Origin of the sequence: Alkanindiges illinoisensis DSM 15370 (assembly GCF_000619845.1) — a bacterium.
Lineage (GTDB): Bacteria > Pseudomonadota > Gammaproteobacteria > Pseudomonadales > Moraxellaceae > Alkanindiges > Alkanindiges illinoisensis.
This window is the reverse complement of the sequence record NZ_JHUX01000009.1, coordinates 1-107018: the sequence shown is the minus strand read 5'-3', so window position 1 is coordinate 107018 and position 107018 is coordinate 1. Positions and strand designations below refer to the sequence as shown.

Annotated in this window: 111 protein-coding genes and 2 pseudogenes; 66 read left to right on the top strand and 47 right to left on the bottom strand. The window is 43.5% G+C overall.

The window, feature by feature from the left end; genetic code table 11:
• Nucleotides 1-26: 26 nt before the first annotated feature.
• Nucleotides 27-341: a recombinase family protein gene (locus Q337_RS0113400; RefSeq protein WP_000079429.1), complete on the top strand. Its 315-nt coding sequence runs from the start codon at nt 27-29 to the stop codon at nt 339-341.
• Between the two features lie 240 nt (nt 342-581).
• On the opposite strand, the gene Q337_RS0113395 is transcribed toward Q337_RS0113400, so the two are convergent.
• Complete coding sequence (locus tag Q337_RS0113395; RefSeq protein WP_004658508.1) at nt 582-1661, bottom strand: AraC family transcriptional regulator; 1080 nt, start codon at nt 1659-1661, stop codon at nt 582-584.
• A 216-nt stretch (nt 1662-1877) separates the two neighbouring features.
• Here Q337_RS0113395 and Q337_RS0113390 point away from each other — a divergent pair, with 216 nt between their 5' ends.
• From Q337_RS0113390 to Q337_RS0113380, 3 genes are all read left to right on the top strand, one after another.
• Complete coding sequence (locus Q337_RS0113390) at nt 1878-2198, top strand: 2Fe-2S iron-sulfur cluster-binding protein (protein ID WP_004658513.1); 321 nt, start codon at nt 1878-1880, stop codon at nt 2196-2198.
• Nucleotides 2199-2256: 58 nt separating this feature from the next.
• Nucleotides 2257-3639 carry a cytochrome P450 gene (locus tag Q337_RS0113385; RefSeq protein ID WP_009516417.1) on the top strand — a complete coding sequence of 461 codons (1383 nt, stop codon included), beginning with the start codon at nt 2257-2259 and terminating at the stop codon, nt 3637-3639.
• A gap of 86 nt (nt 3640-3725) precedes the next feature.
• The gene (locus tag Q337_RS0113380; RefSeq protein WP_001193555.1) at nt 3726-4940 is read left to right on the top strand and encodes an NAD(P)/FAD-dependent oxidoreductase; all 1215 of its coding nucleotides are present in this window, start codon (nt 3726-3728) and stop codon (nt 4938-4940) included.
• 38 nt (nt 4941-4978) lie between these two features.
• Here Q337_RS0113380 and Q337_RS0113375 read toward each other — a convergent pair whose 3' ends face one another.
• Nucleotides 4979-5209, bottom strand: coding sequence for an IS5 family transposase (locus tag Q337_RS0113375; RefSeq protein WP_004656998.1), 231 nt, complete (start codon nt 5207-5209; stop codon nt 4979-4981).
• Nucleotides 5210-5865: 656 nt separating this feature from the next.
• Here Q337_RS0113375 and Q337_RS17815 point away from each other — a divergent pair.
• From Q337_RS17815 to Q337_RS0113330, 9 genes are all read left to right on the top strand, one after another.
• The gene (locus Q337_RS17815; protein WP_051526887.1) at nt 5866-6690 is read left to right on the top strand and encodes a metal-dependent hydrolase; all 825 of its coding nucleotides are present in this window, start codon (nt 5866-5868) and stop codon (nt 6688-6690) included.
• Nucleotides 6691-6703: 13 nt separating this feature from the next.
• Nucleotides 6704-6841, top strand: a complete 138-nt coding sequence (locus Q337_RS19390; RefSeq protein WP_407636784.1) for a hypothetical protein — start codon at nt 6704-6706, stop codon at nt 6839-6841.
• Nucleotides 6838-8034, top strand: coding sequence for a ferritin-like domain-containing protein (locus Q337_RS0113360; RefSeq protein ID WP_051526886.1), 1197 nt, complete (start codon nt 6838-6840; stop codon nt 8032-8034). The genes Q337_RS19390 and Q337_RS0113360 overlap by 4 nt, the downstream gene beginning before the upstream one ends.
• Nucleotides 8035-8139: 105 nt before the next feature.
• Entirely contained in the window at nt 8140-9351 is a 1212-nt protein-coding gene (locus tag Q337_RS0113355) for an iron-containing alcohol dehydrogenase (RefSeq protein WP_026472017.1), read from the top strand.
• Between the two features lie 238 nt (nt 9352-9589).
• Entirely contained in the window at nt 9590-10459 is an 870-nt protein-coding gene (locus Q337_RS0113350; protein ID WP_026472016.1) for a metal-dependent hydrolase, read from the top strand.
• 67 nt (nt 10460-10526) lie between these two features.
• Nucleotides 10527-11165, top strand: a complete 639-nt coding sequence (locus tag Q337_RS0113345) for a TetR/AcrR family transcriptional regulator (RefSeq protein ID WP_228133138.1) — start codon at nt 10527-10529, stop codon at nt 11163-11165.
• Nucleotides 11162-12130: a BtrH N-terminal domain-containing protein gene (locus Q337_RS0113340; protein ID WP_026472014.1), complete on the top strand. Its 969-nt coding sequence runs from the start codon at nt 11162-11164 to the stop codon at nt 12128-12130. The genes Q337_RS0113345 and Q337_RS0113340 overlap by 4 nt, the downstream gene beginning before the upstream one ends.
• Before the next feature lie 55 nt (nt 12131-12185).
• A complete protein-coding gene (locus Q337_RS0113335) occupies nt 12186-12647 on the top strand; it encodes a PaaI family thioesterase (RefSeq protein ID WP_026472013.1) in 462 nt (153 codons plus the stop codon).
• Between the two features lies 1 nt (nt 12648).
• Nucleotides 12649-13095, top strand: coding sequence for a PaaI family thioesterase (locus Q337_RS0113330; RefSeq protein WP_026472012.1), 447 nt, complete (start codon nt 12649-12651; stop codon nt 13093-13095).
• Between the two features lie 430 nt (nt 13096-13525).
• Here the strand turns inward: Q337_RS0113330 and Q337_RS17810 are convergent.
• Nucleotides 13526-14191: pseudogene (locus Q337_RS17810) on the bottom strand (ABC transporter permease); the annotation flags it as partial.
• A 95-nt stretch (nt 14192-14286) separates the two neighbouring features.
• On the opposite strand from Q337_RS17810, the pseudogene Q337_RS0113315 reads away from it, so the two are divergent.
• Both Q337_RS0113315 and Q337_RS0113310 read left to right on the top strand, forming a co-directional pair.
• Nucleotides 14287-14829 (top strand): annotated as a pseudogene (locus Q337_RS0113315) (ATP-binding cassette domain-containing protein); the annotation flags it as partial.
• A 289-nt stretch (nt 14830-15118) separates the two neighbouring features.
• Nucleotides 15119-16114, top strand: coding sequence for an adenosine deaminase (locus Q337_RS0113310; RefSeq protein ID WP_407636783.1), 996 nt, complete (start codon nt 15119-15121; stop codon nt 16112-16114).
• Between the two features lie 134 nt (nt 16115-16248).
• On the opposite strand, the gene Q337_RS0113305 is transcribed toward Q337_RS0113310, so the two are convergent.
• The 9 genes from Q337_RS0113305 to Q337_RS0113265 all read right to left on the bottom strand — a co-directional run bounded on the left by Q337_RS0113305 (nt 16249) and on the right by Q337_RS0113265 (nt 28116).
• Entirely contained in the window at nt 16249-17574 is a 1326-nt protein-coding gene (locus tag Q337_RS0113305; protein ID WP_084494850.1) for an ISNCY family transposase, read from the bottom strand.
• A gap of 424 nt (nt 17575-17998) precedes the next feature.
• Nucleotides 17999-18364: a copper-binding protein gene (locus Q337_RS0113300; RefSeq protein ID WP_026472008.1), complete on the bottom strand. Its 366-nt coding sequence runs from the start codon at nt 18362-18364 to the stop codon at nt 17999-18001.
• A gap of 33 nt (nt 18365-18397) precedes the next feature.
• A complete protein-coding gene (locus tag Q337_RS0113295) occupies nt 18398-21544 on the bottom strand; it encodes an efflux RND transporter permease subunit (RefSeq protein WP_026472007.1) in 3147 nt (1048 codons plus the stop codon).
• A 14-nt stretch (nt 21545-21558) separates the two neighbouring features.
• Entirely contained in the window at nt 21559-23049 is a 1491-nt protein-coding gene (locus Q337_RS0113290) for an efflux RND transporter periplasmic adaptor subunit (RefSeq protein WP_026472006.1), read from the bottom strand.
• Entirely contained in the window at nt 23049-24353 is a 1305-nt protein-coding gene (locus Q337_RS0113285) for a TolC family protein (protein ID WP_026472005.1), read from the bottom strand. The genes Q337_RS0113290 and Q337_RS0113285 overlap by 1 nt, the downstream gene beginning before the upstream one ends.
• 79 nt (nt 24354-24432) lie before the next feature.
• Nucleotides 24433-24894, bottom strand: a complete 462-nt coding sequence (locus tag Q337_RS0113280; protein WP_004942894.1) for a hypothetical protein — start codon at nt 24892-24894, stop codon at nt 24433-24435.
• A gap of 45 nt (nt 24895-24939) precedes the next feature.
• Nucleotides 24940-25860 carry a copper resistance protein B gene (locus Q337_RS0113275; RefSeq protein WP_026472004.1) on the bottom strand — a complete coding sequence of 307 codons (921 nt, stop codon included), beginning with the start codon at nt 25858-25860 and terminating at the stop codon, nt 24940-24942.
• Entirely contained in the window at nt 25847-27730 is a 1884-nt protein-coding gene (locus Q337_RS0113270; RefSeq protein ID WP_026472003.1) for a copper resistance system multicopper oxidase, read from the bottom strand. Before Q337_RS0113270 ends, Q337_RS0113275 begins: the two co-directional genes overlap by 14 nt.
• A gap of 89 nt (nt 27731-27819) precedes the next feature.
• Nucleotides 27820-28116, bottom strand: coding sequence for a hypothetical protein (locus tag Q337_RS0113265; RefSeq protein ID WP_004281865.1), 297 nt, complete (start codon nt 28114-28116; stop codon nt 27820-27822).
• Between the two features lie 148 nt (nt 28117-28264).
• Between Q337_RS0113265 and Q337_RS0113260 the strand changes: the two genes are divergently transcribed.
• Both Q337_RS0113260 and Q337_RS0113255 read left to right on the top strand, forming a co-directional pair.
• Nucleotides 28265-28954, top strand: coding sequence for a heavy metal response regulator transcription factor (locus Q337_RS0113260; RefSeq protein WP_026472002.1), 690 nt, complete (start codon nt 28265-28267; stop codon nt 28952-28954).
• Complete coding sequence (locus Q337_RS0113255; protein ID WP_026472001.1) at nt 28938-30314, top strand: heavy metal sensor histidine kinase; 1377 nt, start codon at nt 28938-28940, stop codon at nt 30312-30314. Before Q337_RS0113260 ends, Q337_RS0113255 begins: the two co-directional genes overlap by 17 nt.
• A gap of 525 nt (nt 30315-30839) precedes the next feature.
• On the opposite strand, the gene Q337_RS0113250 is transcribed toward Q337_RS0113255, so the two are convergent.
• A complete protein-coding gene (locus Q337_RS0113250; RefSeq protein WP_084494847.1) occupies nt 30840-31169 on the bottom strand; it encodes a four-helix bundle copper-binding protein in 330 nt (109 codons plus the stop codon).
• 462 nt (nt 31170-31631) lie between these two features.
• Here Q337_RS0113250 and Q337_RS0113245 point away from each other — a divergent pair, with 462 nt between their 5' ends.
• The 8 genes from Q337_RS0113245 to Q337_RS0113205 all read left to right on the top strand — a co-directional run bounded on the left by Q337_RS0113245 (nt 31632) and on the right by Q337_RS0113205 (nt 38954).
• Entirely contained in the window at nt 31632-32012 is a 381-nt protein-coding gene (locus Q337_RS0113245) for a copper resistance CopC family protein (RefSeq protein WP_026471999.1), read from the top strand.
• A 64-nt stretch (nt 32013-32076) separates the two neighbouring features.
• Nucleotides 32077-32958, top strand: a complete 882-nt coding sequence (locus Q337_RS0113240) for a copper resistance D family protein (RefSeq protein ID WP_026471998.1) — start codon at nt 32077-32079, stop codon at nt 32956-32958.
• Between the two features lie 11 nt (nt 32959-32969).
• Nucleotides 32970-33239: a hypothetical protein gene (locus Q337_RS0113235; RefSeq protein WP_134244468.1), complete on the top strand. Its 270-nt coding sequence runs from the start codon at nt 32970-32972 to the stop codon at nt 33237-33239.
• A gap of 81 nt (nt 33240-33320) precedes the next feature.
• Nucleotides 33321-35324: a DUF4396 domain-containing protein gene (locus Q337_RS0113230; RefSeq protein ID WP_026471996.1), complete on the top strand. Its 2004-nt coding sequence runs from the start codon at nt 33321-33323 to the stop codon at nt 35322-35324.
• A gap of 281 nt (nt 35325-35605) precedes the next feature.
• Nucleotides 35606-36079 carry a hypothetical protein gene (locus Q337_RS0113225; protein ID WP_026471995.1) on the top strand — a complete coding sequence of 158 codons (474 nt, stop codon included), beginning with the start codon at nt 35606-35608 and terminating at the stop codon, nt 36077-36079.
• Nucleotides 36080-36161: 82 nt separating this feature from the next.
• Nucleotides 36162-36458 carry a hypothetical protein gene (locus Q337_RS0113220; RefSeq protein ID WP_026471994.1) on the top strand — a complete coding sequence of 99 codons (297 nt, stop codon included), beginning with the start codon at nt 36162-36164 and terminating at the stop codon, nt 36456-36458.
• 626 nt (nt 36459-37084) lie between these two features.
• Complete coding sequence (locus Q337_RS0113210) at nt 37085-37654, top strand: LexA family protein (RefSeq protein ID WP_211253619.1); 570 nt, start codon at nt 37085-37087, stop codon at nt 37652-37654.
• A gap of 7 nt (nt 37655-37661) precedes the next feature.
• Nucleotides 37662-38954 (top strand): Y-family DNA polymerase, encoded by a 1293-nt coding sequence (locus Q337_RS0113205; RefSeq protein ID WP_026471991.1) that lies wholly within the window; start codon nt 37662-37664, stop codon nt 38952-38954.
• Nucleotides 38955-39008: 54 nt separating this feature from the next.
• Here the strand turns inward: Q337_RS0113205 and Q337_RS0113200 are convergent, their stop codons facing one another.
• Both Q337_RS0113200 and Q337_RS0113195 read right to left on the bottom strand, forming a co-directional pair.
• Nucleotides 39009-39203 carry a hypothetical protein gene (locus Q337_RS0113200; protein WP_026471990.1) on the bottom strand — a complete coding sequence of 65 codons (195 nt, stop codon included), beginning with the start codon at nt 39201-39203 and terminating at the stop codon, nt 39009-39011.
• Nucleotides 39204-39207: 4 nt separating this feature from the next.
• Entirely contained in the window at nt 39208-40167 is a 960-nt protein-coding gene (locus tag Q337_RS0113195; RefSeq protein WP_026471989.1) for a hypothetical protein, read from the bottom strand.
• Nucleotides 40168-40440: 273 nt separating this feature from the next.
• On the opposite strand from Q337_RS0113195, the gene Q337_RS0113190 reads away from it, so the two are divergent.
• Complete coding sequence (locus Q337_RS0113190) at nt 40441-41841, top strand: competence protein CoiA family protein (protein ID WP_026471988.1); 1401 nt, start codon at nt 40441-40443, stop codon at nt 41839-41841.
• 214 nt (nt 41842-42055) lie between these two features.
• Here the strand turns inward: Q337_RS0113190 and Q337_RS0113185 are convergent, their stop codons facing one another.
• Nucleotides 42056-42403: a hypothetical protein gene (locus Q337_RS0113185; protein WP_156935808.1), complete on the bottom strand. Its 348-nt coding sequence runs from the start codon at nt 42401-42403 to the stop codon at nt 42056-42058.
• 113 nt (nt 42404-42516) lie between these two features.
• On the opposite strand from Q337_RS0113185, the gene Q337_RS0113180 reads away from it, so the two are divergent.
• The gene (locus tag Q337_RS0113180; RefSeq protein ID WP_026471986.1) at nt 42517-43155 is read left to right on the top strand and encodes a replication initiation protein; all 639 of its coding nucleotides are present in this window, start codon (nt 42517-42519) and stop codon (nt 43153-43155) included.
• A 9-nt stretch (nt 43156-43164) separates the two neighbouring features.
• Here Q337_RS0113180 and Q337_RS0113175 read toward each other — a convergent pair whose 3' ends face one another.
• The 3 genes from Q337_RS0113175 to Q337_RS0113165 form a co-directional block, all read right to left on the bottom strand.
• Nucleotides 43165-44220 (bottom strand): hypothetical protein, encoded by a 1056-nt coding sequence (locus tag Q337_RS0113175; RefSeq protein WP_026471985.1) that lies wholly within the window; start codon nt 44218-44220, stop codon nt 43165-43167.
• Nucleotides 44221-44294: 74 nt separating this feature from the next.
• Entirely contained in the window at nt 44295-44540 is a 246-nt protein-coding gene (locus tag Q337_RS0113170) for a hypothetical protein (protein ID WP_026471984.1), read from the bottom strand.
• A gap of 7 nt (nt 44541-44547) precedes the next feature.
• Entirely contained in the window at nt 44548-45723 is a 1176-nt protein-coding gene (locus Q337_RS0113165) for a hypothetical protein (RefSeq protein WP_156935807.1), read from the bottom strand.
• Nucleotides 45724-46033: 310 nt separating this feature from the next.
• Between Q337_RS0113165 and Q337_RS0113160 the strand changes: the two genes are divergently transcribed.
• A complete protein-coding gene (locus Q337_RS0113160; protein ID WP_034280378.1) occupies nt 46034-46696 on the top strand; it encodes an Abi family protein in 663 nt (220 codons plus the stop codon).
• 252 nt (nt 46697-46948) lie between these two features.
• Here Q337_RS0113160 and Q337_RS17805 read toward each other — a convergent pair whose 3' ends face one another.
• The 4 genes from Q337_RS17805 to Q337_RS18450 form a co-directional block, all read right to left on the bottom strand.
• Complete coding sequence (locus Q337_RS17805) at nt 46949-47989, bottom strand: KfrB domain-containing protein (protein WP_051526883.1); 1041 nt, start codon at nt 47987-47989, stop codon at nt 46949-46951.
• Nucleotides 47990-48062: 73 nt separating this feature from the next.
• On the bottom strand, nt 48063-48464 hold the full coding sequence (locus Q337_RS0113150; RefSeq protein WP_026471981.1) for a hypothetical protein: 402 nt from the start codon (nt 48462-48464) through the stop codon (nt 48063-48065).
• Nucleotides 48465-48522: 58 nt separating this feature from the next.
• Nucleotides 48523-49479, bottom strand: coding sequence for a hypothetical protein (locus tag Q337_RS0113145; protein WP_026471980.1), 957 nt, complete (start codon nt 49477-49479; stop codon nt 48523-48525).
• 19 nt (nt 49480-49498) lie between these two features.
• A complete protein-coding gene (locus tag Q337_RS18450) occupies nt 49499-50764 on the bottom strand; it encodes a KfrB domain-containing protein (protein WP_051526882.1) in 1266 nt (421 codons plus the stop codon).
• A gap of 296 nt (nt 50765-51060) precedes the next feature.
• On the opposite strand from Q337_RS18450, the gene Q337_RS0113135 reads away from it, so the two are divergent.
• Genes Q337_RS0113135 through Q337_RS0113125 form a run of 3 tightly spaced genes read left to right on the top strand, consistent with a single transcriptional unit; the run spans nt 51061 to nt 52729 of the window.
• Nucleotides 51061-51606, top strand: coding sequence for a DUF7673 family protein (locus Q337_RS0113135; RefSeq protein ID WP_026471979.1), 546 nt, complete (start codon nt 51061-51063; stop codon nt 51604-51606).
• A 2-nt stretch (nt 51607-51608) separates the two neighbouring features.
• Nucleotides 51609-52301: a recombinase family protein gene (locus Q337_RS17795; RefSeq protein ID WP_156935806.1), complete on the top strand. Its 693-nt coding sequence runs from the start codon at nt 51609-51611 to the stop codon at nt 52299-52301.
• An 11-nt stretch (nt 52302-52312) separates the two neighbouring features.
• Nucleotides 52313-52729 (top strand): hypothetical protein, encoded by a 417-nt coding sequence (locus Q337_RS0113125; protein ID WP_026471978.1) that lies wholly within the window; start codon nt 52313-52315, stop codon nt 52727-52729.
• A 255-nt stretch (nt 52730-52984) separates the two neighbouring features.
• Here Q337_RS0113125 and Q337_RS0113115 read toward each other — a convergent pair whose 3' ends face one another.
• From Q337_RS0113115 to cadR, 7 genes are all read right to left on the bottom strand, one after another.
• A complete protein-coding gene (locus Q337_RS0113115; RefSeq protein WP_026471976.1) occupies nt 52985-53197 on the bottom strand; it encodes a hypothetical protein in 213 nt (70 codons plus the stop codon).
• Between the two features lie 75 nt (nt 53198-53272).
• Entirely contained in the window at nt 53273-54208 is a 936-nt protein-coding gene (locus tag Q337_RS17790; protein WP_084494846.1) for a cation diffusion facilitator family transporter, read from the bottom strand.
• A 298-nt stretch (nt 54209-54506) separates the two neighbouring features.
• A complete protein-coding gene (locus Q337_RS0113105; RefSeq protein WP_084494845.1) occupies nt 54507-57764 on the bottom strand; it encodes an efflux RND transporter permease subunit in 3258 nt (1085 codons plus the stop codon).
• Nucleotides 57754-59028: an efflux RND transporter periplasmic adaptor subunit gene (locus Q337_RS0113100; protein ID WP_051526881.1), complete on the bottom strand. Its 1275-nt coding sequence runs from the start codon at nt 59026-59028 to the stop codon at nt 57754-57756. Before Q337_RS0113100 ends, Q337_RS0113105 begins: the two co-directional genes overlap by 11 nt.
• Nucleotides 59029-59030: 2 nt before the next feature.
• Complete coding sequence (locus tag Q337_RS0113095) at nt 59031-60443, bottom strand: TolC family protein (RefSeq protein ID WP_026471973.1); 1413 nt, start codon at nt 60441-60443, stop codon at nt 59031-59033.
• 86 nt (nt 60444-60529) lie between these two features.
• On the bottom strand, nt 60530-60877 hold the full coding sequence (locus Q337_RS18860) for a hypothetical protein (RefSeq protein WP_156935805.1): 348 nt from the start codon (nt 60875-60877) through the stop codon (nt 60530-60532).
• Between the two features lie 121 nt (nt 60878-60998).
• Nucleotides 60999-61409: a Cd(II)/Pb(II)-responsive transcriptional regulator gene (gene cadR / locus Q337_RS0113085; protein WP_026471972.1), complete on the bottom strand. Its 411-nt coding sequence runs from the start codon at nt 61407-61409 to the stop codon at nt 60999-61001.
• 94 nt (nt 61410-61503) lie between these two features.
• Here cadR and Q337_RS0113080 point away from each other — a divergent pair, with 94 nt between their 5' ends.
• The 10 genes from Q337_RS0113080 to arsB all read left to right on the top strand — a co-directional run bounded on the left by Q337_RS0113080 (nt 61504) and on the right by arsB (nt 69239).
• Nucleotides 61504-62568, top strand: coding sequence for a cation transporter (locus Q337_RS0113080; protein WP_034280373.1), 1065 nt, complete (start codon nt 61504-61506; stop codon nt 62566-62568).
• A gap of 11 nt (nt 62569-62579) precedes the next feature.
• Nucleotides 62580-62837, top strand: coding sequence for a FeoA family protein (locus Q337_RS0113075; protein WP_026471970.1), 258 nt, complete (start codon nt 62580-62582; stop codon nt 62835-62837).
• Nucleotides 62827-64665: a ferrous iron transporter B gene (feoB, locus tag Q337_RS0113070; RefSeq protein WP_026471969.1), complete on the top strand. Its 1839-nt coding sequence runs from the start codon at nt 62827-62829 to the stop codon at nt 64663-64665. Before Q337_RS0113075 ends, feoB begins: the two co-directional genes overlap by 11 nt.
• A 51-nt stretch (nt 64666-64716) precedes the next feature.
• Complete coding sequence (gene lspA, locus Q337_RS0113065; RefSeq protein WP_026471968.1) at nt 64717-65310, top strand: signal peptidase II; 594 nt, start codon at nt 64717-64719, stop codon at nt 65308-65310.
• 330 nt (nt 65311-65640) lie between these two features.
• Nucleotides 65641-65967 carry an ArsR/SmtB family transcription factor gene (locus Q337_RS0113060; protein ID WP_026471967.1) on the top strand — a complete coding sequence of 109 codons (327 nt, stop codon included), beginning with the start codon at nt 65641-65643 and terminating at the stop codon, nt 65965-65967.
• A 32-nt stretch (nt 65968-65999) separates the two neighbouring features.
• On the top strand, nt 66000-66530 hold the full coding sequence (locus tag Q337_RS0113055) for an arsenate reductase ArsC (protein WP_034280370.1): 531 nt from the start codon (nt 66000-66002) through the stop codon (nt 66528-66530).
• Nucleotides 66523-66957, top strand: a complete 435-nt coding sequence (gene arsC, locus Q337_RS0113050) for an arsenate reductase (glutaredoxin) (protein ID WP_026471965.1) — start codon at nt 66523-66525, stop codon at nt 66955-66957. The genes Q337_RS0113055 and arsC overlap by 8 nt, the downstream gene beginning before the upstream one ends.
• Complete coding sequence (gene arsH, locus Q337_RS0113045; protein WP_026471964.1) at nt 66947-67669, top strand: arsenical resistance protein ArsH; 723 nt, start codon at nt 66947-66949, stop codon at nt 67667-67669. Before arsC ends, arsH begins: the two co-directional genes overlap by 11 nt.
• 36 nt (nt 67670-67705) lie before the next feature.
• Nucleotides 67706-68206 carry an arsenate reductase ArsC gene (locus Q337_RS0113040; protein ID WP_026471963.1) on the top strand — a complete coding sequence of 167 codons (501 nt, stop codon included), beginning with the start codon at nt 67706-67708 and terminating at the stop codon, nt 68204-68206.
• Between the two features lie 13 nt (nt 68207-68219).
• The gene (gene arsB, locus Q337_RS0113035) at nt 68220-69239 is read left to right on the top strand and encodes an ACR3 family arsenite efflux transporter (RefSeq protein WP_026471962.1); all 1020 of its coding nucleotides are present in this window, start codon (nt 68220-68222) and stop codon (nt 69237-69239) included.
• 54 nt (nt 69240-69293) lie between these two features.
• Here the strand turns inward: arsB and Q337_RS19035 are convergent, their stop codons facing one another.
• From Q337_RS19035 to Q337_RS19120, 7 genes are read right to left on the bottom strand one after another with little or no spacing between them, the layout of a single operon-like run.
• The gene (locus Q337_RS19035) at nt 69294-73085 is read right to left on the bottom strand and encodes a DUF5710 domain-containing protein (protein ID WP_051526879.1); all 3792 of its coding nucleotides are present in this window, start codon (nt 73083-73085) and stop codon (nt 69294-69296) included.
• Nucleotides 73082-73300 (bottom strand): hypothetical protein, encoded by a 219-nt coding sequence (locus tag Q337_RS0113025; RefSeq protein ID WP_026471961.1) that lies wholly within the window; start codon nt 73298-73300, stop codon nt 73082-73084. Before Q337_RS0113025 ends, Q337_RS19035 begins: the two co-directional genes overlap by 4 nt.
• 41 nt (nt 73301-73341) lie before the next feature.
• Nucleotides 73342-73920, bottom strand: a complete 579-nt coding sequence (locus Q337_RS17780) for a lytic transglycosylase domain-containing protein (RefSeq protein WP_051526878.1) — start codon at nt 73918-73920, stop codon at nt 73342-73344.
• Nucleotides 73921-73935: 15 nt separating this feature from the next.
• Nucleotides 73936-74547: a S26 family signal peptidase gene (locus Q337_RS0113015; protein ID WP_026471960.1), complete on the bottom strand. Its 612-nt coding sequence runs from the start codon at nt 74545-74547 to the stop codon at nt 73936-73938.
• The gene (locus tag Q337_RS17775; RefSeq protein ID WP_084494844.1) at nt 74544-76463 is read right to left on the bottom strand and encodes a type IV secretory system conjugative DNA transfer family protein; all 1920 of its coding nucleotides are present in this window, start codon (nt 76461-76463) and stop codon (nt 74544-74546) included. Before Q337_RS17775 ends, Q337_RS0113015 begins: the two co-directional genes overlap by 4 nt.
• Complete coding sequence (gene traI / locus Q337_RS18440) at nt 76460-78418, bottom strand: TraI/MobA(P) family conjugative relaxase (RefSeq protein ID WP_026471959.1); 1959 nt, start codon at nt 78416-78418, stop codon at nt 76460-76462. The genes Q337_RS17775 and traI overlap by 4 nt, the downstream gene beginning before the upstream one ends.
• On the bottom strand, nt 78415-78936 hold the full coding sequence (locus Q337_RS19120) for a plasmid mobilization protein (protein WP_211253617.1): 522 nt from the start codon (nt 78934-78936) through the stop codon (nt 78415-78417). Before Q337_RS19120 ends, traI begins: the two co-directional genes overlap by 4 nt.
• Before the next feature lie 240 nt (nt 78937-79176).
• On the opposite strand from Q337_RS19120, the gene Q337_RS0112995 reads away from it, so the two are divergent.
• From Q337_RS0112995 to Q337_RS0112985, 3 genes are read left to right on the top strand one after another with little or no spacing between them, the layout of a single operon-like run.
• Nucleotides 79177-79560, top strand: coding sequence for a hypothetical protein (locus Q337_RS0112995; protein WP_156935804.1), 384 nt, complete (start codon nt 79177-79179; stop codon nt 79558-79560).
• Nucleotides 79561-79569: 9 nt separating this feature from the next.
• The gene (locus Q337_RS0112990; RefSeq protein WP_034280368.1) at nt 79570-80313 is read left to right on the top strand and encodes a nucleotide-binding protein; all 744 of its coding nucleotides are present in this window, start codon (nt 79570-79572) and stop codon (nt 80311-80313) included.
• A 7-nt stretch (nt 80314-80320) separates the two neighbouring features.
• Complete coding sequence (locus Q337_RS0112985; protein WP_026471955.1) at nt 80321-80752, top strand: hypothetical protein; 432 nt, start codon at nt 80321-80323, stop codon at nt 80750-80752.
• 47 nt (nt 80753-80799) lie between these two features.
• Here Q337_RS0112985 and Q337_RS0112980 read toward each other — a convergent pair whose 3' ends face one another.
• Nucleotides 80800-81849, bottom strand: a complete 1050-nt coding sequence (locus Q337_RS0112980; RefSeq protein WP_026471954.1) for a replication initiation protein — start codon at nt 81847-81849, stop codon at nt 80800-80802.
• A gap of 100 nt (nt 81850-81949) precedes the next feature.
• On the opposite strand from Q337_RS0112980, the gene Q337_RS0112975 reads away from it, so the two are divergent.
• Nucleotides 81950-82123, top strand: coding sequence for a hypothetical protein (locus tag Q337_RS0112975; protein ID WP_156935803.1), 174 nt, complete (start codon nt 81950-81952; stop codon nt 82121-82123).
• Between the two features lie 802 nt (nt 82124-82925).
• Here the strand turns inward: Q337_RS0112975 and Q337_RS0112970 are convergent.
• Complete coding sequence (locus tag Q337_RS0112970) at nt 82926-83279, bottom strand: hypothetical protein (protein WP_156935802.1); 354 nt, start codon at nt 83277-83279, stop codon at nt 82926-82928.
• A 433-nt stretch (nt 83280-83712) separates the two neighbouring features.
• Between Q337_RS0112970 and Q337_RS0112965 the strand changes: the two genes are divergently transcribed.
• Nucleotides 83713-84672, top strand: a complete 960-nt coding sequence (locus Q337_RS0112965) for a restriction endonuclease (protein WP_026471951.1) — start codon at nt 83713-83715, stop codon at nt 84670-84672.
• An 80-nt stretch (nt 84673-84752) separates the two neighbouring features.
• Here Q337_RS0112965 and Q337_RS0112960 read toward each other — a convergent pair whose 3' ends face one another.
• The 5 genes from Q337_RS0112960 to Q337_RS0112940 form a co-directional block, all read right to left on the bottom strand.
• The gene (locus Q337_RS0112960) at nt 84753-85601 is read right to left on the bottom strand and encodes a hypothetical protein (RefSeq protein WP_026471950.1); all 849 of its coding nucleotides are present in this window, start codon (nt 85599-85601) and stop codon (nt 84753-84755) included.
• Between the two features lie 155 nt (nt 85602-85756).
• The gene (locus Q337_RS19250) at nt 85757-86020 is read right to left on the bottom strand and encodes a hypothetical protein (protein WP_228133137.1); all 264 of its coding nucleotides are present in this window, start codon (nt 86018-86020) and stop codon (nt 85757-85759) included.
• 177 nt (nt 86021-86197) lie between these two features.
• Nucleotides 86198-86536, bottom strand: coding sequence for a TrfB-related DNA-binding protein (locus Q337_RS0112950; protein WP_084494843.1), 339 nt, complete (start codon nt 86534-86536; stop codon nt 86198-86200).
• Between the two features lie 55 nt (nt 86537-86591).
• The gene (locus Q337_RS17760) at nt 86592-87608 is read right to left on the bottom strand and encodes a ParB/RepB/Spo0J family partition protein (protein ID WP_084494842.1); all 1017 of its coding nucleotides are present in this window, start codon (nt 87606-87608) and stop codon (nt 86592-86594) included.
• Nucleotides 87609-87615: 7 nt separating this feature from the next.
• Nucleotides 87616-88356, bottom strand: coding sequence for a ParA family protein (locus Q337_RS0112940; RefSeq protein WP_026471948.1), 741 nt, complete (start codon nt 88354-88356; stop codon nt 87616-87618).
• Between the two features lie 330 nt (nt 88357-88686).
• On the opposite strand from Q337_RS0112940, the gene Q337_RS0112935 reads away from it, so the two are divergent.
• Nucleotides 88687-88956: a type II toxin-antitoxin system RelB/DinJ family antitoxin gene (locus Q337_RS0112935; protein ID WP_026471947.1), complete on the top strand. Its 270-nt coding sequence runs from the start codon at nt 88687-88689 to the stop codon at nt 88954-88956.
• Nucleotides 88937-89215 carry a type II toxin-antitoxin system YafQ family toxin gene (locus Q337_RS0112930; RefSeq protein WP_026471946.1) on the top strand — a complete coding sequence of 93 codons (279 nt, stop codon included), beginning with the start codon at nt 88937-88939 and terminating at the stop codon, nt 89213-89215. The genes Q337_RS0112935 and Q337_RS0112930 overlap by 20 nt, the downstream gene beginning before the upstream one ends.
• A gap of 12 nt (nt 89216-89227) precedes the next feature.
• Here Q337_RS0112930 and Q337_RS0112925 read toward each other — a convergent pair whose 3' ends face one another.
• Nucleotides 89228-89689, bottom strand: a complete 462-nt coding sequence (locus Q337_RS0112925) for a helix-turn-helix domain-containing protein (protein WP_026471945.1) — start codon at nt 89687-89689, stop codon at nt 89228-89230.
• Between the two features lie 32 nt (nt 89690-89721).
• Here Q337_RS0112925 and Q337_RS0112920 point away from each other — a divergent pair, with 32 nt between their 5' ends.
• The 17 genes from Q337_RS0112920 (at nt 89722) to Q337_RS17730 (ending at nt 104548) form a co-directional block, all read left to right on the top strand.
• Complete coding sequence (locus tag Q337_RS0112920; protein WP_034280366.1) at nt 89722-89967, top strand: helix-turn-helix transcriptional regulator; 246 nt, start codon at nt 89722-89724, stop codon at nt 89965-89967.
• 389 nt (nt 89968-90356) lie between these two features.
• Nucleotides 90357-90659 (top strand): hypothetical protein, encoded by a 303-nt coding sequence (locus Q337_RS0112915; protein ID WP_134244642.1) that lies wholly within the window; start codon nt 90357-90359, stop codon nt 90657-90659.
• Nucleotides 90616-91554, top strand: coding sequence for a P-type conjugative transfer ATPase TrbB (gene trbB / locus Q337_RS0112910; RefSeq protein WP_051526876.1), 939 nt, complete (start codon nt 90616-90618; stop codon nt 91552-91554). The genes Q337_RS0112915 and trbB overlap by 44 nt, the downstream gene beginning before the upstream one ends.
• Before the next feature lie 19 nt (nt 91555-91573).
• The gene (locus Q337_RS17755; protein ID WP_156935801.1) at nt 91574-91981 is read left to right on the top strand and encodes a TrbC/VirB2 family protein; all 408 of its coding nucleotides are present in this window, start codon (nt 91574-91576) and stop codon (nt 91979-91981) included.
• Nucleotides 91982-91993: 12 nt separating this feature from the next.
• A complete protein-coding gene (gene trbD, locus Q337_RS0112900) occupies nt 91994-92290 on the top strand; it encodes a conjugal transfer protein TrbD (RefSeq protein ID WP_026471941.1) in 297 nt (98 codons plus the stop codon).
• An 11-nt stretch (nt 92291-92301) separates the two neighbouring features.
• Entirely contained in the window at nt 92302-94779 is a 2478-nt protein-coding gene (locus tag Q337_RS0112895; RefSeq protein WP_051526874.1) for a VirB4 family type IV secretion/conjugal transfer ATPase, read from the top strand.
• Nucleotides 94760-95176, top strand: a complete 417-nt coding sequence (locus Q337_RS18435) for a hypothetical protein (RefSeq protein ID WP_156935800.1) — start codon at nt 94760-94762, stop codon at nt 95174-95176. The genes Q337_RS0112895 and Q337_RS18435 overlap by 20 nt, the downstream gene beginning before the upstream one ends.
• 87 nt (nt 95177-95263) lie before the next feature.
• The gene (locus tag Q337_RS0112885; protein WP_228133136.1) at nt 95264-95983 is read left to right on the top strand and encodes a type IV secretion system protein; all 720 of its coding nucleotides are present in this window, start codon (nt 95264-95266) and stop codon (nt 95981-95983) included.
• Between the two features lies 1 nt (nt 95984).
• Nucleotides 95985-96149, top strand: a complete 165-nt coding sequence (locus tag Q337_RS18855) for a hypothetical protein (protein ID WP_156935799.1) — start codon at nt 95985-95987, stop codon at nt 96147-96149.
• A gap of 2 nt (nt 96150-96151) precedes the next feature.
• Complete coding sequence (trbL, locus tag Q337_RS17745; protein ID WP_228133135.1) at nt 96152-97444, top strand: P-type conjugative transfer protein TrbL; 1293 nt, start codon at nt 96152-96154, stop codon at nt 97442-97444.
• Nucleotides 97445-97508: 64 nt separating this feature from the next.
• Nucleotides 97509-98198: a VirB8/TrbF family protein gene (locus Q337_RS0112870; protein WP_034280364.1), complete on the top strand. Its 690-nt coding sequence runs from the start codon at nt 97509-97511 to the stop codon at nt 98196-98198.
• A gap of 27 nt (nt 98199-98225) precedes the next feature.
• Complete coding sequence (gene trbG / locus Q337_RS0112865) at nt 98226-99212, top strand: P-type conjugative transfer protein TrbG (protein WP_034280362.1); 987 nt, start codon at nt 98226-98228, stop codon at nt 99210-99212.
• A 2-nt stretch (nt 99213-99214) separates the two neighbouring features.
• Nucleotides 99215-99652: a hypothetical protein gene (locus Q337_RS0112860; RefSeq protein WP_026471936.1), complete on the top strand. Its 438-nt coding sequence runs from the start codon at nt 99215-99217 to the stop codon at nt 99650-99652.
• A gap of 2 nt (nt 99653-99654) precedes the next feature.
• Complete coding sequence (locus Q337_RS18660) at nt 99655-101148, top strand: TrbI/VirB10 family protein (RefSeq protein WP_051526872.1); 1494 nt, start codon at nt 99655-99657, stop codon at nt 101146-101148.
• 107 nt (nt 101149-101255) lie between these two features.
• Nucleotides 101256-101639, top strand: a complete 384-nt coding sequence (locus Q337_RS0112850) for a hypothetical protein (RefSeq protein WP_026471935.1) — start codon at nt 101256-101258, stop codon at nt 101637-101639.
• Between the two features lie 33 nt (nt 101640-101672).
• Entirely contained in the window at nt 101673-103913 is a 2241-nt protein-coding gene (locus tag Q337_RS17735; RefSeq protein ID WP_084494841.1) for a DNA topoisomerase 3, read from the top strand.
• Between the two features lie 71 nt (nt 103914-103984).
• A complete protein-coding gene (locus Q337_RS17730) occupies nt 103985-104548 on the top strand; it encodes a TetR/AcrR family transcriptional regulator (RefSeq protein ID WP_051526871.1) in 564 nt (187 codons plus the stop codon).
• Nucleotides 104549-104884: 336 nt separating this feature from the next.
• On the opposite strand, the gene Q337_RS0112835 is transcribed toward Q337_RS17730, so the two are convergent.
• Nucleotides 104885-106057, bottom strand: coding sequence for a hypothetical protein (locus tag Q337_RS0112835; RefSeq protein WP_026471934.1), 1173 nt, complete (start codon nt 106055-106057; stop codon nt 104885-104887).
• 193 nt (nt 106058-106250) lie between these two features.
• Between Q337_RS0112835 and Q337_RS18655 the strand changes: the two genes are divergently transcribed.
• Nucleotides 106251-106499 (top strand): hypothetical protein, encoded by a 249-nt coding sequence (locus Q337_RS18655; RefSeq protein ID WP_084494840.1) that lies wholly within the window; start codon nt 106251-106253, stop codon nt 106497-106499.
• Nucleotides 106500-106677: 178 nt separating this feature from the next.
• Here the strand turns inward: Q337_RS18655 and Q337_RS0112825 are convergent, their stop codons facing one another.
• Nucleotides 106678-106992 carry a recombinase family protein gene (locus Q337_RS0112825; protein WP_000079429.1) on the bottom strand — a complete coding sequence of 105 codons (315 nt, stop codon included), beginning with the start codon at nt 106990-106992 and terminating at the stop codon, nt 106678-106680.
• Nucleotides 106993-107018 lie beyond the last annotated feature (26 nt).

Genomic DNA, 107018 nt, shown 5'->3' with positions numbered 1-107018 from the left:
ATCTTGGGCATTTCGGGGTATCTCTGGTGGCACAAACAGGTTTGCAGTTTGACCTTTCCACATCTCAGGGAAAGCTCATGGCTTCTGTGATGTCTGCATTAGCAGAGTTTGAGGGAGATTTACTACGTGAACGTGTGCGCTCTGGTGTAGCAGCGGCACAAGCGCGGGGCGTTGTGTTTGGTCGTCGTCCTGGTCAACGTACCAAGTCAGATCGTCTGGCACCTAAAGTGTTGGAGTTGGTGTCTGCTGGACACTCTTATCGACAAGTCGGTCGGCTGGTCAATCTAAGCAAAAATACCGTGTTGGATATCGTTAAAAGAAGTCGGAGTGAAAATCCTTAGCGTGCTATATTTTCCGTTTCCTGAGACGACCCCTAACTGAAGACATTGACGGTGGATGGGCTGCAATGGGAATTAAAACCTCTACAGAGTTCACAGCGGGTTGCAAGCGTTGGGTTGAGTTGAGGTTATCGGATTGGAAGTGGAGGGCTGCCATATGATTGCCATCTCTGACATAGCGTTTTAAGGTATTTTTCTAGGGCGTATTGATGTTTCAACGTATTAACAATCATACGAACAACCTCATTCTCTCAGGTCATTTTCTTCTTGCCGATGGGTGATTTTTCGCCGATAAGCACTTGGTGATACACCAAACCAGCGTTTAAACGCGCGCCGAAAATTAGCAGAGTCGTGGTAATTCAGTAAGCTGGCAATTGCCTCGACCGATATTTGAGGGTCATGTAAATAACTACTGGCTTTCTCAGATAAAATCCGATCTCGAATCAGCCGGTAACTCGTGTTCTCTTTGACCAGACGTCTGGCCAGCGTACGCTTATTCATAAACAAGGCTGCAGCCAGATCCTCTTCACTCAGTTGCCCGAGCGGATAGGACAGCATGGCTTTTTGCACTTGGTAGGTGGTGCTGTGTTGTTGGGTCTTGAGCCGGTTGAGGATCATTTCGCATTGTTGCATCGCCAGCAGATAGCTATCGTGCTGCGCGGATGCATTGGCAATCAAGCACAACTCGGTCGGCACTCGGATCGACAGTTGTGGCTGATCAAACTGATAGGTACCGGCAAGATAATCCGCGTAACAGGCATGATGATCGGGGGCGGGATGGCTAAACTGAATCACCGCCTCGGTCAGCGGTCGTCCAACAATAAATTCGGCACATTCCGAAAAAATCACCGCAACAGTTTCGGACAGTAGCCGATGTACTGCATGACTCAAGGTCTGCTCAAAGAAAATCAAGCAGGTCGTCCACTCAGCATTGGTGTGTGTTTCGAGCCTAATCAAACTCATACGGGTCGGCAAAAAAGTTTGAAACGCTTGTAACACGGCCAATAAGTTCGGGCTGCTATTGATTAAAAAGCCCATCGAGCCATGTGTTGACGGCGTGAGCCGCTGCCCTAAACGCAAGCCAAACTGATCGGATGCGGACAACTCCAAGCTATTTTGTAAGATTTGAATCTGTTGGCTGGCCGTGATCATCGTGTCGTCACGCATCAGTTGTTCAGCGGTCAGCGTGGTGAATTTTAATAGTTTAGGTAGGTCACGCGCCTGCAAGTCCAGCTCTCGGCCAATCAGACGGGTATAGCTACAGGGGATATTAGCAGATTCACTTGTACTGGCGAGACCAGTCAGCAGACTTGGATGCAACATGGCTCAAACACCTCAATAACAGACCAGTATGAAAGAACATCGACTAGAAAAATGCAATCGACGATGGGGCTACAGCGCCATAATCGTCTTTTAATGACCCTATATTGTCAACAAGAGACCTGTAAGCAGTATGGATACATGTCTATTATGAGTAAAGAGGGATGGCTATTTTCATCGGCGTCACCAGCAACCGTATACCACACAGGAGTAGTAATAATGGGTCAAATTACATTGATCGAGTATGACGGTACCGCCACCGTACTTGACATCGAAGCGGGCAAGTCGCTGATGCAACTGGCTATCGATCACGGCGTATCCGGCATTGATGGAGATTGCGGTGGCGAATGTGCTTGTGGAACCTGTCATGTGATCGTTGACGGTGCTTGGCTGGCGGCGACAGGACAGCCCAATGACGAAGAGGCGCGCATGCTAGAGATGGTACCAGAAGGTACGGCGTCGTCTCGTTTGGCGTGCCAGATTCAATTGTCCGATGCAATGGATGGCATGGTGGTGCATTTGCCTGAGTTTCAAATGTAGTGACGGCAGATTTCAACAGCTGTTAAGCATCATCATTGAGGAATGAATCATGAAAAACATGCAAGCCACACTAAACCAAATTTCAGCCCTGCTGCCGATACCCATGCATTTACAAGTGAAAGGCATGCAGGTGTTCCAAAAGGTCAAGCAACGGGTGACACAGGCGCAACCGTTCCCTGATTTTGTAGAAAAGCCAATCCCCGATGTTGCCACGCTCAAGCTCGAAGACATCGATATGAGCAATCCGTTTTTATATCGACAGCATCAATGGCAGTCATACTTTAAGCGGCTACGCGACGAGCGTCCTGTTCATTACCAAAAAAGCAGTCCATTCGGTGCATTTTGGTCGATTACCCGTTATGACGATATTGTGTTCGTGGACAAATCCCACGAGCTGTTTTCGGCGGAACCGGTGATTGTGATTGGCAAGCCGCCCGCCGGACTGGATGTGGAAATGTTTATTGCAATGGATCCGCCTAAGCACGATGTGCAGCGTCAAGCGGTACAAGGTGTGGTCGCACCGAAAAATTTAAAAGAAATGGAAGGGCTGATCCGCAGTCGGGTACAAGAGATTTTGGATGATTTGCCGCTCGATACGCCGTTTGATTGGGTGGAGCGGGTGTCCAAAGAAATCACCGCACGCATGCTGGCGACCTTGTTAGATTTTCCGTATGAACAGCGGCACAAGCTGGTGTACTGGTCTGATACGTTGGCGGGCAGCGCAGAAGCCACGGGCGGTGAGATTAGCGACAACGATGTGCTTTTTAATGCCGCCGCTGATATGGCCAAGCAGTTTGCCGCGCTGTGGCATGCCAAGGCGGCTCAGCAAGCGGCAGGTGAGCCGATGGGATTTGATTTGATTAGCTTAATGCTGAGCAATGACGATACCAAGGATTTGATTCACCGTCCGATGGAGTTTTTGGGCAATTTGGCCTTGCTGATTGTCGGTGGGAATGACACCACGCGGAACTCCATGACCGGCGGGGTATATGCGCTGAACCTGTTTCCTGAGCAGTTTGTCAAACTGAAAAACCAACCGAGCCTGATTCCAAATATGGTGTCCGAGATCATTCGCTGGCAGACCCCACTGGCGTATATGCGTCGCATCGCCAAGCAAGACATCGAGATGCACGGCCAAACCATCCGTAAGGGCGACAAGATCTTAATGTGGTATGCCTCGGGCAATCGTGACGAGCGGGTGATTGAACAGCCAGATGCGTTTTTGATTGATCGTAAAGGTGCACGCAATCATTTGTCATTTGGCTTTGGTGTGCATCGCTGTATGGGCAATCGCTTGGCCGAGATGCAGTTGCGGATTCTGTGGGAGGAGTTATTGCTTCGCTTCGACAATATTGAGGTATTGGGTGAGCCAGAGTTGGTGCAGTCTAACTTTGTGCGCGGCTATGCCAAGATGATGGTCAAACTGACTGCCAAAGCGTAGGTATCAAAATAGGCGACAGAGGCATTTTGCAACTGTCGTCGGCAACAATTGATGCTGTGCATCAACCATGAACTGAGTGAATTCATATGCAAACAATCGTCATCATTGGCGCAAGTCATGCTGCGGCGCAGTTGGCGGCAAGTCTGCGGCCAGATGGCTGGCAGGGCGAGATTGTGGTGATCGGCGATGAGCCGTATTTGCCGTATCATCGACCGCCGTTGTCCAAGACCTTTTTATGCGGTGCACAACTGGTCGATGAGTTATTGATTCGGCCAGCCGCTTTTTATCAAAAAAATCAGATCGAATTTCGGCACGGGCGGGTGGTTGCGATTGATCGGGCAGCGCGCAGCGTGACACTACAAGATGGCAGTACGCTTGCGTATGACCAGTTGGCGCTGTGTACCGGTGCACGAGTCAGGACGGTGTCGCTGGCTGGGTCTGATTTGGCAGGTGTGCATTATCTTAGAAATATCAGCGATGTACAGGCTATCCAGCCATTTGTACAACCCAACGGCAAAGCAGTGGTGATCGGTGGTGGCTATATCGGTCTTGAAACAGCCGCCGCATTGACCGAGCAGGGCATGCAGGTGGTGGTCTTGGAAGCCGCCGAGCGGATTTTGCAGCGGGTAACTGCACCGGAAGTGTCGGACTTTTATACGCGGATTCATCGCGAACAGGGTGTGACGATTCATACCGGTGTGTCGGTCACGGCGATCACGGGTGAGGGGCGGGCGCAAGCGGTGCTGTGTGCCGATGGTTCGATGTTCGATGCAGATCTGGTGATCATCGGGGTCGGGGTTGTACCGAATATCGAGTTGGCGCTGGACGCGGGCTTGCAGGTGGACAATGGTATTGTGATTGATGAGTATTGCCGTACCAGTGCGCCAGAGATTGTGGCCATCGGGGATTGTGCCAATGCGTTTAATCCGATTTATCAGCGGCGGATGCGCTTGGAGTCGGTACCAAACGCCAATGAACAGGCCAAAATTGCCTCGGCGACCTTGTGTGGCTTACAGCGGACCTCGAAGAGTTTGCCTTGGTTTTGGTCAGATCAGTATGATCTAAAGTTGCAGATTGCGGGACTCAGTCAGGGGTATGATCAGATCGTGATTCGGGGTGATGTGCAGCAAAGGCGTAGCTTTGCAGCGTTTTATTTGCAGGCGGGTCGCCTGATTGCGGCGGATTGTGTGAATCGTCCGCAGGAGTTTATGCTAAGCAAAAAGCTGATCACGGCTGGTACGGCGGTCGATCCACTGCGGTTGGCGGATGAGTCGATTGCGGTACAGGCGTTGATGGGGTAGCTTAAAACTACATCAGGCTAGATTTGCATTACGCTGATTCAGATGTTAATCAGAATGGCATCGATAGATACCTGTGAGAGCAAGTCAGGTGCAGCTTTGGCTTTGTGTAATTCACCACCCGTGATCGCAAACACGATGGGTAATCCATACCCATCTACGGCAAGATGGATCTTACTTGTCTTGCTACCTCGACTTAAGCCAATCGCCTCCTGATCGTGAGTTGCAGCACGTGCATTATGTTGATGTGCCTTGACGTAATTGCTATCCATAACCCCTACTCTATATCAGAGTCAGTAGATAAAACCCTGAGTATGCTTTGGAAAAAACCTTTTGCTGACCAGTCGTTGTATCTTTTGTAGAGATTAGGCTGCTGACCAAACTCAGTCAGGAGGTAGGTCTAGCCATGGACATTTCACCCACATTCTGTAGAGCATGGCTTCTACGGTGAGCCGTAAATTTGGTTTGTGATCAATGTCCTGTTGCTTGAGCATAGGAGAAATCTTTGCTCAATGTTGGTCGTTCAGCATAAAGCGTGGCATGGTGGACTCGGATGGGGAGAGCTTTAATTCTCTGAGTCTGCCTCCAATTTGCAATCAATATTTTCAAACGTCAACACACTCTAATGTAAAAAAACTAACATTAAAAAAACACCTCTGCCAAAAGGTCTGGTAGCTATATTCGATGTCAAAGATGATCTGGCTCACCTGCTGCGTTGTTAACTCATTCTATCAAATTTTGAGGACAGGCTTGACATTTGGTCAATCGACCAATATATATTCAAAATATGCATTTGGTCATTTGACCAATACCCGTTGAATTCTTGTGTGATATTTGCTGTGCCTGACCAAGGTGAAAAATATTGCTCAAGGTCAAATGTGATAGCAGGTTTACAGACATTCGATGCCTTTACAAGGAAACTCTCGCCATGACTCATATGATCAATATCCAGCCACGTAAGCCGCGGTTTGATTTAAGTGATGTTCCAGTTTTTTGGAACGACGGTGACCCGGTGTTAACACGCTTCTTTGATGCACTTTCTATTCACTTCCCCGATGGAGAGCGTTTTTTTATTCAGTCGGTGCGTAACTATCAGGATCTGGTCACAGATCCTAAACTGAGAGAAGATATCAAAAACTTTTTTCGCCAAGAAGCGCAACATGGCATTGTGCATGACCAGTATAATGCGGTGATGCAGTCGCAAGGCATTCATGTCGAAAAGGTCATCGCAAGATTCAAATTATTTATTCGGCTCTCCCAAAAACACCTGCCCGCCAAGTATCTGTTGGCCATGACAGCTGCCTTTGAACATATTACTGCTGTACTAGGCGAGGGTGCTATGGAGGGTGAGGGTGAGATGTTCAAGAATGCTCATCCCGCAATGCGTGCCATGTTCATGTGGCATGGGGTAGAAGAAGTCGAACACAAAACAGTAGCCTTTGATGTTTACGAAACAGCGGCAGGTGGGGGGTATTTCACCCGCGCATCTGCTTTGATTATCGGAACGCTACTGGTACATGCGGTGGTTGGCTCAGTTCTTTGGCATATGTTGAAAATTGACAAACTACAAGGTCAGCCATTGGTGCTTGCTAAGGGATTTTATCGCCTCTATGGACCACGTGGCCTGATTACCAGACTTATTCCACGCTATCTGGACTGGTTTAAGCCAGGTTTCCATCCTAGCGACACCGAAATCCCAGAAAAGGTTAATTCTTGGCTGGCTGAATGGGCGCTGTCGCGTGAAAATTCTTAACGGCGAAGTTGACATGGATGAACCGAATTGTCTGATGCCGGAGGAACGCAAGGCCCATTACGCATTGGCGTGCATCAGCCGGCCCTTGACTGCCGTTACGTTTGAAGTTGACCCCCCAAGCCCTATCACCCCCACCGGAGACATCTCATGAACACTCCCCTTGATAGCATTCGAAACATTTTACCTGGCCACCTCAAAAACCGTGTCGATGGCCTTATGGAAGCCGCCGACATTTTTGCATCGATGAAAAGCCCTAGTGTCATGCGCGCCATAGCGCCCTCTGCCGTGCGTGGGCTGCTTTTTAGTGTGGGCAAGCGTAGTGATACCACCGACATGCCGGCAGCCCATGCCGCACATTTCAACTGGGCCTACCCGCATGACCATCCTGAAATGCATGCGCTTTATGAGCGCGCCAAACGCGGCCAGTGGAATGGTTCTGATTTACCCTGGCATACCCCGGTGGATCCATTAAATCCCGACCTGCCCATCGCTCCCCTGGACCTTATTGACCTGAATGCTGCCACAGCACTGGGCATCAGGCTGGACAGCAAGGACCAGCCACGCATGGTGCACTCCATGTCCAGCTGGATGCTGTCCCAGTTTCTGCATGGTGAGCAGGGCGCCTTGCTGGCTGCCGCACAGGTGACCGAATCTGTAAGCTTTTTTGATGGAAAGCTCTATGGTTCCACTCAGGTTATGGATGAAGGCCGTCATGTCGAGGTTTTCCATCGCTATCTAACTGAAAAACTGGGCAAAATGTATCACATCAACGACAACCTGTTTGTCATTATCGATGCCTTGATGACAGATTCGCGCTGGGACCTGAAATTTCTTGGCATGCAGATCATGGTTGAGGGATTGGCACTGGGCGCCTTTGGCTTTTTGTATCAAAGCACCAAAGAACCGTTGCTCAAGGAATTGCTAAAATACGTGATTCAGGATGAAGCGCGGCACGTTCATTACGGGGTGCTGGCACTCAAAGAACACATCAATTACGGCATCTCCAAATCAGAACGGAATGAGCGCGAAGACTGGGCCTATGAAGTGGCACTTCTGATGCGTAACCGGTTTATGGCTTATGAAGTCTATGAAGAATGGTTTGACGGAACCAGCGTGAGCAGGGATCAATGGCGCCAACTGATCATGAACTCACCAGGCATGCAGCGTTTCCGCAAAACCATGTTTACCCGGCTGGTGCCAAATATCCGGGAAATTGGCCTGCTGTCTGACCGCATTCGCCCGCACTATGAAAAAGCAGGCCTGGGCATTTACTTTTCCGGTCAGGCCGCGCCGGAAGTGAGTGGCGAGCAAATGGTGCAAGAACTGGATCACGAAGCAGCGTAGTTTGTGCTTCTGCTAAAGCAACAGCCCTGATTTGAGCTGATTAGCAACTCGGGGCATTTTCATCCAAACACTTAAATACACGTAAACCACTGACTGGAAAATTTCATGGCAATCCTGACCACTATCCTAAAGGCAAAAGCACAGCTGGCTGCGCTTAAACTGGTTATCCGCATTGTGCCTGTCCCGCGTCCTCTTGTCCTGGTCGGCCCCGATTCGGCACTCAGGCTGTGCTCAACCATCTCCCATCTCGGGGTCAGTCATGTGCTGATTGTTACTGATCAAATCCTGTATGACTTGGGTTTGATCCAGCCGCTGGAGAAGGCGCTCAAACAGCATGGTATCCAGACCTCGGTGTTTTCCGGGGTTAGCCCTGACCCTACCATTCGTGTGGTTGAAGACGGGCTGTCAGTACTACAGTCGTCTCATTGCGACAGTGTGCTGGCCGTCGGTGGCGGCTCATCGATTGATGCAGCCAAGGTCATTGCCCTGGCAGCCACCAACAAAAAAACCCCACAAGAACTGATTGGCATATTCAAGGGCAGCAAGCGCTCACTACCCTTGTTTGTCATACCCACCACCGCAGGAACGGGATCGGAAGTCAGTATCGGCGCAGTACTTTCTGACAACCAGTCCCACCAGAAAGGATTGGTCATTGACCCGAAGCTGGTGCCGCTTGCTGCTGCGCTGGATCCAAAAATCATGCAGGGCATGCCACGTTCCGTGACGGCCGATACCGGCCTTGATGCCTTAACCCATGCACTGGAGGCCTGGGTCAGTGAATTTGCTTCGCCAGAAAGTGACTATTACGCGGGTGCAGCAATTCGCCTGATTTTTGAAAACCTGCCACTGGCCTGGCGTGATGGCAACAACCTGAATGCACGCGAAGCCATGGCCCTGGCCTCCCATTATGCAGGTCTGGCGCTAAATCAGGCAGGTCTTGGCTATATTCATGCCATTGCACACCAGCTCGGCGCCTACTATGGCATCCCCCATGGCCGCGCAAATGCAATTGTGATGCCGCATATCCTTGAGTTTAACCGCAAGGCATCACGCCAGCGCCTGGCAGCTTTGGCCCGGCAGACTGGCCTCGCTGAGGCCAGCGTTAGTGATGCAAAAGCAACTGACGCCCTTATCGCCCATGTCAAGGCACTGCTTGTTGAGTTAAACATTGATACGCGTATTCCCGGCATGAACAGCAGCGACTTTGAAGCCATGGCAAATGCTGCATTTGCCGAGGCGCATGGCACCTATGCCGTGCCGAAATACATGAGCCATTCCGAAGCAAAAAATCTTCTGGGTGCACTGACCGGCCGTTAACACAACTCATATCGCCTGCACTCTGCATCAGCCAGAGTTCCTGTACAGATTTATAACGCAGTGCTGACGAAGGCGGGTTTGACATTTGGTCAATTGACCAATATAGTGCTAATTTGAACTTGACCGAGCAGTCAGTCTGACTTTGGTTCAGACGGTAACTCATGACCTGTCTCGCCCCTGAGGGCAAAGCTGATAGCAGGTCTACGTCCGTTTAATCGCTTTAAAGGAGACCTTTACCATGACGCATCTAATGACTATTCAGCCGCGCAAGCCGCGGTTTGCCTTAAGTGACGTTCCCGTTTTCTGGAACGATGGCGATCCTGTTTTGACGCGTTTCTTTGACGCGCTTTCTATTCACTTCCCCGATGGCGAGCGGTTTTTTATTCAGTCGGTACGCAACTATGAAAATCAGGTCACCGATCCCACGCTCAGAGCAGATATCAAAAACTTTTTCCGTCAGGAAGCCCAACACGGTATCGTGCATGACCAGTATAATGCTGTGATGCAGGCGCAGGGCATTCATGTCGAAAAAGTCATATCCCGATTAAAGCTTTTTATTCAGGTATTCCAGAAACACCTGCCTGCCAAGTATCAGCTGGCCATGACAGCTGCCTTTGAACACATTACCGCCACACTGGGCGAAGGCTTTATGGACGATGAAGGTGAGATGTTCAAGAACGCCCATCCCGCCATGCGCGCCATGTACATGTGGCACGGTGTAGAAGAAGTCGAACACAAGGCGGTGGCCTTTGATGTGTATGAAAAAGCAGCAGGTGGTGGCTATTTCATACGCACGTCCGCCCTGATTGTAGGCACTGTGCTAGTGCATGCCGTTGTGGGCTCGGTGCTTTGGCATATGCTAAAGGTTGATAAAATGCAAGGTCAGCCCTTAGTGCTTGCCAAAGGGTTTTATCGGCTGTATGGGCCACGTGGCCTGATTACCAGACTTATTCCACGCTATCTGGACTGGTTTAAACCGGGCTTCCACCCTGCTGATACAGGTATCCCGGAAAAAGTCAGTGCCTGGCTGGCAGAATATGACAAGCATCAGGACCCCATGGAAGCTTCGCGAATTGTTTTTAACATTCCAATTGCGGCGGCAGCATAAAATAAGCAGAAGTGCTGGAAGATTTTACACGACTAAATCGAGTATTATATTGGTCTGATACCATAGTATGAGTGAAGCCGTGTTAAGTCGAGAATCTGCTCGAGTCGAGGTTACAGACCGCGAAAGAGTGCTCGCTGCCTCTGCCAGGCTGTTCCGGGAAAAGGGTTTTGAGCGTGCAAGCGTCCGAGAAATTGCAAGGGCTTGCGGCATTCTTCCCGGCAGCCTTCATTATCGCTATCGCAGTAAGGATGATATTCTGGTTGATATGATGCAGCTGGCCATTGAAAGAACTATCCACGGGATCATTGAAGCAACCTCAATGATCCAGGATCCTCTAAAAAAAATGAAATCGGCACTGCACGCCCATCTTAATGTACTCATGTCTGGTGATGATATGGTATATGTGCTTTTGTTTGAGTGGCGCTCGCTCCATGGTGCCGCACGTGAGCAGATGATCGCCGAACGAGACCGATACGAACAATATTGGCACGCCATCCTAAATGAGCTGAAGACTCAGGGTTTTATCCGTAAGGATGTGGATGTGGATCTGTTAAGGCTTATTGGCCTAGGCGCCATCAATTGGGCGGCCACCTGGTATAAGGACAATGGAAAGTACAATCTTGAACAAATCGCTGATGCCATATGGCAAATGATGACAAGAGGCATACTTAATATGGATTTTCACGACGAGGCAAAAAACCTGTGAAGAAACGGGATGTTCAAATTACCCATGCCATCGGGAGACATTGTGGCAGCTCTGCAATTCGTGACCTGCTTGAATTTAATGGGCTGACTATTTCTGAGGCCATGTGCCTTGGATTAGGTTCAGGGCTTGGGGTGACTTACCTGGAGCTAGCGGCGGATGCCCCTGTGCCATTTTTAGTGCATGTGCGTTCCCTGGGATTTGAAGCACGCGTATTTCAAAGCCTGGGCATACCTTTTGAATGGCAAACTTTCGATTCCCCCGAGTTGGCAGCCGTAGCGCTTGGCAACTGCCTGGATGCGGGACGCCCCACCCTGCTGCTGACAGATATTTTTTACCTGCCTTACTTTAACAGCACCACTCACTTTCCCGGTCACGCCATTGCGGCCTGGTCGAAAAACCCAGAGACGGGCGAGATTCTGGTTACTGACACTGAGCGCCCTGATGTGCTGTCCGTGAGCGAACAGGCTCTCACGCGCGCGCGATTTTCTACGCAGCCGCCGTTTATTCATCATGGCAACATGTTCACCCCGAACGCATTTCAAGGGCACATTACGCCCGAGATAATCACCCAGGTCATCCGTGACAATGCCAGCTCATTAGCCACAGGGGGTCTATCGGCCCTGCAAACCTGGCTAGATGACCTTGGGCGCTGGGGCAGCACAGGTGACTGGCACTGGACCACCCGCTTTGCCTATCAGGTCATCGAGAAGCGTGGAACAGGTGGCGGCGGGTTCCGGAAAATGTATGCCGAGTTCCTTGATGAGGCGATTCACTATAACGCCGGTGTACAGCAGCAGCAGTTGCCGTTGTTAATGCGGGCTTGTGAAAAAACATGGACTGCTTTAGCCATGTGCCTGAAATCGGCTTCTGAAAGCCCGGACTTTCCGCATGCTGCCATTGAAGCGGCAATTTTTGCGGTCATGCAGACAGAGCGCAATTATGTAGATGCCGCCCTTGCACTCTGAAACGTGCCGTTAATTTTTTTGTAATTCAATTAGTCAGAAATGGCGGGAGTCAACAATGGACGGTAATAACGCGACACATCTTACGATGGCTAAAGCGTTTTTTGGGACGAATCATGCGTTGTTCAATATGTTCAATATTAATGTCGGCGCCGTGAGCAATGGTCATGCCGAAATGAGCATGCCCTTCTCTGAACAACTGGCGGACCGTAAGGGTGCGCTGCACCGGGGAGCCCTGGTAACACTGCTTGATACCACGTGCGGCTTGTCTATTTTTTCATCATTGCGCTCTTTGGAACCAATTGCCACCATTGATTTGCGTGTCGATTTTCTACGTAGCATTCCCGCGGCAATGGGTTTAAAGGCTGTAGTGGATTGCATCGGCAGGACAGATACAGTTGCCTTTATTACCGGCCGTGCGTTTGCAGAAGAAAGTGGCGAACTGCTGGCAACAGCGGCTGGCTCTTTTGCTATTGGCACAATGGGGCCTGCCTTTGACAATGAAGTGCGAGACCACTGATATGAGTATTGTAAAGCACAACAGCGCCGATACACCCGGCACCGCGGCCCTGAGCCTGTATGACGAGCCGTTTGTCGAGTTTCTGGGTTTTCGCGAAGAACTGCAAAATGGAGAAACACGCTACTTTATGGATTTCCGTGATTCGCATATCGGCAATCCCATGATTGGAACCTTTCATGGTGGCATTCTTGCAAGCTTTGGTGAAGTGGCTGCAGCAGCCTATCTGGCCCGTCAGCGCGGCGATGCTACGCTTCCCTTATGCTCGACAATGACCTTTGATTACCTGCGGCCAGCGTTTAAGGGAACTTTGCAGGCCATACCCAGCATTGTTCGTGCTGGCCGGCGCATTACCACAGTATCCGTTCAGTTACTGCTTGATGACAAGCTGGTTTGCATCGGCCGTTTTCTGTTTACGGTTGGCCGCAAAGACAATAAAAGCAACATCTAGCTCGTCTGCTATCCTTGGGAACATTAAGATTTGTGCTGATATGCTGCTAAATTTAAATCGTTACTAAGTTTAAATCGTTGCTAAGTTTAAACCCATGCTCAGTTTAAACCCATGTCACCGGAGTAATTCCACCGAAGTTTTAATCCTGTGTATACAAGCGCAGCGGCAAACTACGTCTTAATGAAAACAGCGCCTCAATGAAAACTACTGGTTTTTACTGACCAAAGCGGCAAGTTTGTATTGACTTGCCGTTATTGGTTTGAATGGGCTGCCCTACCTGATGATACGCTCAAATGCCTCTGGCCTATGCAACGGATTCAGCTCACTCATCAATTTGGCAAAATGAACTCTGCCGAGTCAACCCAATATTTTGCTGCAATGCCATAAGGTAGTGTGCACGCTTGCGGTTTAACTAATGATTTTTGCCAGTTTAAGGCAAAAATGATTTGCCGAGTGATGCCGGGAGATTCATCCGCAATAATTTATGGTCACGGGAAATCATCACCAGCACTATAATGGTTGCCAGATACGGCAGTGCCGCCAGTAACTCGACAGGCACCTCAACCCCCAATGCCTGCGCATGAAATTGCAGGATGGTCACTCCACCAAACAAATAAGCCCCGAGCATCAGGCGCAGCGGCTTCCATGTTGCAAATACCACCAGTGCAATGGCAATCCAGCCACGACCTGCCACCATGTTTTCTACCCAGAGCGGCGTATAGACCGTAGATAAAAATGCCCCGCCAATTCCGGCCATCGCCCCCCCAAAAAGTACCGCACCATAGCGGATGGCTAGTACACGGTAGCCCATGGCATGTGCTGACTCTGGCGACTCGCCCACTGCCTTGAGCAGTAGCCCCAAACGGGTTTTTGCCAATACCCACCAGACCAGCAACAGCACAATCATCGACAGGTACACCACATAGTTTTGGTGAAATAGAACCGGGCCAATAAAGGGAATTGTAGACAGGCCGGGAATGCTTAACGGCTGTAAACCGGGCAAACTGGTACTGACAAAGCTTTGCCCGATGAACGCCGACAGGCCTACCCCAAAAATGGTGAGTGCCAGACCACACGCAGCCTGATTGGCAGCCAGCCCTGGCTGGCAATGTATTTAGCAATTGCAAAAGGCTGGTGAACGTTGGAGAAGTTTTAAACATGAACAGCGCTGATTGCACTAAAAATCCGCTTATAGGTGAAATTACTACAGCACAGCACCCCATTGCTGAAAACGCACCGCCGCGTCTGGAACTGGTCAATATCACCAAACGCTATAACGCGCTGCTTGCCAATGACCATATCAGTTTAAAGGTGGGGGTGGGCGAAATTCATGCGGTTCTGGGTGAAAACGGGGCAGGCAAAAGTACCCTGATGAAAATCATTTATGGCGCGGCCACAGCTGATGAGGGTGAAATCATCTGGAATGGCCGTTCAGTCAGCATTGAGAGCCCGGCAGCAGCGCGCCGCATAGGAATTGGCATGGTGTATCAGCATTTTTCCCTGTTTGAAACCCTGACCGTGGCGGAAAATATCGCGCTGGGACTCGAGGGAAAATTTGAGCTGGCGGCACTGTCAGCCCGGGTGATTGAGGTATCGGAAAAATATGGCCTGCCGCTTGATCCCAAACGCACTGTCCATAGTTTATCGGTTGGGGAGCGGCAACGGGTAGAAATCGTACGCTGCTTGCTACAAAACCCGGCACTGCTCATTCTGGATGAACCAACCTCGGTATTGAGATCAGCTCTGCATCGTTACACGGTGTTTTATAAGAAATAAAAGAAGCAACCTCTATGCCACGCCAGCAAAGGGGCTACACTATGCATAGTGGTTATACTGAAACAGGCATAATGACTCAAACAGCAGCGTGCTGGCCTGATACTGGCTAATTGCTGGTCATGCCTTAGCGCTAACTGTTCAGGCCAAATGTTCAAGCCAAATAATCAAGCCAAATACTTAAGATAGGTGCATCATGACCATGCAATGCAGTAATACTCAGGACAGGCTATAACAACTAATTGAACAATTGCCCAAAACCGAACTGCATCTGCATATTGAAGGCACGCTTGAACCAGAACTGATGTTTGCACTGGCCCAGCGCAATCATGTCAATTTGCCTTATGCCAGTATTGACGAGTTACGCGCCGCCTATGATTTTCATAACCTGCAATCTTTTTTAGACCTGTATTACGCTGGTGCAGCCGTGTTGCTGACCGAGCAGGATTTTTATGACCTGACCTGGGCTTATCTGCAAAAAGTCCATAGTAATCACGTCGTCCACACGGAAATCTTTTTTGATCCGCAAACCCATACCTTGCGGGGTGTACCGTTTGCCACCGTGTATCAGGGCATTCGCCAGGCATTAGATGAGGCACAGGCACAATGGGGCCTGTCATCCAGACTGATTATGAGCTTTTTAAGGCATTTGACTGAGCAGGAAGGTTTTGAGATTCTCGAACAGGCTTTGCCTTTTCTGCATGGCATAGATGGCTTCGGGCTGGATTCCAGTGAAAAGGGCCATCCACCGGCCAAGTTCGAACAGTTGTTTAAGCGTTGCCAGGCATTAAACCTGCCCTGTGTGGCACATGCCGGGGAAGAAGGCCCTGCTGAATATGTGCTGGATGCGCTGCATCTGTTGAAGGTAAAGCGCATTGATCATGGCGTGCGCAGCCTTGAAAATGATCAGCTGCTCAAGCAACTGGTGGCTGACCAGACACCCCTGACGGTATGCCCACTGTCAAATATCCGCCTGAAAGTTTTCCCTTCCCTAAAGCAACATCCCTTAAAGCAGATGCTGGATATGGGCTTAATGGTCATGATTAACTCGGATGATCCGGCCTACTTTGGCGGTTATGTGAATGACAACTTTAAAGCCTGCACCACGGCGCTCAACCTGTCTGATCAGGATATCGTGCAACTGGCCAGAAATAGTTTTATTGCCTCCTGGCTAAGTGATGCCGAAAAAGCCAGACAGCTGGCAAAAATTGATCAGATCTGGCAAGCATGGAAGCTGACGGGTTAATTTTTTTGATCTCAATCCAAACCTGCCCAGGTTTCTCAGGCAGGCTCTTTGATTTACCATAAGACCCAACTTAGCCTAAGCCGGCTGTTATTCCCAAGTAGAAATGTCCTACCTAATAACCAAATAGAAATGTCCTATACAGACATTTCCAAGTCAAGCACAGGATTCAGATTTCGTTGTTGAATTGCTGTTTTCTGTGCTCGTCTACGTGGCATAGATTGAGAACGACTTCGTTTGTTTTGCTGTTCCAGTTCTTCATGCTGTTGCTGGATATGGGCCAAGACTGAACTCAAACGTTTATTCTCAACAATCTCTCGCTGGTTCAGCTGACTTAATTTATCGAAGATGCTGTAATTGATTTTTCTTCCCTGATATTCAATGGCGACCGTACCGTCTGGGTATTCTAGAAATTCAATGTATTTACCCATGAGACTCTGGTTTTCTTCTGTATTTTCCAGCAGATAGACGCATTTATCATAAGTAATCGTCAGGCTATTCGTGACTCTGCGAGGTTCACGCCAGGTAAAAATATCATCTAATTCTTCGGCTGTTTCAGTGACAGTCCGATGTAGATTCTTAGGATTAAAAGCCATCTTGGCGAACTTCTGATTGAACTGCTCAATGAAGCAGGGTAGCCAGACATTAGCTTGCTCAATCGAACAGATGCCTTTCAGGCGCATCTCCTTGATCAGACGGTCCTGAAGGGTTCTGTTGGCCCGTTCCACACGGCCTTTGGCCTGCGGTGAATTAGCGAAGATGATATCGATATTCAGGGTGCTGAGTACACGTCCAACCTGGGTAATCTTGGTGTCTTTCTTGCTGCTTTGATTCACTCTAAAGACTGAATGTTTGTCGCTGTAAAACGCTAAAGGCTTACCGTGCTGTTCGACATATAAACGTGTTGAAATCATATAGTCAAAGGTTGATTCTGACTCACAGAAGCGTAAATGCTGCAATTTTCCTGTAGCATCATCGATAAACACCAGCAGACAGCATTTAGCAGCGCGTCCTTCAAACCAGTCATGGTGTGAGCCATCAATTTGGATCAGTTCACCATAACAGTCCCGGTTGTAACGAGGCTGATACGGGCGTTTCAGACGCTTGGCGCGAGGAATCCATAAATCAGCTGCAATCATCCAAGAACGCAGGGTTTCTACTGAAAGATCGAATCCATGTACGGTGGTGAGCTTTTCATGCGCTAAAGTGGGTCCGAAACCATGGAGTTGGTCAGAAACAATATTGAGGCACTTGAGTCTGAGTTCTTCAGGAAGTTTAGAATTGCTGATTTGGCCACGACCGGCATGGGCTAATGCAGCTGGACCTTGGGCTTTGTATTTCTGCAGTAAGCGTCTGATCTGACGTTCTGAAATATGAAGTAGCTGAGCAGCCTGGGATTGAGTTATGCGTTGATCGCAGATTTCCTGCAAGACCGACAATCGTTTAAGTTCTTTATCCGACATAGACACCAACATATCAAACCGTCCGCTAAGGAAATTGCAAAAGTGCATATTCTAAAAGCGGACATTTTTACTTTGGAGAAACCGGACATTTCTATTTTGGAGTTACAATTTAATGTCGTATAACACTAATTATGTTAAATAAGGTGTGGAACAGCTTTGATCCCAGAGGTACTATAATTACATTTGGCTAATTTGGTGTATAGCCCTACTCATGCCAAATGCATAAACATATAAAGTCATTAGTCCCGTTGTAAGACTTACTCAGTGCTCGCATGGTAACAGCGAGTTTTGTTTTCTAAAAATATGTTAAATAACTTTATAAGAATAAGGTTATTTAACATATCACTTAGGGCTTTCACGCTATGTCTATTTAACCAACAATAACTAGGCAATAGCCTATTCTAGACATAAGATAGTGACGTAATTATGAGCTTTTAGCCTTCACAGCGATGACTATATAATTTTCTCCTTCTGCTTTTAATTCAAAATCAACTTTGTCTCCTACGGTTAAACCACTTAATAAAGCCGGGTTGGCGACTTTAAAGCCCATAGTCATTGCTGGCCATTTAATTGCAGGAATTGCTTCATGGTCGAGTGTTAGAATATTTTCTTTCGTATCAATAGCAGTAATCACACCAACAGCTTGAGCTGTTGCAACTGTAGATGACTCTTTACTCATCTGCTCCATCGGTGCTTCCGCTTTCTTTTGCTCTGATGCCTCATTTTTGCTACATGCACTTAACGCAGCAACGGTTGCAACAAGAGCCACAGTTTTCATAAATTTCAACATAATAAAACCTCTTTTGACGAAATAATAAAACTATCAATTCTTTGATAGTTTTCTTTTGATTAAAAGCTGATATGCCGCAGGGATAACAAACATAGATAAGAGAGGGGCTGAAATCATGCCCCCAACCATAGGTAAAGCAATACGACTCATTAATTCAGAACCTGTTCCAGTCCCCAACAGAATAGGGATTAACCCCGCCAAAATGACAGCGACTGTCATTGCTTTAGGGCGAACACGTAGCACGGCCCCTGTATGAATTGCCTCATTGAGTTGTTGCTCTGTTAAGGATGCCGTTGAAGAAGATAGGCTTTGCTGTGCATGCTCAATTGCTTGCTTTAAATAGAACAACATGACTACACCAAACTCTGCGGCAACACCAGCAAGTGCAATAAAACCAACAGCAATCGCAACCGAAAAGTGATAATCACTCAAGTACATAGCCCAAATACCACCAATCAACGCAAAAGGTAGTGTTGCCATAATCAGAACAGCATCTTGTACTTGCCTAAAAATCAAATAGAGCAATAGAAAAATGATCATCAAAGTAATTGGAATAACAACTTTTAAGCGAGCATTCGCACGCTCCATGAACTCAAACTGTCCTGAATAGCTAATGCTCATGGCAGAAGAACGTTTTACTTTTTGGTCTATGGCCTGCTTCAAATCTTGTACAACCGAAGCTAAGTCACGTCCTTGTACATCGACATAGACCCAACCACTTGGACGGGCATTCTCACTTTTAAGCATTGGCGGCCCATCTGTAATTTGAATATTAGCAACACTACTCAAGACTATTTGTTGACCAGATTCTGTTAGAATCGGTAAATTTCTTAAGGCTTCCAGTGAATCTCGAATCTCTCGTGGGTAACGTACATTAATGGGATACCGTGCCAAGCCTTCAACAGTTTCACCAATATTTTCCCCGCCAATCGCTGATGAGACGATTTGCTGTACATCTTTAATATTGAGACCATATCGCGCAGCCTGCATACGGTTAATATCGACATCAACATATCGACCACCTGTGAGCCGTTCAGCTAAAGCTGAACTAACACCGGGCACCTGTTTAGCCACTTGTTCAATTTGCTGTGCTACCCGATCAATATCTTGCAGATCATTTGCTGAAATCTTAATCCCGATTGGACTTTTCACCCCAGTTGCCAACATATCAATCCGGTTACGGATAGGTGGCACCCAAATGTTTGTTAAACCCGGTACTTGGACTGCCTTATCTAGTTCTTTTATCAATTTGTCAGGTGTCATACCTGAACGCCATTCAGACCGTGGTTTGAACTGAATCGTGGTTTCAAACATTTCTAATGGTGCAGAATCTGTGGCTGACTCAGCGCGACCAGCTTTACCGAATACTGTTGCAACTTCAGGAACGGTTTTAATCATTCGATCAGTCTGTTGGAGTAGCTCAGAAGCTTTTGCTGCGGACAATCCCGGTAAAGCTGAAGGCATATACAGTAAATCACCTTCATCCATATTGGGTAGAAACTCCCCACCTAACCGTGTTAAAGGGAAAAGACTAATAAGGAAAATTAGCAATGCACCAAGTAAAATTGTCTTTGGATGAGCTAAAACCTTATCCAACATAGGGCTGTATATTTTGATCAGAAAACGGTTCAGTGGATTACGCTGTTCAGAAGGTAATTTCCCTCGAATCCAATAACCCATTAAAACGGGAATCAAGGTAATAGATAAACCTGCTGCTGCTGCCATTGCATAGGTTTTAGTAAATGCCAGTGGTGAGAACAAGCGACCTTCTTGTGCCTGTAAAGTAAAAATAGGAATGAAGGATAAGGTAATGATGAGTAGACAGAAAAATAAAGTTGGCCCGACCTCACTGGCAGAACGTGTAATGATGTTCCAACGGACTTGTGCTTCCAAGACTTGCTCAGGATGTTCGTGTTGCCAAGTTTCGATATGCTTATGTGCATTTTCAACCATTACAATTGCAGCATCAACCATAGCGCCAATCGCGATAGCAATACCACCCAACGACATGATATTGGCATTTAGCCCTTGATAATGCATCACCAAGAAAGCAGATAAAATCCCAAGCGGCAAAGAAACAATAGCCACCATTGCTGAACGTAAATGCCAGAGGAATAGTCCACAGACTAAAGCCACCACAATGAACTCTTCAATTAATTTATGGCTGAGATTTTCTACTGCTCTATCAATCAATTGACTGCGATCATATACAGGAACAACTTGTACACCTTTCGGTAGACTTTGTTGTAATTCAGCTAGCTTCGCTTTCACAGCAGTAATCGTTTCACGTGCATTTTTACCTGCTCGTAAAATCACGACACCCCCAACCGTTTCACCTTGCCCATTCAATTCACTGATGCCACGACGCATTTCTGGACCAAGTTGAATAGTTGCAACATCACCTAAAGAAACAGGAACACCGAAACTATTTGTTCGTAGTGGAATCTGGCGAAAATCATCTAAAGTTTTTAAATAACCAGAAGCTCGCACCATATATTCCGTTTCAGCCATTTCTAGAACTGAACCACCAGTTTCCTGATTAGCCTTTTGAATCGCCTCAATGACATTGTTTTGTGTGACACCTAAAGCAGCCATCTTGCTTGGGTCTAAGATGACCTGATATTGCTTAACCATTCCCCCAATTGTGGCAACTTCAGCCACATTAGGTAATGTCTTCAGTTCATATTTTAAAAACCAGTCTTGTATGCTTCTCAGCTCCGAAAGATCATGCTGTCCTGTTGGGTCTACCAATGCATATTCATAAACCCAACCAACGCCAGTGGCATCTGGTCCCAATGAAGATTTCGCATTTGCAGGCATTTTCCCTTGAATTTGATTTAGATACTCCAATACACGAGAACGGGCCCAGTAAAGGTCCGTATGCTCATCAAAGATGACATAAACAAATGAGTCACCAAAAAAAGAATAACCGCGAACAGTTTTAACACCAGGTACCGATAACATGGTTGTTGTTAAAGGGTAGGTCACCTGATTTTCAACAATTTGTGGCGCCTGACCAGAAAAATTAGTTCGAATAATTACTTGTACATCAGACAAATCTGGTAATGCATCGACCGGAGTATTCTTTACGGCCCAAGTTCCCCAAGCAGCCAGAATTAAAGCGGCTAACAGGACAAATACACGATTCGCAATTGAAAAACGAATAATACGGGCAATCATAATCGTCCTCCCGTTTAGTTCTTCATAGATGTCATAGACATCTTGGAAATGTCAGAAATAACGTAAGTATCTCTAGCATGTGTAAAACTAAAACGGACCTGATCGCCTTGCTGAATTTGGGTAAATGGTTGCACTGGTTGTTTAAAGCTCATAGTCATAGCCCCCCAACCCAACTCAGGAATCGCCTGATGTGAAATGGTAATGTCTTGAGCTGTGACTTTTTCAACTTTACCAATGCCTTGATATATTGATGTCTTAACCACTTGGGATGAAGTCATCGATTGTCCAGTGTTCAGCTTATCCAATACACCTTGTAAATTTGCTTCAGAATCAATCAGGAATTGCCCTGAAATTACTACCTTCTGACCAGCTTTCAACCCTTGTAGAATTGCAATTTTATTGCCATCACTTTGACCTAACTGTACTACAACAGGTTCAAAACGTCCTTGCTCATGCCCTACAATGACAACATTCCGAGTACCTGTCCGTATAACAGCTTGCTCTGGTATAACCAAACTGCTTTGAGGATTATTTATTATATTGACAGAAGCAAACATCCCTGGCTTAAGTTGACCACTAGGATTTGGTAATTCAATCCGAACTTTAATAGTTCTTGATGTTGTATCTAAGGTAGGCAAAATGTCGATAACTTTGCCAGCTACTTTTTGAGAAAAAGAAGCAAAATTGGCTTCTACACTCATACCTCGTTTGATTTCAGCAATTTGTTTTTCAGGAACGGCTGCCTCTAGCCAAATCGGGTTGACACCTTTAATTGTGGCCAAGGTTTGTCCCATAGCCAAAGCCATACCATTACGGACTTCTAGTGAATCAATAAATCCACTAGTTGGAGCTTGCAAAGTTATATTAGATTGCACTCGACGAGTTCGCTCAACTTGATGAATCACATTTTGTGGTATTCCTAAAAGCTGTAAACGTTGACGGCTTGCTTGAATAAGGGAACGATCTCCAGTACGGAGCACAGCTAAAAATTCAGTTTGCTCTCCAGTCCATTCCGGTATTGAAATATCAGCTATAGGGTTTCCTTCGGTCACCATATCTCCAACAGCATGCCCGTACACTCGCTGAACAAAGCCACTTGCTCTAGTTTGTAAAATAGCTGTTTGCCGTTCATTTGCTTGTAATATGCCATTAGTAAACATGGCATTTCCAATTACAGCCTGTTCAACTGTGCCGTAACGGATGGCTAAATTTTGTTGGAGGGATGGATCAATCTTAACCGCAGGATAACTGTCTTCAGTCATCGTAGTATTTTCATTTGCATATTTAGGAACCAGTTGCATGTCCATAAATGGCGATTTCCCCGGTTTATCAAAATGCTGTTCAGGCTTCATTGGGTCATACCAATACAACACTTTGGCAGCCTGTTGCGGACCTGATTGAGGATTGTATTTCTGATGTGCAATCCAGTATCCAGCGCCACCACCCGCAGCCAGACTAATTACCGCAACGCCCATGACAGTAACTGCTAATTTATTTCTTAACATTATGGCTGCCCCTCAACATGGTTTAAGGTCGGTTCTTCAAAGGCATAATAAAGTTGGGCTTTAGTCACAGCCTGTTGCTGTTGGAGATCAATGAGACGCAAACGCTGTTCTAAAAGAGCTTGTCGAGCAGCAATAACATTAGATAAATTACTTTTACCTGCTTGATAGCTTGCCAACTGTAAACCCACTTTTTGTTTAGCGAGTGGAATACTTGTTTGCATCGCACGTCTAATTTGCTGATCAAGTGCATCAAGATCGGATAACCCATCATCTAGCATAGTGAGATGGTCACGGTATTGGACTTCTTGATCGGCAGTAATCCTGTTTTGTTCGGCTAAAGCTGCCCGAATGAGTGGACTACTACGTCTTTTTGAAAACACAGGAAGCTCTGTTGTTAGTTGCACCCCGATCATATCGCCAAATTCGGGTGCTCGATGCTGATAAGCAAGTTCAATACCCCAATCTGGTTTCTGTAAAGCCTGAGCTTGCTTCAGTTTTGCTTCAGCAGTTTGCTTTTCTGCCTGAAATGCTTTTAATTCAGGATGTTGATGCAAATGATGATATAGCTTTGATCTATCAAGGTAGATAGATGGTGCTTGGTCAGGTAAGGTTTCAATTTGAGAGAGATTTTCAGTAGGTTCTGCACTGACTAACCGATGCAACTCCAACTTGGCTTTATTTAAATCACGAAGTAAATCATCCTTCTGGTCAAGCAATACCGTGGCTTCTTGTCTTGGATCAAGTGCATCGGCAATGATTGTACGACCAGAGATGACCTGTGTTTGAGTAATTTGAGAAAGTAATCGATTCTCTGAAAACAGTTCATCGTATAGTGCTAATTTACGTTCAAGATAAAAGCGCTTAAGCCAAGCAGATGCGACTTTCTGACGCAACTCAATACGCAGAATCTCAGTTTGAGCATTGGCCGAACCTAGTTCAGCTTTTGCTAAATCGACCTCAGCTTGTCTTTTGGCACGATTTGGAAAATCTTGCATCACGCCAATTTTCTGCATAGTCATACCTTCGCGTGTGACTGACCATGCGGCATCGCCGGATACAGGGTAATTATCTAAACCTACAAATAATTTAGGGTTGGGTAAAATCCCTGAAGCTGAAACTACATTCTCGGCCCCTTCAATCTGGGCGCTATTTGCTCTTAGGGTAGGTGCATATTGCTCAGCGAGATTCAAAGCTGTATCCAAGGTCAGTGGCTGGGCATAGACTTGGCCATAGACCAGAGAAAAACAGATCACACCTATCGGCCATCTCACCCTGCGAGATAGCTTTTCTTTATAAAATTTCATATTTTTAGCTCTAAAATGATATACACGCGCACGCGCAGAACATCCATAAAAATGCTATGAATGACGATGAATCATTAAATTAGATAGAGCGTGGAGGTTTCCAGAGAACAGAAGGAAAAGGAGCAGGAAGGTTTTGATCCAGAGAATAAAAAGCCGATCGCTCTATAGGAGGGAACACCTTTGCGTACAGAAATTCTTGCGGAGAAGGGGTATACGCAATCTTGGCAAAAGACATAATGCACTCCTGCTCAGACATACAGGATGGATCATGTAAAGATTTTTTGGCCTTTGTCTCTACTTTCATACAATCAGTGTGCATTGTATCCTGATTTTGAGATGCTTCCATTGGTATAGGTTGCATCTGTTCAGATGGCATTAAACACCGCTTATGTACAGACGAAGCAACAGCAGCCGATCCGACGAACAGGATAGCAAACGATAAAAACAGCGATAGGCATGTCTTTAACCACTGCATAGATTTAGACCAAAATTTAAGCTTTTTTAGTTTTACAGATTCGAAATTAAATAGCAATAATTTCATGAATGATAGCCAAAGCTATCATTCATGATACTAAGTCATATTACCTTAAAAAACTAATTCGATACCTGCACCATATTTCCAACCTTTTTCAGACTCAGTAGCTTCTTGCATACTAGTCGCTTTTTGTCCTTTTTCATATTGATAAGCCACATCAATAAAAGGTCTGATTCTTTTAGTTATCTCATACCGCGTTTTAATACCAGTTTTTAATTCTGATAAACCTGATTTAGCAGCATAGTTAGAATCATCACTAAATACAGCATCTACTTCTAGGTAAGGTTGGGTAATCAATTTCTGGGTTAACAAGAAATCACGTTCGACTTCAAAACTTGCTCCCCAAAAGTTATTTTCCCCACCATATAAATAAGCTTGGGTTTCAAAGAAATAAGGTGCTAGCCCTAATACCCCAATAACACCATCAACTCGATCGCTGTTGCTGTTATTTTTATCTTCACTGTATCTCACCCCAGCTTGTAAATCCCAAAAAGGTTCTACATTGCGGCTATAAAGTGCTGACACATCATATTTGGGGTCATGGCTTTCTGGCTTATCCAAATTCGCTTCAATAAATAGACGATTTTCATCTGTTCCAATTAAAGTTTCAAACTTTGTTCCTAGGTTGCCCTTACCGTCTTCATCAACCATCCATTCATTTTCAAATTTTGTCGTTTGATAAATTTGTCCACCATGTTCTTTAAGATGATTGTCATGAGGTGAGTTAGAGTTCTCAAGCGCAATCTGGACACTCTTATCCCCCATATTCGCATTTTCCATTGAATAATATTCTGGATAACGCTCTTGAAGGGAATACTTTAATCCTCCAGATTCCTGTAAAAGAATTTTCATATTTTTTGTAATATTACTGTCTTGTACAGGAGTTTCATTTTTAGCGAACGTTAGATTTGATAATCCAAATAGCGCAATCATCAAAGTTGTTTTTGAAAACAAATTATTAGTGATGTGCATGTGGATTTACTCCCTTCTCATTTACTTGGGACTGAGGAACAGTCTTTGTAGAATTACCATCTTCCACTTGAGCTACAATGAGTTTATTCATCATTCCTGCACTCATATGGTAAAGCAGGTGACAATGAATAGCCCACTCACCTAACTCATCAGCTGTGAGTAGAGTGGTTATCGTTTTCCCAGGTGGAACAATTACCGTATGTTTGTTTGGCATATTGCTTGGATCCTGACCATTCTCAAGCTGCATAAACATGCCATGTAAGTGCATTGGGTGAGCCATCATACTGTCATTGACAAATTTTAAGCGAATACGTTCACCATACTTCACCACTAGTGGGTCGGCTTCATTAAATTTTTTACCATTTATTGTCCAAATATAACGCTCCATGTTTCCACCAAGACGGATCTCTATTTCACGTTCAGCTGCACGAGTGTCTTTTTGAGGATCTAACGATTGCAAATCACTATATTGCAATGCTTTATTACCTTCAGGTGTTGAAGCATTTGCCCATCCAAATACGGTATTATCATTCTTGTCTGAAGCCGCCTTAACAGTAGCGCTATTCATCGGCATATCATGATCCATACCTTTCATAGAAGACATATCATGATCCATACCTTTCATTGAAGACATATCGTGATTCATGCCTTTCATAGAAGACATATCATGATTCATATCTTTCATTGAAGACATATCATGATCCATACCTTTCATTGAAGACATATCATGATCCATGCCTTTCATAGAAGACATATCGTGATTCATATCTTTCATAGATGACATGTCATGGCTCATCCCCATATCTTCCATAGTTAATAAAGCACGAGGGCGAGATTTAGGCATCTCAATTTGTTTGACTGCTGGGCTGCTTTCTTCATGTAATGTTCCCACTGAAAAACCGGTACGATCAATAGATTCAGCTTCAATTTGGTAATGTGCTTGTTTTGGTTCCACAATGACATCATAGGTTTCAGCAGTACCAATACGGAACTCATCTACAGGAACGGGCTTTACAGGTTGACCATCAGCACTGACTACAGTCATTTTTAGGTTTGGAATGCGTACATCAAAGAATGACATAGCGGAAGCATTAATAAAACGAAGGCGAACTTTTTCACCAGCTTTGAAGTTACCGGTCCAATTTTGCTGAGGTGTTTTGCCATTCATTAAAAATGTATAACCAGTCACATCGGACATATCTGTTTTCAACATCCGCATCTGATTCCACATAGAGCGGTCTTGCCAAGTTGCCTTTAATCCATCACGTTTAACTTGTTTTAATACATCGAATACTGTTTCGCGACGGTTCTGATAGTAATCTGCTTCTTTTTTAAGATTTTTCATAATTTGATCACTTGTTGAATTATGAAAATCAGAAAGCAAAACAACGTAATCTTTATCGGTTTTTTCAGCAGCTGTTAGTGGAATTTTATCTTTAGGATAAATAACAAAAGCACCATATAAACCGTCTTGTTCTTGTCCTTTACTATGTGAATGATACCAATAAGTACCATTTTGGCGGACTTTAAACTTATATTCATAAGTTTTATTAGGGGCAATGCCATTAAATTTGTTAAATCCAGGTACACCATCCATAATTCCAGGTAATAATAAGCCATGCCAATGGATTGAAGAGTCCTGATTTTTTAACTTATTGTGAACACGGATAACGGCCTCATCACCTTCTTCAAATTCAAGAAGTGGTGCAACGAATTTACCATTTACAGTAATTCTCTCAACTGGTTTTCCTGTGATATTTACAGTTTGTTCAGCGATTGTTAAATCATATTCTTTAACTGCCGCCATTACCCAAGTTGATGAAAATAAACCAACTCCAATTAAGAGTATATGACTTAACTTTTTTGACATTCTATCTCACCTTTAGAAAGGTCAAGATTGAAGTAATAAAGCAAATATTTAGTATAAACTTTAATACTTCTTTCTCGCTATTTATAAAATTATTTATTGCTACTAGGCATATTCATCTTTGAATGATCCATTTTAGAATGGTCCATATTCATCATAGAATGATCCATTTTTGACATGTCAGATGAGTTAGGAGACTGATGTTGACTATGATCTTGCTGAGTCTTGTCATCTTTTTCCATTTTACAAGGTTTTGTACAAGGTTCCTGTGCTTTTACCGTTTTAGTGGCACTTGAGGTTGATACATCTTTTGCCCAAGATTGAGTACCAGCAATTAAAGTTCCAGCACACATTAAAATTGTTAGACTACGACGCACTACAGTTTTCATAAGTTTCTCTAAAAGTTAATTTCTTGCTACTACAATAAAGTGAAGCACTGAACATCTAAGTGACTTGAAAATGACATATTTGTAATCTATCTCGATCAGATGTTTTATAACGTTATTATAGTTTTAATGAATGACTTAGGATTCGGAAATGAGAATACTATTAGTTGAAGATGAACAAAAAACTGGTGATTATCTCAAGCAAGGTTTATCCGAAGCTGGCTATATTACGGACTGGGTCACCGATGGGATATCGGGTCAGCATCAGGCTCTCACAGAAGAGTATGATCTGATCATACTTGATGTGATGCTACCCGGCATGAATGGCTGGACAGTTCTTGAAGGGATTCGCCGCAACGGAAAATTAATGCCAGTCTTATTTCTTACAGCAAAAGACCAAATTGATGATCGGGTTAAAGGGCTGGAACTTGGTGCGGATGACTATTTGGTCAAACCTTTTGCATTTGCCGAGTTATTGGCGCGCGTTAGAACCTTGCTTAGGCGTGGCCAGCAGCTTCGAGAAGATGATGTAATCTGTGTGGCAGACTTGGAACTTGATTTAAGAAAGCGCCGGGCAACACGTGCAGGACAGCGCATTGACTTAACGGCTAAAGAATTTGCATTGCTGGAGTTATTTATGCGCAGGCGTGGAGAAGTATTGCCTCGTTCGCTTATTGCCTCTCAGGTCTGGGATATGAATTTTGATAGCGACACAAATGTAGTTGAGGTGGCCATTAAGCGGCTACGTAGCAAGATTGACAATAATTTTGATACCCGGCTTATTCAAAATATACGTGGCATGGGTTATGTGCTGGAGGTTAAGGATGACCCCGTTGCTTAACGCAATTAGCTTAAGAATAAGTCTTATTTTTTCACTGTTCACTATCGTTATTTTGCTGATTATGGGCATAGTGATTCATCAATTAGTCATGCACCACTTTGAACAGCAGGATCATACGCAACTTGAGGGTAAAGTAGAACTTATCGAGAATTTGTTAAAGCAGTACCACAATAATGATTTATTCCTGACCACACAACTTGAAGATGCGTTGGTTGGCCATCACGGGCTTATGGTACAGATCGAACGGCCGATCGGACACTTGTTGCTCAGCTCGCACCCTCCCCTCATCTCCAGTAAATTGCGCTTACAAGATGCAAAGAATCCATTGACCGAATGGCAGACTAATGGACACAATTTTCGTGGCCTGATCGTTACCAGTCCTCACACAAAATTAGCGGATAGTCATCAAATTATCCTAGGAATAGACACCACCGAACACCAACTTTTTCTAGATGATTTTCGCCAGCAGCTGTTAATTATTGGTAGTGCTGGCACCTTAACGCTTATGCTTTTAGGATGGGTTGCCGCCCGGCGAGGAATTCGCCCAGCGCATACTATGGCCAGAGTCGCTGAGGGTATTTCCGCTCAGGACTTAACAGGTCGGCTCGAAGTTAATCACATCCCGGTAGAATTAAGATCTCTAGCGATTGCCTTTAATGAAATGCTAGATCGATTGGAATCCGCAGTAGCCAGGCTTTCTGATTTTTCTTCTGATCTAACTCATGAGCTAAGAACACCTATCAATAATTTAATGACCCAAACTCAGGTCTGCCTTTCCCGAAAGCGAGATATTAGTACTTATCAGGAAGTACTATTTTCTAATCTGGAAGAATATGAGCGCTTGGCACGTATGATTTCTGATATGTTGTTTTTGGCTAAAGCAGAGCATGGTCTATGTCTACCCAATTTGCAGCCAGTAAAATTGGATCAGGAAGTACAAGCCCTTTTTGAGTTTTACGATGCTTTGGCCGCGGAAAAAGGAATGAAGTTAGCTTCTTCCGGTAAAGCAACCATTCAGGGCGATGCACTTATGTTAAGGCGTGCCTTAAGCAACTTACTCTCGAATGCACTCCGCTATGCTAAGCCAGGGACTGATATTCATGTAGTTATCGTTCAGCAAGCCTCATCAACAATAATTACCATACAAAATGAAGGGCCAACCATCAGTAAAGACCAGCAGCAACGAATCTTTGATCGCTTCTACCGGACTGATGCATCCAGACGAAGAACGGATGAGGGAGCAGGCCTGGGACTGGCAATTACCAAATCAATTGTAGAGGCGCATGGCGGTTGTATCGAGGTTGATTCAGAACGTGAAAAGACGACGTTTAAGATTAAATTATTTAAACAGGCTTCATGAACAATCAAATACCTGTAAAAATAAACTTAACCACAAAGTGCTTATCCTAAGTCAAGCTTTCGGCTAATAAATGATGTTTTCCCTACGCCATGAGTTTGCTGGTAGGGGTAAAGCAAAAGTTTATAAATGACATAAATGTAATTTTACGGTCACTCCTGCGTTACTTAGGTCTAATATAATTCGGTTAAAATATAATTTTCATTTTAATGATAGGGCAATTACAGGTTTTAAAAATATAATTTCTTGGAGATAAATATCCAATATTTTAAATACGAAAGATTACTACTTAAATATATTTTAATTTAATACTCAAAAATCAGACTTTATTTTAAGTAATTTAAAGGAGAGGATTTAAATAAAAATATGTTTTTTATTTATTTTTCGCACCTTATCTCTATTTTAGCAAAAAATACCAATAATACCTACAATCACGTCTCGTCGAAAATCTTTGAATTTTTATTTATCTATAAGAGAACCAAAGGATGCTTTCTTTGAAAGCATCCTCTTTATATAAAAGCACCAGTCTTAAGCGGCCATTTTACGGCATTCGGCAGCACATTTACGGCAAGCTTCTGCGCATTGCTGGCAGTGTTCGACCTCATGCTTACTACACTCTTCCGCGCAGTAATCGCACATTTTAGCGCATAATTCACATATTTCCTTGGTAAAAGGTGAATTTCTTTGTTGGGCGTGCGCACATAAGTCGCAGATATCAGCGCAATCCAAGCATCGCTTGATACATTCACGCATCATTTCAACTGAATCCTCATCCAGGCACAAATGTGCACATGAAGTGCAGGTTAAGGAACATAACACACAGGCTTTCGCACATTCTGAAAGGTTAATACTATTCATTTATACTCTCCAAATTTAAACATCAAAATTGATATATCGAATAAGCTAAATAAAAAAACCCGAATACAGAATATGTATTAAGTTACTAAGCGTAAAATTTATTAAATTTACCAATATTTTAATTTAAATTTTAGTCCCAAATAATGTAAAAATATTTTTTATAAGACTAGCCAACTGTAATTTAGCTCTAATTCGGCTTTACCAAAGGATTGGGTATAGCCCTAAAATTAAATAAATTATGAGAAAGTTCTTGTCGATAGTTCGCCTAATGACAGACCTCTAAACGTCCAATCTTAATATTTAGGACATATTAAAAATGACAAGAATGTAATTTTTTAGTCATTCAGTCGTCGTGCTCTGCTTTACATACTAAAGTTCAGGAATTGGCGAGATGCAATCTTTTTTTAGGACTGGTCTTTCCAATACAAATAGTCTTTATTTTTTGAGCGGCAGGATAGTTTCATGAATTTACGTCAACACTTTAGTACTTCACTACGCAGCATCGTCCTGGCTTCAGCAGTTGCCGTCGCAGCCACCAGTGCTTTTGCACACACCACGCTACAAAGTGCATCTCCCGCTATTAATGCTACGGTTAGTACACAGCCGACCAAACTGTTACTTAATTTTGGTGAACCAGTCATGCTGATGAATATTAAACTGGTTGACACTCAACAGAAAAATATTGATCTAAATTATAAAGTCACATCAGACCTTCAAATGGCTCATACCGTGGCGCTACCTGCCCTCCCAGATTCTACCTATACCGTGATCTGGACAACGATGGGTAAAGACGGACACAACATGAGTGGCAAATACAATTTCACTTTAAAACAAGCGCAATAAAATCAAGGCAATTAGGTGTCATCTGATGTTGGCACCGATTCAATCATTAGGATGAGAACTAAGTATGGTCGCTGAGTACTGGTTATGGGCTGGCTGGATTGCAAAAGTGATGTTCTATCTTGCCACAGCGATCAGCATAGGCGGTGCTTTCTCTTATTTATTGCTTTCCAAATATCAGATATTAAATAAAACTCTTATTAAATATATGCTTGGTGGAGCAACGATCGGCATTCTCTCCAGTATTTTAGGCTTTCTAATTCAGGTAGGTAGTTTTGCCAACTCGGGCTGGCTTGGCATATTTGATGCTACGTTTTTTAATATTCTTCTACATACCTCTGTCGGAACGGTTCAGATCTTACGGGTCTTATGCTTTATAGCAATTATCGCCTTACTGACCTGGAAATACTATAAACAGCCAGCAAAGCCTTCATGTATTTTAGGGGTAGCACTAGCAATCTGTTTCCTCACCCTGCTCTTCACATTTTCCCAAATGGGACATGTGACTAATCTTTCCATTTTCGCCCAAGGCCTGATTATCCTGCATGTTGGCGCTATGTCTTTATGGATGGGCGCACTATTTCCCTTGTGGCAACTCAGCCGCCGTATTCAGGGAATTACTCTAAAAGACAGTATGCATCTGTTTGGGAAAATTGCTGCTTTTATTGTTGCTATATTGGTAGTGTGCGGCGCTACCGTCGCCTACCTGTTATTGAAAGACTGGAATACGCTTCTCACTACTCCGTACGGCCATGGCTTTATCATTAAGCTCATCCTGGTTAGTTCGATCCTCTTACTTGCCGCATTCAACAAATGGTACTTCACCCCGCGCCTACAATATTCACAATTTGCTAGACACCTTAGCTATGCCATTTTGTTTGAAATGATGCTGGGCTTATCTATTTTACTAGTGACTGGCTACATTACCTCAGTCATCGGAATCGAATGAAAGGTCAAAATATGAATAATTTAACAAAAGGACTTGTTTTATTGATTTTTCTTAACGCACCTGTTTGGGCTGAGCAAAAACTCTTAGCCCAAGATATGCAGGCCATGTCAGATGATGAAATGGAACTGGTATCCGATCATGATTCAGCGACATCCGCTCAGGAGAAAGCGCAGAAAACTCATGACCATCATCATGATCTACAAAACGATAATCCCAATACTAAACCACAGGAATCTATTATTTATTCAATACCGAAACCTAGTTTAATACCTTTAAGGTAGCTTCTGAAACGCAATACCTTCTATGGAGCGACTTTGAAGGGATACAAGTTTTAAGCTAAAACGAAAACAAGGAATAATCTAATGTTAATTCAACCCATTGATATTTTTGTCTACGCCTGGCTAGTTATCGCCGTGCTTTCAGCAGCCTATGTTGCCTGGGATCAATTCAGAGGCAATCCTGAGCCTGCCGTAATGAAATGGGGTTTTGTGCTGGTGACCTTATACATGGGTCCAATTGGCTTGCTGTTATATGTGATGGCAGACAAAGAACCTGCACCTGGCACCCATGAAGAATTTGTAAAACCATTATGGAAACAGGGTGTTGGCTCCACCGTGCATTGTGTTGCAGGTGATGCTACGGGAATTATCGTCGCAGCAGTTATCACCGCAATGCTTGGCCTATCGATGTGGGTCGACCTGATCGTTGAGTATACTGCCGGTTTCTTGTTCGGCCTACTTATTTTTCAGGCGCTGTTTATGCGCAAAATGATGGGCGGCAGTTATCTTGAAAACGTAAAGCGTAGCTTCCTCCCAGAGCTAATTTCTATGAACTGCATGATGGCCGGTATGGCACCAGTCATGGTTTATTTAATGATGGGGCGCGACATGCGTGCCATGTGGCCTGGAGAGCCACTGTTCTGGGTGGTTATGTCCATTGGTATCATCGCTGGTTTCGCGCTGGCCTATCCAGTGAATGTCTGGATGGTTTCACGCGGCATGAAGCATGGCCTTATGACGGTTCGTCCAGATTCTTCAGATAGCGGAGAACATAACCATTCTTCATCTCATGCTTCGCATCAGGGAAGCCATGGACATGGTGATATGGCGCAAATGAACCATGATTTAGCAGAGCAACCTAGTGATCATACTAGCTCCCAAGCTAAGGATGGTAAGGCGCCAGCGCACTCACATACTAACAGTCAACATGCTGGACAACACGGAGAGCATCATACAGGTCATGGCGCACCTTCGGTCACTCGGGCGCAGCTTACTGCCGTTACATTTTTTAGCCTTTTTCTTCTGGCCGCTGGTATGACTTTACCAGCAGCATTCTTTAATTTACGGCTATCAGCAGAAGAAGTCGGTGGGATTATCATGCCACCTGGCATGATAATGACGCAGGAAACCTCAGCTGAAGCCATGCGGGATATGGCAGCGGTCGATCCGCGGGATGTGTCGGCAAAATACGATTTAAGTCAGCGCGGTGCGCATATTCTGGAGCCGCGTCTGGAGAATGGCGTTAAGGTATTTGATCTGGATACTTCGGTCATCCGCTGGCAGATTCTTCCTAAAACATTTGTAAATGCTTATGCCTTTAATGGCCAGGTGCCAGGACCAACCCTACGCTTTCGTCAGGGCGACCGTGTCCGGATTAATGTGACAAATCGCCTGCCCGAAACCACCACTGTACACTGGCATGGCTTGGTCCTGCCCAACGTGATGGATGGTGCGGCTCACGTCACCCAGGAACCCATCAAGAACGGGGATATTTATCGCTATGAGTTTACTGCGGTACAGTCTGGCACTTATTTTTATCACTCGCACGACCATGTCGACCGGCAGCAAACCTTAGGATTATATGGCGCATTAATCATTGACCCGGCAAATCCGGCTGATACAATTCCAGCAGACCATGAGTATACCCTGCAACTCCAGGAGTGGCTGGTGCGTGATGGTTTAACTTACCCAGCTATGCCAATGGAAGGAGGCATGCCCAATTACTTTACTATCAATGGTCGTGCTTATCCCTCAACAGATACCATCAAAATGAAAGTAGGTGAAACCCTTAAAGTCCGCTTTATTGGCTCTAGTAGTGGTTTTATCCATCCTATGCACATCCACGGTGGCCCGTTTGTGGTGGTGGCACGTGATGGCGAGACCCTTCCTCCCTCTGCCCGTTTCAAAGCGGATACCATTAATGTAGGTCCTGGTCAGCGCTATGATGTCATCTGGACAGCACTTAAACCAGGTAAATGGATGATCCATTGCCATATTCTGCATCATACTACCAACAATAATGTTGAACATGATGGTGGCGGTGGTTTGATGATGCATATTGAAGTAGAAGGTGACCCCACGACTTAACACTCATATTTCAGAGCTAAAATATTTCTCTCTGTTCTGAACGGTTAAGCATCTAAAAAGCCGACTCTTTACGCTACGAGAGTCGGCTTTTTAACGTACGCTTAAGCCCAGTAATGAATTTCAATGGTAGAGTGTATAATTTAATTCATGCAGGCTCAGCTGATCGCTAAGCTGGCTCGCCTTTAGTTCAGACTATCTCAGTATTTATAATTAAGAACTGTTCCCTTCGTTATGATATTAGGCTAAATTACACCACGAGCTTTCTTACTCATCAATTTGATATGCAGCCTCTCCGAAAATACGCCAAAAGCTTATTAAAGCTAATCATAGCTGCCTATCTTTTGGTGGCTATGGGTGTTTTGTCCTGGTTGCCCGTTATCATTTTAAATTTTGATCAAGCTCATCAGGCAACGGGGCAAGATTCTGGCAATGTCGTCTCATGGATAGTGCATCACACTACAGATGATGTGCATAGTCAAAAGTCAGTTAACCATGATGCTCATCATGCGACTATCTTGCATGAAACCCCTGATCATCTTTTAAAACTGCCCAGCGATGATTTCATCAAATATATGCTAAAAGTAGCATTGCAGTTTGAAATGATCACAGTAATGTCTGCTCTAATACTTCTCTGGGTTTTTTTTATCTTACTTCGAGATATTATCCCCAAGTGTATTGGCATCTTACCCATTTTTGATACACCAGTAAGAAACACAATAACCATACTGACCCGCACAGTTGTACTTCGTCATTGAGCATTCCTGAAGTTTAAGCATCTAAACCAGTTATGACTTTTGTCATGACTAGAGATTTTTGCTTTACTCTTTAGGAATCATTATGCGCACCCTACCAACAGCATTAATGCTGATTGGGCTAATTTCGCCTTTGCCTACCTATGCTCAGCTGTCTCTGCAGCAACTCCAGCAGCAGGCGTATCAATTAGACCCACAATTACAGTACCTCATTCGTCAAAATGAAACTGATAATCTCAGAGTCCAACAAAGTGGCCGTTTAGCTAACCCGGAAATCGCCATACAGGCAGATAATCTGGGCAACGCCAGCCTAAAAGACCTGGATGGTCCCAATTATGCTATTCAGCTTAATCAGGCTATTGTGCAACAAAGCCTTTTATGAGAGATACATTCCTGTTAAACGTATAGTGGTAGATAGAGTTGGGGAAGTACAGAGAATTGTAGGCGGATTCCCTTTTGTATTTTTAATTGATGGAGATTTCACATCACCGGGTAATAAAATAAGTATTTTATTTATTTTCTGGGATACAGATGAATTTCTTCTGAACTATTTCCTTTTAGACTATTTATTCTGGTTTGGTTTAATTTTGGTTTTTCATTTATTTATCCAAAAGTTGAGAGCAAAAAAATAAGGTGTAGAATATTTATAATGATTGAAATCTTTCTTGGCTCCTTTCTGGCATTGCTATAAATTTTTAGATTTTCGGATGCTTTAGACTTTAGAGCATTAAACAATTAGCAATTCATATAACGCATATATCAACATTTCTAATTTGCTTTTAAAAACAATGATCGCGTATGCTATTTTGGTTTAGTTACAAAACCAAAGATAATATGACCGATCTTAAAACTGGAAAGCATGGTGGTGTACGTCCCAATTCAGGCCGTAAGCCGCTGTATGATGAAGAAACAACTGTCATTCGTGTGCCGGTGTCCAAAAAGGCCTTAGTGAAAAACTTCCTAAAGCAAACCCTGGATAATACCGGCTCTGCTGTTGTGCCGTTTCCCATGCCTAGCCATGACTTAAATGCTGAGCTGGCTTTACGGCCAGTGCAGGCACTAACCTATTACCAAATCCCCGTTGCCCAGGAACTAATACCGGCAGGCTTCCCTAGCCCGGCTGAAGACCACATTGAAGATGTTCTGGACTTAAACGAGCACCTAATCCGCAACAAAAGTGCGACCTTCGTTGGACGGGTAGGTTCTTTGTCCATGCGTGATGCTGGCTTTGACGTGGGCGATGAAATCCTGATTGACCGTAGTATTGAAGCGCGTCATAAGGACGTGGTGATTGCCATGATTGACAATAAGTTCACCATGAAGCGATTAATGCTGTGTGAATATGACACCAAAACAGATGAGGTTAACCCGGATAGCCTGCATGACTGTGACCGGCCGGAAAATGCAGGCAAGTCCTTAAGTGATGCCCTGCAAGAATTTCATGGGGAAGTCAGCCAGCAGCCGATCTGGTTTAAGGCCGAAAACCCGGACTTTAAAAATATCTATCCAGAGCCAGGGCAAATCATCGTCATTATTGGCGTGGTCACCTATAACATCAAGAAAGTGATTAACCGGTAAGATGGCCATGACTGATCATAGCCGCATATTCGCCCTGGTGGACGTGAATAACTGCTATGTGAGCTGTGAACGTGTGTTTGATCCTACCCTCAACGGCCGTCCGGTCGTTGTCCTGTCCAATAATGACGGCTGTGTCGTTGCCCGCAGCGAAGAAGCCAAAGCCCTGGGCATTAAAATGGGTATACCCGTTTTTGAGATCAGGGCATTAATCCGGCAGCATGGTGTGGTGGTCATGTCGAGTAACTATGCCTTGTATGGCGCGATGTCCCAACGCTTTATGCGTATTTTGGGTGGGTTTGTTGCTCCAGAGGAACAGGAAGTCTACTCGATTGATGAGTGTTTTCTTGAGCTGACTGCTTATGAACACTTATTTGACCTGACAGAATACGCGCAACAAATGCGGCAGCGCATTAAGCAATGGATTGGCCTGCCCTGCTGTATCGGGATTGGCTCCAGCAAAACTCAGGCAAAACTGGCCAACCACATGGCCAAGAAAAATCCGCTATTTGAGGGTGTCTGCAATTTTCTGGACGCTGACCCCTACCTGCTGGAAAACCTGCTATCAACTGTGGATGTGGGTGAAGTCTGGGGCGTCGGCCGTCAAATCAAAAAACGCCTGAATGCCCTGTCTATCGTATCAGTCATGGACTTGATGATGGCCGATCACACCATGATCCGGCGCTATTTTTCCATTGTGACTGAGCGTACCGTATTAGAGCTTCAAGGCGTATCGTGCCTGGCCATTGAAGACGTAGTGCCGGATAAAAAGCAGATTATTTCCAGCCGGTCATTTGGTGCACCGGTGACAGCAATTGATGACCTGCGCGAAGCCATTACCCTATTCATGCTACGCGCCGTTGATCGCCTAAGAAGCCAAAAACTGTTATGTGCAACCATTGGTGTCACTATTAAAACTAGCCGGTTTGAACAGCCTTACTATAATCCCTATATCACTGTCACATTAAGCCATGCCACCGATGACCGGCTGCTTTTAGTGAAGTCGGCCATGTATGGGTTAGAGCAAATTTTCAAATCTGGCCAGCGTTATAAAAAAGCCGGTGTGATGCTGCTGAATATCGTACCTGAAGCCAGGTTTATTCCTGATCTGTTAGCTGATCAGGAACAAATCAATGAACGTAAACTACTGACCTTTACCCTGGATGAAATCAACAAGAAATTTGGCAAGGATACGATAGCCATTGGCTCCTGCACCTTTAAAAACCGGAACTGGACAATGACACAGGCCAACAAGTCACCCAGTTACCTGACGAGCTGGAAGGATGTATGGCGGATTTATTAAGACAATAGCTCCGACAAGCTTACTTTTATCTAACATTTTAATGAGTTTTAAGATTTACATCTCATGCCTTACTTTTTGGCCATTAAGATAAGAAATCAGGTGTGGCCTAATTGCAGTTTTGATTGTGAGACCTCTAAGCCATGTGGTACGTGTTGTACCATCCGGCAAATAGACAATGAGTTCATCATCAAATACGTCGTATTCAACCTTGTGAGTGATTCCCTCAATTGTATATTCCATCATCGCCATAAAATCACCATGTCAAAATTTTGTGACTATTCATGAAATTTAAAGCTTGCCTGTTTAGATAACAATAAGCCTGCCGATTAATAAAAGCATTGACCAAACGTAATTCGGAAACTCTGTGAGGCCCTATTGCCAGATTCAACTTCTCTAGATTGGTTTTACTCAATAAATTAGAACCTTGCTTAGCTAATATTTTCATCTCATAGAGCTTATTATCAAAATCTTTGACCAGCTTGCCATACTGTTTAAGCTGATTGCTGGTAAAGCCTCGTCCGTGGCGTTCAAAGAAAATGAAAAGATTAGAAAAATAATCCTTTAATTGATAAAATTTATCAATTTGAAACAGCAGGTTAAAGTGATTTATTTTTGCAATAATGTGCTTTTGATGAGTTTCAATCAACTGTCCTTGTCCTGCAACTCTCTCAATTTCTATATCCTTATCTGACTTCCTGACGAGTTGGAATACCTCTCCATCATAGCCAATATTACTAAAGGTCTGGCTACTGATGTTTGTCCTGACAGTATTAAAATCAATGACCGCTAGCATCAGTTTCTTAAAGCCACAGTTAAGCTCATTTTCATTAAATACATTATTAAATTCATTTTTATGAACAGACAGATTTTTGATAAAGCGAGTAATGATTTCATAGTTTTGCTTGTCAGTAGCAAGTTTGGTAAGTCGGTTTTTTTCAACGGTAAAATCACGACCAAAATATTTCTTGCCACAGCAATGCCCGACAATAGTTTCCGAGCCATCAAATAGCTCAACTAAAAATCCTTTATGGTGAGCAGTATGACAACTGGCAATCCCACAATAGACCTTGGGAGACAACTCGTAGGCAGCAATGACCTTTTTTAAGGGTTGAGGTTCTTTAATTTGCTTTAAATCAATACACGCTGAAAATTTTTCTCTGTTTTCTAAATCTAACCAATGATTAATCTTGGGAATATCATCAAAAGGATTCATGATGAAATCTACCTTTTCGCTTATTTATTAGTCAATTAAGACTGAGCTAAACCTTTAAGAAAAGCAACAGTTACAATTGTGCGCTACGACGCAGAATGTCGCCATAACTCCATGAATCTTGAAGTAATTGGGAATCAGGATTGGATTTACCTTAATGATTCATTATTTTTGATAGTTATAAAGATTGCTTGGGCAAATCCCAGGATTTATGGGTGAATGCTTAAATAGAATACCTTGAGAAATTTCAAAATAAAACTGTACCAGGAATAGATGATGGACAGGGATCAATCAATAACAGCACTAACCAATACTTCTATCAGCAGCTGGTTTAGATCGGCATTGGATCAGCAGGGCAAAATCATATCAATTACTCAGGCTGTTGCACGACGAGCAGAAAGCCAACAGCATCATTATTATTGTCCTGACCCGGATTGTGGCCATCCACTCATTGTGGTTGCTGGCACTGAACGTGTACATCACTTTAGGCATGTCGAACATAGAAATTGTAGTAATGAGTCATTGCAACATATTCTGGGTAAACAGCGCATTGTTCTGGCCATTACTGAACATCACCAGATTTGCCTTCACTTCCCTTGCCATTTTTGTGGGAAACATCAGTTTATCTATACCTTGCCAGCCAGTGTCAATCAGGCCATTAGTGAATATAACTATCCTGATACGAGCTTTCGTGGTGATGTGGCTGTGTTTGAGGAATACGAGAAAACCAATCCTTTCTTGATGTTTGAGGTATATCACTCACATCGGGTAGATTCTGTCAAAAAATCAGGTATTAACCGCTGGGTGGAATTATCTGCTGATACCTTACTCAATGAACAGCCAGATACCACATTGCATTACTGGCAGGTACTAGATGCGAGTCCCAGCAGAAAACCCAGAATCTGTGCTTCTTGTCAGCCCCATTATGTTAATTTCCATGATGTACAGGCCAGGCTTTTGGCCCTGCTTGAACAATATAAATCACTCACTAGGCTTTATCAGGCCTATGCAACCGTCTTTACTGACCCTATCCCCATCGTAATCAGTGATATAGCGCAGTTGCTGCAACAGGCAAAAATCATGCAGGGAAACTACAACCAGCGTGAGCTTTATCAGCACACTGTTAGAATCATTTATGAATTAATACGCTCACCAGCAAGCCAGTTTTTTATGACACCCAGTCAAACTGCCAAGTCTATTTTAACCGAACTAGTTCCCTTACTCTCTGATTCTGCAAAAAAGCGTCTTTGGAAAGGTTTGTTTAGCGAATCACTTGAAAGTAGCCGTTGGCGAATAGAAGTCGCTACCTTATTAGCCATAAAGCAGACCATGCCTGCAAAAATGCAAATGATACGCAAGATTGAGGATATGGAACTTTACCGGCAAACCACAAAGACTGATATTTTTGCAAGACTTGAAAAAGCCCAGGGTAATCTGGCCACTATTCCTAAAAATGAAATGGCAAAGCTTATAGTTAAAGCCTATCAAATGAATCTATTAGCTCAGCTCACCGTACAGTATCCTGAACTCATGAACCCATATTTTTTAGCAGCGGCAGTGAATGAAGGTTTTTACCAGACCAATTTTAAGGTGAAATCATTTCATCAATCTATTAGGCAATTAGCACAGAATGATGAAAAGGTATTAAGGTGGCTTGATGGGCAAAGCAGTACCTAAATATATGGGAACACCATAAAAGTATCTACTATCATCCTTCTTAAGGCCTATCCAAACATTAGCTTTCTGCCCTGCTTTATCGATAACGATTGATTAATATCGTTGACGATAAATAAAGCGGGTTAATTGAGAGATATAGTATGGAAGTGAGTTGCTAAATCTTATCTATCCTATGGTGTTCCCATATATTTAGGAGAGAAGTAATTATTAGTCTCTATAATTGCACCAGATAAGGTTGAATCAGTGAATTAAGATAAACCCGGATAGAGAAATCTGGGTTTATCTTATAGCCGCCGATAAATTGATATTCCAGGCTGGCGTGATCTGGGGCATGAAAATAACCCCGGGCAAATAATAAGGCCTCTAAAGATTTTACAATCTGTTGCTCGGCCAGTGCTTTAGGATAATGTGATCCCATCAGCTGGTGTACCGTGGTGAAGGATAGGTCTACCCAGAAAGCCGCCGGCTGATTTTGAGTAATGGCTTTTTGAATAATCACTCTAAGCAACTGCTGCTCAAACGGTCGAAGTTTGGAAAACCGTTTGCGGATCTGTTCTTGCATCAAGGGATTTTCAAGCATATGAATGAGCCAGTGTTGGGATAGTTCAAACAGGATTGCCTTTATTGTATGCTAAGCTGATTCGAACTGCCCTCCCCTTTGATGATTGATCAACCATGAAGATTGAGCATGAAATCTGCCTGGCACTCTCTCTGTTATCTCTGCCTGAGCAGGCACTGATTCATGAGCTGGTTAATCATCGGCAGGCCTTGCAACCACAGATTATTCTCTCTACAGCTGAATTACTGGATCACCTCAATAGCCACTTTGCGGCGACTTATCAGCTCTGGCCAGTGATTGATGCACTGGCCACCAAACCGCTATTTTTTAGTGCTAGTCGTCTGCATCCCCACTTTATTAAATTTTTTTGCTTCAGCCATCATCAGCTCAGCCTAGATCAGTTAACGTTGCGTATTGGATTAAGTAGCGTACTACAGGAGCACCTGACTGCAATTCAGCAGGCCTTTGATAGTAAGCTGATTGAAAATCTGGCTCGTTTAAATACACCAATGGCCAAGATTTTATATTTATACATTGAGCCTGGAGCAAAGATGCAGCAGTTTAATCTTCCAGAAATTTTAGCCATGTTTCAGATTGAACATTTAAGCTCTTATCACCGAGTGGATAATCTCAAGCAGTTTATTTTGCAGCCTGCGATCAAGGAAGTTAAAAAACTTTATTTTCCATCTCTCACAGCAACCTATCCGACTTATAATAATCTCTATCTTTTATTAAAGTTTAATCAGACGCTTTAATACTTACACTTAAATCTCTTCTAAATATTTATTATTTTCAGTACCTTCGACTTCTTGTAAAATAAACTCAATAATACTGATACCTCCATCTTCTTCGTTAGGATCATTCTTATCAGTTGGTACTTGATCTGAAGGAGGAGCCAATTGCGAAATTAAACTTATAGAAGATGTAAACATCATTATATTTTCAACGTTGACGCCTCTTACTCCTGTAGCTTGTGAAGATGGCTGTACATTCATTAATCTCGTCGCTTTACGAGCGGTAGAGCGGATAAGATCATTAACCATCAAGCTCCAGCCCTCCCAATCATAAAATCCGAAAAGAAAAGGTAGTACGTTTTTCACAGAAGGAGGATAAGATATTCCTATATTATGTAAATCAGAGTAATTCTTATAATCCTGATCATCCATGGCCAAAAAAATCTTCCCGGCATTTCCTAAAATAAACTGCCGAAGCTCCTCTGCAAAGCACTGATAATGATTTAAGGGACGAGTTGGACTCGCTGTTAATGCACTTGCATTGGCCAGTGCTTGCTTCAAATAATGCCTTTTAAAAGGTATCCCGGCATTATTTTTATTTAATAATAGATACTTTGCAGCCAAATGTAGATCGGGCGCTGTAATATAGCGATGCTGATTTTGTAGCGCTCCATGTACATAAGTATACAAGGGCCACTTTTCATAAAGATCATGCTGATCGCCATTGTCAGGGGTCGCAGGTAATGCATCAACCATCTTTGCCTGAAATAGCATTGCCCGCCTGGATCGATTCCCACGCTGATCAATAATCGTATTTAATAAAAGCAGATCACCAATTTCAATGCTTGTCTTTTGCATTCCATTAAATTTAACTTTTGGCGTCTGATGAACAAAAATTCCTCCTGTAGTTAATGTGTATTTTCCAATTTTAGTTAGTGATTTTAAAGACTCAGGAATTTTTTTGGTGAGCTCTGCCACAATACTAGGTTCATTCTGACCTGTACTGATCGCCTCTTCAATTGCCCTGTAAATCATAATTTCTAGTTGTAATGATGTTAATGCATCAAGTTCATTTAATATATTCATGACTCTGTCTCTTCATTGTTGTTCTACTTCCTACATCTGGTTGTGTATTTATAAGCTGATATAGAAAAATTTTCTTAAGTTTTTTTGGATTTTAAGGGCACAAAGTCTTCAGGGTTCTCTGGCGCATTGAGCAGCGCTTCCTTCAATAATGTTCCCAATAAATTAGCCTCCTGATATCGCTGAAATTTACGGGCGTAGGCAGGATTGGTTTTTAAGTTGGCACTAATCTTAAAATGAATGCGGTGCTGTTCATGCCGTAACTCAGCATTGCGCTGGGCTTCAGTACGTTTGTTTTTCTCGTTTTCTGGCTGATCTGTCATGGCGAATCTACTCCTCTGCGATCAGATGCCGATAGTTGTATTGTGCCATATCTAAGGGCAATGCTGACAAGGTGCAGGGTTTAAATGATGAAGCCTGTTCAGCAGGCAAGGCGAAAACCCCAAAAGCCCGGCCTGAATCGGCATGCCGCTGAATCACCAGAATGGTGGGTAAAAACTGGTAATTTTGATACAGCTTTAAAGGGCCTTTTTGGGGATTACTGGCCAGCAGGCTGCGAATCTTGTAGGGGCCAAATAAGATGGTACGAACCGCAATTAAGCGCACCGTCAATTGCTGGTCTTTAAAACGGCGATAAAGCTGGCGTAAGGACGCTAGATAATCAGTGGCTTGACTTGAAAATTGTGAAGCACTAACCGGATGGCCACAACAAATATTCAAGATGATCCGGGCAATGTCACGTAAGATATCAAATTCCGTATTAGTCTTGGTCACAAGGCCATTAAAATAATACTCTAGCGTTTCTTCTGCTGACACCGCCTGTAAAACGGAGAGCGCTTGTCCTTGAGGATCAGGATGCGTTACCGCCTTTCGATGCTGAAAAATCTTTATTTCACTTTGCAGCTGATCCTGCTCATACACCTGTAATACCGCATAGCCTTCCCGGGGTCGATGCTGCTCATCCGTCGGGCTTAAGGCAGCTATGAGACTTTGATGATTAGAACTTTGCTGTTGTGGTGTCAGTATCTCAATTGCTTCGACAATTTCAGTCCATGCCGCCCCAGGCTTTTGATTTTGTAGTACAGGATCACTCGGTTGACGATGCACATGGCCTAAGCCAAATATCACTTCAGCGCTCGGATCAGCACTCATAAGTTCTGCCCAGTGGCTGCGATAGGCCTTAATACCAAATTCTGTAGATGGAATTTCAATGCAACGGTCAAAGGACAAATAAACAGCCTGATATTTATCGCGTTTGGTCTGCAAACTGTCCCGACTATTGGCGCCTGTGTACTGGGATTTAACCTGCTTTAGAGCCAGTTCCCGGCTCATCTGTCTGGCCTGCATTAAATCGTCAACGCCTTCATCGACAGTATTGAGCCGGACCTTAATGATTTCATCAGTATTGAGGTCAATGCCATAGGCAAAGGTATGACCACAAGACGAGGCTGCAATACTTTTCACCCGAAGAAACAAACGAAATGAACTCAGTATGGGATGAGTCATCTGCTTTAATTGCTTAATCAGCGGGCTTGACGGCATTATTGTCATATCATCAAGATCAAATCACGATGAATTAGGTTGGGATCATACGAGTTTAACCCATAATGTCTTATGCGATTTGATTATTAGCCACACTTTTCGTACCAAACGCACATGGCTATGTATCTATTTTTTAGAATAAATTTCATGTTAAAACGACAAGAAAAAACCCGCAAAAAGCGGGTTTTTTCATATACTATCGTACGTCTACAGGGGGAGGCTTTCGCCCGCAAGTCCTATAGCTAGTGCCTTTATTATACAGTTAATACTACACATGTCAAACCAAGCAATGATTAATGCCATAAAAACAGCAATCTCTCCAGCGCGAATTGCAACCTATGAAACGGCCATTGGGACAGCAAATGTTGATGAGCTGGCAGCTTTGCACCTTTATGCATGGAATGCACAAGTGTCCGGAGCGTTACTAACGCCGTTACATCTTTGTGAGGTAGTGATCCGTAATGCTGTTGCCGCTGCTTTAGAATCTGTTTATGGAACCCAGTGGCCTTGGGCAACAGTTTTTGAAAGAAGCTTACCCGACCCGCGCATTGGGTACAGTCCACGCAGGGATCTGATGAATGCACGACGAAGTACTCAGGCTACAGGGAAAGTTATCCCGGAACTTAAATTTGTGTTCTGGCAAAAAATGTTTACTCAACGTTATGATGAACGTCTATGGATTCCTTATCTCACTAGCGTACTACCCAATATGGATGTAGCAAAAACCATAACAGAACGACGCACAATGATTTACCAGTATCTTGATCAAATTCGATATTTGAGAAATCGAATTGCCCATCATGAACCTATTTTTAATCGAGCATTAGCTGATGATTATCATAAAATAATAGAACTGGTGAGATTTCGTTGTGAGATAACAGCCTCTTGGCTAAGCGACAATCAAACCGCTCTTGAAACGATAGCCAAAAAACCATAGCGCTGGTTTTGCCTACCCCAGAGTATGCTGGCTGCCTACTTGTATTAAGCCTAATTAATAATAAGCATGAATATCATTAATCAAGCTTAGATCAATGCTTAAAGAGAAACGCTAATTTGAAGCAATGCATTGAAATTTTATTAATCACAAAAAGAATATTTTCCAAGCTGCTAATAAATCAAAGTAATACCGCGCTCTACGAAAAACTTTACATTAAGCTCAATGAAAATCTAGTGCGGATCTTAGGTTGCTTTATCTCGTCATTTTTTTGGGAAATTGCTGCGGTGCCAGATGTTCTACACCGGCCTTCAGGCTTGAATTCTTGTTGTGCTTAATTTGAACATTCGTCCCAATATCAGGAATACGCGATAAGGTGGCCTTATCATGTAGCATGAAAAATTTGCTGTTCTCACCAAGCTGCTGAACAACCTGGGTTTGGGTGTGAGCCACAATCTGCCCTTTGGTGACGGTCCCTGGTGTGGCCGTGCGGATTTCCGGCGTACCGGTTAAGTGATTAATCAGGCTTTTTACATCCTGTGGACTGTTGTTCTGCTGTTGCCCAGGGTAGCCCTGCTCGATGGACGCAAGCTGGACACCCTTTTTAATTTCACGCATCACGTCCTTAATGTCCATATTGCTAAACTCAGGATAGGTTTCAATCATACTGTCAAAGGTGGACAGCTTATGCGCCTGGATAAAGTTTTTTACGTTGGGCAGGGTTACATCAACATTATGGCCAAGCTGCTGGCCAAACGAGCTGACCACATCAGTTGAAAAGGCTGATCCCCCAGTTACCCTCAAATTTACACTAGGATAATCTATATCCTTATTTTTCTGCTTGCCATGAATCCGGGTAGCATTGAACGTCATGCCGATACATTCAATATCTGTGGTTTCTACCAGCTTTTTAACGCACATCTGGCTTTCCCGGCCACCCTTGGAATGGCCAGTCTGTACGATCAAATCAATATCATGGCCATTGCGATCCAGCTTTTCAATCACAGAATCCGTAAAGCGCATGGCGGCCATATCTGCCAGGGTTTCCTTAACACCCACTGCAATCTGAACATCAGTCACTAGCCAGTCACGCCGGGTTTCACTGCCCCGGTGCGCGACAATCAGGGTTTTGTCTTCAGGATTGTAATAGGCCAGTCCGCCATGATCACTACGCTCATCCATTGCATACTTGACCACATTATAATTCTTCAGCTCATCGAGCGTGTCTGATCCGGGATTGCGTAGACGCGCATAGCTGTTCTTGTTGGCTTCAATGAGCTGCTTGATATTGGCCATCTAATTTAACCGTTTTAATTAATTTCAGTTATGAAGTAACTAACCCTGAAGAAAGTTAGGTAATAAAAATATTCTAGGGTAGCGGATGAGCTTTAGCGTAATCGCAAGCAATATTGTAGGAGTTTTCTAAGGCCTTATCATTCGGACTTAAAAAAGTTTTCAATGATTTATCTTCTGGCTTGGAAGATATGCGGCTTTGAAATTCATTATCAGCAGTGTATTTATCTACCTGCAAGATATCGAATGACTTTTCTGTGCAGTCGAACTGATAGAGCATCAAAAGATAATCTTTATTGTTCACTTGTTCAAACTTGATCCAGGCATTGACCAGCTTAGCATTTGAATCTTGCGGATAGATATGATCTACAGACATATAAGCCAATAAACCCTTGGAGAGCCAGAGCTTAACCCAATTATCCTTAGCGTATAAATTTAAGCTTAGGGTACATCCAAGCAATAACAACAGCTTAATCATTAGGTTATTCATAAATAGACTTAAACCGTGAAAGGGTGAATCATCGCTGCTATAGGCCTTAGATAAATATCACTTCATTAGCAACAGCAATGGCCGTAATCACATCATAAGTGGCCAAGCCATAAGTGGTTGGATACTGGAAGGTTTTCTCATGCTGTATATTGCCTAAAGCGTCCAGACTTTCAGCCCTGGACTGGCCATTAATATAAGTGTCTAAAATGGTATAGTCAGTGGTAAAGGCCACATTAACGAACTGGTCAGGACTGGACAGGGTTGCTGAATGCAAAACCTGAAAGTTGCCGGTGTCCTTATTATAATGCAGTACATAAAAATGACTTTCAAACGTACCGTCACTGTCATTATTCACTTTAAAGGTGACGCCAATCTTATGCTTATCTTTAAATACCGCTAGGCGTGCTTCATCAGCAGGCGCACCCAGACTGATTTTATGTTGCTGGCCAGTGGCCGGATTAAAAACTTCCACTGAAAACTGGTGTTCATTCGCGCGGTCATTACCGGCAACCACCACTAGATCGCTTAACCAGCTCGCCCCAAAGATGTAAAAGCCACTTTCAAAGGCCTGGCTATTCCAGTTTGGCGTGGTGTAAATCACAATATCAGGAACGGCTGTTAAGCCCTGTTTTTTTAGGCTCTGGTTTAATGGTCGTCTGGTGGCCACCAGCAGCTCACGGCCATTGTGGTTAAACTGATTAACCAGAATCTCGCGGCTAATGCCTTTGGTTAAGGTCTTTACCTTGTTAAATTGCTGATCAAAGATAAAAATTTCCTGGGCAGTATTGGCAATGGCTGATAAATAATCTTGGCTCCAGCTAATTGAATTTACCGGATTTTGAGTATCAGCTAAATCAAGTGTGGCAATTTTCTGAGGATTCTGGCCAAGCTGCCAGATATTAAGTTCCGTTGTAGAGTAACCGGCTGTGGCCAGTCGCTCACCATCAGGACTATAACAAATTGAAGTCACCGCAAAATTTTCAACAATATTAGATGCACTCATTATTTTACCATTCTAAAAATTATCGGGTACGGCCTTTACCCTGGCTCTGTGATTGAGTTTGATTGACCAGCTCTACCCTGGCCTTTTGATTGGGTTCTTTGCGATGGAGAATTTTTACCTCATCGTCGATCCGGGGAACAGTGGCCAGTGATGCTTTATCGTGAACCATAAAAAACTTACTGCCCTCGCCTAAACGCTGCAAGATAAATCCACTGGTTTCCGCCACGATCTTACCCTTGGTTTCGCCAGGCATTTGCGGCCTGACGTCTGCACCAACGTGTAAGGCAACGGCTCTAAGCTTTAAGATGGCTTCTTGCTGTTGTCTTGTGGGGTTGTTGCCCTGGCTGCCACTTCCTTGCGGTAATTTTCGTCCTGGCTCATGCGATTCAAGTTGGCCGCCATTGTGTCCAGCAGATTGTCCATCTGTTCCTCGTGTGAGTCTGTGGAATTCTGCCTTTCCACAGGCGGCTTGTTCAAAACATTCATTTGTAATTGCTCCTTGTTGCCAATGCTTGAGTAAGTGTTTTTCAAGTCGCTGCTTAATGTCATGCTCGTTACCCTCTGATTTAAGTACATTTAAGTGTTGCCAACCTTTTAAGGGTACTGCATTACCTTGCTGTCTAACATCTAATACCCTTAGATTAATCCTGTCACCAAAAAAATCATGTAATTTTTCTAGTCCTTCAGCCGTATTACCCTGAATCCTGGCCATTGTCCCGATACTGGCTCCCCGTCCATCATTCGGATCATTAAACCGTTTAAAGGTATTCTCTAACGCATTCTCCGGTAGTGCATGAACAGCAATCACTTCAATCTTTGCACCGCTGTTGATGGCCTGCTGAAACTTGTCGAGCGTGCTTTTATCTGTTGCATTGACGAGCTGGCCCTCATATACGGCCTTGACGTTTGCAGGTAGCTGCATGTTACTGACCACACTGGACGTTTTACCTGCCCCCGGTGAACCGGTCAGAAAAATAACGGTGTCCTGTCCTTCAGCTCCAGTCTGACGCATGGTTTGCTTAAAATGCTCTGCGGCCAGTGTTGCCGCTGTGTTATGCACTGCATTATTGAACTTGTTGCGTGTGGCCGGTGACTGGGAAAATTCAGGAAACATTTCCTTAAACATATCTGAACAAATATAGCGACCGTCGAAGGTACTAGGATGCTGTTTATACTGGTCAATAATTTTCTGGCCGTCTTTCTTTGCCCGGTCAATCACTGCCGCTTGAACTTTTAGTTTTTCCTCATCGCCGCCAAGCGCCAACTTATTAATTGCTAAATCCACTGTCTAACCTGTTTGTATTTTTCTTGACAACAATTATATCATACCCTTAAATACTAACAATAGGGTGTACCCTATTGTTATAAAATGCAACATTAAAAAACATATAACAATAGGGTTGTATTTTAATTTAGTTATGTATTAACTTTGAAGTCCCTGTTTTGGTGTTATATTATGTGCAATTAATACCCATATTGGGGCTAAACACCAAATTCTGATCATTGTCATAATTTAAATAGATGAGAACGATGCAAAATGCGATATGCCGGACAAGATACGATGATTAAAGGTATTTACTGATGACTGCTTATTACAATAGCCCTAGCTTTCTAAAGCTTTATGAGAAAACCTCACATGATGCAGGCATACCGGCATTAGAACGGTTATACGATTTAGCCCAGGGAGAAAGCAGAGAGGCCTACATAGCCGGGCTTTTCATCGTCAACTTTTATAAAGGAAGTAAATGCCTTTTTAATCTACAGTTCCTAAAGGAGCTACAGCCCCGTACCCTGATGGATTGCATATCCGTCATTCATCTTGAATATAATGCCAGGCAAGAAATTTTTGATTATCTAGGTATTAAGGTCAGTGATTTAGAAAAACTCACCTATCGTATTTTAAAGAAACAAGCGTCAAAGCCTATCCCGCGAGAAATCATTATTGACGGCCATAGCTATATTATTGATCTGACCTACAACGCAGGCGCAAAAGCCTGTATAGAAAAAAATAGCTCCAATCCTCACCGGGCATTTTCAAAAAAGAATCTACAGTGGCAGTTTGGCTATGACAACGAATTCGATGGTCACCATAAAGCTCAGGGCTATTACTTTGAGGAAATAGATTAATTATGGTCAAGCACGCCCAGGATGATCAAACCGTCGATATTGAGGAAGTCATCAATCACAATGCTAAAACCCAGACAGTGGGATATATCCGGGTATCCAGTGTAGACCAGAATACGGAACGGCAACTGGCCGGTTTTAAGCTGGATAAGGTTTTTACTGACAAAATCAGTGGAGCCAAGAAAAATAGACCGGCACTGGATGAACTCATTGAGTATGTGCGCGAAGGTGATACGGTACTAGTCCATAGTATGGATCGCATGGCGCGTGACTTGGAAAACCTGATCAATATAGTTAAAACCTTAAATGGCAAAGGGGTCACTGTAAAATTTAATAAGGAAAATATCACTTTCACTGCAAATAGCGACAACCCTATGGATAAATTCCTGTTTCATGTGGTGGGCGCTGTGGCAGAATTCAAACGGGCTTTAATCCGGGAAGCCCAGCGTGAAGGGATTGCAGTGGCCAAGCGTAAAGGAAAATATAAAGGTAGAAAACCGGCTTTAACCGAGGCTCAACTCGCTGAGCTGAAAAATGATAAGGATGTTTTAACACCAAAAGAATTAACGGCGAAATATCAGGTTCATTATCAAACCATCTGGCGTTATATCAAAAAGATCAAGCAACAGGAAATTGAAGAAAAGAAGCTGTCAGATATTCAGGCCGATTCAAACAATACTATAGCAATTAAAGCTTAGGAATTAATCCAATGGACGCTATCAATGAACTTCAATTAATCGGCGCAATAATATATTTAATCTTTGGTGTCTCTGTAATGACCAAAGGTCGTACAGCAAGTTTTTTTGAGAAATTTTTATTTAGCCTTTCTCTAATTGCTTTCTTCCTTTTTGCAATTTGGAAAGGCGTTGAATTATTCCCACTAATACAAACCAGTCCAACCGTAGATGACTTTCCAATAAATATAAGTTTAGGCAAGCCAAGTCATATCATCTTAACTACTTTATCTATTCTGTTTGCCATAGTTGGCGTGTTAGTCATAGGCATGGTACATGGCTGGAAAGAAAGTAAGATACAAAGGGGGCTATTTCTAATTATCCTAACCCCTTTTCTATACATTTTATGGCCTAAGCTTATAGTTTTAATAGAATATTTTTTTGGTAATTAAATCTATCAACTTCTTGCTTTGCTTATAAAAAGGCTTTCGTTAACGAAAGCCCCTTTGTGTTGGATTAACTGATTGAATTAGCAATCCAGATATTGGTCAGATCACACGTTTTATCAGGTGCTGTTGTCCAGTTTAGCTGTCCTTGTGGCCCTGTATAGGTTGAACCACTCAGCATTATCCGATCACCTGATTTAATCAACTTTCTTTCGGACGAAATCAAAGATTGTTGACGATCATCCCAATACACATCAGGAATCATACTGGCATCAAATACAGCTCATTGGTCACTGCCTTTGCATAGATACAGGCACCTTTAATATATAAAGTACCCTGCAATGCCGAACCATCCCCTTCCCGGCTACCCTGTTGTTTCCCCACGGTAATAAACTTAATTTCCGGCGGCTGTACTGGAGCGTGAACATCTGCCGTTTTATGCAGGGCTTGCTTATTGGTCGCAATACCTTTCATTTTGACAATGATTTTATAATTGAGTGCATGCTCAACATAAATGCCAGCAACTTGGCCATCATTGACTTCCCGTATCTAAGCATCATCGTGAGTTTCTGAAGTCTGTTTAAATTGATGGGCATCAATATGACCTACCTCACATATTGCATTTTCACACTGAATGGTCACATGATTTAATTGGTAATTTTTTGCCAGCATTAATTGTGCCGCATCCAGAACTTTTTGCCAATCTGTGGTAGTAACTACCAAGTGGGCAGTCAAAGTATGTTTACCGCTGGTGATTGACCATACATGCAAATCATGGACGCCTGTGACTTTATCCAGTGCCTTTAAATCTGCTTCAATAGAATCCAGATTAATATCAGCAGGCACACCTTCGAGTAAGATATTCACACTGTCGCGCAAAAGTATCCATGTACGCGGCAATACCCAAAAGCCGATAGCAACGGCAATGGCGCTATCTACCCATAACCAACTGGTAAACTTGATAACCAGTGCACCAATAATTACTCCTATTGATCCTAGTGCGTCGGCCAAAACTTCAAGATAAGCTCCCTTAACATTTAGGCTGTCTTTTTGACCACCCATTAGTAAAAACATAGCAACTACATTAATTAACAAGCCAAAAGCTGCAATCACCAGCATGCCCGTTGAGTGAATTTCGGGAGGGTTTTGAAAACGTACCCATGCTTCATAAAGAATATAAAAAGCCACGGCAAATAGTAGTAACGCATTAAATGCTGCCGCTAGAATTTCAAAGCGGTGATAGCCAAAGGTACGCTTGCGGTCAGCTGGGCGTTTGGCTATCTGCATGGCCACTAAAGCAATTACCAAAGCAGTCACATCAGTAAACATATGTGCCGCATCAGACAACAACGCCAGACTCTGGGTGATAATGCCGCCTACCACTTCAACGATAAGAAACGATGCGGTCAGCCCCAAAGCCATCCATAAACGTTTGCTATTACCTTGACCAGTGGGAACGTGGCTATGATTATGGTTGCCGCTCATACGCCTTCTCCTCAGAAGAGCACTCTGTTGTTGGTTATAGATGAACTGTATAAATACTAATCTCTGCTTGCTCATGCCAGCATCTATTGGATACTGTCAACAAACTAAGTAATAAAAACCCTAGTAGTATTGAAAAAGCTGTTCGGTTATTTGGAGAAAAAATATAAATTGTCAGGGAGTAAGTATCCAAATAGAAAATACGCGACTCCTTTTTTAAATAAATAGAGGAGCACGAGTACGATAGAAGGAAAGGCTTGTCCTAGGACAAGCCTTTATTCAGTTGAGTATCTGAATATCCCTATATCTGTAACAGTTCCCTATTAGATTTATCTTCAATATCTTTTACCTTATCAGCACGGCTATTTATCCAACGGTATACCACCGGTAGGAAAAGCAGCGTTAACAGGGTAGAGGAAATAATTCCGCCTATCACCACAGTTGCCAGGGGACGCTGTACTTCTGCGCCAGTTCCTGTGGCTAGCGCCATTGGTACAAAACCCAGCGAAGCAACAAATGCCGTCATCAGCACAGGACGCAAACGCAAAATTGCGCCCTGCCAAGTGGCCTGATACACACTTAAACCATTCTCACGTAACTCACGAATAAAACTGAGCATGACCAAGCCATTTAAAACTGCAACACCTGACAGGGCAATAAATCCCACCCCGGCGGACATTGAAAATGGGATATCACGTAACCATAGAGCAACCACCCCACCAGTTAGGGCAAATGGTACACCGCTAAACACCAGTATACTGTCGCGAATATTACTAAATACTGCTATTAGCAGAGCAAACACTAGGAACAAAGCCAATGGCACTACAAGCTGCATACGCTTGCTGGCAGATTGCAGATTTTCAAACTGGCCACCATAGTCTACCCAGTAACCAGTTGGCAGCTGTACCTCACGCACAGCACTCTGTAAATCTGCTACAAAGGAACCAAGATCACGCCCGTTTACATTAGTGGTGACCACCACACGACGCTTGCCGTTTTCACGGCTCATCTGGCTGATGCCCAGTACTGTACGTACATCCGCGACTTGCGATAGTGCCACTACACCACCCGTATTTAGGCGGATAGGCAACTGTGCCAGCTGTTCCGGATTACGCATCTGATCATTTTGGCGAATCACTAAATCAAAACGGCGATCACCCTGTAAAATCTGTCCACCTATCGTACCACCAATGGCCGTAGCAACCGTATCCTGAATTTGCTTGGTATTTAGGCCATATAATGCAGCGGCATCTCGCTTGATTTCTATAGTAAGTAGAGGTAACCCGCTGGTTTGCTCTACTTTTACATCTGCTGCCCCATTAATCTGTCGTAGTTTGGCAGCAATAATTTCAGCCTGCTGGTTTAACACCTGCATATCATCACCAAAGATTTTCACACCCACATCACTACGAATACCAGAAATCAGCTCGTTAAAACGTAATTCAATCGGCTGGGAAAATTCACTGACAGCACCTACCTGATGTTCCACCACTTCCTGCAAGCGCTCACGCAGCTCAGGTAAGGTTTGCTGCTGGTCTGGCCACTCACTTTTCGGTTTTAGCATGATGTAACCATCAGAAATATTTGGCGGCATTACATCAGTTGCCACCTCAGCCGTACCCGTACGAGCAAAAATCCGGTCAATTTCCGGGAACTGCTTTAACAGTGCAGCTTCCATTCTCTCCTGCATACGCAGCGACTCTTCGAGTGAAGTACTAGGCGCACGCATGGATTGCAAAGCAAAATCTCCCTCACTTAAAGTGGGTGCAAATTCACTACCTAACTTAGTCGCTATTAAACCAGTAAGTAACAGGATTGCTAATGCCACTACTACCATGACATTTTTAAAGGCATAGGCATTATTTAAAGTGCTCAAATACCAACGCTTTAAGGTACGCATTACCCGATTCTCTTTTTCCTCAACTTTACCCGTAATAAACAGAGCCACAGCAGCTGGTACAAAAGTTACAGATAAAATCATGGCACCTATTAGCGCAATCACGACGGTCATTGCCATCGGGTGAAATAGCTTGGCCTCTACGCCAGTCAAGGCAAAAATTGGCAGATATACTACAAGGATAATCAATTGTCCAAAAATCAGTGGTCGGCGTGCCTGCTTAGCCGCTAGAAAAACCTGAGTAAACCGTTCCTGCCGAGTTAGTAGGCGTCCTTGACGATGCTGTTCTTCGGCCAGACGGCGAATGCAGTTTTCAACAATTACTACAGCACCATCAATAATGATGCCAAAATCCAGCGCACCCAGACTCATCAGGTTAGCACTAATGTTCTGCTGCACCATGCCAGTCAAAGTAAACAGCATGGATAGCGGGATTACACAGGCAGTAATAATTGCTGCGCGAATATTGCCTAAAAACAGGAATAATACTGCAATAACTAAAATAGCCCCTTCAATCAGGTTTTTCTGAACCGTAGCAATCGCTTTATCTACCAGGGTGGTACGGTTATAAACGGTGTCTAAAACTACCCCTTTGGGTAGGCTACGCTTTACCTCCTGAATCTTTTCATCCACCGCCTGAGACACTACCCGGCTGTTAGCACCCATCATCATCATGGCAGTACCAAGCACGGTTTCCTGGCCATTCATCGTCGCAGCTCCAGTGCGCAAATCATGTCCAATGCTAACCGTGGCTACATCGGATACCTTAATGGGAATACCATTTTTTTGGCTCACCACAACATCGCCAATATCCAGCAGACTCCCTAACTGGCCAGGTACTCGCACCGTCAGTTGCTGGCCATTCTCATCAACAAAGCCTGCACCGCGGTTTTCATTATTCAGACTTAAAGCAATACGGATATCTTCAATACCCAAGTCATAACCTTGCAGTGCATTGAAGTTCGGCTGCACTAAATACTGCTTGGTGAAACCACCAATAGTGTTTATCTCTGCCACACCAGGTACACGCTGTAGCTGCGGACGTACGACCCAGTCCTGTACTTCACGCAAGTCTGCTGGCGTATAAGCTGTACCATCAGCTTTTTTAGCATCAGGTGCCGCACTAAGAGTCCATAAATAAATTTCACCTAAACCCGTGGAAATAGGTGACATGATGGGTTCAATGCCTTCGGGCATCTGACTTTTGGCTTCCTGCAAACGCTGGTTAATCAGTTGACGTGCCCAATAAATATCGGTGCCGTCCTCAAAAACAATAGTGACCTGTGATAGACCATAACGTGAAATAGAGCGGGTTAATTCCAGTTGAGGAAGCCCCGCCATCACTCGCTCAATGGGATAGGTAATGCGTTGCTCGGCTTCCAGTGCAGTGAAACCGGGGGCAGCACTGTTAATTTGTACCTGTACATTAGTGATGTCCGGTACGGCATCAATGGGCAGCTTCTGGTAACTCATTATGCCAATGGCTACCAGTCCCAGTATCAGTAGCATTACCCAGCCTCGCAAATGGATAGAAGTCTGGATAATCCGGTCAAACCACCCCTCTAACTTAATCTGATTCTCCTGCTTATTAGGTGAGTCTTTTGCCGAATTGTTCAAAGAAGCTTGTTGTGCATTATTTGCACTGTCATTATCAGTGATCATGCTCAGCCTCGCCCTTTTCTAGTTCAGATTTCAGGATAAAACTGCCTTCAGAGACATAAGCTTCTCCCTGCTTCAAACCATTTGTAATAGCAATCCACTGACGGTCAGTACTTTCAGCGCCTACAGTTACCGGATGGGGCGAAAAGTGTGCGCCTTCCTTATTCTTTTCAGCCACAAACACGACATCTCTACCTTCCACCTGCTGCACTGCTGTACGTTTTACCAAAACTTGGGCAGCTTGATCCATTGCCTGTTGCTGAACTTGAACATTGACCAGCATATTTGGACGTAGCCGCATGTTGCTATTGTCAACCAATGCACGAGCCACTAGCCGGCCAGTCTGGATGTCGGCACTTGGGGTCAAGGTCATCAATTTGGCTTTAAAGCCTTGCTGGTTTGCAGAGGTACTAAAACTCACGCTAGCTTGCTGGTTAAAGCGCTGCATCATTTGATCAGCAATTTGGGCAGGCACCACAAACTCAAGCCATAATTGATCCAGACGGTCAATCAGAAATAACTGGGTAGCTGTTTGTACATTTTCACCGACCACCACATCCTTACTGTTAATCACACCATTAATAGGTGATTTGAGGTCAAAACGCCCGGCACTCTGGCTGGCTGCGCCATAAGCATTAATCCGCGACTTAGCAGCACTCACTTCAATTTGTGCCTGCTTAAACTGATTTTCAGCCAGCAAATAATCCTGCTTGGCAGAAATCCCTTTTTGCCACAAACTTTTCTCACGCTGATAATTACTTTTTGCCAACTCTAGCTGCGATTGCATCATACGAATATTAGCCTGCAAATCCACCAACTCAGGTACCAGTAAGGTTGCCAAAGGCTGACCTTTTTTCACGTATTGCCCGGTTTGTACATATACCGCTTCTACTCGTCCAGTAAAGTTAGGGGAAATATGCGCTTGCTGGTCGGCATTCACCAATAAGCGTCCAGGGATGCTGACATTACGGTTAATACTACCTATACCGGCAGCTTCAATTTTAATCTGCTGACTGGCAATCTGAGCGTTACTTAACTCAATATCCTCCGAAGCCTCATGCGCATGTTCTGACTCTTCAGCATGCCCCTCATGACCTACTTCCTTATCTTTCCCCTTAGTAATTTCCGTTTTTGTTTCGGTCTCCACCTCTTTTTTACTATCGGCACTATCAGCGAACATCAGGAAAATAGCAATCACGGCAGTGATAGCAATAATTGCCAGAATCAGAAAAATTTGTTTTTTACTATTGGTGTGTGGTGTATTCATACTTATTCCCCTGTACCCATAAGCGGTATAGAAAGTGTGTCCTGCCATAATTGAAGCTGGCTGTTATCCATGTAATTGGCATCGTTCATATCAAATTCGCCTGATAGCCCAAGACTGATAGCTTGCATTTGCAGGGACAATTGCCATGCCTGACTCAATAGTTGCAGTTGATTAAACTGGATTGTCTGATACTCCCGGGTAGCCTGCTGCACCTCAGTTACCGAGAATTTGCCTACCTCAAAGCCCTCTAAGGTTTTTTGCTGAATAGATTTAGCCAGTGGCAATTGATGCTGCTGTAACTGCTGATACTGACTCGACAATGCATTCAAACGAATTAGCCCAGCCTGAATTTGCTGCTCACGCAAAGATACGTTATAACGCTGCTGATCCATACTGATATGGCTTAGTGCTTGAGTAGCTTGTATTATGCCCTGATTGCGGTTAAATACCGGAATAGGCATAGACACACCAAGGGTTAAACGATTGTCCATATCATTTTGCATAGAGGGTATGCGAGTCTGGTTAATGCCTAAACTGACAGTGGGTTGTGGTTTTGACTGAGCTTTAGCCAACACAAGGCGAGCTTGTGCCTGTTTTTGCTGTTGCTGCAATAATTGCTGCTGTGGGCTATCCTGTAGTATGGAAACATTTAATCCGGCTTCATCAAGTTCAGGCCATATATTATTGCTCGTGAGTGCAGCAGTACTGATAAAAACAGGCTGAGTATTACCCCATAATCTTGCTAACTGAAACCGCACCTCTTTTATACCAGCTTGAGCCATAGCCAATTGAGTCAACACTTGCTGATGTGCAATGAGCACGCGAGAATACTCGACTTCGGCGATGCGACCGGCTTCTAGGCGACGTTTTGCAGCTTGCTCACTAGCCTCACTTAGGCGACTCTGTGCTTGTATCAATTGCAATTGCCGCTCTGCCTGCGCAACACGCCAATATGCAGCAGTAACAGCCAGTTTTAACTGCGCCTGATACGCCAATTGTCTGGTTGCCTCGCTATCTAAAGTAATAGTTGCCAGCTTTTTCTTAGCAGAACGAACACCAAACAAATCCAGTTTTTGTGAAACAGCAAAGCTCCGTTCTTGTTCAACGGTACTTTTAAAACCAGTTTGCTCAAAAGATATTTCAGGATTCTGCCATAAGCTACTTTGCTTAAGATTGCCCTCAGCAATTTCTAGCCGGCTCTGCCACAAGGTCTGAAGTGGCTGATATTGCTGCGCCAATTGAATGGCTTGATCCAGCGTTAAAACTGCCCGGTTTTCCTGTAAGCCTACAGCGGGAGCCTGAGTGGTTAAGATTGCAGCTGGTGCATTTTCAGCCCAGAGGGGAGTGCTGATTAATGTCAGTGAGGTGATACACAGGACATATTTAGCCTGCTTAAAAAGATTAAAATAGAACATAACTCTGCCTATATCTCAATTCATGAAAAACGGTGAGCAAATGCATCGTTAAATGATATATTTACTTACCAGTGATGGATTGATACTTAGACAGACCATAAAGGAGGTTCAGGTTGCTCCAGAACAGGAGATTGATATAAAATGGAAGGTTCATAAGGGAAATCAATAGAAAGCATAACTTGGCTAGCTGAAAGAGCTAATGATTCCTTCTGCTCAATAGCTTGATGGTTAATATTTAGATGATCACTGTGAGTAGCAAAATTTGTTTTATGCTTTGGCGTTTTATGAGTTATTTTAAGATTACAGGTAGGATGATGTCCCCAATGCCATATTGAAATGGCTTCATTTTCATGTTGACAAAATACAGCCGCCGCACTCCAGGATGCCTGAAACGGCAATGTTATCATTAGCAAAAGAATTAAAAATTTTTTCATAGGAGTAATTTAATTAGTAACCCAAATTCTGAGCATTACTCTCCTCTTCCTGTTTATAAATGAGTAGGATTCTCAAGTAAACACTCTATAGCTACTATAGAGTCAAGTACTAACTGACTAATTAAGGATTGGTTATCAGTTGCGATAACTCACGTAAAACACCGCATGTGTCTGTAGTACGTGATCCTGAGCATTGACCACGTAAAAAAACAAGTTGTTCTTTTAGTTTTAGTTGGATTTGAATATAGGACTCGACCCGCTCAATATGCTGATCAAGTAACTCATTTACTCGATCACAGGTTCGCTGAGGCCAGTCCTTATAATTAAGAAGATTCTTAATATCCTCAAGTGACATATTTAATGCTCGACAATGACGGATAAACTGTAAACGCTCAACAAGCGTTTCATCATACAACCGGTAATTATTATCACCCCGCTGCGGTGGCGGCAATAATCCCTCATTTTCATAAAAGCGGATAGTCACTACAGGACAGTCAGTACGTTTAGCCAGTTCACCTATTTTAATAGTCATAGCACTTCAACTTTGGTGTCATTAAACCTTGACTCTATAGTAGCTATAGGGATTTTAATATGCAATAAGTGAAAATAGGACTATAGGCATATCTATGAGTGGTTGCAGCTGTAATAAAGAAAATTCTTGCAACGATACTAAGTTAGAATCTGATCAATCTGAAACTGCATCTTGCAATAAATTAGATCAATCTATTGAAAAAACGAATAAATCTTGTTGCAGTAAGAATACGGATCATGAATCAAAAAGTGCTATTGAAATAGACACTTGTAGTATTAACCAGTCTTGTTCAACAAAAACCCAATCATGTTGTGGTACAGATATGATTGATCAACTAGAGAATACTAATAAGGATACAAATAGCGGGAATTTCATTAGTGATTACACTATTCCAAAAATGGATTGTTCTGCTGAAGAACAAATGGTGCGAATGGCTTTAGCACCTTTGGGTGAAGTAAAGGCCTTGGTTTTTGATCTTCCAAATAGAAAATTAAAAGTATTTCATACAGATGGTCTTTTAGAAATAACATCAAAGCTTGAAGCTCTCGGTTTCGGTGCGAAGCTTGAAAGTACGACTGAATCAACGGGCACATTACCTGACAGCTCTGATCCGACAAAACAAGCTAAAGTTTTAAAAGTTCTTCTCGCAATCAATGCTGTGCTTTTTTTCATTGAATTTATAAGTGGCATTATCGCAGCATCTACAGGGTTAATAGCAGATTCTCTCGATATGTTCGCTGACGCTGCTGTTTATGGCATTGCACTTTATGCGGTTGGAAAGGCAGCAAAATATCAAATAAAAGCAGCTCACTTTGCAGGATGGATTCAGTTATTGCTAGCCCTAATCGTTATTGTTGATGTAATCAGACGATTTATACTTGGTAGTGAACCCGAATCAGATTTGATGATTATTATCGGTTTCTTAGCACTCATTGCAAATGTGACGTGTCTGTATCTTATTTCTGGGCATAAAGATAGTGGTGCTCATATGAAAGCAAGTTGGATTTTTTCAGCAAATGACGTCATTGTGAATATGGGAGTAATTATTGCTGGCGTATTAGTTGCATGGACAGGTTCTGCTTACCCTGATTTGATTATCGGGATAATAGTCTCCTTTTTCGTACTGAATGGTGCTCGAAAAATTTTAGCATTGAAATAGGATGATTAATCGTGAACTTATTTCAAGTGAAGCAAAAGCAGTTTGTAAAAATTATTGATCTCAAAAAGGGGAATCAATGTAACGATAACAAAGATCCTGTACTTGAGCGGCTTGAGTTATTGGGTTTTAGGGTTGGTGAATCTCTACAAGTTCTTGAAAAAGGTCTGTTCGGTGGTGATCCGATCTTAGTTCAAATCGAAACATCACGCTTTGCACTAAGAAAAAATGAAGCTGAACGAATTTTTGTAGAGATCATAAATGAACACTAAAAATATTGCACTTATTGGCAATCCCAATTGCGGTAAAACTTCACTATTTAATACTCTCACTGGTACTCGCCAAAAAGTTGCAAACTATGCAGGTGTTACTGTTGAACGCAAGGAAGGTTTTTTTAAATTACCTTCAGGTGATGCAGTTCGAGTTTTAGATTTGCCCGGGACTTATAGTTTAAAACCGAGCAGTTTAGATGAAGAAGTAACAAGGGCTGTTTGCTTCGGTGAACTCAAAGGTGAAGTTATTCCTGATATTTTTGTATGCGTGGTCGATGCTACGAATCTTCATCTTCATTTAAGTCTTGTATTGGAAGTTAGGGCTTTAAATAGACCAATGTTACTCGTCTTGAATATGATGGATGAAGTTAGAAAGCGTGGGATTTCCATTGATACTTCGAAGTTATCTCAGCTTTTAGGCATTCCTATTGTTGAGTCTGTCGCAGTAAAAACAAAAGGCATTCAGAGTCTATTGGATCAATTGGATCAAAAGAAGTCATTTACTGCGCCTTATCACTCTGCTCTAAGTCATTTCGATCAAATCAAATATATTACTAAACAAGTCATTCTAAAAAATGACAATGGTGATAAGCGAACTGCTTTTTTAGATAAAATATTTTTACATCCAATTTTTGGATTATTAATACTGACACTCACTATGTTTGTAATGTTTCAAGCCGTTTTCATTTGGGCGCAACCATTCATAGCACTTATTGAAGACTCTATAGCTTGGCTAAGTGGTGCAGTTGGATCTTTGATTTCCTATCCATTATTAAGAAGTTTGATTGTTGATGGTGTTATTGCAGGTGCAGGTAGTGTGCTTGCCTATATGCCTCAAATTCTTATCTTATTTTTCTTTATTTTAATTTTGGAAGAGTCAGGTTACTTGCCTAGAGCTGCTTTTTTGTTAGATAAATTAATGTCTAAAGCAGGTTTAAGTGGGCGCTCATTTATTCCATTACTTTCAAGTTTTGCTTGTGCCATTCCAGGAATTATGGCGACTAGAAGTATCAGTTCTGAAAGAGATCGTTTGGCAACGATTATGATTGCGCCATTGATGACATGCTCTGCTCGATTACCTGTATATGCATTATTGATAGCAGCATTCATTCCAAACAAATTAGTTTATGGCTGGCTAAGTTTGCAGGGTTTAGTTCTGTTTGGGCTTTACATGTCAGGAATTGTATCGGCTTTATTGGTTTCTTTATTTTTAAAATTAGTTAGGCAAGATAAAACTGAAAGTATTTTCATTTTTGAATTACCAACATATCGTATTCCAGATATTAGAAATGTGGCTTTGGGTCTTTATGATAGAGCAACTATTTTCTTAAAGAGAGTGGGTGGAATTATTGTCGCACTGTCTGTTTTGCTATGGTTCTTAGTGACTTTCCCTCAACCACCTGATAATGCAACTATGCCTGCGATTAACTATAGTCTTGCTGGGCAGTTAGGGCATATTATTCATCCAATTTTTGCTCCGATTGGTTTTACATGGGAAATATGTATCGCATTAATTCCTGCGATGGCAGCTAGAGAAGTTGTGATCGCAGCATTAGGTGTAATCTATGCTATGTCGGGTGATGAAGATGCCGTGACTCAAAGTTTACTCAGTCAAATTTCAGGATCTGATGGTTGGGGACTTGCAACAGGCATGTCACTACTAGTGTGGTTTATCTTTGCCCCCCATTGTCTTGCAACATTAGCAACAATCCGTCGAGAAACAGGTAGTTGGAAACAACCAATTATAATGGCTGTTTATCTCTTCTCATTGGCTTATCTATTTTCTTTTATAACTTATCAAGTTATTAGTCGTTTAATGGTTAATTGAAGATGAGTACGATGGAAATCAATGTTACATGCGGTGGCGAAGTGAGAAAACATGCCTAATACCATGCAAACGAATTCAACCAAAAATGGCGTATTTCAGTTTTATCTTCATAACTTGGTTTGGCTTGGGCTTGCTGTCCTTGCCATTGTTTTAGATCAATGGACAAAATTGATTGCTTTAACGAAAATTCCTCATGTAGATTTACCATGTCAAGAGGACGTAGAAAAAATTTGTGCTTATTCTGATTCTATCCAGGTTCTTCCACATATTTTTGATTGGACGTTAGCATATAACCATGGGGCAGCTTTTAGCTTATTATCCGATGCAGGGGGTTGGCAACGTTATTTATTTACAGGTTTAGCAAGTGTTGTTTCCCTGCTCTTTATTTTTTGGCTGATGCGTATACCAAAGAGATTGATCATTTTACCCATCGCTGTTTCACTGATTTTAGGTGGTGCAATTGGTAATTTAATTAACCGCATAACTTTAGGTTATGTAATTGATTTTATACATATCCATTATGAAAAAACTTGGAGTTTTCCTGTATTTAATTTGGCAGATAGTTCAATTACTTTAGGTGTGATTTTTTTGTTAATTGACACGTTTTTTCTTGAAAAGAAACGTAGCCAAAGCATAGGTGTATAACAGATCCTATTTCTTAATCAGTTTATAGCAATTGGATAGATCCTTACTCTTGATGGATGCAGACTGTCCTGTCCTGTTTAGTGCTCAAAGCCTCTTACTACTTTTGAGTATCTTCTGGTTAAACAACTGCTTAATTATAAAAATTTTATTTCATCCTTATCATTTCTGCAAAAAATATAGAATTCTTTAAAGTGGAAAATTTTGATTACCGATTCTATTAATTATTCAGAATTCTTTGTTGTCGCAATTTGTCTAAAATAAAGTTTTAACTATCTTGAAAACTTATAAAATTATATTTACTTAATTCTATATTTCAAATATTATTGAATTATGGAAACTAAACATATCGTCGCTGCATTGGCAGCACTCGCCCAAGAATCCCGCCTCGCTATTTTCCGTCTATTGGTTCAAGCAGGGCCTGATGGCATGCCTGCTGGCCGTATTAGTGAATCTACTGGGATTGCCCCATCCTCCCTGTCTTTTCATCTTAAGGAAATGAGCCATGCTGACATGGTCACTTCAAGGCAAGAGGGGCGCTATGTCATCTATAGTGCCAATTTTGACACCATGAATACCTTGCTGGCTTATCTCACCGAAAACTGTTGTAACGGCGTTCCCTGCACGCCAGAGATGGGGTGCGACCTCAACCAGACCTGAAAATTTTCAGGGGTTATTATCAGGAAATAAGTATGTCCCTAGATCATGCGGTGGATAAGCGCTTTAACGTTTTAATTTTATGCACCGGTAACTCAGCACGCAGCATTATGGCTGAGGCTATTTTCAACAGTTTACCCGACCAAAAATTTCAGGCTTACAGTGCTGGCAGTGATCCCACTGGCGTGATTAATCCCTATGTCATTGAGTTGGTGCAATCCATTGGTTATCCCACTGAAAACCTACGCAGTAAAAGCTGGGATGAGTTTAGTCAGGCCAATGCACCGCATATGGATTTTATTTTTACCGTTTGTGATAAAGCGGCTGGCCAGACTTGTCCAGTGTGGCCGGGTCAACCCATTTCAGCACACTGGGGTTTAGAAGATCCTGCCCGCTTTGAGGGTAATCCTGCCGAGACACGTAAATATTTCTTAAAGACTTTTCACCAGTTGCGCAATCGTATCCAGATTTTTGCAGCCTTACCCTTGCATACGCTTGAACGCACTTCCTTACAACAGGAATTAAATCAAATCGGGCAACTAACCCTGAGTCCAGAATATGACTAATTCTAAAACTGTGGTGATTTACCATAACCCCAATTGTGGTACCTCACGCAATACACTAGCACTGATCCGTAATACCGGTATTGAACCTGAGATTATTGAATATCTGAATAACCCGCCAAGTCGGGAACAACTGGTGACCCTTATCGCAGGGACAGGCCTAAGTATTCGGGAAGTGCTACGCAAAAATGTTGAGCCATACATCCAGCTTAATCTGGATGATCCGGTATGGACTGATGATCAGCTGCTTGATGCCATGCTTCAGCATCCGATCCTGATTAACCGGCCCATTGTGGTGACTGAACTGGGCATTCGCCTGTGTCGGCCTTCTGAAGTAGTACTGGATATTTTGCCACTGCCTCAATTAAATGCCTTTACCAAGGAAGATGGTGAACGGGTCATTAATGCGGAGGGCAACCGTGTCAACTAAGCCGCATGAGTTACCCAGTCTGGATACTGACCTGTTGCTGGCACCCACCAAGCTACAGGTTGAAACAGATCAGGCGCTGAGTCACCCACCACGTATTTTGATTTTATATGGTTCATTGCGTAAGCGCTCCTATAGCCGTTTTCTGGCATTAGAAGCACAACGCCTGCTGGAATACATGGGCTGTGAGGTTAAGGTATTCCATGCCGATGGCTTGCCTTTACCAGATAGTGAGGATGAAAGCCACGTTAAGGTACAGGAGCTGCGCAGTCTGGCCTTATGGTCAGAAGGCATGGTGTGGTGTACTCCGGAGCGACATGGTGCCATGACCGGCATCATGAAAAGCCAGATTGACTGGATTCCATTATCACAGGGTGCGGTACGACCCACACAGGGCAAGACTCTGGCACTGCTGCAGGTGAGTGGTGGCTCGCAATCATTTAATGCAGTAAACCAGCTACGCATTTTAGGCCGCTGGATGCGCATGTTTACCATTCCCAATCAATCCTCGGTTCCCAAGGCATTCTTGGAGTTTGATGACGCAGGACGGATGAAGCCGTCAGCCCTGTATGACCGGGTGGTTGATGTGATGGAAGAGCTGGTGAAATTTACCCTGTTGCTGCGTGGTCGTCAGGATTATCTGGTAGATCGTTATTCGGAACGCAAAGAGTCTGCCGAAGAACTGTCAAAACGGGTTAATCAAAAAAGTATTTAAGTTTTCTATGTTTAAATAATTATCTTGGGGAAATCCATGGGTCAAAAAATCTGGAATGTATTGGTGCTGTGCACGGGTAACTCGGCACGTAGCATCATGGGCGAAGCCTTAATCAATGTGCTGGGTCAAGGCCGTTTTAAAGCCTATAGCGCAGGTAGCCAGCCCATGGGCCGGGTCAATCCCTTCGCGGTTGAACAGGCGCAAACCATAGGTTATGACACCTCAACGGTACGCAGCAAAAGCTGGGATGAATTCAGCCAGCCTGATTCAATAGTGATGGATATTGTGATGACCGTATGTGATAGCGCAGCGGGTGAAAGCTGTCCTCTGTGGCGTGGTAGCCCCATCAAAGTTCACTGGGGTTTTGCTGATCCCTCGCATGTGAATGGCAGCGATGATGATAAGCGCGCTGCCTTTGCGATTACTTTTGCGCAAATTCGTAAAAAAGTAGAAGCCCTCATGCAGTTACCAATTGATCAGCTAACTACTGAGCAACTGAACAATGAATTACAGGCCATTAGCGATGCAGACGTTTAACAGGATATAAGCCATGAGCATTTTTGAGCGCTACCTGACAGTCTGGGTTTTCCTATGCATTATCGTTGGTATTGCATTAGGCCAATTTTTTCCGAGTTTGTTTCAAGCCATTGGCCATATGGAAATTGCCAAGGTCAACCTACCCGTGGGTTTGCTGATTTGGGTGATGATTATTCCCATGTTGCTTAAAGTAGATTTTTCTGCATTAACCGATGTGCGCCATCATGTGAAAGGTATTGGCGTAACGCTGTTTATTAACTGGCTGGTGAAGCCATTTTCCATGGCATTTCTGGCTTGGCTTTTTATTCGTCATATCTTTGCACCGTGGCTACCAGCCGAACAGCTTGATAGTTATATTGCCGGACTCATTTTACTGGCAGCGGCGCCCTGTACCGCGATGGTGTTTGTCTGGAGTCGGCTGACCAATGGCGATCCGCTGTTTACACTGTCCCAAGTGGCATTGAATGATGCCATTATGGTGGTGGCCTTTGCGCCTATTGTGGCTTTACTGCTGGGCTTGTCGGCCATTATTGTGCCTTGGGATACGTTGATTACCTCCGTTGTGCTTTACATTATCGTACCCGTCATCATTGCCCAGCTCTTACGCAAGGTATTATTAAAAAAAGGCCAAGCCAGTTTTGATCGTGCGATGGAAATGATTAGTCCGTGGTCGATTACTGCTTTACTGGCAACGCTGGTTTTACTGTTTGCCTTTCAGGGTCAGGCGATTATTGAGCAACCGCTGGTCATTGCCTTGCTGGCAGTGCCGATTCTCATTCAGGTGATTTTTAATTCATCACTGGCTTACTGGCTCAACCGGGCTGTGGGTGAAAAGCACAATATTGCCTGCCCTTCAGCCTTAATTGGTGCATCCAATTTCTTTGAGCTGGCAGTTGCCGCGGCGATTAGCCTGTTTGGTTTTCATTCTGGTGCAGCATTAGCCACCGTAGTTGGTGTATTGATTGAAGTACCCCTGATGCTATTGGTGGTACGGGTGGTCAATCAAACCAAAGGCTGGTACGAAAGAGGTTAAAAGTAATTGATTATTACAAAGCTTTCGTTAACGAAAGCTTTGTAAACATTGGAACTAAGACAGTCTTAATCCCCTATTTTGCTTTTGCTCAGGATGCCGGATCAGCTTTTTAGCTAAATTTTCCGGCTCTACACTATTGCTCTCAACCTGTTGATGAGTGGCGGCAATACTACGTTCTACCACTTTTGCCTTATTTTCCTGAAGCTGGGCAATGGCCAGTGCTTGCCGTAACTGGGTTTTTACCACTTCAACGCCCTGACTACGCTTTAAGTCGTTCCAGTCCGTACCCTTATCATCTGCCCTAAACTTAGGTGTAAGCACAAAACCCTGGCTGGCTTCAGCGGCCTGCTGTGCCTTTTCAATGCCCACGTTTAAATTATGGGTATGCCCGGCTGCCCGGCGCTCTGCTTCCTTGACATGATCATTGTCGGCAGCAATATACAGCTTACCCGGCTCATATTGCTCACGCAGGGTCATGGCCACTGCATTAAGGTTTCCTGAATCAAAGGCAACCGCAACCACCTGATTGGTGACTTCACGTAGGGTTGCAGCGGTTGCAAAACCCTCGGCAGCAATGATCGGTTTGCCCGGCTCAGGCTGGCCAAGCAAAAAGAAGTTTCCTGATTTCTTGCCGTCTTTTAAAAATGACTTAAACCCATTATGGCCAATTGTCTGCATCGTCCATAACTTTCCATGTGCATCGTATGCCGGAACAATAAGATCACCTTTAGTTAAAACGATTGCATCAGGATGGGCTTCACGAAGTTCTTTGGACTGCTTCCAGTCATTGCCGATCAGGATGCCTTTATCAGCCAGTTGCTGATTACCTTCAGGTACTATTTTTAAGCCATGTGGTAAAACATCTTTTTCCTGTAAATAGCGATGGGTAATACACGGTTCGGCAAAATCCATAATCAGTTCAGCTTTTTCTGCAACCTGCTCATATAAATGTTCTTGCTGGGTCGCATTATTCTGGCGACGCTGGGCAGCTTCAGCACGTAGCCTGGCCGTGTTGACAGCTCCATCCAGCTTGCCGGTTGATTTCCATTTTTGCTCAAGGCCAGTTCTAAAATTCTTGATATAACCGGCTGGCCGTCCATCTAAATGACCTTTATAGGCTCCACTTAGCTCTGATGATGTATCGCCTTCCACCCGGACACGTTGCAACTTGCCGTCCATCTGGGGTTCGCCCTCAATCACTAAACCGGCTTCACGTAAGGCAGCGGCAAATTCAACGCGCGGATCAGCCACTTGCTGATGTGGTAAGTCCACATGAGCATGATGGTCAGTATAGGGCTGGTTTTCAGGTAGCCAACTCTGAAGTGGCGTTAAATCGGTGCCTTCAGGGGCATACCACAATTTTTGTTCATTGTCCCATCTGGCACCACACTCTTTGGCAGCGTCACGTTCCTCATAAGGAACGGCCAGAAAAACATTTTGATCACTGGTATTTTCTTTTAACTCAACCGGTAGTACCGGTACAGTGATGAGTAAGGTATTGTCATTATCGTCAGGCAACCATTTGCTAAATGGCTCTTGGCTGGTATCGGCAGCGATATACCAGGCTTTTTCCTTTCTATCCCATTTTGCGCCCAGTTCCTTGACACTATCCTTATCGGCAAACGGAACGGTTAGATAAACCTTCTGGCTGCTGGCCGGATTAGGTTCAGGATTAATGGTATTGGTTGCTTCAGGCTTAATGTCCGATGCTATCCATTTATTAAATGACACATTATTTTGATCGCTCATAATATACCAAGCCTTTTCTTTTTTATCCCATTTTGCCCCTAACCCTTTCACCTCATTTTTCTCATGGTAGGGTACATCTAAATAGATTTTTTCCCGCTGGCTCAAACCGGCAACCGATGCCTCAATGTGAACGCCGCTAAAGAACGTCTCTAGGGCCTCTCGCTTGTCGTATGCCCCATTATCCCGGATTGGTTCTCCTGCACTGTCGAAGATCGTAACCTGCCACTGGCCTGCTGCTTTGGCTGATTTCTCAATCAGGATATGGCCACCCTCGGTATGCGGCAGTGAAATACCAGTAAATTTAGGATTATCAAAATTTTCCCGGATCAGGTTATCCAGGATACTTTGACGATAGGGTGCATTTTCTGACTGGTAAAATTCACCCTGTTTATTCAGTTCGGCCAGTTTGGTCAGGCCTGCCAATAATGACTGGTTGCGCTCATCGTTAGATACTTTGGCAAGCTGGGTGATTTTCTGGTCAAAGTCCTTTTGCAATGCCGCCCTTAAACTGTCCCGCTGCCAGACTTCATCTGACGTGTAACCTGTACCCTGGGTTCGTACCTGCTCAAATTGCGTTAAAACTTTGCCGTCCACTTCCATCAGGGACTGCACGCCGGTTTTCCGGTCTTGGTCGTAATATTCGATCAGGTAGGGGGATGCGCCGTCGCTGGTATCCGGGTTTCTGCTGACATCGGCACGGTAGCCCATGTTTTGAGCATACTGGCTAATGTGATTCCATGAATCCAGTGGATTCGACAAACCCGGATGGTTGGCCTTATGGGTGGCAAACTCATCTAGTAAATTGGTATCAATCGGGTTAACCGGTTTTAGCCGGTTTTCATACCGGTCTATCATGTCGGTCAGGATAGGTGGAATGACTTCCGCGATATTGGTGTTGTAGGGCAGGAATTGATTATTTTCGATTGCCCGGACAAAGCCATTCCCGCCAATGGTGTTTGAAAAAGGCAGGATGCCACTGTCGTTAAAATAATTGACCTTGATTTTGGATAAGGCAATATTGTCCGGGTTTTCTTCAATATCAAGTTTTGCAGTATATCCCCTGCTTTTGGCAGCCTGTTCCAGAAGTTGCCAGGCCTGTAATGGCGAGGTCAGGTTGGGGGTATTACTTGGCTGGTAAGCCTGATCAATTTTCGTTAACGAAAGTATGGACTGATCTTCAGTCTGGGTCTGTTGCTGCTGTTGCTGGAATGCCATGACAAACTTGGTAATTTGCTCAGCATCACGTGCTGCCCTGAAAATTTCCTTGGCGTCATTTTCAAGCACCTTTACCCAGCTTTGCAGATAAGCAACATGCTGGCCGGGGTCATGGCCAATCTGCAACTCCTGACCGATCATCATGGAAGCAATTTCAGCGCGTAACTCCTCTTTGGCGTAACTCTCACTGCCAAAGCCACCGGTTAAATCCCGATTTAACCGGCTGGGATGGCCAGTCGCATGGCCAAGCTCATGCAAGGCTGTTGCATAATATTTATCGCCACTATCAAATTGCTGCCGCTCTGGCATGGTGATTCTGTCTAAACCTGGAGAATAGTAGGCCTTATCACCACTAAGATGCCGGATCGGTACACCGGACGCATTTAAAATCTGTTCGGCTTGCTGGTGACGCGCCCATTCTTCCTTTAATGGAATGGTTTGTGTCAGTGGGGGCAGCCCGTCAACCTGATTGGCATTAAAGACCGTCGCAAAAAATACCTGGGGGCGCTCAAGCTGGATTCTTACTTTTTTGGGTTTTCCGTGTTCATCCAGTACTGGCTTATTATTTTCATCCTTGATAACTTTTTCATCAAAAAATTTCCAGTAATGAATTGATGTGCCTTTTTCACCCTTTTTAACCTGGCCACCTAAGCCTTGTGCCTGCTTATAGGTCATCCAGCGCGGATCGTCATAACCCTGATATTCGGCCTTGGACATAAGGTTAATCAGGTTCATGCCATTATAGGGTTTAGCGGTTACTACATTGATCGGCAAACTGGCATTGGGTACACCAGGCTGCCAGGGTTTTTGCCAGGGTGCGGTATTGCTTTTAATCTGCTCAATTAGTCGGCTGGCCAGCTCATCAACATACTCTTTTTTCATGGCTGCTCCCCACTATCTGCAATTGCATCTTCCCAAGCACTTGCCACTTCACGGGGATCACTGGCCACTGCACCCCACGCATCCGCTTCATCCGGGTCAAATTCTACCAGTACACCCGGAACACCCAGCATATTCTGGTCACTGGTGATAACCGGTTCCTGCATTTGTGTATCTAAAAGTTCAGTATCAAATTTTTGGTCTTTAGGCATTGGCATAATATTGCTCCTGTTTTAATGGCCATACGGCTATTGCTGTTTTAATTACTATCGGGCTTACGGGTTGGACGAACAAAAATGGTGGTGTCATTACCATAAATCTGGGGGGTTAAATCCTCACGGATAACGGCCTGGTTCATTGTTGTATTCGGTGTATAGCTAACTGTTGTCGTTGTGGCTCTGGAAGGTTTGTAATACTTGGCCACATAGCCGTTTCGCAAGCCTTTGGTTAAATTACCGGTGTTATAGGCACTCAAGGCCGCTTTTAAGGCTGCCTGCCCTTCACCATGAATCAGCTTTGCCCGGTCATAACCATCATTTAATAGACGGGCGCTCAAGCGCAAATTGGTGCAGGGTTCAATGACCTGCTCCACACTATAGCCCCAGCGCATAAAATTACGGCTGTTAATCTGGGTAAAACCAACATCAACGCTATAGCCTTTGGCTATCCATTTTCTGGCAATAGCGATAGCTTCCTCTTTGGTTCTGGGTTTGACGCGAGGCCCATTATTAATATTAATTGCATTGGGGTTATAGGTACTTTCGACCTCAATCACTTTGGTAATGGTTTGCGGGTGAACATCAGCAGCACACGCTAAAACATCAGCAGGGATAATCATTATTCATTCCTATGACTAGGTTAAACATTGTTGTTTTGAGTGCGAGACTTTACCGGTTATCCAGCAAAATTTTTTGACTTTACTCACCCATAGCGGCCTGGTTTCCCCAAGGATTGCGCTCATGGGAATTGCCCCAAGGTAACGGCTGTCATAACTGGCCTTGTTATACGTGGACACTGCCCAGAAGGTTCCGGGCGCAACCAGATAAGTACCTAAGCCCACACTGGGGATTACATGGCCATACGCATCACGATGGATGCGGCCTGCCATTTTCCGGCCATTGACATAAATCGCGTCACTGGTGAGCTGTACCGTGTCGCCGGGCAAGGCGGCAATGGGTTTGGTAAAACTGTCTACCGGCTCGCTACAGCGTCTTAGCCAGCGCAGATTCTGATGGCCCAGGTGATAATTTGCTTTTACATATTCACTTAAAGTTGGACAAAATGTGACAATGCGCCCGTGCTCTAAAATGACCGGCTGCTTGCTGATGTACCATAAGCCGGGTGGCAGGCTGTCCGATACATTCACCAGCATGTTGGACTGGCTTAACGCCAGCGCAACCAGTCCAAAACCGAATAGGGCACTGACCAGCTTGTGACGCCGAATGCCCTGTAATATCGGCTTCATGTCCCCTCACCCATGACAAACTCATCAACGGCATCATGTGCGGTTTGCTGAGTACCAGCACGCGGCCGGATGATCTGGGATTCTTTTAAGGCAGGCACCTTAACCCGCTTTTGAAACGTCGGGTCAATAAAGAATAGGGATTGTTCGCCATAGACCGGATTGTTACCCGCGACAAATACCAGTAAATCTCCGGATTCTACAATTTTAAGTCCATCCGGGCTTTTCTTGGGGGCTTTTAGGCGTAAGCATTCATCTGGGGTTAACAGGGGACGCGCAAACGAATGAAATGTCCGGTTAACATTGCCCATGACGGCACCAAACCGGTTGCCACTGGTTGAGATTTCTTCAGAATGCTGGGTTTTCTGGCCAGACATTTTAGAAAGCCATTCTGCGGTTTCCAGTTTATTGGGTGCATAGGCAATACGCACATGGCAATTTGCAGAAATGGTTTCCTCACGGCCATACGCATCACTGGCACGTAACTGTTCAATATCCTGGGCTATCAGGTAGGCCTTGATGCCATAACCAGCAATATACGGCAGTGCATCTTCAAACACTTTCAAGCGGCCAAAGCCTGGGAATTCATCCAGCATCATCAGTAGCCGGTGTTTATGGGCTGCTTTAGCTGCACCATCAGCACCTATTTTCATTTCCTCGCGGATCAGTACCCGTAGAATCTGGGTCAGCATCAGGCGAATTAATGGTTTTAACCGGTCTTTATCCCCTGGGCGTACTACAAGGTATAAGGAAACCGGTTTATCCGCATCCATCAGGTCTGAAACGGTAAAGTCACTGTATTTGGTGTTTTTCTCAACAATCGGATCACGGTAGAGGGTTAAAAAGGATCTCGCTGTTGAAATAATCGAGCCACGTTCTTCTTCAGGCGTGTTCTGCATATCGCGCGCTGGTGACGCAATATTAATATGTGCTGCTCCATTTTCACCATACTGGTTAAACAGCATGGCATTCCAAAGCTCATCAATCGGCTGGCTTGGGTCTGAAATGGTCATGGCCACTTCACCAAGGCTCGCAATACCGCCGGTTTCTTCCTTTACCCGGTACAGGGTATACAGGATCACACCAACCAGTAAGGCGCTACCGGTCTTAGACCAGTGGTCATTTAAGCCCTTCCCTTCGGGATCAACCAGAATCGTGACAAGATTCTGTGTGTCACTGACTTCATACGGTGTCCCCAAGCGAATCTCGGCCAGTGGATTAAAACTGGCACTGCCATGTTCAGCAGCCGGGTCAAACTTAATGCAGATATTATTGGCATACTGGCTGCGCCAGCCTGACGTCATTGCCCATAACTCGCCTTTCATATCACTGATCAGCATCGAATGCGGCCAGGATAAGGTCGTTGGAACCACAAGGCCTACACCTTTACCCGAACGGGTTGGTGCAATACCAATCACATGCTCAGGGCCATTGTGCCGTAAATAATGCAAACGTCCTTGTTTATCGCGGATTGCGCCAACATAAACGCCCTCGCCTTTTTTACCCTTTTGCGGTAATAAGCCCATATCCGGCAGCTCGTCAAACTCAGCCCAGCGTGCCGATCCATGAATATCCTTATTCTTGCGTGATGACTTGGTAATCAGGCCAATGGTAAAGACTGTAACCAGAAATAGCAGGCCTTCCGCAATCAGGACACAAATGATCACCAAATCCAGTTTTGGCCGTAAACCCTGACCAACGGGGACGTTATACTGTAAATACCAGACTAAAAACCTATAGGGGGCATACAGTGAGCCAACCAGCGGTTTGCCCAGGGCAGGATGATGATTGAAAATAGTCACCATCTTTTGTGTGGCCACACTACCAACCACCATAAAAGAAAAAATTAAAAACAGCATACCCATTAAATAAACCAGGGGTGCTGAAATACGCTTATTCTGACCTTCTAAGTCTTTCATCTTGATTTACCTCGTTTTATTGCTTCATCTTGTTGATTTGATTGTTGTGGCGGTTGTTTGGCAAGCTCACCCATTTTGCGGGTGCGTATTTTTTCCATATCCTGATTGGCAAATGTGACATTTAAACGGTGCTCTACGGCTGCCTCAATCAGTGCATTTTTAAAATCATCACTGCCATTAATTTCTAACGGGCGCGCGCCAAACTTATCCTTGGCCATTGTCAGGGCTAAAAATGCGGCTGGCTGGGTAATCTGCTCGACCTGTAAATCCGCTTCCCGGTCAACAATGCTACCCCCATCCCGAAGCTGGTATACGATAGAGCCGTTTTTTCTCACTTCTGGTTTTAAGGAATGGTAAATAAACGTCTTTTCCGGCAAGCCTAGAATCTGGTTGTCATAGAGCTTAAAATTATCCTTAGCCCGTTTACGCAAGCTTTCAACGGCAAGCTCATCACCCTTTAAGGCCTGCTGTTTTAGAAATTGTGGCCAGTCGAGTAATTTTGGAATAGCCTCACGCTGCTGCGCCTGTTTTTTCTTGAATTGCTGGATAAATGCCTGACGCTCATTAGCCAGCTTTTTCCATTCCAGCTTGCGTTCGGTACTGCGTAGTTTTGATTTTTTGATAATCTGGCTACGGGCTTCGTGCCAGTGTTGCAACTGCTGGTAGAATTTTGCACTTTCAGCTTGTAGGGTTGCCCTGATCTGGCGCTGCATGATCTGGCGGTTTTTGCGGTCAACCAGATATGATGAATATAGGGGGCTACCCTGTTTACTGGCCAGTGGTTGTTTATGATTCTGATAGCTTAGGCCTGCTGCATTTCTGCCCATGCGATTTCTAGTCCATCGCAATCTTGCAAATTGTTCGGCTCTTTTTTGCTGTATGTCTCTAATCTCATCACCCGACAAAAGCATTTCACTTCCTGGCTGTTGACGAACCATATCGCCCCCGGACAGCGAACGCACAGTGTCAAGGGACGCTTGGCCATTGGTAAGCGAGCGATGACCTTGCTCATCCATTCGGAAGGCTCCAAATGCGTCACGTCCCCCTGCTCTGCCATGACCATTTCCTGTAACTGAAATTCCAGCGTTTCCAGGGAATGTTCCGGCTCTACCGGCTCTACCGGCTCTATCGTTTCCAGGGCTTGCATGGGTGTCTGCGGGTCTATCTCGGTGCTCATGGTTAAACTCCTCAAACTCACCTAAATGATCGGTTAATTTTCTAAATGAAAATTCCCTGGCAATGCTGGATGCTTTTATGGCAATGCCTTCACTGTTTTTAACCACAAGCCCTGCCCCACGCTTGGCAATAATTAAGTCATGGTCGGCTAATAGCTCGTGCATTCCCTGCCAGCTTGTCGCCTCTTTCATTTTTTCTTTTAAATTTTCGTTAACGAAAGAAATAAGGCTTTGCTCATCATTAAAGATTTCTTGGCTGCTGGCTTGGGTTTGATTTTTACTGGTGTGGTTGGTTTTGGTAAGGCCATATTTTGCCTCGATGACCTCACACTCTGCCATTAAGGTCTTATAGTCATAAAATGGCTCAATATTATTGTAGGTGTCCGGGTGAACTTTGTTGATCAGGATATGTAAATGCAGATGGTCAGTGTCATTATGGGTGGCTGATACCCGTTGATGTTCGTCAAAGCCAATGGCCGCGCATAAATCATGTTCGATATTTTCTAAAATCTGCGCGTCAGGCTTTTCATGGATGGGAAAGGAAATAATCAGGTGATAATTCTTATCCGATTTGGAACGGGTGTTTAAAGCTTGCAGGGATTCCATTTCAATTAAAGCCATGTCCAAATCCTGACTGGCCAGATTGGTAAAGCGGATATCCCCTACTTTTGATCCAGCATCCACGCCTTGCAAAGCTGAACGGTTTTTCACGTCCACAATGTAGCAGTAAGTTTTGACTAAACTACGACTAGCACTTTTCTTTGCACGCTTGGCAATCATTTCCTGATTCTCGTAACCTCAATTTTAAGTTGCGTCTGCAACTCGCCGATTTGATGCAGCAGCTCATTAATCTGTGGCCGGTGCGCTTTTGCATCCAGATGCTTGCCTTCATCCGTTAATAGCAGTTTTAACAAACCACCTAAACGTCCTAAGTCAGCATTGATCCTGACCAGCTCAAGCACGGCTTTGGCATCGCTCGTGGATTTTGGCTGATAGCCTAAACTCACATCCCGAATGTAATTTGATACCGATAAGCTGCACTGTTTGGCCTTTTCCTCAAGCAGTAACTTTTCTTCAGGTAAAAAATAACTGGGGACTGATACCCGGTTCCGCTTGCCCTTTTTCGGCCCCGCTTCCTGTTCGCTATCGACCATCGTGACAACCCTAAAAACCCAAAACGCACATTCTTTATAAATCTTGCTCAATGAGCAAGATTTTGTTTTACCGACAGGTAAAACCGACCCCGTAGGGCAAGATGACACGTTGAGCTGAAAGCGAATAAGTGTAGGTGTTGTCATGGTACATGCTTGCATGTAATATTACAACACACATCTTGCCTTCCAATATTAAACTGTAATCGCCTATAAACGCTTATAATAGACTATAATCGCCTAGGGGATGATCAGAAACACCAAAAGGGGGATTTATCGCCTATAAACGCATAAAATCGCTTATAGAACGAAAATGTAATAGTTTATGAGCATATAAACGCTTAAAATCGCTTATAGAAGCATATAAACGCTGATAACAAGGTCAAGATGAAACAAAGAGCTAGGCGAAACACCGGGCTAAAACTTTGGCTCCAGAATTTTGAAAAATTTAATGAATTATTCCTTCAGGGATACTCATTACTGGATATTTATGAGGAATTGCCAACCGTGAAAGAAGGCTTGTCCTATAGCCAGTTTCAACGAATCAGTGCGGCTAAGGGCTATACCCAGACTGCGCGCAAGACATTAAGCCAGCTAAAAATTGCACCTGTGGTCAGTACCCCTGACTTGCCAGTGGCCACTGAAGGCTTGCCAAAAATTGATGTACCCCATAATGAAAGTTCACCCGCCCTCAAGAAAAAAACCGGGAACGATAGCAGCATAAAAAGTTTTAACTTTGATCCAAACCCAAACCCTGACAATTTAATCTGAGGATAAATAATGAGTACAGAAAATCATAAACCGGCTGAAGTTAATCTGATCTTGCAAGGCAAGGGCGGTGTCGGAAAAAGTTTTATCGCCTCAATCCTGGCGCAATATTATTTAGAAAAAAATGAAACGCCGCTGTGCATTGACACTGATCCGGTGAATGCAACCTTTTTAGGCTATAAAGCATTAAATGCCCATCGCATTGAGCTGATGCGCGAAAACAATGTGATTGATACCCGTCAATTTGACAGCATGATGGAAATGATCATTGAAAGCTCACAGGACGTGATTGTCGATAATGGGGCAGCTTCATTTATTCCATTGTTTGGGTATCTGGTGGAAAACAATGCAATGGAAATGCTCAAGGACTGTGGCAAGCAGGTCGTGATCCATAGCGTCATTACCGGTGGCCAAGCCTTGATGGATACCCTAAACGGCTTTTCGCAAATGGTGAACAATACGCCGCCTTATGTGAAAAATGTGGTCTGGCTCAATGAATACTTTGGCAAAGTAGAGGTACAGGAAAAAAGCTTTGAAAAGCTAAAGGCCTATACCGATAACAAGGATAAAGTGTCCGGTATTATTACGATCCCTAAACGGGCTGCCCAGACGTTTGAGCAGGATATTCAGCTTATGCAGGATAAACGCTTAACCTTCAATGAAGCAATTACATCAAGTGAATTTGAACTGATGGCCAAACAACGGCTTAAAATGATCAAGAAAAGCTTGTTTGAGCAACTTGATATTGTGATGTAGGTGACCTATGAATGAGGATTTTATAGCTGAGCTGATCGCTGAAGTCGCCAAGAAGCATCATGTATTACTGGATAAATCAGATCCAATTTTAGTAACACTCACGCTCAATGAATTACTATTGAAACGCTATATCTCAGATTTTCAGCTTAAAATGGATGAATATGAGCAATCCATAGCAATCCTGCAAAGTGATTCCATAGAGGCCTCAAAAAAAATCGCAAGCCAGCTTATCACTGAAAGCGGCCAGTACATGAAGCAGCAGTTTCAAAAGTCTGTCGATGAGGTCTGCGATCAGATTAAGGCAATTCAGGTTCAGCAAGCCCAGCAAGTTATCAACCCTAAGCCTGAGCTGGACAGGGTAACGTTACTGCTATACGGGCTAATTGGCCTATGTGCGCTTATTTTATTGGCTCTCATTATAATTTTCTTCAAAATCTGATTGACAAATGAAGTAAAACTCACCAATAGACTTTCGTTAACGAAAGTCTATTGCTCATTGGCAAGATTAAAAGCATAGCCAACCAGCGTGTTGTAATTAAAAATCACGTTTTTATCTTTAGTCACTTCCAAAGATAACCGGTAAATCAATAAATCCGGTGAAACTTTCGCACGTTTTGCGATTTCATACAGATACTTTAAGCCTTCAACCTGATTTTTACGGTTATCAAAATCCGTCAGTGTCGGCTTGATGATTTTATAATTGGCTTGGTTGATGCCTGTGTTGATAAAATCCTGCAATTCCTGATTCGGACTGGTTCCAGCCACTTTTCCAGTACCAGCAGGCTTATCAAGCGTGAGCTGTTTTGGTTTTTCAGCAAAATCAAATTTCAGGCCGGTAACTTTTCGTCCCGTTCTGACATTTTCATAATTGACCATAATGTCTGTGTGGGCATTGATCTGGTCAACAGCAATGTCAATCACACGGGCTTTTAAATCCTTAATATCGTCGTATTTACCCACTACATTAAAGAAAATACGGATTTGCTCCAGTGTCAGGATCAGCACTTTATCCTTAAAGTTTTCCTTTCTTAAAAACCGGTAAAACTCCATTGCATACAGGCTATCGAGTTTCATCAGATAACCAATCTTGTTAACTGTAAAATTGCCGTTAACCAGCTTGGTAAAATGCGGTATGACTTCCGGGGTAAAGCGCAACTCTAAAGCATGTTCATCCTTATAATAGCGAATGCCACTTAATACCGGCACCACAGTGATTGAATCACGTTTGGGATTGTTTAGGTTTTTTTCCTCAAACTCAACCGATCTGCCTTTAAGGGTTTCAATCGCCCTGAACATAACCTTTTTTGCAGATTCTTCTTTCTGGCCAGTTAACTCGGCAAAGTTTTTTGAATGCACTTTGACATAGACATTACTGTCAAAATTTTTCATGTTTCTGGCAGCCACCATTGCCAGATAAATGATCTTGATCTCGTTAATGGTGACTTCAATATTGGTATCTACGAGTAAATTGCTGGTAACCAGTAAATCGTCCGGTTGCACATACAAGGCGAGCTGGCTGTTACTGTTTTCCGCCATTATTTTTATCCATTCATTCTTTGACTAACACTATTGTAAACCTAAAAAAGGAATAATTGAATTATAAAGTCCTTTTTTGAAAAAAATTATACGAGATAGAATGTTAGATAAATTATATGCTTTAAATCATAAGTTTATAATATTAGGGGCAATTGTAAAATTCGGGACAAAACGTCCTTTTTTAGATTTATCTTGGACAAAGCGTCCTTTTTTAGATTCTAAAGTAGAACAAGGCGACTTAAAACATGACCCTAAGTTGAAAGATTTCATCTAAAGACTGGATAACAAATACTCAAAATGAGAATCAACATTTAGTCAATCTGACTTTACATCTAAAAAGGACATGAATAGCTAAGATTTAGTCCAGCTTAGGACAAAACGTCCTTTTTAAGACAAAACGTCCTTTTTAAGATTAAAAATTAAGCTGGTTTTGGACAAAACGTCCTTTCTATGGTGATATTTTAATCAAACCTACATGCTGGCCGGACAAAACGTCCTTTCCATGGTCATTTATTAATCATTATTTGGACAAAACGTCCTTTTAAAAGCTGAAATTTAGGTTATTTTTGGACAAAACGTCCCTTTTAAGACAAAACGTCCTTTTTAAATGGACAAAATGTCCCTTTTAATCAGACAAAACGTCCTTTTTAAAAGGACAAAGCGTCCTTTCTATCTGGACAAAACGTCCTTTTTAATTTTCATAAGCAATTGATAAATAATTGAAAAAATCTTTCCTAAAGCTTTAAAGCTTTTAAAGTTTTTATAAAGCTCTAAATATATATATATTTAATATTAATTATATAGTATGATAATCATTACCACGATATTTCCAAACCTGTCAACAAATATTTTTAAAACTACATTTTTCTAAAAACTTGATCCAAGATCGATTAATCATATACCTTTAAAATGCGATAGGAAGCGATTCCAGCGCATTTAACTAAAAAAACAAGTTACCCTAGCTTATAACATTTATAATCGCTTAAAACGCAAATGGTGAGCTTTTATCATATTGTTGATTTTGTATTTCAAAAATAAAAAAAGCAGCATGAGCTGCTGCTTTTCACGGTTAAATTTTATTCCCCAGCATAGCGTCTAATCAGCATAAGCAGTTTTGCAGTACCGGTATAAAAATTGCGGGTTCTTTCAAAAATTTCTTGAGCATCTATGATGGCCTGATCGCCATGCCTGTAACCGGGAATTGAATCCAGTGAGTGTCGATTTAATAGCGCGTTGATTGTTTCGTTAGGCAATAACTTGATGATATAAACATCAAAATCTTCATACCAATATTCTCGCGTGTAACCATCATTCCAGTCTACAAAATCAACATTGATGAGATTAAATGCCAAAAGTTGAGTATTGAGCTGTTGTTCTTCCGGGGTCAGGTTTGATTTAAGTGGTAATTTTAATTCAGTTGCAGTAGACATTTTTACTCCTTCGCGGCCTTGGCCACACATGAAAATGAAAGTATCGGGTTGTTGCTGCCGATGATTGTATTATATTAAATAAGCATGAAATTTACAATAACACTTTACATAATATATCAATTTTAAATGAAGTGCTCAGGGCATGATAGTGTTGGAAACTTTCGTTAACGAAAGCTTCTAAATAGCTTAAAGCTGGAAGTCAAAGCCAAGTTGTTCATTGCCATATCCTATGATTGGGGTGGTAATGAGAACTGATCCTTCTTGAACATAAAAAACTTGTGTTTTTTTATATTTTTATCAATTTTGAATTCTAGCTAAACCTAAAGCTCGTTAGATCACTAGAAATAGTTCAGTAACTGACCCTATATATACGTTAAGCAATAGATATAATATTGTTCTAATATACTGAAATTTATGAAATGTGGGGAGTAACATGGTAGATGCATATCATTATCCACCAGAGGTATTGAGTTTACTTGTTGATACCATTCCTCTGCTTTGTCGTAGCAAACGAGATGTTGTGCTATTTTTTCAGGGTGCTGGTGTAGCTCCGGAAGATATCCATGAAGTACAACACTTAGTAAATGCAACACCTGAAGCAATTAATAAATTTGATATTGTTCGAAATGTTTTGACAAAGGTAAATCAACGGGGCGATAACGGACTTCGTGCCCGTCGCGAAATTTTAAGGCGTGTAGTGGATTTTGAAAGCTTTGAAACTTGCTGGCCAAATGACCAATATAAGGCTAAAGGATTGGTTGCCAGTATTAGGGAAGCCGTAAATAAAAAGGATGCTTTTACTCGAATGAAACAGGAACGAGATGCTGAACGGAATTCTCGAATAGCTAAACAACAGTCAGAACGTAATGCAGCTGCAGAAAAACGCGCAAAGATTGAACATGTTAACCAGTGTCTTTTGGCGTTATTTAAAATGGATGATAAGCCACAGGAGCGAGGAAAATTATTGGAAAAGGTTTTAAATGATTTATTTCGTGCTTATGGAATTTATGTTCAGGAAGATTTCCGCCGTAGAGACCCTGATAGTTCAGTCATTGTTGAACAAATAGACGGTGTAATTGAATTAAATGGACAAATCCATCTTGTAGAAATGAAGTGGCTTAATATACCAGTAGGAATAGGTGAGTTTTCGCCTCACTTAAGCCGATTATTCATGCGTGCAAATGCTCATGGAATTTTTATTGCAACAAATGGTTATGCAGCATCAGTTATTTCTGAGTGTAGAAATGCACTAACCCAGAAAACTTTGTTTCTATGTTCTTTGCAAGAATTTGTCATGCTATTACAACGTCAAGGTGATTTGTTAGAACTACTACGAAAGAAATCACATGCGGCCATTATAGACAAAAATCCATACTTGGAAATTTTGTCTTAAAAAGTCTATTAGGCTGTGGTTAGGGAATTCCACGCATGTTATAAATTTTCTTTAACGAAAGTTTATAACCATTTTTCAGCTCACTGTGTATAAGAAGGCCTAGCCAAGGTTTGTAGAATTTTATCAAGTTCAGTCTTCGACATATTCTGGCTAGATAGCGAGTAATAGCGCTGGTTCACCACATAATGCACGTTGTATATTTCGTTGCCGTTATCATCCTTAATGGTTTCCAAGGTCATCGGAACATTATTAATGTTGTAGTTCAGGCTTTCCTTGAGTACTTCTACGGTTGCATTACTCTTAGGGTCTAAGTACATTTCGGTAATTTCAAACTTCTGATTACTCTGTGGGCTTTCATACAGGCGGTACAATGATGAATAGCCGCCTGCACTGGCACCGCCGGAATACCATTTGCCAGTAAGCGTTAAATCAGGGATAAGGGTGGCAATCTCAGTAGGTTTAAAGCTTAAAGGCTTATCTTGTTTTAACATGGCGTGTTTTTTATCCAGATGGCTAAACTCATCGGTTTTTTTGCCGCCACTAAAACTGCCATAACGCTGTAGGTTGTTTAAACGCTTTTCAAGAAACTGTTTTTCGTTTTTATCCAAGGTGGTGTTATTTAAGGTGGTATAAATCACCCCATCCGGGTTTTTGTCACGGCGGCCTTTTAAATCGGGCATGGATGGATCATCGGTTACGGGACTAGAATTAATGTCCAATAATGAAGCTGGGTTTTGCTGTACCGTTGTCGGGTTATTCATGGATGAAGAGGATAGGGGTTTAGCACTACCCTGTAGCTGCTGATCTGGGCCTATGCCATTACCAATCACAGTGGTTTGCTTCACCTCTTGCGATTTGATAAAGATGAAAACAAGCCCTACCAGGGCAATGGCCAGTAGGGCAATTAACAATACTTTTTTAATATTCATGCGCTGTCTGCATTAGAGGAATTGGCCAGGGTGTAAATTGCAATCTGTGGCTGATGTGTTAAAAGACACGATACGGCCAGAATCGAGGGTTTCCCGGTGCGCGCCTGTGATATACCAAAAGGTAGGATCACTAATTGGATCAACATAGCCAGCTCTTACCCGGTAACCAGCAGGGTTGGTGCTTTGATTGGATCGAGCTGGAACCCTCTACGGTTGGTCTGGGAAGTCTTGGCATACAAATTATAGTGTGTCCCGGATAACGCATCATAAGATATGGATTCGTTATACCAGCCATAGCCGTAACCAGGAATATAAGCCCTGCAATTACCACGACTGAAGGCTTCTGCGGCAACGGTTGCTGCCATCGCCTGCGTTGATGCAAGTAAGGCCACTGTACAACCAAGGAAGTACGCTTTCATTCACTTTACCTCTGGGGAGTAGGGTATTGGAAAGCCGTTTATAGCGTGGTCAATATGGCGATATATTTATAGTCATGTACTGAATGATTTACTCAGTATGTCTGAATAGTAAATTTATATAAACGATGTTGATTAGATTTAACTGGTTTAATAGAAAATATTAATAATGGCTACCGATTATTTTAACTTTCTAATCTGTTGCTTTAGCAAGTCCAGTGCCTTTTGTTCCATGCCTCTGATGATAACGGCAAGATGTGGGGGAACCCGGACGGTAATGGTTTGCCAATCACTCGGGTAATTGACCTGAACATATTTGTCATAAACCTTGATTAGCGCATCATTTAGCCACTGCCGGGTTTTGCTGAACTGATTGGCAACTTCGGTGGCTGGCATGCCTTTGACCATGACCAGGTAGCAGGCCTGTTTACGTTCTTCTGAAAAGTTTGCCAAAGTGGGCAGTAGTGCATCATATTGTTCTTGTGTCAGAATGCCCTGGTAGCCTGATTTTTTCATCATGATAATGATTCCATCATGGGCAGAACTTTCGTTAACGAAAGTTCTGTATGTCTGATCAACTTTGCAGCTCAAGCTGGGCGGTTGGATACTGCTGCTCGATTTGTTTTAAAAATTCTTGGAGCTGCTGGGTAATCTGTTGATGCTGCTCATCACTGCCGACCAAAGAAATACTGATAAACTTGAGATCATGGCCTGACTTGAATGACTCATTGGAAGACTGCTGGCCAATTGACCGGTCTTTAGTCCCTGCATTGTCATTACTATCAAAATTTTCACCGGCTTCAGCAGCTTCATACTCAGTATTATCAGGCCGACTAGCACGGTCTACAGAAGCTTCATCCTGCTCAGCGATAGGGCTAGCCGCTTTGGGCTTATCCTTTTCCTTTAACTTGTTTAAAAACGCATTGGCGGCCTGCTGGGTAATAATGTCAGAACTGTCCTTAAAGGAATCCAGCCATTTGTCAATTTGATGAGGATATTTCTTATAGGCCGAGCTAATGGCATATAAGGCTTCAAGGTCGTTGCAGCGTTTCATGTCATACAGGAACTTGAGTTTTTCAGGCATTTCAAGCAGTTTTAAATGCTTGGATACCCATGCCGGTTTTGCACCAAGCCGTTTTGCAATGTCTTCTTTTTTAAGGCGCTTGGCCTTATCTTCATGATTGGCCAGCTTATAAATCTTCTGAGCAATCTCAAGCGGTGTTAAATCCTCACGCTCCAGATTATCAATCATTTGATTGATTTCATCATGCTGCTCATCAATAAACGCCGGAATGGATTTTAAGCCAAGCAGGGTAGATGCCCTAAAACGTCGAGCACCGTTATTAATAATAAAATGCCCGGACTTGTCAGGATTGGGGCGAATTGAAATAGGGGTCAATACCCCATTTTCCCGAATGGTATCCGCCAGTGCCTGTAATTTGTCTTCATCGAACACCAGACGGACGTTTAACGGGTCTTCTTCAATCAAGGCAAGGTCAATATGCAGTTGATCCTTGGTATTCTGGGTACGGCTTGGCTTGCCAACCAGGGAACCGATATTTAAGTTATTGAGTGCATCCAAATTCATCATTATTGTCCTAAATTGATTGATATATTTTAGAAACGACAGCTTTCATTTCCTTGCCCACATCACGGGCAGAGGTCTTGCCAAGCCGCCATACCGGGATGCCCTGATCCAAGGCCTCTGGTATGGCCTGACGCTCATTAATCTTAAATTCAGGGTCGAGCAGGTATTGTGAGTAGGACGTCTTTAGCTGTTCCAACAGGGTGAGCTGGCGATGACTGACCCCTTTAACCCGGTTAGGAACAATCCCTAAAAAATTCAGCCGAGGGTTATATTGTTCCTTAATGTTGTTTAGGGTGTTGAGGATACTGGCAATCCCGGCTATGGAAAAACTTTCAAGCTCAATCGGGGATACCACGCTATCACTGACAATAAGCGGGGCAATCTGTAAGGCACTAGCGGTTGGGGCGGTATCGACAATGCAAATGGTGTCATCATCAATAGACTTGATGAGTTGATTCATGTTCTGCACAAACAACTTTATATCCAGGTTATTGACCAGGCTGGCATCACCTTTCAATAAAACAGCATGGGGTAGGGGCATATCCAGGCTAAAGTTGTCCTGAAATAAACTGCTGGCCGAAGCCACCGCCTGAAAGTCAGTCTTACCCAGTACGCTTGAGCTGTTACCTTGTGGGTCAAGATCAATGAACACCACTTTTTTACCCAGCTCATGCAGGTAAAAAGCAATATGCAGGCTCAGCGCACTTTTTCCGACGCCGCCTTTTTGATTTGCAATCGTAATTATTTTCATAAAATGTCCTTGCCCCTTAACCGCCAAAATTTATAAAAATTGCGCCCAATGTAGCACCAAATAGGGAATAAAACACATCGCCTATGACTGGGTTACTCATCTTAACTCCTTCGTAGCGTTAGCCACACATCAATAAAAAGTTCTAGTGAACAATTTCAGTATCTTAAAAAATATAGTGTGTTGTCAATAACACTTTACATTAATTCAATACTTTTTGTTATGACGCCAAAGATGAAATTTTCGTTAACGAAATTTTTATCTTCTAATAGCTGAATTTGCATTGTAGCTCAAAAGTGCTACAATAAACTTACCAAGACAGGAGTAAATACCATGAACACTAAAGCCGATGTAGTTAGGGCAAGGGTTGACGGTGATATCAAACAGAAGGCCGAAGTGGTGTTAGGCTCAATAGGTTTAAGCATGTCTGACGCAATCAGGATTTTTTTGCATCAGGTGATAGTCCGTCAGGAGTTTCCGCTTGAACTTAGAGTTCCGAACGCTGTGACACTCGCTGCCATGAAAGCACCTGTTGAGCCGCAGACCTACCCAACAGCAAAAGCACTATTTGTTGAGTTAGATAATGCTGATAATCAGGATTAAAAAGCAGTTTAAAAAAGATTTAAAACGGGCATTAAATGATCCTAAAAAGGATACAGATTTACTACTACAGCTTATTGATGAGCATTTAGTGAAAACAGGAACTGTCCCGGATGAATATAAGCCACATCCCTTAGTTGGGAACTGGAAGCCCCACATGGAATGCCATGTGCAACCGGATTTCTTACTGATCTGGGACGTGGATTGGGACAATCAGGAATTGATTTTAGCCCGGTGCGGATCACATGCTGACCTGTTTTAATTGATTTTTATCTTATAACTGCTCAAGTCGTTTAATGGCATCAATTGGGCAGTTTTTTTTATGTGCTTCCCATGCCTGAAGGTTACGACGATTGAGTTTCAAGCCTTCAGCAGCCTCATCAATACTCAAATTTTTCCGTAGACGAATCGTCTTAAAGACATTACAACGCTTAATGGCAGTACGTTCATTAATATAGGCCTGTTGCAGTAAGGCAAGCTGATTACTGTCCAGATTTAAAAAAGTATCCAGCCTTTGATCATCCATTTTTGTTTTGGTGTCATTTTCCAGTTGCTTCAGCCGGTTTTGCACCATTGTGCTGGCCGAGGTATGGATTGCCGTAATGGTATTGTGTAGCTTGGTTTGGTCAATCGGGGTGCTAAAGGTCTGATTGTCCTTGTTGGCCGCCAGGATCGGATTGGCTAATTCTTCTATGGCAAATAATCTACCAATGGCATGATAAGGCGTATAATTCATAAGTATGCAGTACGAGGGAATGCGGATAAAAGATGAGTAAAAATGCGATGCTACCTGAAAGCCAGAAGGCGGTGCAACTTTTAAAAGTCCAATTTGGTCTAAACGTCAAACGCTACCGCAAAAACGCTTCCTTATCCCAATTAGAGCTAGGTCAAAAAACTGGCCAAACGCAACCACAAATATCAGCCATTGAAAACGGTCGTGTAAACATTAGCTTTGAAAAGATGGCACTGGTCACATTCGCATTAAAAAAGACAATTTCCGACATGTTCCTGTGACAAAAAAATAACTTAAATGACAAATTTTATCAATTAGGGTATCGACCCTGTAATTTTTCTGTTTTAGAATTATTGGACAGAACATTCTGTCTATTCAGTTAATAATTTCTTAGGTTTACTTCAGATAAAGAACTTTATCGTTCGTTTTTTTTAATAAGGTATTGTTTTAAATGCTTAAAAATATTCATCCCTATCTATTTTATTGCCTTCAATTAACGAAATATACTATTTCGTTAACTCGTTATATATAAATTCATAAAATCGACTTGCTATACTACGTTTAGATGATATTCTATAATTCGTTATAGAGATATTTAACTATTAGCATGGCGATCTTGAAACATTTAGTATGTCCGACTTATCCAGTTCCAGCGGAAGAATTAACGGACATGAACACCATCCAAGAATCAACCCTTGTCGATAACGCAAGAGCTAATGCAGTTAAACAAATCAAGATTGCGCCAACGCCTGAAGGTAAAGGCTTTCACATTTATGTGACGTTATCGTGGAAAGATGAAGAATTACTGCTGGTTAATACCAAGAAACAACCGCGAGTATGGTCAAGTTTAGACAGGCTCTATTCGCATATTGAGACTAAATACAATGCGGTGAAGTATCTCACTGTGTTTTTTAAGGATACTGACGTTAATGAACGACAAGTTTCTTCGGGTGAAGGAAAAGCTCCAACGTGAATTGGGTCAAACCATTACACAGCTTTTAACCGAAAAAGATGTAGTGGAAATTATGCTCAATCCAGATGGCAAATTATGGGTTGAGCGCCTGGGACAAGAAATGCAACCGGTCGGTGAAATGGTTGCTTCTCAGGCAGAATCATTAATGGCCACTGTTGCATCCACGATCAATACAACAATTACTAGTGAAAAACCGATTTTAGAATGTGAGCTTCCCATTGATGGTAGCCGTTTTGAGGCATTGATCCCCCCTATTGTTAGTGCACCGACGTTCACGATCCGTAAGAAAGCCTACAAGATTTTTACCCTCGATGATTATGTCAATGACGGGATAATGTCGTCTTATCAGAGGGAAATGATTATTACTTCGGTTAAAAGCCGCAAAAATATTCTGGTCGTTGGCGGTACAGGTACAGGAAAAACTACCTTAACCAACGCGATTATCGAAGCAATTTCAACTTATACGCCAGACCATCGTTTGGCCATTATCGAAGATACCGGCGAGATCCAATGTAGTTCCAAAAACGTGGTCATTATGCGTTCGACTGAGCATGTGTCCATGTTGCGACTATTAAAGGCAACCATGCGTTTGCGGCCAGACCGGATTTTAGTGGGTGAGGTGCGGGGCGAGGAAGCACTTGCCCTGTTAAAAGCCTGGAACACTGGACATCCTGGTGGTGTGGCAACAGTTCATGCCAATGATGCACGCGCCGGTTTGATCCGCATGGAACAACTCATAAGTGAAGCAACTCCAGCTCCACAACAACAACTTATTGCTGAGGCGGTTGATGTCGTTATTTGCATCGTCAAATCCGAAGGGGGCCGCAAAGTAAAAGAAATTATTTCTGTCGATGGCTACAGAAATAATGATTATCAACTGACCACGATTAATTAATCGTAAGAGAGCTATGACAATGAATCCTACACTACCAACATTAAATTTGCAGTTTATGCAGTCCCGTACCTTTTTATATTGGGTATTGGCCATTGCAGTTATAGCTGTTCTGGTACTGATGCCTGACTTTGCCCATGCAGCAACCACCAGTAGCAGCATGCCTTGGGAAGACCCACTGACAAAGTTCAAGGATAGTGTGACCGGGCCTGTTGCGATTGGTGTGGCCATTCTGGCCATTGCTGCAACTGGTATGACATTGATCTTTGGCGGTGAAATGAATGAGTTCACCCGCAAAATGATCATGGTTGTTTTAGTGGTTTCCATCATCGTATTTGCAGCCCAAGTATTGACTAACCTGACTGGTAAGTCAGCAACCATTCCAACTTGTGAAAATACACAAGCAGCAGTGACTTGTTCAAATCAGTAAGTAGGTAATTTCATGAGCAACGAAACTCCATTACGACGTTCAACCATTAATCGTGCCTTAACACGGCCAAGCTTATTGCTGGGGTGTGAACGGGAATTGATTTTAATGGCTGGCCTTATTGCAGCAATTATGATCTTTGCGCTTAAAACCTGGTCATCAATCCTGTTTGGTGTCGGAATATGGGTCGTTGCTCTAATTTTATTAAGACGCATTGCCTCGGCTGATCCGCTAGCGTCAAAGGTGTATTTACGCCAATTCAAGAACCAAGATATTTACCTGGCTCGTTCTACGCCATTTCGTACAGAATAATAGGTAATAAAATGCTCGCATTAGAAACATATCGGAAAAAGGCCAAAGGTCTGCCGGACATTTTAAATTATGCCGCCCTGGTCGATAGTGGCGTTGTCATGAATAAAGACGGCAGCATCATGGTGGGCTATTTTTATCGTGGTGATGATATTGGTAGCGCCACCAATGATGAGCGTAACTACATTACCAACCGGGTGAATGCTGCGTTATCCCGTTTTGGTAATGGCTGGGTGAGCTGGCACGATGCAGCACGAATTGCTGATAACTATTATCCTGAAGAAAACAGAAACTATTTCCCTGATCCGGTTTCTAAATTAATTGACGATCATCGCCGTCAGGGTTTTCAGCAGGAAGGTGGCCATTATGTCACCGAATATGTAATGGTCATTAGCTATATGCCGCCATTGCGTGTTTCATCCAAAGTCAACGACTTAATCTGGCGTGATGATGCCAATACGCCCAAGAAGTCAGTTCAAGACCAGATACTCGATTATTTTAATAAGCAGCTTGCCACTTTTGAAGATTTACTCGGCGGCACTATCGCCTTGCAGCGCATGAAAGGCTATACCGTCACTGATCAGTTTGGCCGTGAGCATCTGCGTGATGAACTGGTCAATTACCTGATGTATTGCCTCACTGGTCGTTTCATTGAGTTGAATATCCCGCCCTATGGGGCTTACATGGACACCTATCTGGGTGGTCATGTCCTGGTCACAGGCGATACCCCAAAAGTCGGTAGTAACTACATTTGCCCAGTGGCCATTGAAGGCTATCCGCCTGAAAGCTATCCCAACATTCTTGCTGTATTAGAAGCGCTGCCGCTGTCCTATCGCTGGTCAAGTCGCATGATCTATCTGGATCAGCATGAAGCATTAAGCGAGCTGAACAAGGTCAAGCGCAAATGGAAACAAAAAGTCCGGGGCTTTTTTGCCCAGACCTTTAAAACCCAGAATGCCCAGATTAATGAAGATGCCTTGTTAATGTCGGTCGATGCGAACAATGCCATTACCGAGGCCTCTAGCGGTTTGGTCACTTTTGGTTATTTCACCAGCATTGTGGTCATTCAGGGTGAAAACCTTGAGGAAGTCCATGAACAGTCTCGCTTTGTTGTCCGGGAAATCCAACGACTGGGCTTTGCCTGCCGCATTGAAACGATTAATTCCTTGGAAGCGTGGTTAGGGACACTGCCGGGTCATGCGATGCCCAATGTCCGTCGTCCCCTGATTCATACTCTAAATCAGTCGGATTTACTGCCATTAAGCAATATCTGGGCAGGCCGTACTGAATGCCCATGCCCTTACTATCCCCCACAATCGCCACCACTCATGTATGGCTCAACCAATGGAGCAACGCCGTTTCGGATAAACCTGCATGTTGATGATCTTGGCCATACCCTGATTTTTGGGCCAACTGGTGCTGGTAAGTCCGTATTGCTCAATACCCTGGCCGTCCAGTTCCTGCGCTATAAGGATGCCCAGATATTTGCCTTTGATAAGGGTAATTCTGCCTGGGCTGCATCATTGGCCTGCGGTGGTAAACACTACGACATCGGGGGCGAGGAAAATGTCCTGTCATTTGCGCCTTTATCAGCCATTGACACTGATGTGGACTTGAACTGGGCAATTGAGTGGATCGGCACTTGCTACCATTTGCAAACCAATCAGATGTTAACGCCAAAACAAAAAAGCGAAGTTACCCGTGCCATGAAACTGTTACGGGAAGAAAAAGTACCTGGGGAACGCTCCATTACCGACTTCTTGCTGACCGTTCAGGATGAAGATGTGCGTAGTGCCTTAAAGCATTATTCGATTGACGGCATTTTAGGGTCATTGCTTGATGCCCGGCATGATGGCCTGATCACCGGCAATGAACACTGGACAGTTTTTGAAATTGAACACCTTATGGAAATGGGTGAGGCGAATTTATTGCCGGTATTGTTATACCTGTTCCGCCGTATTGAAAAATCCTTAAATGGTCGGCCAACCATGCTGATTCTGGATGAGGCCTGGTTAATGCTGGGTCACCCAGCGTTCAGGGCAAAAATCCGTGAATGGTTAAAGGTTTTGCGTAAAGCCAATTGTCTGGTGTGCATGGCCACACAATCACTCACCGATGCGGTGTCTTCAGGCATTTTTGATGTCCTCATTGAATCATGCCCAACCAAAATTCTGTTGCCTAATCCAGAAGCGGATAAAGCCGGTACTGCTGAAGTGCCAGGGCCAAATGACCTTTATACCATCATGGGGTTAAACAGCACTGAAATTAATATGCTCAAGAATGCAACCCGCAAGCGCGACTATTATTTTACCAGTGCGGAAGGCAAACGCATGTTTACCCTGGGTCTGGACAGCGTTGCCTTAAACTTTGTAGCAGTGAATTACAAGGATAATCACAAGCTTATCCGTGAGTTTATGGAAGTAGATGGCCAGGGATGGCCTTTCAAATGGCTGGAACATAAAGGAATCAATTTTGAAATCAAAACTCATTAATCAGGCGTTGTTGCCTATGGTTTTTAGCGTGGCAGCACTCTCCAGTAGCGTGGCATTAGCTGATGATAACTATGGTTGTCAGGCGCTTTTATGCTTTGCCGGTGGTAAGGGCGTTGCTGAGTGTGCATCGACCATCCGTCAAGTTACTCGTGATTTGGCCAAGGGAAAGGGATTCCCACATTGTAGCTTTGTTTCCCCTGGTGGAAGTAATCCAGGCGACTACAACACTTCAGGCGTTTTTACCCGTTGGCTCGGCAAAAACAACAATGTTTGTCCTGACGGTGAAACGCGAGGCCAGTGGAAAAGCGGTAAGGGCTTCCGTTGTCAGGCCATGATTTTAACAATCAAGGGCGCTGCGGAAGATGGTAGCGATGTAGTACGTGAAATTAACTGGTAAGCAATGACCAGTTAAAACTTTCGTTAACGAAAATTTTTCTATCTGAGGTGAATTATGAAAATCAAGGCAATCTCTTTAGCAATCTTAATGAGCGTATCCACTGTTGCTTCTGTTGTACCAGTGACTGCAAATGCAACTGGTATCCCCGTTTTTGATGGGGCTAACTTTGCAAACATGATTCAAAATGCGGTGAATCAAGCCACACAAATTAGTAATCAGGTTCAGCAAATTAATAGCCTGGTTCGTGGTAATGCGCTCTCAGAGCAGGCTTTAAAACAGCTTGGACTAGGTAACTATTCAGGCGTTATTTCAAAGGTGAGTAAACAGGCAAGTGATGTTAATCAGCTACTTGCAGCTTCAAAAACGCTAAAACAAAGTGTTTCACAAGTGCAAAATGAATTTCAGACTTTGTACTCACAAGCTGGAACTAAACAAACACCGGATCAGATGCTGGCCAATTTTTCAAAATGGTCAAACCAGCTTCAGGACGCTAATAAAACAGCAATGCAGGCACAAGCTACTATTAATAATATAGCTGACCGTAACCAGCAAATCAGCTCAATTTTGAATGAATCGGCCGGTGGTGCTGGTGCTTCTCAGGTTGCCCAGATTCAGTCGTCCAATCAGTTGCTCGGTGTAGTCGCTCAGCAAATGAATGACTTAAACAGTGTCATGGCTGCTTCCCAGCGTGCAACGATTACAGCTCAGGCACAAGCTCAGGCTGAAAAAGATGCGATGCGTGCCGACTGGGCAAAACGCAATGTTGATAGCCGTAACTGGGATGGTGCAAAGGGTAAGGGGTATTAATATGATGTTAAAACAAGCTATATCTATTTGTTTGTGCATTTTTATTTCTACTCTGACGTTGACTGCTTGTTCTAAAGAAGATGGTCAAAGTGTTTCTAAAGAAGAGTGGAAAGAAAAAAATACTGATAAACGTGATTGGGACAGTGCAAAAGGCAAGGGGTACTAGCCATGAAATTAATGCCTGTAGTTAATTTAAATAGCTATCGTTGGCTTATTTTAGCTACTGCAATTTTAGCATTATTCTTATTTTCCGTTGATGCTAATGCTGCGGTCAGTGAGCAATCAGTCAATAATATGATTGATGAGTTTAAAAACTCCGCAGCTACATGGGAACCTAAGTTGCTAACTATAGCTACTAATTTATTTTGGCTATTGGCATTTATTCAATTTGCATGGGCCATGATTGAGTTAGCCTTTCGTGGCTCAGATATATCTGACTTCGTTTCAGCAGTTGTTAATCAACTTATATTTATTGGTTTCTTTTATTGGTTACTTATAAATTCCTCGACTTTTGCTAAAAATATCATTGATAGCTTTCGGGAAGCGGCAGCTCAAGCAAGTGGTAAAAGTCTGATGATGCCTTCTGACTTTTTTGTTGAAGGGATGAAAATTGTTAATAAGGTATTAAACTCAATCAGCGCCTGGTCACCAATTGATTCTGTAGGAATGCTTGTAGCGTCTATCGTTATTATTGTTTGCTTCGCATTAATTACTGCTCTTATCGTTTTAACATTAGTTGAAATGTATATCGTTGTATCTTCCAGTGTACTAATCATGGGCTTTGGCGGATCAAGATGGACTAAAGACTATGCTATTCGCACATTGCAATATGCTGTATCTGTAGGGGCAAAATTATTCATTATGCAGCTCATTGCTGGTATTGGCATTACTATGGTAGAGAAATGGTCTGCTCAATTTGAAGCCAATAATGCTGATATTGTCACCATGATTGGCTGTGCAATTATCTTACTAGCACTAACTAAAACCATTCCTGATTTGGTACAAGGGATTATCAATGGTGCCTCAGTGGGTAATGGTGGTGCTTTAACTGCTGCGGCTGCGGCTGTTGGTGGTGGTATAGGGGCAGTGGCTGGCGCTGCGGTTGGGGCAAGTATGGCTACTGGTAGTGCAGCCAAGTTAGCCAGTGAACAGCTTTTAGATGCCAAAACAGCAGGTAATGCACCAACATCCAAGATGGGTACTGCCGGTTTTATGATGGGTTCAATGGCCAAAAACCTGGGCAGCTCATTAAAGCAGGATATTGGCAGCCGGTTTTCCGGTCAAAATCATGGACATGGCAACATGGGTGGGCGCATGAGTGGTGACATGAGTAGGCAAGCTCAGGAATTAAAAGCCAATCGTCAGGTTCCTCAAAATTCCCCTGCTAATGGTAATCCAGGCACCGGACAGAATAATAATCCGACCACCAGTTTAGACAAACCAGACAACACAATTTCTTAACTAGAAGTTTTAAAAAACCTTTTAGTTAAGCGTAGCTTATGCTTAAAAATATATGGTAAACGATATGAAATCCAAACAATCTAAAGTGAGTAATCCAGCCGTTGAGAATACAAATAATCCGTATCTCAATGGTCACCGGGAATGGAATGAGCGTTACGGTAGTTATATTCAACGTGCTAACACTTGGAGAATGGCTGCCTTTATCTGTATGGGCATTGCACTTATTGCAGTGATAGGAATGACGTATATCGGTGCCCAAAATAAGCTTGTTCCCTACATGGTAGAAGTGGACAAGCTTGGCCAGGCCGTTGCTGTAAGACGGGCAGATGTAGCCTCAGCACCGGATAGCCGTATTGTTAAAGCACAAATCGCGTCATTTATTGAATCCTGCCGAAGTGTCTACACCGATTTTGCGGCGCAAAAATCATTAATTGATACTTGTTACTCAATGGTGAAACGGGGTTCGCCAGCCTATAACAAACTCAATAACTTCTATGCCGGTAATACACCGTTTAAACGGGCTGAATCTGAGACTGTGGGAATTGAGCTGCATTCAGTCATTCCAATGTCTGACAAAACCTGGCGTTCGGAGTGGAAGGAAACCAAGTATGACCGCGCCGGTGTAATTATTTCCCAGTTTGAAATGTCTGCAATTACGACGGTCAGTATTAATCCGCCACTCGATGAGGCCAATATTCTGGTCAATCCAATGGGCGTCTTTGTTGATGATTTCAACTGGTCAAGCAAGCTTTAAAACAAATACTTATTGGGAATTAAATCTATGAAAACCTTAAAATCAACTTTAATTGCTGCTGCCTTGAGTACCACTGTCGCCCATGCTGCGGTTCCTGCGATTAGCCCTGCTGATGCCTTGGCGCAACAAGCAGAAATGCTACAGAATCCTGCATTTAGCCAAGCCATGCAAGGTGTGGGCAGTTTGGGAAGCTCAGGGGGGAATGGGGGCAATGCCATCCCTGTAAACCTGCTTAAAGGGGTACAGCCTAATTTGAACGCCAAAGAACAGGCAGGAACAAGAATTGCTGATGAATGGATCAAGCGTCCTGACTTGCCGGGTCGTGGGCAGGATGGGTCGGTTGTATTTGCTTATGGTGCCAGCTTGCCTTCAGTGGTGTGCGCGCCTTTATATACCTGTGTGATCAAGTTGCAGCCGGGTGAGACCATTACACAAATTGATCTGGCAGATAATGTACGCTGGAAGGTTGTGCCTTCAGTGGTCGGTAGTGGCGATAATGAAACCTCTCTGGTCGTGGTTAAGCCGACTGACAGTAATTTATCCACCAATGTCGCGGTATCCACTGACCGCCGCTTGTATGTGATTAAACTGATTAGCCGAATTAATGACTGGATGCCTCTGGTGTCATTCCAGTACCCGGAAGATACGGCTGCCGCTTGGCAAAAATACAATGCAGCAAAGGAAAAAAACCAGGCGTCCAATGTACTTAGTGATGGCCAAAATGTGGCTGGCCTAGACTTTAATTTTAAAGTGCGTGGTGATTCGCCAGCTTGGAAACCTGAACGTGTTTATACCGATGGCGCTAAAACTTATATTCAGTTTCCGGCAAACTTGAGTAAATCCAATATTGAATTGCCTGCGTTACTGGCCATAGGCGCTGATAAAAAAGAACAACTGATTAATTACCGCTTGGTGAATGACCGCTTTGTGGTCGATAGCGTGATTGATCGTGCCATGCTGGTCAGTGGTATTGGCCGTAAGCAAGTGCGTGTGGATATAGTACGGGGGCAATAAGCATGAAAGCAAAATTACTGGCACTTGCCTTAATCGTTGCCCTGGGTCAGACCGGTTGTGTCAATCAGCCCATTAACCAGGGTTCTTATACATCGGGTGTGACGGCTGCCAATACAGAGATTCTGGCTGATGCCATTGCTCGATATGTCGCGTATAAATTGCCTGCGGCCAATAGCACTGTTAACGTCATTCCAGCGCGTCAAAAGGACAGGCTGGCCACTGCACTGACGGCCAATTTAAAAAATCGGGGCTTTGGCATTGCTGATGGGACAGCGCCGAATCCTTCTGCTGTTCCTTTGGCGTATCAGGTCACACCTTTAGAAAATGGCCTGCTCATTGTGATCCGGTTAAATGGGCAGGAAGTGACGAATATGCTGATCCGGGACACTCAGACAAAACAATGGTCTTTGCTCAATAGCTATACAGTTAAAGGGGGTTGATCATGGCTGAAAAACCAAACTATGAACAACAGCCCGATGATCTGGATTTAAACAATCCGGCATCAACGGATTCACCTGATATTTTGGAAGGTGACCGTCAACAGGTAACCGGCGGCCGTCGCCTGACCAAAACGCCCCTTATTGTTATTCTGGTCATTGCGATTGTTTCCATTGCCATGATTGCATTTGCCATGATCAATAGCACCAAGCATGATGAAGCGCAACTGGCAGAAGATGAACCCACGCCAGGGGCACAAACTTCTGGTGATAATAAAGCCCCTGAAGAATTATTTAAAAACGCACCAACCAATGGCTCTATTGCACCAGCGCCTGCCTATAGTTTAAGTGGGGCAGGGACAAGCGCACCGTGTTTGGAAAATGTCATCGGGCCTGATGGCCAGCTTGCATTAAATCCTGATGGTTCACCACAACAACGGGCTTGTGGCAATTTGTCCGGGGCAACTACGCCTGTAGCGACTGCACCTTTAGAGGGTTCTTTAGAGGATTATCAAAACAAGCGTCGCTTGATGCTACTGGATGCTGAGCGTCAACGTCTGGAAATGCAGAACCAGAACATGCAGGCCTTAAATCAGGCCAGAATTGAAGCTGTTCGCCAGCGTGAAGGTGCCAAGATGCAGGCCATTTCTGATGAACAGAATATGCTGGGCAGTGTTTTAGGAGCATCAACTACCATTAACGGCAATCTGAAAAAATCATCATCAAGTGGTTCATCGGGTGGTGGCCTAATGAATGCCTTGGGCGGTAGTTCATCCGCGCCTGATATAGATTCAGTAGCATCCCGGAGTGGGGGCAATGACCGTCCGTCAATGGATGAGCTGAATGGCCAGTCGCGTAAAGCAGATTTTGCAAAATCTGACCAGTCTGAAGATGTGTACTTAAATAAAGCCCTGGTTCCGGCATTGTCACCGTATGAGGTTAAAGCCGGTACGGTAATTCCCGGCGTGATGGTCAGTGGGATTAGCAGTGATTTACCAGGTCAAATCGTAGGACAGGTGAGTCAGAATGTGTATGACAATAAAACAGGTAAATATTTGCTGATTCCGCAAGGTGCAAAACTGGTAGGCCTGTATGACAATGGGGTTACGCTGGGACAAACCCGGATTCTGATTGCTTGGACACGAATTATTTATCCTGATGGGGCTTCGATCAGTCTGGAAAATATGAGTGGTTATGATCAGGCTGGCTATGCCGGTTTTCATGACAAGGTCAATAATCACTACGTCAAGCTGTTTGGCCAAGCGACCTTACTGTCCCTGTTGAGTGCGGGTGCTCAGTTATCACAGCCTCAAGCGTCCAATGGTGAAAATATTAATGAGCGACAAACCGTTGCTGGGGCAATTGGCCAGCAATATAGCGAACTAGGTACGGAGCTGGCGCGTCGTAATATGAATATTGCACCAACCCTGAAGATTCGCCCAGGCTACCGGTTCAATATCATGGTTAAAAAGGACATGATCCTAAAACCTTACCATTAACTTTAGTCGTTAACTGGTTACCTAAAAACTGGAAGTTAAATTTCTAACTTCCAGATTTCAGTGATTCACTTCCACAGGCAAGAGCGCTTTCATTCAGGTTTAGGGTCATGCAATATAATTTTATCAATAATGATGAAGTACTCAATCAAGCACACCGAGTCATGGAAATGGCCTTATCCAAAGTTACTGCTGCTGATTTTAATATGACAGATATGGATTTTATCCAGATTAAGTCATTGATTGCCGTCAATGAATTGCATCAGGTCAATGCCAGCGCCTTAATTTTGATTCACTATGCCCTGACTAAAATCCGGGTACATACTGAATCTATGAGCCACAAAGCGCCTGAGCTATTACAGGAAGATTTAGGCCTGCTTAAACTGATTGCAGACGCCGCCCATAACTTACCCACATTACTGATTAAATCCCTGGACAGTGAGCAGATTAAAGCTGAAGGGGAACGATTAAGAAAAGTGCTGCACGACCACTAGATTTTAATATTTGGCGTAACCAAGGATACCACCATGACCATTAGACGCTTATTCATTGCGGAAAAACCCGATCTCGCCAAGGCAATCCGTGATGGCCTGGGCGGTGGTAAAAGTCAGGATGGCTATTTTCAGTGTGGACAGGATGCCGTGACCTGGTGTTTTGGCCACATGTTGCAACTGTGCGATCCTGAAGATTATGACGCCAAATATAAAAAGTGGAACATGGCCGATTTACCGTTCTCGCATGTACCCTGGAAGAAAAAAGTCGCTAGTGATAAAAAAGACCAGGTTAAAAAAATCATGGCCTTGCTCAAGCAGGCGCGGGAAGTGGTGCATGCCGGTGATCCTGATGATGAAGGCCAGCTCTTGATTGATGAGCTGCTGGAATTTGCCAAATGCACCCTGCCGGTGAAACGGGTACTGATTAATGACAACAATTTAAAAGTGGTGCAAAAGGCGCTGGCCAACCTGCGCGATAACCAGGAATTTGCCCCGTTGTCTGCGGCAGCCGAAGCCCGTTCAGTGGGCGACCAGCTCTATGGCTATAACCTGACCCGTGCCTATACACTAAAAGCCCAGAATCAGGGTCATCAGGGCGTATTAAGCGTGGGCCGGGTACAAACGCCGATCCTGGGACTGGTGGTGCGCCGCTGCCGCTTACACGCCAGTCACCAGAAAAGTTTTTACTATAGCGTAACCGGTGATTTTGATATTCAGGGTTTAAACTTCAACGGTCGCTATCTGGTCAAAGAGTCCGATACGGTGGACGAAAAAAAACGCCTGACCGATGAAGTTCAGGCCAAACAAATTGCTCAGGATGCTACTGGCCATACGGCGATTTTGGCCAGCGTTAAAACTGAAGCCAAACAAACCCCGCCACCTTTACCTTATAACCTGCTTAAACTGCAAACTGATGCATCGCGCAAGTTTGGCATGAAGCCAGACCAGGTGAAAACCATTACCCAGAACCTGCGCGAGAAATATAAGCTGATTACCTATAACCGGTCAGACTGCGAGTATTTAAGTGATGAGCAGCATGGGGATGTGCCGGGTGTTTTGGCAGCCATTGGCCAGACTGCCCCAATCTTTGCCAACCTGATTGGTAAATCAGATCCAAGTATCAAAAGCCGGGCATTTAACAGTGCCAAGGTATCAGCGCACCATGCAATCATTCCCACTGAAGCAACGGCCGACTTAAATAAATTGACTGATGCAGAACAGAAAATCTATTTGCTGATTGCCAGGGCATATATTGCCCAGTTTTTCCCCAATTACTGCTATGACCGTACCGATATCCTCATCAATGTGGGTAAGCACCAGTTTACCGCCTCTGCGGAAGTGCCAACCCGGATGGGCTGGAAAGTATTATATAAAAATGACCAGGACAATGAGGATTTGGCCCAGGATGACCATATCCTGGCCTGTGACCTGCGAACCTTAAAGCAGCATGATCAAGGCCAGTGCATCAAGGCCATTGCAGAAAAGAAGGAAACCAAGCCACCCGCACTGTATACGATAGCCACGCTGCTAAGCGATTTAACCCGTGTGGCCAAGTACGTCAAGGATGAGCGACTGCGTAAAACCCTGGTTGATAAAGATAAGGACAAGCAGGGCGAGCATGGGGGCATTGGGACACCAGCCACCCGTGACAGTATTATTAAAACCCTGTTTGATCGTGGCTTTTTAGCCGAACAAGGCAAAAGCATTGTCAGTACACCAATTGGGGAAAAACTGTATGACGCGTTGCCGGATCAGGCCAAGTATCCTGATATGACCGCGATCTGGCATGAACAGCAAAAAGCATTAAAGACCAAACAGGATGTGGTTGGCTTTGTGCAAAACCTGATGACCTATATTGGCCGGGAAGTCGATAGTGTCAAGCAAAGTGGCTCTGTCAAATTGGCGGATTCAGTTCCATGTCCAAAATGTGCCAAGCCCATGAACCGCATTGCCATACCCGGCAAACAGGCCTTTTGGGGCTGTAGTGACCGGGAGAGCTGTAAAACCACCCTGCCGGATGCGGGTGGCAAGCCGGGGCAGCCAAAGCCTAAAGCCGCTGTATCCAGTCAGTTTAAGTGTCAGGCCTGCGGCAGTGGCCTGATCCGGCGTACCGGCAAGAAAGGCAGGAAGGCTTATGCGTTCTGGGGCTGCTCTGGCTATCCAGCCTGCAAACAATCCTATGAGGATAAGCTTGGCAAGCCGGTGATTACAGGGACACCGGATGACAAAAACTTTTCCTATAATCCGGTTCCTGATCCGAGCAATCTGGTGTAGGACTGACTATGACCAAGTTTGATCATCCATCAAGTATTCCCGATACTTTATGTAAACTGAAGGATTGAGCAATGACCCAAAAGCAAAGCCAGATTCTCAGCACGGCCTTATCCCTGTTTCACCAGCATGGATTTAGCCGTACCGGGGTGGACAAGATCATCAGTACCTCAAACGTGGCCAAGATGACTTTTTATAAATACTTCCCATCCAAAACCAGTCTAATTGAGGATTGCCTTAAAGAAGAAAGCCTGCTGATCCAGAATGACTTAACCCACCGCATGAACCGGGCGTCCGGACATGCGGAAAAGCTCAAGGCCTTCTTTCAATGGCATGTGGAATTTAGTAGCTCGTCGCATTTTAAGGGTTGCCTGTTTAATAAGGCGACCATTGAATGCGATGATGAGTATGGCTCCATCTTTAAAATCATTCACCGGCATAAGCACTGGAAGCTTGAGCTGGTTAAAAACCTGTTGATGGCATTACAGGTCAGTGACCCGGCAACTTTGGCGCATTTGCTGGTGAATATGGCTGAAGGGATGCTGGTCAATGCCAGGTTTAAACCAATGGATTATTTAAACGGCTGGACAGTGATTGAAAATCTAATGAGCAGTCAACAAGTTGGCTTAACTGCCTAATAGGTTTGAGCTAGGGTTATTTTTCAATCGTTAGTTACTTGTTTTGGTGTAATAACCAATCGCTTTTTGTCTTAAATGCAAAATAACGATACGCTGTAAAATCAGTTCTATAATAGCGTAGAGATTAATACCGTATCTGAAGTTAAATCTATTAAGCCAACTGTTATTTCCGATCAGCCATTTACTGTTGCTTGACTTCAAATCTTGAGATGAGAAAAGCTTTATTTTTGGGCGACACTCTCACATATATTCAAGTCATATTATTTATATTATTCACTCAACCTATAAATTTCATACTTAGGTATAGTTCATAATAGTTATATATTTTCATACTACCTATATGTCATCTGTATTTTCATTTACCGTATCAATGGCCATTGATTTGAGACTTTCTAGTAATGAATTGAACTTTTCAATGGCCATGCCAGTGGTAGGGTCTGAGCATCTAAAACGGAGCCAGTACTGATAACGCATTTCAAAAAATCGTTGAGGTGCTGGCTTTGGGTGGCCTCGTTTAATCGGTGGTTGCTCCATCATATATTCGATTGGATTAACATCTGTGGGCAGCTTGACATAAAATTGCTCTGAGAGTTCATTATCCTGAACTAGTGATGATTTGGGATTGTAATAAAAGCCTAATCCATCAGTCTCCTGCTCACCAAGCCAGCTTTTAAGTTGCTGACTGGTATGCAAGTCATTAAACCGGATCACCAAATATGGTTTTTGTTCTACATATAACATTACAGTTTCGACTAAAAATCCTGATTCATCGAGGATTTGATATGCAGGCCAAAAAATGCTTTGGTTTAGCTCTTTTTTGTACTCGTAACCTAATAGTTGCAAGAATGAACTTTGAATATTTCCATAGGTATAGGTTCCTTTCTGAGGTATACATTCCCAGCGATATAACCCATCTGCATCAAGAGTTGCTGTTTCTCCACCATCTTTTTCGAATTCCCGAAAGAAAATGTTATGAGGGATTCCACCATGATTCAATAAATCATGTTTATTATATAAATAAATCAGCATTACCAAGGCAGCCAACTTTACTTCAGGTGTTCTATCTTTATCATCAAAGATTCTTTTGAGTGGAATACCTATTCCTTGGGCTGTTTCAAATTCATCAAAAAGTTGATGAGGTAAGTTTGTGTCAAGAATATGGGTTGCCGGAATAATCCATTCGGCCTGCTTACCTTTTACTTTTAATCCCTTGGGTGCTTTTTGCAAAAACCCATGATTGGCGAGCTGCATTAGACGTTGTTTGGCAGTAATCTGGCTAATCCCAGCCACTTTACTCACTTTCAAACCACCTGCACAGCTAACCCGATTTTCTCCAAACTCCCCATGAGCATCTTTATCTGTATGTCTAGCAATTGTTAGGTAAGCTGCTACATAACTTGGTAGCTTGAACTTTTTGGCAATCTGTACCACAGCATCAAAACTTATGGCTGAATAACTACTTTTGGAACCTTTTTTCTTAGCTTTAAATTGGTTTGCTTCCTGATTCATTATTTTCTACCTTTTAAATGGAAGTGACTGAAACATTTTTGTTGCTTAACTATTTATATTTAAAGAATTTAGCTGATATTTTCCATAAAAAATACTAATAATTTGCTTCAAGCGTCATTCTGTGTCGTTCAAATATTGACCAGTTTAAGTCATGGATTATACTTAAAAAATCTTATAGAAGGGGTAATCAATCATGTCCAACAATTCCAAACAAACATCAAAGGCTGTAGGTTCCTTGGCGTCACAGACCTTAAGAAGTTCATCTTCTTCCTCAATCCAGAAGGAGCTAGCGGCGTCAGCTTTGTCGCAAACCAATTCAGGTAAGCAAACTGGCAGTGAGATGGAATCCAAGGCGTCTCGAGTCCTGCAAAGTGACAAGTACAATGATACAACAAAAACTTTAGCAGCCTCTGTCTTAGCGCAGGCCAATAAAGAGCGATAATTTTTTAAATCAGTACAGTGTTTAAGGCAGTAATTTTGGCTTTACACTGTACTGATATCAATAAAATTCAGATATTGGTTTTAGCAATTCTATTTAGTTGAGTATTGCTAAGCCAACTTCTATCGTATTTTTGCTGATAGTAAAAGGGGTCGTCTCAGGAAACGGAAAATATAGCACGCTAAGGATTTTCACTCCGACTTCTTTTAACGATATCCAACACGGTATTTTTGCTTAGATTGACCAGCCGACCGACTTGTCGATAAGAGTGTCCAGCAGACACCAACTCCAACACTTTAGGTGCCAGACGATCTGACTTGGTACGTTGACCAGGACGACGACCAAACACAACGCCCCGCGCTTGTGCCGCTGCTACACCAGAGCGCACACGTTCACGTAGTAAATCTCCCTCAAACTCTGCTAATGCAGACATCACAGAAGCCATGAGCTTTCCCTGAGATGTGGAAAGGTCAAACTGCAAACCTGTTTGTGCCACCAGAGATACCCCGAAATGCCCAAGAT

Bases quoted from the DNA above. Each gene is read 5' to 3' on its own strand.
- Q337_RS0113395 (WP_004658508.1), bottom strand. From the start codon at position 1,661: ATGTTGCATCCAAGTCTGCTGACTGGTCTCGCCAGTACAAGTGAATCT.
- Q337_RS0113390 (WP_004658513.1), top strand. From the start codon at position 1,878: ATGGGTCAAATTACATTGATCGAGTATGACGGTACCGCCACCGTACTT.
- Q337_RS0113385 (WP_009516417.1), top strand. From the start codon at position 2,257: ATGCAAGCCACACTAAACCAAATTTCAGCCCTGCTGCCGATACCCATG.
- Q337_RS0113380 (WP_001193555.1), top strand. From the start codon at position 3,726: ATGCAAACAATCGTCATCATTGGCGCAAGTCATGCTGCGGCGCAGTTG.
- Q337_RS0113375 (WP_004656998.1), bottom strand. From the start codon at position 5,209: ATGGATAGCAATTACGTCAAGGCACATCAACATAATGCACGTGCTGCA.
- Q337_RS17815 (WP_051526887.1), top strand. From the start codon at position 5,866: ATGACTCATATGATCAATATCCAGCCACGTAAGCCGCGGTTTGATTTA.
- Q337_RS19390 (WP_407636784.1), top strand. From the start codon at position 6,704: ATGGATGAACCGAATTGTCTGATGCCGGAGGAACGCAAGGCCCATTAC.
- Q337_RS0113360 (WP_051526886.1), top strand. From the start codon at position 6,838: ATGAACACTCCCCTTGATAGCATTCGAAACATTTTACCTGGCCACCTC.
- Q337_RS0113355 (WP_026472017.1), top strand. From the start codon at position 8,140: ATGGCAATCCTGACCACTATCCTAAAGGCAAAAGCACAGCTGGCTGCG.
- Q337_RS0113350 (WP_026472016.1), top strand. From the start codon at position 9,590: ATGACGCATCTAATGACTATTCAGCCGCGCAAGCCGCGGTTTGCCTTA.
- Q337_RS0113345 (WP_228133138.1), top strand. From the start codon at position 10,527: ATGAGTGAAGCCGTGTTAAGTCGAGAATCTGCTCGAGTCGAGGTTACA.
- Q337_RS0113335 (WP_026472013.1), top strand. From the start codon at position 12,186: ATGGACGGTAATAACGCGACACATCTTACGATGGCTAAAGCGTTTTTT.
- Q337_RS0113330 (WP_026472012.1), top strand. From the start codon at position 12,649: ATGAGTATTGTAAAGCACAACAGCGCCGATACACCCGGCACCGCGGCC.
- Q337_RS0113305 (WP_084494850.1), bottom strand. From the start codon at position 17,574: ATGTCGGATAAAGAACTTAAACGATTGTCGGTCTTGCAGGAAATCTGC.
- Q337_RS0113300 (WP_026472008.1), bottom strand. From the start codon at position 18,364: ATGTTGAAATTTATGAAAACTGTGGCTCTTGTTGCAACCGTTGCTGCG.
- Q337_RS0113295 (WP_026472007.1), bottom strand. From the start codon at position 21,544: ATGATTGCCCGTATTATTCGTTTTTCAATTGCGAATCGTGTATTTGTC.
- Q337_RS0113290 (WP_026472006.1), bottom strand. From the start codon at position 23,049: ATGTTAAGAAATAAATTAGCAGTTACTGTCATGGGCGTTGCGGTAATT.
- Q337_RS0113285 (WP_026472005.1), bottom strand. From the start codon at position 24,353: ATGAAATTTTATAAAGAAAAGCTATCTCGCAGGGTGAGATGGCCGATA.
- Q337_RS0113280 (WP_004942894.1), bottom strand. From the start codon at position 24,894: ATGAAATTATTGCTATTTAATTTCGAATCTGTAAAACTAAAAAAGCTT.
- Q337_RS0113275 (WP_026472004.1), bottom strand. From the start codon at position 25,860: ATGCACATCACTAATAATTTGTTTTCAAAAACAACTTTGATGATTGCG.
- Q337_RS0113270 (WP_026472003.1), bottom strand. From the start codon at position 27,730: ATGTCAAAAAAGTTAAGTCATATACTCTTAATTGGAGTTGGTTTATTT.
- Q337_RS0113265 (WP_004281865.1), bottom strand. From the start codon at position 28,116: ATGAAAACTGTAGTGCGTCGTAGTCTAACAATTTTAATGTGTGCTGGA.
- Q337_RS0113260 (WP_026472002.1), top strand. From the start codon at position 28,265: ATGAGAATACTATTAGTTGAAGATGAACAAAAAACTGGTGATTATCTC.
- Q337_RS0113255 (WP_026472001.1), top strand. From the start codon at position 28,938: ATGACCCCGTTGCTTAACGCAATTAGCTTAAGAATAAGTCTTATTTTT.
- Q337_RS0113250 (WP_084494847.1), bottom strand. From the start codon at position 31,169: ATGAATAGTATTAACCTTTCAGAATGTGCGAAAGCCTGTGTGTTATGT.
- Q337_RS0113245 (WP_026471999.1), top strand. From the start codon at position 31,632: ATGAATTTACGTCAACACTTTAGTACTTCACTACGCAGCATCGTCCTG.
- Q337_RS0113240 (WP_026471998.1), top strand. From the start codon at position 32,077: ATGGTCGCTGAGTACTGGTTATGGGCTGGCTGGATTGCAAAAGTGATG.
- Q337_RS0113235 (WP_134244468.1), top strand. From the start codon at position 32,970: ATGAATAATTTAACAAAAGGACTTGTTTTATTGATTTTTCTTAACGCA.
- Q337_RS0113230 (WP_026471996.1), top strand. From the start codon at position 33,321: ATGTTAATTCAACCCATTGATATTTTTGTCTACGCCTGGCTAGTTATC.
- Q337_RS0113225 (WP_026471995.1), top strand. From the start codon at position 35,606: ATGCAGCCTCTCCGAAAATACGCCAAAAGCTTATTAAAGCTAATCATA.
- Q337_RS0113220 (WP_026471994.1), top strand. From the start codon at position 36,162: ATGCGCACCCTACCAACAGCATTAATGCTGATTGGGCTAATTTCGCCT.
- Q337_RS0113210 (WP_211253619.1), top strand. From the start codon at position 37,085: ATGCCTAGCCATGACTTAAATGCTGAGCTGGCTTTACGGCCAGTGCAG.
- Q337_RS0113205 (WP_026471991.1), top strand. From the start codon at position 37,662: ATGACTGATCATAGCCGCATATTCGCCCTGGTGGACGTGAATAACTGC.
- Q337_RS0113200 (WP_026471990.1), bottom strand. From the start codon at position 39,203: ATGGCGATGATGGAATATACAATTGAGGGAATCACTCACAAGGTTGAA.
- Q337_RS0113195 (WP_026471989.1), bottom strand. From the start codon at position 40,167: ATGAATCCTTTTGATGATATTCCCAAGATTAATCATTGGTTAGATTTA.
- Q337_RS0113190 (WP_026471988.1), top strand. From the start codon at position 40,441: ATGGACAGGGATCAATCAATAACAGCACTAACCAATACTTCTATCAGC.
- Q337_RS0113185 (WP_156935808.1), bottom strand. From the start codon at position 42,403: ATGCAAGAACAGATCCGCAAACGGTTTTCCAAACTTCGACCGTTTGAG.
- Q337_RS0113180 (WP_026471986.1), top strand. From the start codon at position 42,517: ATGAAGATTGAGCATGAAATCTGCCTGGCACTCTCTCTGTTATCTCTG.
- Q337_RS0113175 (WP_026471985.1), bottom strand. From the start codon at position 44,220: ATGAATATATTAAATGAACTTGATGCATTAACATCATTACAACTAGAA.
- Q337_RS0113170 (WP_026471984.1), bottom strand. From the start codon at position 44,540: ATGACAGATCAGCCAGAAAACGAGAAAAACAAACGTACTGAAGCCCAG.
- Q337_RS0113165 (WP_156935807.1), bottom strand. From the start codon at position 45,723: ATGACTCATCCCATACTGAGTTCATTTCGTTTGTTTCTTCGGGTGAAA.
- Q337_RS0113160 (WP_034280378.1), top strand. From the start codon at position 46,034: ATGTCAAACCAAGCAATGATTAATGCCATAAAAACAGCAATCTCTCCA.
- Q337_RS17805 (WP_051526883.1), bottom strand. From the start codon at position 47,989: ATGGCCAATATCAAGCAGCTCATTGAAGCCAACAAGAACAGCTATGCG.
- Q337_RS0113150 (WP_026471981.1), bottom strand. From the start codon at position 48,464: ATGATTAAGCTGTTGTTATTGCTTGGATGTACCCTAAGCTTAAATTTA.
- Q337_RS0113145 (WP_026471980.1), bottom strand. From the start codon at position 49,479: ATGAGTGCATCTAATATTGTTGAAAATTTTGCGGTGACTTCAATTTGT.
- Q337_RS0113135 (WP_026471979.1), top strand. From the start codon at position 51,061: ATGACTGCTTATTACAATAGCCCTAGCTTTCTAAAGCTTTATGAGAAA.
- Q337_RS17795 (WP_156935806.1), top strand. From the start codon at position 51,609: ATGGTCAAGCACGCCCAGGATGATCAAACCGTCGATATTGAGGAAGTC.
- Q337_RS0113125 (WP_026471978.1), top strand. From the start codon at position 52,313: ATGGACGCTATCAATGAACTTCAATTAATCGGCGCAATAATATATTTA.
- Q337_RS0113115 (WP_026471976.1), bottom strand. From the start codon at position 53,197: ATGAAAGGTATTGCGACCAATAAGCAAGCCCTGCATAAAACGGCAGAT.
- Q337_RS17790 (WP_084494846.1), bottom strand. From the start codon at position 54,208: ATGAGCGGCAACCATAATCATAGCCACGTTCCCACTGGTCAAGGTAAT.
- Q337_RS0113105 (WP_084494845.1), bottom strand. From the start codon at position 57,764: ATGATCACTGATAATGACAGTGCAAATAATGCACAACAAGCTTCTTTG.
- Q337_RS0113100 (WP_051526881.1), bottom strand. From the start codon at position 59,028: ATGAATACACCACACACCAATAGTAAAAAACAAATTTTTCTGATTCTG.
- Q337_RS0113095 (WP_026471973.1), bottom strand. From the start codon at position 60,443: ATGTTCTATTTTAATCTTTTTAAGCAGGCTAAATATGTCCTGTGTATC.
- Q337_RS18860 (WP_156935805.1), bottom strand. From the start codon at position 60,877: ATGAAAAAATTTTTAATTCTTTTGCTAATGATAACATTGCCGTTTCAG.
- cadR (WP_026471972.1), bottom strand. From the start codon at position 61,409: ATGACTATTAAAATAGGTGAACTGGCTAAACGTACTGACTGTCCTGTA.
- Q337_RS0113080 (WP_034280373.1), top strand. From the start codon at position 61,504: ATGAGTGGTTGCAGCTGTAATAAAGAAAATTCTTGCAACGATACTAAG.
- feoB (WP_026471969.1), top strand. From the start codon at position 62,827: ATGAACACTAAAAATATTGCACTTATTGGCAATCCCAATTGCGGTAAA.
- lspA (WP_026471968.1), top strand. From the start codon at position 64,717: ATGCCTAATACCATGCAAACGAATTCAACCAAAAATGGCGTATTTCAG.
- Q337_RS0113060 (WP_026471967.1), top strand. From the start codon at position 65,641: ATGGAAACTAAACATATCGTCGCTGCATTGGCAGCACTCGCCCAAGAA.
- Q337_RS0113055 (WP_034280370.1), top strand. From the start codon at position 66,000: ATGTCCCTAGATCATGCGGTGGATAAGCGCTTTAACGTTTTAATTTTA.
- arsC (WP_026471965.1), top strand. From the start codon at position 66,523: ATGACTAATTCTAAAACTGTGGTGATTTACCATAACCCCAATTGTGGT.
- Q337_RS0113040 (WP_026471963.1), top strand. From the start codon at position 67,706: ATGGGTCAAAAAATCTGGAATGTATTGGTGCTGTGCACGGGTAACTCG.
- arsB (WP_026471962.1), top strand. From the start codon at position 68,220: ATGAGCATTTTTGAGCGCTACCTGACAGTCTGGGTTTTCCTATGCATT.
- Q337_RS19035 (WP_051526879.1), bottom strand. From the start codon at position 73,085: ATGAAAAAAGAGTATGTTGATGAGCTGGCCAGCCGACTAATTGAGCAG.
- Q337_RS0113025 (WP_026471961.1), bottom strand. From the start codon at position 73,300: ATGCCAATGCCTAAAGACCAAAAATTTGATACTGAACTTTTAGATACA.
- Q337_RS17780 (WP_051526878.1), bottom strand. From the start codon at position 73,920: ATGATTATCCCTGCTGATGTTTTAGCGTGTGCTGCTGATGTTCACCCG.
- Q337_RS0113015 (WP_026471960.1), bottom strand. From the start codon at position 74,547: ATGAAGCCGATATTACAGGGCATTCGGCGTCACAAGCTGGTCAGTGCC.
- Q337_RS17775 (WP_084494844.1), bottom strand. From the start codon at position 76,463: ATGAAAGACTTAGAAGGTCAGAATAAGCGTATTTCAGCACCCCTGGTT.
- traI (WP_026471959.1), bottom strand. From the start codon at position 78,418: ATGATTGCCAAGCGTGCAAAGAAAAGTGCTAGTCGTAGTTTAGTCAAA.
- Q337_RS19120 (WP_211253617.1), bottom strand. From the start codon at position 78,936: ATGACAACACCTACACTTATTCGCTTTCAGCTCAACGTGTCATCTTGC.
- Q337_RS0112995 (WP_156935804.1), top strand. From the start codon at position 79,177: ATGAAACAAAGAGCTAGGCGAAACACCGGGCTAAAACTTTGGCTCCAG.
- Q337_RS0112990 (WP_034280368.1), top strand. From the start codon at position 79,570: ATGAGTACAGAAAATCATAAACCGGCTGAAGTTAATCTGATCTTGCAA.
- Q337_RS0112985 (WP_026471955.1), top strand. From the start codon at position 80,321: ATGAATGAGGATTTTATAGCTGAGCTGATCGCTGAAGTCGCCAAGAAG.
- Q337_RS0112980 (WP_026471954.1), bottom strand. From the start codon at position 81,849: ATGGCGGAAAACAGTAACAGCCAGCTCGCCTTGTATGTGCAACCGGAC.
- Q337_RS0112975 (WP_156935803.1), top strand. From the start codon at position 81,950: ATGTTAGATAAATTATATGCTTTAAATCATAAGTTTATAATATTAGGG.
- Q337_RS0112970 (WP_156935802.1), bottom strand. From the start codon at position 83,279: ATGTCTACTGCAACTGAATTAAAATTACCACTTAAATCAAACCTGACC.
- Q337_RS0112965 (WP_026471951.1), top strand. From the start codon at position 83,713: ATGGTAGATGCATATCATTATCCACCAGAGGTATTGAGTTTACTTGTT.
- Q337_RS0112960 (WP_026471950.1), bottom strand. From the start codon at position 85,601: ATGAATATTAAAAAAGTATTGTTAATTGCCCTACTGGCCATTGCCCTG.
- Q337_RS19250 (WP_228133137.1), bottom strand. From the start codon at position 86,020: ATGAAAGCGTACTTCCTTGGTTGTACAGTGGCCTTACTTGCATCAACG.
- Q337_RS0112950 (WP_084494843.1), bottom strand. From the start codon at position 86,536: ATGATGAAAAAATCAGGCTACCAGGGCATTCTGACACAAGAACAATAT.
- Q337_RS17760 (WP_084494842.1), bottom strand. From the start codon at position 87,608: ATGATGAATTTGGATGCACTCAATAACTTAAATATCGGTTCCCTGGTT.
- Q337_RS0112940 (WP_026471948.1), bottom strand. From the start codon at position 88,356: ATGAAAATAATTACGATTGCAAATCAAAAAGGCGGCGTCGGAAAAAGT.
- Q337_RS0112935 (WP_026471947.1), top strand. From the start codon at position 88,687: ATGAACACTAAAGCCGATGTAGTTAGGGCAAGGGTTGACGGTGATATC.
- Q337_RS0112930 (WP_026471946.1), top strand. From the start codon at position 88,937: ATGCTGATAATCAGGATTAAAAAGCAGTTTAAAAAAGATTTAAAACGG.
- Q337_RS0112925 (WP_026471945.1), bottom strand. From the start codon at position 89,689: ATGAATTATACGCCTTATCATGCCATTGGTAGATTATTTGCCATAGAA.
- Q337_RS0112920 (WP_034280366.1), top strand. From the start codon at position 89,722: ATGAGTAAAAATGCGATGCTACCTGAAAGCCAGAAGGCGGTGCAACTT.
- Q337_RS0112915 (WP_134244642.1), top strand. From the start codon at position 90,357: ATGAACACCATCCAAGAATCAACCCTTGTCGATAACGCAAGAGCTAAT.
- trbB (WP_051526876.1), top strand. From the start codon at position 90,616: ATGAACGACAAGTTTCTTCGGGTGAAGGAAAAGCTCCAACGTGAATTG.
- Q337_RS17755 (WP_156935801.1), top strand. From the start codon at position 91,574: ATGAATCCTACACTACCAACATTAAATTTGCAGTTTATGCAGTCCCGT.
- trbD (WP_026471941.1), top strand. From the start codon at position 91,994: ATGAGCAACGAAACTCCATTACGACGTTCAACCATTAATCGTGCCTTA.
- Q337_RS0112895 (WP_051526874.1), top strand. From the start codon at position 92,302: ATGCTCGCATTAGAAACATATCGGAAAAAGGCCAAAGGTCTGCCGGAC.
- Q337_RS0112885 (WP_228133136.1), top strand. From the start codon at position 95,264: ATGAGCGTATCCACTGTTGCTTCTGTTGTACCAGTGACTGCAAATGCA.
- Q337_RS18855 (WP_156935799.1), top strand. From the start codon at position 95,985: ATGATGTTAAAACAAGCTATATCTATTTGTTTGTGCATTTTTATTTCT.
- trbL (WP_228133135.1), top strand. From the start codon at position 96,152: ATGAAATTAATGCCTGTAGTTAATTTAAATAGCTATCGTTGGCTTATT.
- Q337_RS0112870 (WP_034280364.1), top strand. From the start codon at position 97,509: ATGAAATCCAAACAATCTAAAGTGAGTAATCCAGCCGTTGAGAATACA.
- trbG (WP_034280362.1), top strand. From the start codon at position 98,226: ATGAAAACCTTAAAATCAACTTTAATTGCTGCTGCCTTGAGTACCACT.
- Q337_RS0112860 (WP_026471936.1), top strand. From the start codon at position 99,215: ATGAAAGCAAAATTACTGGCACTTGCCTTAATCGTTGCCCTGGGTCAG.
- Q337_RS18660 (WP_051526872.1), top strand. From the start codon at position 99,655: ATGGCTGAAAAACCAAACTATGAACAACAGCCCGATGATCTGGATTTA.
- Q337_RS0112850 (WP_026471935.1), top strand. From the start codon at position 101,256: ATGCAATATAATTTTATCAATAATGATGAAGTACTCAATCAAGCACAC.
- Q337_RS17735 (WP_084494841.1), top strand. From the start codon at position 101,673: ATGACCATTAGACGCTTATTCATTGCGGAAAAACCCGATCTCGCCAAG.
- Q337_RS17730 (WP_051526871.1), top strand. From the start codon at position 103,985: ATGACCCAAAAGCAAAGCCAGATTCTCAGCACGGCCTTATCCCTGTTT.
- Q337_RS0112835 (WP_026471934.1), bottom strand. From the start codon at position 106,057: ATGAATCAGGAAGCAAACCAATTTAAAGCTAAGAAAAAAGGTTCCAAA.
- Q337_RS18655 (WP_084494840.1), top strand. From the start codon at position 106,251: ATGTCCAACAATTCCAAACAAACATCAAAGGCTGTAGGTTCCTTGGCG.